Annotated in this window: 108 protein-coding genes, 1 tRNA gene and 1 riboswitch (1 of these 110 cut by a window edge); of the genes, 47 read left to right on the top strand and 62 right to left on the bottom strand. The window is 73.1% G+C overall.

Annotation, left to right across the window (positions count from 1 at the left end; translation table 11 throughout):
* From purE to ACP7CD_RS13415, 3 genes are all read left to right on the top strand, one after another.
* A protein-coding gene (gene purE / locus ACP7CD_RS13425) for a 5-(carboxyamino)imidazole ribonucleotide mutase (RefSeq protein WP_095650486.1) crosses the window boundary here: on the top strand, positions 1-347 show its 3' portion. Its footprint begins 139 nt before the window's first position; only the last 347 of its 486 coding nucleotides appear in the window; its start codon lies off the left edge, out of view; it ends in the stop codon at positions 345-347.
* 67 nt (positions 348-414) lie between these two features.
* Positions 415-2,031, top strand: a complete 1,617-nt coding sequence (locus ACP7CD_RS13420; RefSeq protein WP_426120387.1) for an LCP family protein — start codon at positions 415-417, stop codon at positions 2,029-2,031.
* A gap of 55 nt (positions 2,032-2,086) precedes the next feature.
* Positions 2,087-3,106 carry a lipid II:glycine glycyltransferase FemX gene (locus ACP7CD_RS13415; RefSeq protein WP_035927139.1) on the top strand — a complete coding sequence of 340 codons (1,020 nt, stop codon included), beginning with the start codon at positions 2,087-2,089 and terminating at the stop codon, positions 3,104-3,106.
* A gap of 10 nt (positions 3,107-3,116) precedes the next feature.
* Here the strand turns inward: ACP7CD_RS13415 and ACP7CD_RS13410 are convergent, their stop codons facing one another.
* Together ACP7CD_RS13410 and glpX are read right to left on the bottom strand one after the other, a co-directional pair.
* Positions 3,117-4,292: a hypothetical protein gene (locus ACP7CD_RS13410; protein WP_017832402.1), complete on the bottom strand. Its 1,176-nt coding sequence runs from the start codon at positions 4,290-4,292 to the stop codon at positions 3,117-3,119.
* A gap of 223 nt (positions 4,293-4,515) precedes the next feature.
* The gene (glpX, locus tag ACP7CD_RS13405) at positions 4,516-5,463 is read right to left on the bottom strand and encodes a class II fructose-bisphosphatase (RefSeq protein ID WP_109222828.1); all 948 of its coding nucleotides are present in this window, start codon (positions 5,461-5,463) and stop codon (positions 4,516-4,518) included.
* Between the two features lie 293 nt (positions 5,464-5,756).
* On the opposite strand from glpX, the gene ACP7CD_RS13400 reads away from it, so the two are divergent.
* From ACP7CD_RS13400 to ACP7CD_RS13390, 3 genes are all read left to right on the top strand, one after another.
* The gene (locus tag ACP7CD_RS13400; protein WP_426120386.1) at positions 5,757-6,467 is read left to right on the top strand and encodes a DUF4245 domain-containing protein; all 711 of its coding nucleotides are present in this window, start codon (positions 5,757-5,759) and stop codon (positions 6,465-6,467) included.
* Positions 6,464-7,114: a carbonic anhydrase gene (locus ACP7CD_RS13395; RefSeq protein WP_017832405.1), complete on the top strand. Its 651-nt coding sequence runs from the start codon at positions 6,464-6,466 to the stop codon at positions 7,112-7,114. The genes ACP7CD_RS13400 and ACP7CD_RS13395 overlap by 4 nt, the downstream gene beginning before the upstream one ends.
* Positions 7,115-7,191: 77 nt before the next feature.
* Positions 7,192-8,613, top strand: coding sequence for a class II fumarate hydratase (locus tag ACP7CD_RS13390; RefSeq protein WP_035927125.1), 1,422 nt, complete (start codon positions 7,192-7,194; stop codon positions 8,611-8,613).
* A 120-nt stretch (positions 8,614-8,733) separates the two neighbouring features.
* On the opposite strand, the gene ACP7CD_RS13385 is transcribed toward ACP7CD_RS13390, so the two are convergent.
* Both ACP7CD_RS13385 and ACP7CD_RS13380 read right to left on the bottom strand, forming a co-directional pair.
* Complete coding sequence (locus ACP7CD_RS13385; RefSeq protein WP_426120385.1) at positions 8,734-9,204, bottom strand: NUDIX hydrolase; 471 nt, start codon at positions 9,202-9,204, stop codon at positions 8,734-8,736.
* A 61-nt stretch (positions 9,205-9,265) separates the two neighbouring features.
* Entirely contained in the window at positions 9,266-9,790 is a 525-nt protein-coding gene (locus ACP7CD_RS13380) for a prepilin peptidase (protein WP_419720438.1), read from the bottom strand.
* A 66-nt stretch (positions 9,791-9,856) separates the two neighbouring features.
* Here ACP7CD_RS13380 and ACP7CD_RS13375 point away from each other — a divergent pair, with 66 nt between their 5' ends.
* Entirely contained in the window at positions 9,857-10,612 is a 756-nt protein-coding gene (locus ACP7CD_RS13375; protein WP_336650215.1) for a hypothetical protein, read from the top strand.
* Between the two features lie 10 nt (positions 10,613-10,622).
* On the opposite strand, the gene ACP7CD_RS13370 is transcribed toward ACP7CD_RS13375, so the two are convergent.
* Together ACP7CD_RS13370 and ACP7CD_RS13365 are read right to left on the bottom strand one after the other, a co-directional pair.
* Positions 10,623-11,972 carry a PhoH family protein gene (locus tag ACP7CD_RS13370; RefSeq protein ID WP_426120384.1) on the bottom strand — a complete coding sequence of 450 codons (1,350 nt, stop codon included), beginning with the start codon at positions 11,970-11,972 and terminating at the stop codon, positions 10,623-10,625.
* 190 nt (positions 11,973-12,162) lie between these two features.
* On the bottom strand, positions 12,163-12,924 hold the full coding sequence (locus ACP7CD_RS13365) for an isoprenyl transferase (RefSeq protein ID WP_426120383.1): 762 nt from the start codon (positions 12,922-12,924) through the stop codon (positions 12,163-12,165).
* Between the two features lie 174 nt (positions 12,925-13,098).
* Here ACP7CD_RS13365 and trhA point away from each other — a divergent pair, with 174 nt between their 5' ends.
* On the top strand, positions 13,099-13,806 hold the full coding sequence (gene trhA / locus ACP7CD_RS13360; protein ID WP_426120382.1) for a PAQR family membrane homeostasis protein TrhA: 708 nt from the start codon (positions 13,099-13,101) through the stop codon (positions 13,804-13,806).
* Between the two features lie 70 nt (positions 13,807-13,876).
* On the opposite strand, the gene ACP7CD_RS13355 is transcribed toward trhA, so the two are convergent.
* Together ACP7CD_RS13355 and mca are read right to left on the bottom strand one after the other, a co-directional pair.
* On the bottom strand, positions 13,877-14,248 hold the full coding sequence (locus ACP7CD_RS13355) for a hypothetical protein (RefSeq protein ID WP_426120381.1): 372 nt from the start codon (positions 14,246-14,248) through the stop codon (positions 13,877-13,879).
* A gap of 8 nt (positions 14,249-14,256) precedes the next feature.
* A complete protein-coding gene (gene mca, locus ACP7CD_RS13350) occupies positions 14,257-15,135 on the bottom strand; it encodes a mycothiol conjugate amidase Mca (RefSeq protein WP_031282471.1) in 879 nt (292 codons plus the stop codon).
* A 205-nt stretch (positions 15,136-15,340) separates the two neighbouring features.
* On the opposite strand from mca, the gene ACP7CD_RS13345 reads away from it, so the two are divergent.
* The 3 genes from ACP7CD_RS13345 (at position 15,341) to ACP7CD_RS13335 (ending at position 16,756) form a co-directional block, all read left to right on the top strand.
* Positions 15,341-15,766: a DUF4307 domain-containing protein gene (locus ACP7CD_RS13345; RefSeq protein ID WP_426120380.1), complete on the top strand. Its 426-nt coding sequence runs from the start codon at positions 15,341-15,343 to the stop codon at positions 15,764-15,766.
* Between the two features lie 269 nt (positions 15,767-16,035).
* Entirely contained in the window at positions 16,036-16,539 is a 504-nt protein-coding gene (gene greA / locus ACP7CD_RS13340) for a transcription elongation factor GreA (protein WP_017832416.1), read from the top strand.
* 7 nt (positions 16,540-16,546) lie between these two features.
* Positions 16,547-16,756: a hypothetical protein gene (locus ACP7CD_RS13335; RefSeq protein WP_017832417.1), complete on the top strand. Its 210-nt coding sequence runs from the start codon at positions 16,547-16,549 to the stop codon at positions 16,754-16,756.
* Between the two features lie 84 nt (positions 16,757-16,840).
* Here the strand turns inward: ACP7CD_RS13335 and ilvA are convergent, their stop codons facing one another.
* Positions 16,841-18,088 carry a threonine ammonia-lyase gene (gene ilvA, locus ACP7CD_RS13330; RefSeq protein ID WP_017832418.1) on the bottom strand — a complete coding sequence of 416 codons (1,248 nt, stop codon included), beginning with the start codon at positions 18,086-18,088 and terminating at the stop codon, positions 16,841-16,843.
* A 102-nt stretch (positions 18,089-18,190) separates the two neighbouring features.
* Positions 18,191-19,603: an AI-2E family transporter gene (locus ACP7CD_RS13325; protein WP_426120379.1), complete on the bottom strand. Its 1,413-nt coding sequence runs from the start codon at positions 19,601-19,603 to the stop codon at positions 18,191-18,193.
* 111 nt (positions 19,604-19,714) lie between these two features.
* On the opposite strand from ACP7CD_RS13325, the gene ACP7CD_RS13320 reads away from it, so the two are divergent.
* Positions 19,715-20,317 carry a nitroreductase family protein gene (locus tag ACP7CD_RS13320; RefSeq protein WP_426120378.1) on the top strand — a complete coding sequence of 201 codons (603 nt, stop codon included), beginning with the start codon at positions 19,715-19,717 and terminating at the stop codon, positions 20,315-20,317.
* Positions 20,318-20,420: 103 nt separating this feature from the next.
* Here the strand turns inward: ACP7CD_RS13320 and ACP7CD_RS13315 are convergent, their stop codons facing one another.
* Positions 20,421-21,293, bottom strand: coding sequence for a Bax inhibitor-1/YccA family protein (locus tag ACP7CD_RS13315; RefSeq protein WP_017832220.1), 873 nt, complete (start codon positions 21,291-21,293; stop codon positions 20,421-20,423).
* Between the two features lie 213 nt (positions 21,294-21,506).
* Between ACP7CD_RS13315 and ACP7CD_RS13310 the strand changes: the two genes are divergently transcribed.
* The 7 genes from ACP7CD_RS13310 (at position 21,507) to ACP7CD_RS13280 (ending at position 28,168) form a co-directional block, all read left to right on the top strand.
* Positions 21,507-21,770 (top strand): hypothetical protein, encoded by a 264-nt coding sequence (locus ACP7CD_RS13310; RefSeq protein ID WP_426120377.1) that lies wholly within the window; start codon positions 21,507-21,509, stop codon positions 21,768-21,770.
* A gap of 15 nt (positions 21,771-21,785) precedes the next feature.
* Positions 21,786-22,046 (top strand): hypothetical protein, encoded by a 261-nt coding sequence (locus tag ACP7CD_RS13305; protein WP_426120376.1) that lies wholly within the window; start codon positions 21,786-21,788, stop codon positions 22,044-22,046.
* Between the two features lie 139 nt (positions 22,047-22,185).
* Positions 22,186-24,759: a S8 family serine peptidase gene (locus tag ACP7CD_RS13300; RefSeq protein WP_426120375.1), complete on the top strand. Its 2,574-nt coding sequence runs from the start codon at positions 22,186-22,188 to the stop codon at positions 24,757-24,759.
* A 10-nt stretch (positions 24,760-24,769) separates the two neighbouring features.
* Positions 24,770-25,603 carry a hypothetical protein gene (locus tag ACP7CD_RS13295; protein ID WP_368796487.1) on the top strand — a complete coding sequence of 278 codons (834 nt, stop codon included), beginning with the start codon at positions 24,770-24,772 and terminating at the stop codon, positions 25,601-25,603.
* A 168-nt stretch (positions 25,604-25,771) separates the two neighbouring features.
* Positions 25,772-25,957, top strand: a complete 186-nt coding sequence (locus tag ACP7CD_RS13290) for a hypothetical protein (RefSeq protein WP_336650223.1) — start codon at positions 25,772-25,774, stop codon at positions 25,955-25,957.
* Between the two features lie 266 nt (positions 25,958-26,223).
* Positions 26,224-26,982: an MBL fold metallo-hydrolase gene (locus tag ACP7CD_RS13285; protein ID WP_426120373.1), complete on the top strand. Its 759-nt coding sequence runs from the start codon at positions 26,224-26,226 to the stop codon at positions 26,980-26,982.
* 112 nt (positions 26,983-27,094) lie between these two features.
* Positions 27,095-28,168, top strand: a complete 1,074-nt coding sequence (locus ACP7CD_RS13280; protein ID WP_426120372.1) for an alpha/beta fold hydrolase — start codon at positions 27,095-27,097, stop codon at positions 28,166-28,168.
* A 21-nt stretch (positions 28,169-28,189) separates the two neighbouring features.
* Here ACP7CD_RS13280 and ACP7CD_RS13275 read toward each other — a convergent pair whose 3' ends face one another.
* Positions 28,190-28,402, bottom strand: a complete 213-nt coding sequence (locus ACP7CD_RS13275) for a hypothetical protein (protein WP_336650226.1) — start codon at positions 28,400-28,402, stop codon at positions 28,190-28,192.
* Between the two features lie 631 nt (positions 28,403-29,033).
* Here ACP7CD_RS13275 and ACP7CD_RS13270 point away from each other — a divergent pair.
* Positions 29,034-29,867 (top strand): hypothetical protein, encoded by an 834-nt coding sequence (locus ACP7CD_RS13270; protein ID WP_336650227.1) that lies wholly within the window; start codon positions 29,034-29,036, stop codon positions 29,865-29,867.
* A gap of 80 nt (positions 29,868-29,947) precedes the next feature.
* Positions 29,948-30,484, top strand: a complete 537-nt coding sequence (locus ACP7CD_RS13265; RefSeq protein WP_426120371.1) for a hypothetical protein — start codon at positions 29,948-29,950, stop codon at positions 30,482-30,484.
* Between the two features lie 379 nt (positions 30,485-30,863).
* Here ACP7CD_RS13265 and ACP7CD_RS13260 read toward each other — a convergent pair whose 3' ends face one another.
* From ACP7CD_RS13260 to ACP7CD_RS13245, 4 genes are all read right to left on the bottom strand, one after another.
* On the bottom strand, positions 30,864-31,340 hold the full coding sequence (locus tag ACP7CD_RS13260; RefSeq protein ID WP_336650229.1) for a hypothetical protein: 477 nt from the start codon (positions 31,338-31,340) through the stop codon (positions 30,864-30,866).
* 28 nt (positions 31,341-31,368) lie between these two features.
* A complete protein-coding gene (locus tag ACP7CD_RS13255; protein ID WP_426120370.1) occupies positions 31,369-31,938 on the bottom strand; it encodes a dihydrofolate reductase family protein in 570 nt (189 codons plus the stop codon).
* Positions 31,939-31,977: 39 nt separating this feature from the next.
* Positions 31,978-32,490, bottom strand: a complete 513-nt coding sequence (locus ACP7CD_RS13250; protein ID WP_336650231.1) for a hypothetical protein — start codon at positions 32,488-32,490, stop codon at positions 31,978-31,980.
* Positions 32,491-32,602: 112 nt separating this feature from the next.
* Positions 32,603-33,007: a hypothetical protein gene (locus ACP7CD_RS13245; RefSeq protein WP_368796499.1), complete on the bottom strand. Its 405-nt coding sequence runs from the start codon at positions 33,005-33,007 to the stop codon at positions 32,603-32,605.
* Between the two features lie 234 nt (positions 33,008-33,241).
* Here ACP7CD_RS13245 and ACP7CD_RS13240 point away from each other — a divergent pair, with 234 nt between their 5' ends.
* Positions 33,242-33,403, top strand: coding sequence for a hypothetical protein (locus ACP7CD_RS13240; RefSeq protein ID WP_426120369.1), 162 nt, complete (start codon positions 33,242-33,244; stop codon positions 33,401-33,403).
* A gap of 69 nt (positions 33,404-33,472) precedes the next feature.
* On the opposite strand, the gene ACP7CD_RS13235 is transcribed toward ACP7CD_RS13240, so the two are convergent.
* From ACP7CD_RS13235 to ACP7CD_RS13225, 3 genes are all read right to left on the bottom strand, one after another.
* Positions 33,473-33,937 (bottom strand): ester cyclase, encoded by a 465-nt coding sequence (locus ACP7CD_RS13235; protein ID WP_426120368.1) that lies wholly within the window; start codon positions 33,935-33,937, stop codon positions 33,473-33,475.
* A 377-nt stretch (positions 33,938-34,314) separates the two neighbouring features.
* Complete coding sequence (locus ACP7CD_RS13230) at positions 34,315-34,506, bottom strand: hypothetical protein (RefSeq protein ID WP_426120367.1); 192 nt, start codon at positions 34,504-34,506, stop codon at positions 34,315-34,317.
* A gap of 71 nt (positions 34,507-34,577) precedes the next feature.
* The gene (locus ACP7CD_RS13225) at positions 34,578-35,078 is read right to left on the bottom strand and encodes a hypothetical protein (protein WP_426120366.1); all 501 of its coding nucleotides are present in this window, start codon (positions 35,076-35,078) and stop codon (positions 34,578-34,580) included.
* 554 nt (positions 35,079-35,632) lie between these two features.
* Here ACP7CD_RS13225 and ACP7CD_RS13220 point away from each other — a divergent pair.
* Complete coding sequence (locus ACP7CD_RS13220; RefSeq protein ID WP_426120365.1) at positions 35,633-36,202, top strand: hypothetical protein; 570 nt, start codon at positions 35,633-35,635, stop codon at positions 36,200-36,202.
* Entirely contained in the window at positions 36,199-36,651 is a 453-nt protein-coding gene (locus ACP7CD_RS13215; RefSeq protein ID WP_426120364.1) for a helix-turn-helix domain-containing protein, read from the top strand. Before ACP7CD_RS13220 ends, ACP7CD_RS13215 begins: the two co-directional genes overlap by 4 nt.
* Positions 36,652-36,887: 236 nt before the next feature.
* Here the strand turns inward: ACP7CD_RS13215 and ACP7CD_RS13210 are convergent, their stop codons facing one another.
* From ACP7CD_RS13210 to ACP7CD_RS13190, 5 genes are all read right to left on the bottom strand, one after another.
* Complete coding sequence (locus ACP7CD_RS13210; RefSeq protein WP_426120363.1) at positions 36,888-37,082, bottom strand: hypothetical protein; 195 nt, start codon at positions 37,080-37,082, stop codon at positions 36,888-36,890.
* Positions 37,082-37,276 carry a hypothetical protein gene (locus tag ACP7CD_RS13205; protein ID WP_426120362.1) on the bottom strand — a complete coding sequence of 65 codons (195 nt, stop codon included), beginning with the start codon at positions 37,274-37,276 and terminating at the stop codon, positions 37,082-37,084. The genes ACP7CD_RS13210 and ACP7CD_RS13205 overlap by 1 nt, the downstream gene beginning before the upstream one ends.
* Positions 37,277-37,736: 460 nt before the next feature.
* A complete protein-coding gene (locus tag ACP7CD_RS13200) occupies positions 37,737-37,901 on the bottom strand; it encodes a hypothetical protein (RefSeq protein WP_426120361.1) in 165 nt (54 codons plus the stop codon).
* 39 nt (positions 37,902-37,940) lie between these two features.
* Entirely contained in the window at positions 37,941-38,651 is a 711-nt protein-coding gene (locus ACP7CD_RS13195; RefSeq protein ID WP_426120360.1) for a hypothetical protein, read from the bottom strand.
* Positions 38,652-39,023: 372 nt separating this feature from the next.
* A tRNA-Leu gene (locus tag ACP7CD_RS13190) sits at positions 39,024-39,097 on the bottom strand.
* Between the two features lie 288 nt (positions 39,098-39,385).
* Between ACP7CD_RS13190 and ACP7CD_RS13185 the strand changes: the two genes are divergently transcribed.
* Entirely contained in the window at positions 39,386-39,631 is a 246-nt protein-coding gene (locus ACP7CD_RS13185) for a hypothetical protein (RefSeq protein WP_336650234.1), read from the top strand.
* A gap of 129 nt (positions 39,632-39,760) precedes the next feature.
* Here ACP7CD_RS13185 and ACP7CD_RS13180 read toward each other — a convergent pair whose 3' ends face one another.
* From ACP7CD_RS13180 to ACP7CD_RS13100, 17 genes are all read right to left on the bottom strand, one after another.
* Entirely contained in the window at positions 39,761-41,170 is a 1,410-nt protein-coding gene (locus ACP7CD_RS13180) for an NAD(P)/FAD-dependent oxidoreductase (protein ID WP_017832200.1), read from the bottom strand.
* Between the two features lie 75 nt (positions 41,171-41,245).
* Positions 41,246-42,709, bottom strand: a complete 1,464-nt coding sequence (locus tag ACP7CD_RS13175; RefSeq protein ID WP_323632890.1) for a S8 family serine peptidase — start codon at positions 42,707-42,709, stop codon at positions 41,246-41,248.
* Between the two features lie 31 nt (positions 42,710-42,740).
* Positions 42,741-43,691, bottom strand: coding sequence for a Ppx/GppA phosphatase family protein (locus tag ACP7CD_RS13170; protein WP_109222560.1), 951 nt, complete (start codon positions 43,689-43,691; stop codon positions 42,741-42,743).
* Positions 43,692-43,726: 35 nt separating this feature from the next.
* Complete coding sequence (locus ACP7CD_RS13165; RefSeq protein ID WP_260987152.1) at positions 43,727-44,329, bottom strand: DUF501 domain-containing protein; 603 nt, start codon at positions 44,327-44,329, stop codon at positions 43,727-43,729.
* 8 nt (positions 44,330-44,337) lie between these two features.
* Positions 44,338-45,174: an FtsB family cell division protein gene (locus tag ACP7CD_RS13160; RefSeq protein WP_284562608.1), complete on the bottom strand. Its 837-nt coding sequence runs from the start codon at positions 45,172-45,174 to the stop codon at positions 44,338-44,340.
* Positions 45,175-45,298: 124 nt separating this feature from the next.
* Positions 45,299-46,582 carry a phosphopyruvate hydratase gene (gene eno / locus ACP7CD_RS13155; RefSeq protein ID WP_109222558.1) on the bottom strand — a complete coding sequence of 428 codons (1,284 nt, stop codon included), beginning with the start codon at positions 46,580-46,582 and terminating at the stop codon, positions 45,299-45,301.
* Positions 46,583-46,767: 185 nt separating this feature from the next.
* The gene (locus ACP7CD_RS13150; RefSeq protein ID WP_017832194.1) at positions 46,768-47,502 is read right to left on the bottom strand and encodes a MazG family protein; all 735 of its coding nucleotides are present in this window, start codon (positions 47,500-47,502) and stop codon (positions 46,768-46,770) included.
* The gene (locus tag ACP7CD_RS13145; protein WP_426120443.1) at positions 47,499-48,623 is read right to left on the bottom strand and encodes an adenosine deaminase; all 1,125 of its coding nucleotides are present in this window, start codon (positions 48,621-48,623) and stop codon (positions 47,499-47,501) included. Before ACP7CD_RS13145 ends, ACP7CD_RS13150 begins: the two co-directional genes overlap by 4 nt.
* A 32-nt stretch (positions 48,624-48,655) precedes the next feature.
* The gene (locus ACP7CD_RS13140; protein WP_426120359.1) at positions 48,656-50,365 is read right to left on the bottom strand and encodes a hypothetical protein; all 1,710 of its coding nucleotides are present in this window, start codon (positions 50,363-50,365) and stop codon (positions 48,656-48,658) included.
* A gap of 83 nt (positions 50,366-50,448) precedes the next feature.
* Complete coding sequence (locus ACP7CD_RS13135) at positions 50,449-51,756, bottom strand: thymidine phosphorylase (RefSeq protein WP_115162372.1); 1,308 nt, start codon at positions 51,754-51,756, stop codon at positions 50,449-50,451.
* A gap of 18 nt (positions 51,757-51,774) precedes the next feature.
* The gene (locus ACP7CD_RS13130) at positions 51,775-52,203 is read right to left on the bottom strand and encodes a cytidine deaminase (protein ID WP_109222556.1); all 429 of its coding nucleotides are present in this window, start codon (positions 52,201-52,203) and stop codon (positions 51,775-51,777) included.
* 7 nt (positions 52,204-52,210) lie between these two features.
* Positions 52,211-53,575, bottom strand: coding sequence for an ABC transporter permease (locus ACP7CD_RS13125; protein ID WP_426120358.1), 1,365 nt, complete (start codon positions 53,573-53,575; stop codon positions 52,211-52,213).
* Positions 53,572-54,834 (bottom strand): ABC transporter permease, encoded by a 1,263-nt coding sequence (locus tag ACP7CD_RS13120; protein WP_251355639.1) that lies wholly within the window; start codon positions 54,832-54,834, stop codon positions 53,572-53,574. Before ACP7CD_RS13120 ends, ACP7CD_RS13125 begins: the two co-directional genes overlap by 4 nt.
* Positions 54,831-56,477, bottom strand: a complete 1,647-nt coding sequence (locus tag ACP7CD_RS13115; protein WP_095650476.1) for an ABC transporter ATP-binding protein — start codon at positions 56,475-56,477, stop codon at positions 54,831-54,833. The genes ACP7CD_RS13120 and ACP7CD_RS13115 overlap by 4 nt, the downstream gene beginning before the upstream one ends.
* Positions 56,478-56,595: 118 nt before the next feature.
* On the bottom strand, positions 56,596-57,705 hold the full coding sequence (locus ACP7CD_RS13110) for a BMP family lipoprotein (protein ID WP_017832187.1): 1,110 nt from the start codon (positions 57,703-57,705) through the stop codon (positions 56,596-56,598).
* A gap of 107 nt (positions 57,706-57,812) precedes the next feature.
* Entirely contained in the window at positions 57,813-59,060 is a 1,248-nt protein-coding gene (locus tag ACP7CD_RS13105) for an amidohydrolase (RefSeq protein WP_017832186.1), read from the bottom strand.
* A gap of 39 nt (positions 59,061-59,099) precedes the next feature.
* Positions 59,100-60,227, bottom strand: coding sequence for a mannose-1-phosphate guanylyltransferase (locus ACP7CD_RS13100; RefSeq protein WP_017832185.1), 1,128 nt, complete (start codon positions 60,225-60,227; stop codon positions 59,100-59,102).
* A gap of 224 nt (positions 60,228-60,451) precedes the next feature.
* Here ACP7CD_RS13100 and sdhC point away from each other — a divergent pair, with 224 nt between their 5' ends.
* The 4 genes from sdhC (at position 60,452) to ACP7CD_RS13080 (ending at position 64,157) form a co-directional block, all read left to right on the top strand.
* Positions 60,452-60,832: a succinate dehydrogenase, cytochrome b556 subunit gene (gene sdhC / locus ACP7CD_RS13095; RefSeq protein ID WP_017832184.1), complete on the top strand. Its 381-nt coding sequence runs from the start codon at positions 60,452-60,454 to the stop codon at positions 60,830-60,832.
* A gap of 5 nt (positions 60,833-60,837) precedes the next feature.
* Positions 60,838-61,326: a succinate dehydrogenase hydrophobic membrane anchor subunit gene (locus tag ACP7CD_RS13090; protein WP_017832183.1), complete on the top strand. Its 489-nt coding sequence runs from the start codon at positions 60,838-60,840 to the stop codon at positions 61,324-61,326.
* 108 nt (positions 61,327-61,434) lie between these two features.
* The gene (sdhA, locus tag ACP7CD_RS13085) at positions 61,435-63,186 is read left to right on the top strand and encodes a succinate dehydrogenase flavoprotein subunit (RefSeq protein WP_017832182.1); all 1,752 of its coding nucleotides are present in this window, start codon (positions 61,435-61,437) and stop codon (positions 63,184-63,186) included.
* Positions 63,186-64,157, top strand: coding sequence for a succinate dehydrogenase iron-sulfur subunit (locus ACP7CD_RS13080; protein WP_017832181.1), 972 nt, complete (start codon positions 63,186-63,188; stop codon positions 64,155-64,157). The genes sdhA and ACP7CD_RS13080 overlap by 1 nt, the downstream gene beginning before the upstream one ends.
* Positions 64,158-64,232: 75 nt before the next feature.
* Here ACP7CD_RS13080 and ACP7CD_RS13075 read toward each other — a convergent pair whose 3' ends face one another.
* The 8 genes from ACP7CD_RS13075 to ACP7CD_RS13040 form a co-directional block, all read right to left on the bottom strand.
* Positions 64,233-65,339, bottom strand: coding sequence for a YihY/virulence factor BrkB family protein (locus ACP7CD_RS13075; protein ID WP_017832180.1), 1,107 nt, complete (start codon positions 65,337-65,339; stop codon positions 64,233-64,235).
* Positions 65,340-65,350: 11 nt separating this feature from the next.
* A complete protein-coding gene (locus tag ACP7CD_RS13070; protein ID WP_017832179.1) occupies positions 65,351-65,914 on the bottom strand; it encodes a 2'-5' RNA ligase family protein in 564 nt (187 codons plus the stop codon).
* Positions 65,915-65,942: 28 nt separating this feature from the next.
* The gene (gene trpS / locus ACP7CD_RS13065) at positions 65,943-67,007 is read right to left on the bottom strand and encodes a tryptophan--tRNA ligase (protein WP_017832178.1); all 1,065 of its coding nucleotides are present in this window, start codon (positions 67,005-67,007) and stop codon (positions 65,943-65,945) included.
* A gap of 57 nt (positions 67,008-67,064) precedes the next feature.
* Positions 67,065-67,901, bottom strand: a complete 837-nt coding sequence (locus tag ACP7CD_RS13060) for an exodeoxyribonuclease III (RefSeq protein ID WP_426120357.1) — start codon at positions 67,899-67,901, stop codon at positions 67,065-67,067.
* A gap of 75 nt (positions 67,902-67,976) precedes the next feature.
* Positions 67,977-68,504, bottom strand: a complete 528-nt coding sequence (locus ACP7CD_RS13055) for a hypothetical protein (RefSeq protein WP_031282329.1) — start codon at positions 68,502-68,504, stop codon at positions 67,977-67,979.
* 126 nt (positions 68,505-68,630) lie between these two features.
* Positions 68,631-69,518, bottom strand: a complete 888-nt coding sequence (locus ACP7CD_RS13050; RefSeq protein WP_426120356.1) for a bifunctional methylenetetrahydrofolate dehydrogenase/methenyltetrahydrofolate cyclohydrolase — start codon at positions 69,516-69,518, stop codon at positions 68,631-68,633.
* 2 nt (positions 69,519-69,520) lie between these two features.
* Positions 69,521-70,807 (bottom strand): serine hydroxymethyltransferase, encoded by a 1,287-nt coding sequence (gene glyA, locus ACP7CD_RS13045; protein ID WP_017832174.1) that lies wholly within the window; start codon positions 70,805-70,807, stop codon positions 69,521-69,523.
* A 34-nt stretch (positions 70,808-70,841) separates the two neighbouring features.
* Positions 70,842-72,068: a heparan-alpha-glucosaminide N-acetyltransferase domain-containing protein gene (locus ACP7CD_RS13040; protein ID WP_017832173.1), complete on the bottom strand. Its 1,227-nt coding sequence runs from the start codon at positions 72,066-72,068 to the stop codon at positions 70,842-70,844.
* A 238-nt stretch (positions 72,069-72,306) separates the two neighbouring features.
* Between ACP7CD_RS13040 and ACP7CD_RS13035 the strand changes: the two genes are divergently transcribed.
* The 4 genes from ACP7CD_RS13035 (at position 72,307) to ACP7CD_RS13020 (ending at position 78,766) form a co-directional block, all read left to right on the top strand.
* Entirely contained in the window at positions 72,307-73,053 is a 747-nt protein-coding gene (locus ACP7CD_RS13035; RefSeq protein WP_017832172.1) for a response regulator transcription factor, read from the top strand.
* 25 nt (positions 73,054-73,078) lie between these two features.
* Positions 73,079-74,674, top strand: coding sequence for a sensor histidine kinase (locus ACP7CD_RS13030; protein WP_426120355.1), 1,596 nt, complete (start codon positions 73,079-73,081; stop codon positions 74,672-74,674).
* Positions 74,675-74,870: 196 nt separating this feature from the next.
* Positions 74,871-78,194, top strand: coding sequence for a beta-phosphoglucomutase family hydrolase (locus ACP7CD_RS13025; protein WP_426120354.1), 3,324 nt, complete (start codon positions 74,871-74,873; stop codon positions 78,192-78,194).
* A gap of 35 nt (positions 78,195-78,229) precedes the next feature.
* The gene (locus ACP7CD_RS13020; protein WP_017832169.1) at positions 78,230-78,766 is read left to right on the top strand and encodes a gamma carbonic anhydrase family protein; all 537 of its coding nucleotides are present in this window, start codon (positions 78,230-78,232) and stop codon (positions 78,764-78,766) included.
* Between the two features lie 18 nt (positions 78,767-78,784).
* Here ACP7CD_RS13020 and ACP7CD_RS13015 read toward each other — a convergent pair whose 3' ends face one another.
* The gene (locus tag ACP7CD_RS13015) at positions 78,785-79,357 is read right to left on the bottom strand and encodes a TetR/AcrR family transcriptional regulator (protein WP_426120353.1); all 573 of its coding nucleotides are present in this window, start codon (positions 79,355-79,357) and stop codon (positions 78,785-78,787) included.
* Positions 79,358-79,450: 93 nt separating this feature from the next.
* Between ACP7CD_RS13015 and ACP7CD_RS13010 the strand changes: the two genes are divergently transcribed.
* The 3 genes from ACP7CD_RS13010 (at position 79,451) to ACP7CD_RS13000 (ending at position 83,621) form a co-directional block, all read left to right on the top strand.
* Positions 79,451-80,545, top strand: coding sequence for a Gfo/Idh/MocA family protein (locus tag ACP7CD_RS13010; RefSeq protein ID WP_426120352.1), 1,095 nt, complete (start codon positions 79,451-79,453; stop codon positions 80,543-80,545).
* Positions 80,546-80,674: 129 nt separating this feature from the next.
* Entirely contained in the window at positions 80,675-81,187 is a 513-nt protein-coding gene (locus tag ACP7CD_RS13005; RefSeq protein ID WP_285842172.1) for an Hsp20/alpha crystallin family protein, read from the top strand.
* A 211-nt stretch (positions 81,188-81,398) separates the two neighbouring features.
* Complete coding sequence (locus ACP7CD_RS13000) at positions 81,399-83,621, top strand: NADP-dependent isocitrate dehydrogenase (protein WP_017832165.1); 2,223 nt, start codon at positions 81,399-81,401, stop codon at positions 83,619-83,621.
* A 130-nt stretch (positions 83,622-83,751) separates the two neighbouring features.
* Here the strand turns inward: ACP7CD_RS13000 and purH are convergent, their stop codons facing one another.
* Together purH and purN are read right to left on the bottom strand one after the other, a co-directional pair.
* Positions 83,752-85,362, bottom strand: coding sequence for a bifunctional phosphoribosylaminoimidazolecarboxamide formyltransferase/IMP cyclohydrolase (gene purH, locus ACP7CD_RS12995; protein WP_426120351.1), 1,611 nt, complete (start codon positions 85,360-85,362; stop codon positions 83,752-83,754).
* Between the two features lie 79 nt (positions 85,363-85,441).
* Positions 85,442-86,023: a phosphoribosylglycinamide formyltransferase gene (purN, locus tag ACP7CD_RS12990; RefSeq protein ID WP_017832163.1), complete on the bottom strand. Its 582-nt coding sequence runs from the start codon at positions 86,021-86,023 to the stop codon at positions 85,442-85,444.
* 60 nt (positions 86,024-86,083) lie between these two features.
* Here purN and ACP7CD_RS12985 point away from each other — a divergent pair, with 60 nt between their 5' ends.
* Positions 86,084-86,590, top strand: a complete 507-nt coding sequence (locus ACP7CD_RS12985; RefSeq protein ID WP_426120350.1) for a hypothetical protein — start codon at positions 86,084-86,086, stop codon at positions 86,588-86,590.
* Here ACP7CD_RS12985 and ACP7CD_RS12980 read toward each other — a convergent pair.
* On the bottom strand, positions 86,479-88,131 hold the full coding sequence (locus ACP7CD_RS12980) for a DUF6350 family protein (RefSeq protein ID WP_426120349.1): 1,653 nt from the start codon (positions 88,129-88,131) through the stop codon (positions 86,479-86,481). The two genes, ACP7CD_RS12985 and ACP7CD_RS12980, sit on opposite strands and share 112 nt — an antisense overlap.
* Positions 88,132-88,246: 115 nt before the next feature.
* Here ACP7CD_RS12980 and ACP7CD_RS12975 point away from each other — a divergent pair, with 115 nt between their 5' ends.
* Positions 88,247-89,422 carry a glycosyltransferase family 4 protein gene (locus ACP7CD_RS12975; RefSeq protein WP_161976658.1) on the top strand — a complete coding sequence of 392 codons (1,176 nt, stop codon included), beginning with the start codon at positions 88,247-88,249 and terminating at the stop codon, positions 89,420-89,422.
* 3 nt (positions 89,423-89,425) lie between these two features.
* Here ACP7CD_RS12975 and ACP7CD_RS12970 read toward each other — a convergent pair whose 3' ends face one another.
* The gene (locus ACP7CD_RS12970) at positions 89,426-89,809 is read right to left on the bottom strand and encodes a PIN domain-containing protein (protein WP_017832159.1); all 384 of its coding nucleotides are present in this window, start codon (positions 89,807-89,809) and stop codon (positions 89,426-89,428) included.
* Between the two features lie 11 nt (positions 89,810-89,820).
* Entirely contained in the window at positions 89,821-90,048 is a 228-nt protein-coding gene (locus ACP7CD_RS12965; RefSeq protein ID WP_095650861.1) for a hypothetical protein, read from the bottom strand.
* Between the two features lie 13 nt (positions 90,049-90,061).
* Positions 90,062-90,187: riboswitch (SAM riboswitch) on the bottom strand.
* Between the two features lie 417 nt (positions 90,188-90,604).
* Here ACP7CD_RS12965 and ACP7CD_RS12960 point away from each other — a divergent pair.
* Entirely contained in the window at positions 90,605-90,901 is a 297-nt protein-coding gene (locus tag ACP7CD_RS12960) for a hypothetical protein (RefSeq protein ID WP_017832157.1), read from the top strand.
* A 102-nt stretch (positions 90,902-91,003) separates the two neighbouring features.
* Here ACP7CD_RS12960 and ACP7CD_RS12955 read toward each other — a convergent pair whose 3' ends face one another.
* From ACP7CD_RS12955 to ACP7CD_RS12935, 5 genes are all read right to left on the bottom strand, one after another.
* Positions 91,004-91,192, bottom strand: a complete 189-nt coding sequence (locus ACP7CD_RS12955; RefSeq protein ID WP_017832156.1) for a hypothetical protein — start codon at positions 91,190-91,192, stop codon at positions 91,004-91,006.
* Positions 91,193-91,299: 107 nt separating this feature from the next.
* Entirely contained in the window at positions 91,300-91,506 is a 207-nt protein-coding gene (gene cspE, locus ACP7CD_RS12950) for a transcription antiterminator/RNA stability regulator CspE (RefSeq protein WP_017832155.1), read from the bottom strand.
* Positions 91,507-91,728: 222 nt separating this feature from the next.
* Positions 91,729-92,052, bottom strand: coding sequence for a DMT family transporter (locus tag ACP7CD_RS12945; protein WP_017832154.1), 324 nt, complete (start codon positions 92,050-92,052; stop codon positions 91,729-91,731).
* Positions 92,052-92,399 carry a DMT family transporter gene (locus ACP7CD_RS12940; RefSeq protein WP_017832153.1) on the bottom strand — a complete coding sequence of 116 codons (348 nt, stop codon included), beginning with the start codon at positions 92,397-92,399 and terminating at the stop codon, positions 92,052-92,054. Before ACP7CD_RS12940 ends, ACP7CD_RS12945 begins: the two co-directional genes overlap by 1 nt.
* Before the next feature lie 3 nt (positions 92,400-92,402).
* Entirely contained in the window at positions 92,403-92,933 is a 531-nt protein-coding gene (locus ACP7CD_RS12935) for a TetR/AcrR family transcriptional regulator (RefSeq protein WP_035926976.1), read from the bottom strand.
* 176 nt (positions 92,934-93,109) lie between these two features.
* Here ACP7CD_RS12935 and betT point away from each other — a divergent pair, with 176 nt between their 5' ends.
* The 3 genes from betT (at position 93,110) to ACP7CD_RS12920 (ending at position 98,432) form a co-directional block, all read left to right on the top strand.
* On the top strand, positions 93,110-95,251 hold the full coding sequence (gene betT / locus ACP7CD_RS12930; RefSeq protein WP_017832151.1) for a choline BCCT transporter BetT: 2,142 nt from the start codon (positions 93,110-93,112) through the stop codon (positions 95,249-95,251).
* Positions 95,248-96,741: an aldehyde dehydrogenase family protein gene (locus ACP7CD_RS12925; protein ID WP_426120348.1), complete on the top strand. Its 1,494-nt coding sequence runs from the start codon at positions 95,248-95,250 to the stop codon at positions 96,739-96,741. Before betT ends, ACP7CD_RS12925 begins: the two co-directional genes overlap by 4 nt.
* 104 nt (positions 96,742-96,845) lie before the next feature.
* A complete protein-coding gene (locus ACP7CD_RS12920; protein ID WP_095650858.1) occupies positions 96,846-98,432 on the top strand; it encodes a GMC family oxidoreductase in 1,587 nt (528 codons plus the stop codon).
* 93 nt (positions 98,433-98,525) lie between these two features.
* Here the strand turns inward: ACP7CD_RS12920 and ACP7CD_RS12915 are convergent, their stop codons facing one another.
* Positions 98,526-101,651 (bottom strand): hypothetical protein, encoded by a 3,126-nt coding sequence (locus ACP7CD_RS12915; protein WP_035926970.1) that lies wholly within the window; start codon positions 101,649-101,651, stop codon positions 98,526-98,528.
* 127 nt (positions 101,652-101,778) lie between these two features.
* Here ACP7CD_RS12915 and ACP7CD_RS12910 point away from each other — a divergent pair, with 127 nt between their 5' ends.
* The 5 genes from ACP7CD_RS12910 (at position 101,779) to purU (ending at position 111,063) form a co-directional block, all read left to right on the top strand.
* Complete coding sequence (locus ACP7CD_RS12910; RefSeq protein WP_426120347.1) at positions 101,779-105,141, top strand: SNF2-related protein; 3,363 nt, start codon at positions 101,779-101,781, stop codon at positions 105,139-105,141.
* Positions 105,142-105,349: 208 nt separating this feature from the next.
* Positions 105,350-106,762: a TY-Chap domain-containing protein gene (locus ACP7CD_RS12905; RefSeq protein ID WP_147284771.1), complete on the top strand. Its 1,413-nt coding sequence runs from the start codon at positions 105,350-105,352 to the stop codon at positions 106,760-106,762.
* A gap of 188 nt (positions 106,763-106,950) precedes the next feature.
* Positions 106,951-108,189, top strand: coding sequence for a benzoate/H(+) symporter BenE family transporter (locus tag ACP7CD_RS12900; RefSeq protein ID WP_284562631.1), 1,239 nt, complete (start codon positions 106,951-106,953; stop codon positions 108,187-108,189).
* Between the two features lie 242 nt (positions 108,190-108,431).
* Complete coding sequence (locus tag ACP7CD_RS12895; protein WP_035926957.1) at positions 108,432-109,577, top strand: VIT1/CCC1 transporter family protein; 1,146 nt, start codon at positions 108,432-108,434, stop codon at positions 109,575-109,577.
* A gap of 619 nt (positions 109,578-110,196) precedes the next feature.
* Positions 110,197-111,063, top strand: coding sequence for a formyltetrahydrofolate deformylase (gene purU / locus ACP7CD_RS12890; protein WP_368796546.1), 867 nt, complete (start codon positions 110,197-110,199; stop codon positions 111,061-111,063).
* Positions 111,064-111,097: 34 nt separating this feature from the next.
* Here the strand turns inward: purU and ACP7CD_RS12885 are convergent, their stop codons facing one another.
* A complete protein-coding gene (locus ACP7CD_RS12885) occupies positions 111,098-112,162 on the bottom strand; it encodes a Gfo/Idh/MocA family oxidoreductase (protein ID WP_284562632.1) in 1,065 nt (354 codons plus the stop codon).
* Positions 112,163-112,313: the final 151 nt, after the last annotated feature.

Here is a 112,313-nt window from a genome sequence, read left to right as displayed (position 1 = left end):
AGCGGGGGCTGCGGGTGATCATCGCCGGGGCCGGCGGCGCCGCCCACCTGCCGGGGATGCTCGCCTCGGTGACGCCCCTGCCCGTGATCGGCGTCCCCGTCCCCCTGAAGACCCTCGACGGCATGGACTCGCTGCTGTCGATCGTGCAGATGCCCGCCGGCGTCCCGGTGGCCACCGTGTCCATCGGCGGGGCGCGCAACGCCGGGCTGCTGGCCGCCCGGATCCTCGCCGCCGGCGCGGACCCGCAGGCCGAGGTCCTGCGCGGGCAGCTCCTGCGCTTCGCCGACGAGCTCCGGGAGACCGCCCACGCCAAGGGCGCCGCCCTGCGCACCCGCCTCGACGGCTGACCCGGGCGCCCGCGCTCCCGCCGCTCCCGTCCTTCCCCCTGCCCGCCCTTCCCCGCCGGAGCTGCCCGTGAACGGCCACACCCCCCGCGCTGAGCACGATCCCCGCCCGCCCCACGACCCGTCCGCCGAGGGTTCCCGGTCCCGGGACCTCCCGCCCGACGCCGTGACGGCCGTGCGGGGCGTCGACGACGACGCGGCGAGCCCGCCCCGGCTCACGGATCCGCTGCGCCACCCCCAGCACGCCGGGGACGGCACCCGGGCCCGGCGCGCGTGGACGCTGCTGCTGTCCACGCTCGTGGTCCCCGGCAGCGCGCAACTCGTCGCGGGCCGGCGGGCCGTCGGCCGGGCGGCCCTCAAGGTCGACGTGGTGGTCTGGGCCGCGGCGGCGCTGGCGCTCCTGTCCCTGGTGCTGTGGCGCACTCCCCTGGTCTGGTTCCTGACGAACTCGTTCACGTCCCTGCTGCTGATCGCCGGGCTCGTGGCCCTGGCGGTGGGATGGGCGCTGCTCTTCTTCGACACGCTCCGGCTCATCCGGCCCGGTCTGCTCGTGCAGCGGACCCGCCGCGCGGTGGCCGCGGCCACCGTGGCGCTCATGCTCGTGACCTCCGGCGGACTGGCCTGGTCCGCCTACCTGCTGTCCGTGACGCGCGGCGCGGTCTCGGACGTCTTCGGGGGCGGGCTGCCCTTCCGGCCCGCGGACGGGCGGTACAACATCCTGCTCATGGGCACCGACTCCGGGGAGGACCGCTCGGGCCGCCGCCCCGACTCCATGACGGTGCTCAGCGTGGACGCCGACTCCGGTCGGACCGTGACCGTCTCGCTGCCGCGCAACCTGCAGAACGCGCCCTTCCCTTCGGACTCGCCGCTGGCGGACGTCTATCCCGAGGGCTTCGACTGCGGCGACGAGTGCATCCTCAACGCCCTCTACACCGACGTCACGAACAACCATGCCGAGCTCTACCCCGACGCCGCGGACCCCGGCGCCGAGGCCATGAAGGACGCCGCCTCGGGCGTCCTCGGCATCGAGGTCCAGGCCTACGCGATCGTCGAGATGAACGGTTTCGAGCAGCTCGTCGACGCCCTCGGGGGGATCACCATCGACGTCGGCGGGCGCGTCCCGATCGGCGGCGGCACCGACCTGGTGACGGGCCTGCCGAACGAGATCTTCGGGTACATCGAGCCTGGCGTCCAGCGCCTGGACGGCTACCACGCCCTCTGGTACGCCCGGTCCCGCGAGGGGGCCACGGACTACGACCGCCAGGCGCGCCAGCGCTGCGTGCAGGCCGCGATGCTCAAGCAGCTCAACCCCGTCAACGTGCTGACCCGGTTCGAGGACCTCGCCAACTCGGGCACACAGGTCGTCGAGACCGACATCCCGCAGAGCCAGATCGGCTCGTTCGTGGACGTGGCGCTCAAGGCCAAGGAGCACGAGCTCGTGCAGTACGCCGCCGGCCCGCCGTACTACGACCCGTCCTTCCCCACCTACCCGGACTTCGACCTGCTGCACGAGGACCTCGACCGGGTGCTCGAGGAGGCCACGGACCGCGGCGCGCGGGACGCGCAGGCCCTGCCGGCCGGCACCCCGGTGGGCTCCGGGATCGCGATGGCCGCCCCCCTCGCGGCGGCGAAGCCCCTCGTGGGGACGCAGGAGCTCACGCCCAACGGCACCTGCTCGGTGCCCTGACCGGCCCGGACCGCGGGGCGCCAGCGGCGCTCCGACGCCCCGGTACAGTGGGGGCGTGGCGAACATACTGCAGTCGAACGCATGGGCCGGATTCCAGCGGAACCTGGGGCACAAGGTGTTCCAGGCCTCCGGGGACGGATGGCGCTACCTCGCGATCCTCGAGGGCGGCCGGACCGGCCGCTACCTCTACTGCCCGTACGGCCCCGAGGCGCGGACCCCGCAGGCCTTCGAGGCCGCGCTCGACGACCTCGCCCGCACCGCCCGGTCCGAGCGCTGCTGGTTCGTGCGGGTGGAGCCCGTCGACGCCGCAGTGACGGACGGGCTCGAGACGCCCGAGGCCTCGCTGCGCCGGCGCGGGCTGCGCCCCGCCCCCCGGCAGGTGCAGCCGGGGCACACCCAGGTCATCGACCTCACCCAGGACGAGGACGCGATCCTCAAGGACATGAAGTCCACCAACCGCAACCTGCACCGCAACATCGCCAAGAAGGGCGTGACCTTCACGACCTCGGCCGACCCCGAGGACGTCGACGTGCTGCTGGGCTTCCTCGAGGCCACGGCCGAGCGCAAGGACTTCGCCCGGCAGCAGGACGCCTATCTGCGCGAGGCCGCCCGCAGCCTCATGCCCGTGGGCGCGGCGGCCCTCTACGTGGCCCGGCTGGACGGGGAGCCGATCGGCGCCTCCCTCGTCTACGACTCCGACGACACCCGCACCTACGCCCACGCCGCGATGGACTTCGAGCACCGCAGGCTCTCGGCGGGGATCCCCCTGGTCGTGCGGATGGTCCTGGACGCCAAGCAGAAGGGACTGAGCCGTTTCGACCTCTTCGGCACGGCGCCCGAGGACGCCGGCCCGGACCACCCGTGGCACGGCTTCACGAAGTTCAAGAAGTCCTTCGGCGGCCGCCCGGAGTCCTATCCAGGGACCTGGGACCTGCCGCTGAGCCGCGGGAAGTACGCCGCGTACACCGGTGTGCGCGCCGCCCGGGAGGCCGCCGTCTCGGCCCGCAAGAGCCTCCCGGGCCTGACCGGCCGGCTCCGGGAGTCCGTCGCCGGGATGCGCCGCCGGGAGTCCTGAGCGCCCGGTCTCAGCGCCCCGCCGCGTCCCGGAGGGCGGAGATGCTCTCCCCGACCACGCGGCGGGTGAGGTCCCGGGCCCGCCGGGCACGCCCCCGGACGGGACGGGACGCGCCGTCGTCGTCCTCGGGCACGTCGTCCGGCTCCCCGAGGTCGGGGGACCACGCCGGGGCCGGTTCGCCCAGGCCCAGCTCCGCGGCGACCGCGGTCCCCGAGGCCTCGGCGGCGGCCTCGGCGACGTCCTCCGAGAACTCCCCCGCCGGGCCACGGCCCAGGGCCTTCTCCCAGGGGCCCAGCACCGGGCGCTCCGTCGCCGCCAGCTCGCGGACCACGAGCGGCACCTCCGTCTCGTCCGGGTCGCCGCCGTCGAGTCGCTGCACGCGCCGCTTCTGCAGCTCGACGATCCCGGTCAGCAGCAGGGCGTCGTCCACGCCCAGGTCCCGGCCCCGGCGGGTGAAGCCGAGCCGGTAGATCATCGCCAGACCGCGCGTGTGCACGAACCACAGGTAGCCCAGGGCGGCCTCGCGGCCGTCCTCGGCGGCCTCGGTGGCCACGAGCAGCAGCGAGTCCTCGCCCAGGTCCTCCAGCAGCTGGGTGATGAGCCGGGTCCGCAGCCCGATGTTCGCGAGGACCCGGCTGCCCGCCGTGACCTCCCGCACCGTCACGCCCGGGGTGCGCAGTGCCGTGCGGCAGCGGTCCAGGGTGGCCTCCGAGAGCCGCCGCGATAGGTCCCGCTCGGTCTCCCCCAGCACCACCTCCAGCCGCCGGGGCTCCTCCGGCCCGGCGCCCGCGGCGGGCCTGGTGAACCCGGCGGCCTCCAGCGCCTCCGGGGTGCCGGGCGCGCGCAGGGTGTCGGCCTGGAAGCGCAGCAGGACGGCCGAGTGCTCCTCCCGGGCCCAGTCGGCGAGGGCGGCGGCGACCACGGGCAGGTCCTCGGGCCGGTGGACGTGGCAGTGCACGGTCCCGGCGACCACGCGCTCGGCCTCGGAGCGCAGGTAGAGCTGCGCGTAGCCCACGGTGCGCTGCTCGGCGTCGTGGACCATGACGCGGTCGACCCGGAGACCGGGGCCCTCGGCGGAGACCTGGGCCTCGCCGATGCCCCACAGCTGCTGCGGGTGCCCGCCGGTCACCCGGACGGTGGCGTCCCAGGTCTTGCGGTTGGGACAGGGGCTGACCGTGGTGCTCACGTGGGGATCCTCCTCGTCACCCGGGCGCTCCGCCCCGGCTGGGGGACCGCGGTCGGCGCCCGCAGTTCGGCCTCCAGTCTAGGGCCGGGAGGGGCTGGGAGAGGGGCCGGACACGGTGCGACGGGGACGGGAGGACCCCCGCACCGGAGGTCGGTGCGGGGGTCCTGTCACGGCCGTGCCGGCCGGGCCCGGCGCCGGCCCGGTGTCAGGCTCAGCGTCAGGCTCAGTGGCGCGCGTACTTCTCCCACTTGGAGGCCAGGTGCTCGGCCTCGACCATCCGCACGGTCCCGGAGCGGGAGCGCATCACGATGGACTGGGTGGTGATGCGGCGGCCGCGGTAGCGCACGCCGCGCAGCAGGTCCCCGTCGGTGATGCCCGTGGCGGAGAAGAAGCAGTTGTCCGAGGTGACGAGGTCGTCGGTGGTCAGCACCGCGTCCAGGTCCAGTCCGGCGTCGAGGGCCTTCTGGCGCTCGTCGTCGTCGACCGGGGCGAGCCGGCCCTGGATGATGCCGCCGGTGGCCTTGACGGCGCACGCGGTGACGATGCCCTCCGGGGTGCCGCCGATGCCCATCATGACGTCCACGCCGGTGCCCTCGCGGCAGGCCGCGATCGCCCCGGCCACGTCCCCGTCGAGGATCATCCGGGTGCGGGCGCCGGTGGCGCGGATCTCGTCGACGAGCTGCTGGTGGCGAGGGCGGTCCAGCACGCACACGGTGAGCTGGTTGATGTTGACGCCCTTGGCCCTGGCCACGAGGTGCAGGTTCTGCTTGACGGGCAGGCGCAGGTCCACGAAGTCCGCGGCCTCCGGGCCCACCACGAGCTTGTCCATGTAGAAGACGGCGGAGGGGTCGAACATCGACCCGCCGTCGGCCACCGCGATGACGGCCAGGGCGTTGTTCATGCCCAGCGCGGTGAGGCGGGTGCCGTCGATCGGGTCCACGGCGACGTCGGAGGCCGGCCCGGAGCCGTCACCCACCTGCTCCCCGTTGAAGAGCATCGGGGCCTCGTCCTTCTCGCCCTCGCCGATGACCACGGTGCCGTTGAAGTGCACGGTGGAGAGCAGGGACCGCATGGCATCGACCGCCGCCCCGTCCGCGGCGTTCTTGTCGCCGGCGCCGACCCACTGGCCGCCGGCGATCGCCGCCGCCTCGGTGGTCCGCACCAGCTCCATCGCCAGGTTGCGGTCGGCCACGTTGTTGGTGCGCGCGGGGATCGTTCCGGTGGATTCTTCGGCCACGTTGTTCCTCACCTTCGAGTTCACGTTCTTCGGGACCCCCGGGCCGGGCTCGGCCGCGGGCGCGGTCCACGTCCCGCCCAGCATATCGCCCACGCCTCCGCGGACCGCGACCTGGGCCACATTGCGGTCGGGTGCGTCCGGGCGGGTCCGGCGCGGAGGGAGCAGGGGGCGGCGGACGGAGGGCGGGCGCGGCGGACAGGCGCCGGCGGACAGGGCACAATGGACGGGTGAGCTCCTCGACCCCCGACCGTCCCGCAGAGCACCCCTCGGCAGAGCGCCCCGCGACCGCGGGCCCCGGCTCCGCGCCCGGCCCCGAGGCCGCTGAGGCCCCGGAGCAGCCGCTCCCGCAGATCACGGAGAAGCAGGCCCGGCGGCTCAACGCCCCGGTGCAGGGGATGATCATCTCCATGGCGGTCCTCCTCCTGCTGGTCCTGCCGTTCGTGTGGCTCCAGCCCCGCCCCGACGCCCAGCCGTACCGCCCCGACGTCGACGTCGCCCAGGAGGCGGACTACGTCGCGGACGAGGCGCCCTTCACCCCGGTCGTGCCGGAGCCGGGCGAGGACTGGACCGCCAACTACGCCCGGTGGAACGGCGGCGCCGCCGAGGGGGTGCCCTTCTGGGAGATCGGCTGGGCCACCCCGCAGGGCAGCTTCATCGGGCTGGTGCAGACGTCCATGGCCAACCCCACGTGGCTGGCCCAGCAGGCCGAGGCCGTCCCCGCCACCGCGACGGTCGACGTGGGCGGCGTGCCGTGGGACGTCCACGTCCGGGAGGAGTCCCGGAACCAGGACGCCCTGACCGTGTACACCGGTGAGGTCAACGGCTCCACCGTGGTGCTCAAGGGCGACGCGCCCGGCGCCGAGCTGGACCGGCTGGCCGCCGCCGTCGCCGAGGACCTCACCGACGCCCCTGCCCCGCGAACCACGGAGATGCCATGACCCCGGACACCCGCCCCGACGACACCTCGCCCCGCACCCCGGCCGCCGCCTGGCAGCGTCTGCGCGAGGGCAACGCCCGCTTCGTGGCGGGCGAGTCCATGCACCCCAACCAGGACGCCTCCCGGCGGCAGTCCGTGGCCGGCGGGCAGAACCCGTTCGCCGTGATCTTCGGCTGCTCGGACTCGCGGCTGGCCGCCGAGATCATCTTCGACCTCGGCCTGGGCGACGCGTTCGTGGTGCGCACCGCCGGGCAGGTCATCGACGACGCCGTGCTCGGCTCGATCGAGTACTCGGTCGCGAACCTCGGCACGCCGCTGATCATGGTCCTCGGCCACGACTCGTGCGGGGCCGTGACCGCCGCGCACAGCGTCGCCGGCTCCGGGCAGATGCCCCGCGGCTTCCAGCGGGACCTCATCGAGCGGATCATGCCCTCCGTGCTCGAGACCCAGCGCCACGGCCACCAGGACGTCAACGCGGCGGTCGTGGAGCACACCAAGCAGACGGCGTCCCGCCTCATGGAGCAGTCCCGGGTGATCGCGGACGCGGTCTCCAACGGCGAGGTCGCCGTGGTCGGCGTCTTCTACCACCTCGAGGACGGCGAGGCGGAGCTGGTCCACGGGCACGGCACCTGGCTTCCGGGCCGCTGAACCGGGCGCCCGGCACGGCGGCCGTCACCCCGGGTCGCCGTGCCGGGCGTCACCCGGCGCTGACCTAGACTGGCGCCATGGCTGATACCACCGCAGAGACCACCGAGTACCGCATCGAGCACGACACCATGGGCGAGGTCCGCGTTCCCGCGAACGCCCTGTACCGCGCCCAGACCCAGCGTGCGGTCGAGAACTTCCCCATCTCGGGCAAGCCCCTCGAGCCCCAGCACATCGTCGCGCTGGCACAGATCAAGAAGGCCGCCGCCAAGGCGAACGCGGAGCTGGGGGTGCTCGACGACGAGCGCGCCCGCGCCATCGCGGACGCCGCGGACAAGGTCGCCACGGGGCAGTACGACGAGCACTTCCCGATCGACGTCTTCCAGACCGGCTCCGGGACGTCCTCCAACATGAACACCAACGAGGTGCTGGCGACCCTCGCCAACCAGGCGCTCGAGGGCACGGACGTCGAGGTCCACCCCAACGACCACGTCAACGCCTCCCAGTCCTCCAACGACGTCTTCCCGACCTCCGTCCACGTCGCCGTCACGGGCGCGCTGATCAACGACCTGGTCCCGGCCATGACGCAGCTCGCCGAGTCGCTCGAGCGGAAGGCCGCGGAGTTCCAGGACGTCGTGAAGTCCGGGCGCACCCACCTCATGGACGCCACGCCGGTGACCCTGGGCCAGGAGTTCGGCGGCTACGCCGCGCAGGTCCGCTACGGCATCGAGCGGGTCGAGTCCTCGCTGCCGCGGGTGGCCGAGGTCCCGCTGGGCGGCACCGCCGTGGGCACCGGCATCAACACCCCCGCCGGCTTCTCCGCCCGCGTCATCGAGCTGCTCGCCGAGGAGACCGGGCTGCCGATCACCGAGGCCCGCAACCACTTCGAGGCCCAGGCCAACCGGGACGGCCTGGTCGAGGCCTCCGGGCAGCTGCGCAACGTCGCCTACAGCTACATGAAGATCAACAACGACCTGCGCTGGATGGGCTCCGGCCCCAACACCGGCCTCGGCGAGATCCTCATCCCCGACCTCCAGCCCGGCTCCTCGATCATGCCCGGCAAGGTCAACCCGGTGATCTGCGAGTCCACCATCCAGGTCTGCGCGCAGGTGATCGGCAACGACACCACCGTCTCGCTGTCCTCCACCAACGGGGCGTTCGAGCTCAACGTGGGCATCCCGGTCATGGCCTCGGCCCTGCTGGAGTCCATCCGGCTGCTCGCGAACTCCTCGCGCGTGATGGCGGAGAAGATGATCGACGGGCTCGAGGCGAACACGGAGCGCTGCCGCTTCCTCGCCGAGGCGTCCCCGTCCATCGTGACCCCGCTGAACAAGGCCATCGGCTACGAGGCCGCCGCGAAGATCGCCAAGCACTCCGTGGCGAACAAGATGACGGTGCGCGAGGCGACCATCGCCCTCGGCTACGTCGAGAACGGCCAGCTCACCGAGGAGCAGCTGGACCGGGCGCTGGACGTCACCACCATGACGGGCCCCAACGCCTGACCCTGCGCTCCCGGCGCACCGAGGGGTCGCGTCCGGACGGAAATGCTGCGGCATTCCCTCCGGACGCGACCCCTCGCCGTGTCCGGGCTCAGTTCACGACCCCTCGCGGCATCCGGGGGCTCAGACCATGAAGCGGGGCGGGCCGCTGTGCGCCCGCGCGGCCCGCAGGCGCTCGAGCTGGTGGGGCGGCATCGGCGGGAGCTCGTCCATGGAGTACCAGCCGACCTCGAGCGACTCGTCGTCGTTGACGCGGGCCTCGCCGGAGACCCAGCGGCAGCGGAAGGTGTGGTCCAGGAACTGGCAGCGGTCCCCGTTGGGGTACTGCACGGGCTCCCCCGCCCTGACCGCCACGAGCTCCTCCACGACGGCGACGACGCCGGTCTCCTCCAGGCACTCGCGCACCGCCGTGACCGCCGGCTCCTCGCCGGGCTCCACGATCCCGCTCACCAGTCCCCAGTTGCCGTTGTCGCTGCGCCGGGCCAGCAGCACCCGGCCGTCCTCGCGCAGCACCACGGCGGTGACGGCGGGCAGCCACAGGAGGTCGTGGCCGATCTTCTCCCGCAGGGACAGGACGAACTCGGGGGTGGGCATGCGGGCTCCTCGTGCGGCGTCTCGGGGTGGGGTCCGGCCCATTCTGGCAGGCCGGCGCGCGTCACAGCAGCAGGAGGACCCCGAGGGCCCCGGTGATCATGGCGGGACCGAACGCCACCCGGGAGCGGGCGTCGACGCGGCCGAGCACCACGAGCGCCGCCCCGGCCAGACCGCCGAGCACGAACCCGGCCGCCGCCCCCAGCACGGCGTGCCAGACGGAGACGAAGCCCAGGCACATGCCGAGCAGACCGGAGAGCCGGACGTCGCCCATGCCCATCCCGGCCGGGTGGAGCATGCGGAGCAGGACGTAGAGCCCGCCCACGACCACCAGGCCCCACAGCATCCACAGCAGCCGGACCGGCTCGCCGGCCACCACCGCCGCCCCGCCCAGCAGCACCCCGCACACGGGGTACAGCGGGCGCACCACGCGGCCGGGCAGCCGGTGCTCCCGCACGTCGGTGCGCCACAGCCACGCGCACGCGACCACGAGCACGGCGGTGCCGAGCAGTGCGAGCGCTCCGGCGGCCCACCCGGCGGCGTCCCCGCGGGTGAACTGCTCGGTCAGGAAGGTGCCCACACCGGGCATCGTAGCCCCGGCCCCCGCCGGGGCGGGGTGCCTGTGGACGCGCGGGGCCCTCCCTAGACTGGGGTCATGCACCGCTCCCCCGTCCCCGCGCCCACCGATCCGGACGAGTTCTGCGCGCTCAGCCGCTCCTCCCCGTGGCGCTGGGACACCCTGCGGTTCGTGCTGTCCTGGCCGGCACCCGCGGACGCCGCGCCCCGCCGGCCCGTCCGGGCCTGGGTCCGCCGCCCGGACGGCCTGCGCGTCGAGGCCCTGGACGGCACCCCCCTCTACACGGCCACCACGCGGGAGCAGTCGCGCGACGACTTCTACGTCGCCTCGACCTCGGCCTCGTGGCTGCTCGCGCCGCAGCTGGTGGCCCCGGTGTTCACGGACTCCGGGCTCGTCGAGCGCAGGCCCGAGGCGGCCTACGGGGACCCCGTCTTCGGCGGCGGCCGCTGGCAGGCCATCCTCGACCCGGTCGAGCTGGCCGGGGACGCCCCCGTGCCGCCCTATCTCCCGGAGCGGCGGCCCTGCACGGTCGAGGACGTCGGCACCGGCACCCACCACGGGCAGCCCGTGCGCGGCGCCGTGGTGGTCCCCGGCCACGCCTACACCCCGACGACGCCGGGGCACCCCCTGGCCCCGGCCCGCACCCGGGTGCTCCTGGACGAGCGGACGGCCGTCTGCGTCCGCTCCGAGGTGCTCGAGGGCCCGCTGGCCGGCACGGGCCACGACCTGCGGATCGAGGCCGTGGACGAGTACTTCATCGACGACCTCTTCCGCTCGGTGCCCCTGGACCTCACGGACGTGAGCAGGCACCTGCCCTGGCCCGTCGGCCCCTGAGGCCCCCGGCTCAGCTGTCCAGGTCGCCCAGGACCTCCGTGACCAGGGCGGCGATCGGCGAGCGCTCCGAACGGGTCAGCGTGACGTGGCCGAAGAGCGGGTGGCCCTTGAGCGCCTCGACCACGGCGGTCACGCCGTCGTGGCGGCCGACCCGGAGGTTGTCGCGCTGGGCGACGTCGTGGGTCATGACCACCTTGGAGTTCTGCCCGATCCGGGACAGCACGGTGAGCAGCACGTTCTTCTCGAGGGACTGCGCCTCGTCCACGATCACGAAGGCGTCGTGCAGGGACCGGCCGCGGATGTGCGTCAGGGGCAGCACCTCGAGCATGCCCCGGTCGAGCACCTCCTCGACGACCTCCTGCGAGACCAGCGCCCCGAGGGTGTCGAACACCGCCTGGCCCCACGGGTTCATCTTCTCCTCCTCGGAGCCGGGCAGGTAGCCGAGCTCCTGGCCGCCCACGGCGTAGAGGGGACGGAAGACCATGACCTTGCGGTGCTCCCGGCGCTCCATCACCGTCTCCAGGCCCGCGCACAGGGCCAGGGCGGACTTGCCGGTGCCGGCGCGCCCGCCCAGCGACACGATGCCCACCTCGGTGTCCAGCAGGAGGTCGATGGCGAGCCGCTGCTCGGCGGAGCGCCCGTGCACGCCGAAGACGTCCCGGTCCCCGCGCACCACCCGGGCGGAGCCGTCGGCGCGGACCCGGGCCAGGGCGCTGCCGCGCACGGAGTGCAGGGTCAGGCCCGTGTTGGCCGGCAGCCCCTCGGCGCCCGGGACCACGACGGCCTCGCCGCTGTAGAGCCGGTCCACCACGTCGTCGGGGACCTCGAGGGCCGCGGTCCCGGACCACTCGACGTCGGAGCCGACCCACTCGGCCCGGTACTCCTCGGCCTCCAGGCCCAGGGCGGAGGCCTTGACCCGCATGGGCAGGTCCTTGGAGACGATGCACACGTCCTTGCCCTCGTTGGCGAGGCTCAGCGCCACCGCCAGGATCAGGGAGTCGTTGTCCTTGAGCCGGAAGCTCACCGGCAGGACGGTGTCCGAGACGTGGTTGAGCTCCACCACCAGGCTCCCGCCCTGGTCCCCGAGGGGCACGGGCCGGTTGAGCCCGCCGTGCTCCACGCGCAGGTCGTCGAGCAGCCGCAGGGCCTGCCGGGCGAAGTAGCCCAGCTCCGGGTCGTGCCGCTTGCCCTCCAGCTCGGTGATGACGATGACGGGCAGCACCACCTGGTGCTCGGCGAAGCGCAGGATCGCCCGGGGGTCGGACAGCAGCACCGAGGTGTCGATCACGTAGGAGCGCACCCCGGCGCCCAGGGGGGCGGAGATGTCGGTGATGCGCTCCTGCTTCTTGGAGATGCTCATGGTGGCCCTTCCTCCTCGGTCCGGCGGGCGGCGTCCGCGCCGTCCGCCTGAGGACAACGTATGCGGACCGGACCCGCCGCGCGAGCAGATACGGTGAACGGCGCGCAAATTGCCAGCGACCGCCCCGGGCGTGCCCGGCGCCGCGTCCGGGGACGGCGTCCGGGACGACGACGGGCGGGGTCCGGTGGGCTCAGCCGCCGAAGCGCCGCTGCCGCGAGGCGTAGTCGCGCAGCGCCCGCAGGAAGTCGACGCGCCGGAAGTCCGGCCACAGCGCCTCGCAGAAGTAGTACTCGCTGTAGGCGGACTGCCACATGAGGAACCCGGACAGCCGCTGCTCGCCCGAGGTGCGGATCAGCAGGTCCGGGTCCGGCTGCCCGCGCGTGTAGAGGTGCTGGGAGATGTCCTCCACGGACAGGCTCTGCGCGAGCTCCCGGACGTCCGCGCCGGCGTCGAGGGCATCGGCGAGGACCTCCCGCACGGCGTCCACGATCTCCTGCCGGCCCCCGTAGCCGACCGCGATGTTCAGGTGCGGGCCGGCGTTGCCCGCGGTGCGCTCCGTGAGGTCGGCCAGGCACGCCGCGAGCCGCGGCGGCAGCATTTCGAGGGCGCCGACGGGCTGGACCCGGCAGATGCCCGTCTCGGTGAGCGTGTCCATGAGGTCGGAGATGATCTCGAGCAGGGGTTCCAGCTCCGCGGCCGGGCGCTTGAGGTTCTCGGTCGAGAGGATGTAGAGGGTGACCACCTCGATGTCCAGCTCCCGGCACCAGCCGAGGAACTCGACGATCTTCTGCGCGCCCGCCTTGTGCCCGTCCGCGGTCGAGGCGCCGAACTGCTTGGCCCACCGCCGGTTGCCGTCCACGAGGACGCCGACGTGCTTGGGCAGCCGCCGCGGATCGAGCTCGGCGGAGAGCCGGCGCTCGTAGAACCGGTAGAGCGGCCGTGGCTTGGGCATCTGTGCTTCCTCCCGGGTTCTCGCGCACGGTGTCGGGGGTCGGGCCGGACGTGGTGGGGGCCACGGTGCCGGGCGTGGTGGTGGTCACGGACCCGGCCGGCTCTCGGCGACGCCTCCTAAACTACCCGGTGGGAGACCGGACGGACTCACGCACAGCACGCCGGGAGGAACATGATGGAGCACACGCACAGCGCCGCCCGCCGGGCCACCGGCCGCGTCGAGGAGGCGGTCGAGCACGGGATCGAGGGACTCGTGGAGCGCAAGCCCGCGTGGCGGGGCTGGATCCACGCGAGTTTCACGCCCGTCGTCGTCGCCCTGGGTCTCGTGGCGATCCTGCTGGCGCCCAGCACCGAGCTGCGGATCGCGTGCGCCGTGTACGGCGTGACGGGCATCCTGCTGTTCGGCGTGTCGGCGATCTACCACCGCGCCTACTGGCCGCGGCGGCTGCACATGGTCCTGCGCCGGATGGACCACTCGAACATCGCGCTGCTGATCGCCGGCACCTACACCCCGCTGGCGGTCGCGCTGCTGGACCCGCCGCAGTCCCGGCTGCTGCTGGTCGTGATCTGGTCCTGCGCCGCCGGTCTGGTGCTCTTCCGGCTGCTGTGGACCCTGGCGCCCCGCTGGCTGTACACCCCGCTGTACGTGGTGATGGGCTGCCTGGCCCTCTTCTACCTGCCGCAGTTCTGGCAGACCAGCCCCCCGGCGGCCGCGCTGACCGCCGCCGGCGGCATCGCCTACATCACCGGCGCTGTGGTCTACGGCACCCGGCGGCCGCGCCTGCTCCCCGAGGTGTTCAGCTTCCACGAGGTCTTCCACGCCTTCACGGTGCTGGGCTTCGTGCTGCACTACGTGGCGATCATGCTCGCGATGCTCCGCTGAGCGGCTCCCCCCGCCCGCTCATCGGGCTCCGCGGGTCCCGGGGTCCGCGCCCGGGGTTCGGTCCCTGGCCTTAGCCGCGCGGGTCGGGCCCCTCCGGCTCCTCGGCCCGCGCCGCCGGCCCTCCCCCGGCCCGGTCGCCGTCGGCGCCGGTCCTGGCGTCGGCGCCGTCCGTTCCGGCGCTGTTGGTCCCGGGGTGGCCGCCGGCCCGCTCCTCGGCGGCGCGGCGCTCGGCGTACTCCGCGCGGTAGCGCAGCCGCCGGTTGCGGCGGTTGAAGTCGCGCACCAGGAAGATGACGGCTACGGCCAGCAGCAGCGTCATGAGGAACCCCAGCATCCCGGGGGTCACCTGGCTCGGGTCCAGGCCGGGGCGCAGCGTGCCCTCGTCGATCGGGTTGGGCGCCATCGCCGGCAGCAGGGCGAGCACGTTCAGCACGGTGGTCATCCCGGCGCTCAGCCCACGATCCCGGCGAACAGGTCGTGCTCCGGCAGGTCGGTCGGCACCCGGGACTCCGCCAGGACGTAGTCCTCCCACGGCCACACCTGGGACTGCAGCTCGGCGGAGACGGCGAAGAACATCCCGTCCGGCGCCACCTGGGTCCGGTGGCTGCGCAGCGCCTCGTCCCGCAGCGCGAACGTGTCCGGGCAGCGCACCTTGGTGGTGGTCTCGTGCCGGGGAGCCGGCGGGCGGTGGCCCTCCGGGTCGCTCTCCTGCAGCATCGCGATCCGGGCCGCGTACGGGGACTGCAGGCCGCGCTCCTCGAGGGCCTCGTGCAGGGCCACGAAGCGCTCCAGGTTGAAGGCCCGGTCGTAGTAGAGCTTCTGCGGGGTCCACGGCTCGCCGAGGCCGGGGTACCGCTCGGGGTCGCCGGCGGCGCGGAACGCCTCGACGGAGACGTTGTGCGTCTGGATGTGGTCCGGGTGCGGGTAGCCGCCGTTCTCGTCGTAGGTCAGGATCACGTGCGGGCGGAACCGGCGCACGAGCCGGACCAGGGGCGCGGCGGCGCGCTCGAGCGGCTGCAGGGCGAAGCAGCCCCATGGCAGCGGCGGCAGGGGGTCCCCCTCGGGCAGCCCCGAGTCCATGAAGCCGAGCCAGCGGTGGTCGACGTCCAGCGCGGCGGCCGCCTGCGCCATCTCGTGCCGCCGCAGACCGGTCAGGTCCCGCTCGGCGTGCGGGTGGCCCTCCATCTCGGCGTTGAGGATCGAGCCCCGCTCCCCACCGGTGCACGTGGCCACCATGACCTCGACCCCCTGCCGGACGTAGTGGGCCATGGTCGCGGCGCCCTTGCTCGACTCGTCGTCGGGGTGGGCGTGGACGGCCAGCAGGCGCATCTCTGACAGGGAGGTCACTCGGGAGGTCCTCTCGGGAACGGTCGGGAAGTCGGGGAAGCGGCCGGTGCGGGGCACGGGCCGCCGCCCATTTTACGCGTTCGCCGGGCGGTCCTGCGCCCGGGGTGCTCCCAGGGGCCTCGGCTACAGTGGTCGGGCGGTCGCCGGGCCCGGCGCCGCCCCCTTGCCCCCGAGACCCGAGGCCGCCGTGTCCACCGACTCCCCAGACCTGTTCCGCGACCGCTACGGAGCGCCCCGCCGCGAGCGCCGGATCGGGACGCGCGGCTGGATCGGTCTCGCCCTGGCGGCCACCCTGGTCACCGCCGTCTTCGTCGTCTGGGTGGTCACCGCGCGGCAGAGCGCCCCCACGTTCAAGGACATCGGCTTCGAGGTGGTCTCGGAGGCGCGGGCCACGGCGGACTTCGAGCTCACCAAGCGTCCCGAGGACGTCGTCACGTGCGCGGTGCAGGCCCTCAACCAGGAGTACGCCGTGGTGGGCTGGTCCGAGGTGACCATCGGGGCCGTGCCCGAGGACCGGCTGGGCAACGGCGGGACGAGCTCCCACCGCGCGGCCGTGCGCACCACCAACCTGGCGACCACCGCGGTCGTGGACTCCTGCTGGCTCGAGGACTGAGCCCCCGGCGGTCGTCCCGCCCGTGTGTCGCCGTCGGCGTCGGGCCTTTGGGCTTGTCCGCCCGCCCCGCCTAGACTGGGCACCAGGACTCCCCGTCCCCGGCAGCCGGACACCGTCCGAAACGGACGACCCGCACCGGGGCGGGGTCTTTGCGTAGCGGACCCCCGCACCGCCGGCGGCCCCCACGCCGTCGTCCCGGTCCGCCGCGGACCCGCCCGGACCCCGGGAGGACTGCCGCGGCCCGACCGCCCGTTCACCGAGGAGAGATTGTGACCACCACGAACAAGACCGGCGCCTGGCTGACCCAGGAGGCCTACGACCGCCTGAAGAAGGAGCTCGACCACATCTCCGGCCCGTACCGGCACGAGATCGTGGAGCGCATCGACCAGGCGCGCTCGGAGGGCGACCTCAAGGAGAACGGCGGCTACCACGCCGCCCGCGAGGAGCAGAGCAAGAACGAGGGGCGCATCGTCCACCTCAAGAACCTGCTCGAGAACGCCCAGGTCGGCGAGGCCCCTGCCGACGACGGGGTCGTCGAGGCCGGCATGGTCGTCACCGCGGAGATCGCCGGCGAGGCGATGACCTTCCTCATCGGCTCCCGCGAGGTGGCCGAGGACCTGGCCGCCGGCAGCGAGCTGGAGGTCTTCTCCGAGAAGTCCCCGATGGGCTCCGCGATCTCCGGCCACCGGGTCGGGGACGAGCTGTCCTACACCGCTCCCAACGGCAAGGAGATCCCGGTCAAGATCCTGGACGCCAAGCCGTTCAAGGTCTGAGGCTCCCGTGACGACCCACTGGCTGCGCAGCCCCGGCCCCGGCACCAAGGCCCTGATGGTCCTGACGGCGGTGCTCGGGGTCGTGGCCGTGGTGCTGCACTTCGCGGGTCAGGGCGACCCCGCCGCGAGCGCCCCCGGCAGCCTGCGCAACGTCTTCGTCTTCGCGACGTTCGTCAGCGCGTTCGTCACCTACCTCACCGGCCGGCGCCGCACCTGACGCCGCTCCCGCCGACACCGGCGCCGGTCCCCGCGGGGACCGGCGCCGTCGTCGTCCGGGGCCGGGACCGGTGCCCGGCGGCGGTCAGTGCACGACGACGGGGTGGTAGCCCTCCGCCTCGAGCGCCCGGAGGATCTGGCGGCAGTGCTCGTGCCCCTTGGTCTCCATGTCGATGGTGATGGACACGTCGCCCAGGCTGAGCGAGCCGCCGATCCGGGTGTGGTCCACGCCGGTGACGTTGGCGTCCTGGACGGCGATGAGCTCGGAGATGCGGGCGAGCTCGCCCGGGCGGTCGGTGAGCATCATCTTGATGGTCATGTACCGTCCGGCGGCGGAGAGCCCCCGCTGGATGACCTTGAGCATGAGCATGGGGTCGACGTTGCCGCCCGAGAGCACCACCACGGTGTTGCCGAGGTCCGGGTACGCGGCCTGCAGGCGGCCGTCCAGGAGGGCCGCGACGCCGACGGCGCCGGCCGGCTCCACCACGAGCTTGTTGCGCTCGAGCAGGAAGATCAGCGCCTGGGCGAGGGAGTCCTCCGAGACCGTCACGACGTCGTCGGTGAGCTCCTTGATGATGCTGAACGGCAGCTGCCCGGGCTTGCCCACGGCGATGCCGTCCGCGATGGTCGAGACCCGGTCGAGGGTCACGAGCGCGTCCCCCGCGAGGGACGGCGGGTAGGCGGCGGCGTTCTCCGCCTGCACGCCGATGAGCCGGATCGGCCGGCCGAGCTGCTCGGCGCGGGCCTTGACCGCCACGGCCATGCCGGCGAGCAGTCCCCCGCCGCCCACCCCGGTGATGACGGTGTCGACGTCGGGCACCTGCTCGAGCACCTCGAGGCCGAGCGTGCCCTGCCCGGCCACGATGTCCGGGTGGTCGAAGGGGTGGACGAACACCGCCCCGGTCGCGGTGGCGTGGCGCTGGGCCTCGGCGAGGGCCTCGTCCACGCTGGTGCCGTGCAGGATCACCTCGGCGCCGTGGTCCTGGGTCGCGGCGATCTTGGGCAGGGCCGCGCCCAGCGGCATGTAGATGCGGGCGGTGATGCCCAGCTTGGCGGCGGCGAGGGCGACCCCCTGCGCGTGGTTGCCGGCGGAGGCCGCCACGACACCGCGGGCCTTCTCCTCGTCGGTGAGCTTGGCCATCCGCACGTAGGCGCCGCGGACCTTGAAGGAGCCCGCGCGCTGCAGGTTCTCGGCCTTGAGATTGACCTCGGAGCCGATGAGCCGCGAGAGCGCCCGGGAGTGGGTCACCGGGGTCCGGTCGATCACGCCCTCGAGGAGCGTGGCGGCGTCCTGGATGTCGGCGAGACGGACGGGCAGTTCGGCCAGGCTCACGGTGCGTCTTCTTTCCCGGTCGGTGCGTCGGTGCGGGGCCGTGCGGGACCCGCTGGGTCGTGCCACGGTGAGCGCCCGCCGGCGGCGGGCGCGGTCCTCATCCTAGTCGCTGCCCGGGGAGCCCTCCGGCGAGGCGGGAGCACCGGGGCCCGCCTCCTGGGCGGCCCCCTGCTCGGCGCTGCGGCCGCGGCCCTGACCCGTGCCGGCGGCGGCCCGGGCGCGGTCGTCACGGCGGCCACGCTTGAGCGCGGCCTGCAGCCGTTCCTTCGCGCGGGTCCGGCGGAAGCGCTGGAGCTGCGCCATGACCTGGTCGCGGGTGAGGTCGTTCCTGCGCGCGTGCTTCTTGATCTCCCACGGGAAGTAGTACGGCTCCCACGGAATCTCGTCGTCCGCCTTCCACGTCCCGCCCACGAGGTAGCGCACCACCGTGTTGAGGAAGGCCATCACGGGCACCGCGAACAGGGCGCCCGCGATGCCGAAGAGGATGGTGCCGGACGCGACGGCGAGGAAGACCGCCAGGGGGTGCAGGGACACGGCCCGGCCCATCACGAGCGGCTGCAGGACGTTGGACTCGATCTGCTGCACCAGCAGCACCACGGCGAGCATGGCCAGGGCGGTGCCGAAGCCGTTGGCCACCAGCGCCACGAGCACGGCGACCGCGCCGGTGAGCACGGCGCCCACGATCGGGATGAAGGAGCCCAGGAACACGAGGATGCCGATGGGCAGGGCGAGGGGGACGCCGAGCAGCGCCGCGCCGAGCCCGATGCCCACGGCGTCCACGAACGCCACGAAGCCCTGGATGCGGGCGTACTGCACGAGCGAGGTCCAGCCCCGGCGGCCGGCGCCGTTGACGGCCCGCCGCGCGCTGACCGGGAACAGCCGGACGAGGAAGAGCCAGATCCGCTCGCCGTCCATGAGGAAGAACAGCAGCGTGAAGAGCATGATGATGATGCCGGTCAGCACGTTGCCCGCCGTCGAGCCGAAGGACATGGCGCCCGAGAGGATGGCCTCGCTGTTGTCCTGGATCGTGGTGCCGAGGTCATCGATCCAGTCGTTCACGCTGTCGGCGCTGAGGTTCAGCGGCCCGTCCTCGAGCCAGCCCAGCAGCTGCTGGGTGCCGACCACCACGTTCTCGGACAGCTGCGCGAAGCCCAGCACGATCTGCCGGCCGGCGAGCACGAGCAGACCCGTCACGAGGCCGATGAGCACGAGCACCGCCGTGCCCGAGGCCAGGCCCGCCGGCACGTGCTGTCCGCGCAGCCACTTCACCAGCGGGAACAGGAGCCCGGCTAGCAGGCCGGCGATGAGCACGGGGATGATGACCACGGTGATCGTCGACAGCATGTACCCGAGCAGCCCCACGGCCGCGAGGATGATGATGAGCCGCCACGACCACGCCGCGGCCACCCGCACCGAGACCGCGACGCCGCCCGCGGCGTTGCCGTGCAGCGGGGGGAGCTCGGTGCCGGGTCCCGGCCGCAGCGGCCGCTCGGCGTCGTGCGATGTCGAAGGCATGGAGCCATCTTGGCACGGCGGTCCGACCGCCGGGCGCCCCCGGCCGGGGCCGGACGACGATTCCGCGGGCCGCTCCGGCACGCGGGGCGCGCGCGGTGGAAGACTGGCGGGATGTCACGCACTTTCCTCCGCGTCCTCGCCCAGCGCCGGCCGGCTCCCGGCCTGACCCCGGACGCTCCGCCGCGGGAGGAGCTGGAGGCCGTGCTCCGCGCCGCCGCGGGGACCGCGGCCGCCGATCCCGGCCTGAGCTGGCGGGTGGCCGTGACCACCCGCCGCTCCGCGCCGGAGCTCGCGGCCGCGCTGGCGGGGCTGACCCGGGTGCCCAACATGTCGGCGCCCTTCCCCCGGCTCAAGGGCAAGCAGCTGCGCCGGCTCGCGGCCTTCCGGGGCGCCCTGAAGTGGGCGAGCACTGGCGGCGTGGGGTGCGCGCTCGTCTTCAGCCCCGACGACACCCTGGGCGTCCCGCGGAAGGAGCAGCTGAACGCGGCGCACGGGGCCCGCCCCCTGCTCGAGGCCGCGTTCTGGGCCGCCGGCTGGGGCACCGTGTGGGCCCACCGGGACGGCGAGGGCGAGGACGCGGTCCGCGCGTTCTACGGGCTGACGGAGGAGGAGAAGCTGCTCGGCTGGCTGTTCGTGGGCCGCCCGCCCCGCGCCGTGGCCGCCGAGCACACGGCCACCCGGCCCACGCCCGGACCCCGGATCTCGTACCACTGAGCCCCTCCTCCGCGCCCGCCCGCGGGTCGCGGCACGACGACGGCCCGGGACCCGCGGTGCGCGGGTGCCGGGCCGTCGTGGACGGTGCAGCCGGGGCGGGGACCTAGTTCGAGGTCATCTCCCGGATGATCGCCAGGATGCGCAGGATCTCGACGTAGGTCCAGATCAGCGTGACCGTCAGGCCGAAGGCCGCGGACCAGGCCATCTTCTCGGGGACGCCGACCTCGACACCGCGCTTGATGTTGTCGAAGTCCAGCACGAAGCTGTAGGCCGCGAGCAGGATGGCCACGGCGCCGATGAGCAGGCCCAGCCAGGGGCCGAGCGGGCTGTCCGTGCGGATGTTGAAGCCGAACAGCAGCACCGCGCCCAGGTTGACCAGCGCGAAGACGGCGTAGGCCATGAGCGCGACCATGAAGATCTTGGTGGCGCGCGGGGAGGCCCGGACCTTGCCGGAGCGGAAGAGCACGAGCACCGAGACGAACACGGCGATGGTGCCGATGACGGCCTGCACCACGATGCCCGGGTACATGGCCTCGAACATCCCCGAGATGCCGCCCAGGAACATGCCCTGGAACAGGCCGTAGGCGAGGATCAGCGCGGGCGAGGGCTCGCGCTTGAAGGCGTTGACCAGGCCGAGGACGAGACCGACGAGGGCGCCGGGGATGGTGAGGATCGGCATGATCCAGCCGGCGAGCGCGCCGACGACCACGGCGCCGAGCACCGTGGCCGTGCGCATGATGACGTCGTCGTAGGTCATCCGGCCGGTCTGGTTCGTCCCGGCGGCCGGGGCGTTGTACATCGAGTCCAGGCGCTCGGCCGAGTACGGGGCGCCCTGCTGGTAGCCGGTCCGTCCGTAGCCGGGCTGCTGCTGGTAGGGGGTTCCGTAGGAGGTCTGTCCGTACTGGTTCCCGTGGGACTGGGCGCTGCCTGCGCCCGGCTTCGAGAGATCGCGGAGAAGCGGGTTACCGCCGGCCATTGAGGGGTCCTTCCGTGGCACTGATGTGCGAGATGTGCGACCAGCGTAGCAAGGCCTGCCTGACGAAAGCATGAGAACTGCTGTGCTTAAGCCGAGGGCGTGCGGGCGGCCCGGCCGGCGCGGACCTCGGCCCCCAGGAGAGCGGACAGACAGGCCTTTGCTGGTGCACACATGCTGGGGAGAACGACCGCTGTCCCGATCCGGAGGCCCCTCATGCCCGAGTCCCCCGCCCACTGGGTGCCGCTGGCCGCGATCCCGGTGCTGCTCGCCGTCGGGGCCCTGGCCGTCCTGCACTGGAGCCGCTACCTCGGGGCGATCGGCCGGCTGGAGCGCGCGCGGACCTCTCCGGACGCCGCCCCGGCGACCGCCTGGCTCGAGCTCCGCAGCGAGGAGCACTACAGCCGGGCCTACCGGCTCACCTGGGCGGTGGCCGCGGTGCTGGCCGTGGGCCTGACCGCCGCCGTCCTCGCGGACTGAGCGGCGGCACGCCCCGTGGTCCCGCTGCCCGGAGCCGTCCTCCTCTACGGCTGCCTCGTCGTCGCCGGGGCGGGCGCCACTGCCCTGTGGAGCCTCGTCCAGGTCGCGCTCGACCTGGCCCCGGCCGCCCGCCGCCGGTCCCGCGGCGCCCGCGCCTCCGCGCGGAGGCACCTGGGCCGCGCGACGTCCGCGACCGCCGTGGCCCTGCTGACCGCGGGCGTCCCCTCGCTGCTGCGCCATCTCGAGTGGCTCACCGTGCTGGTGGGTACGGCCTGAACCGCCCCGACGGGGCTGTGGGCCGACGGGGCTGGCGTCACACTTCGTGATGAAGCCGTGATCTTGTTTTAGATCTGTTCGCATTGATTTGCATGTGAGAACCTTTTCCGGGATCCCCCCAGCCCCCAGGAGTTCGCCCATGCAACGATCCATGCTCGCCCCCACCCTGTCCGCCCTCTCCCTGGCCCTCGTGCTGGCTCCTCTCACGCCCGCGACCGCCGCCCCCGCCGAGAGCGCCACGACCCTGTCCGCCCAGCAGGTCAGCGCCGAGGCCCCGCCCGAGATCACCGACCGGATCGTCGTGCAGTACAAGACCACGGTCGACGACACCACCAAGGACGAGGTCGTCACCCAGGCGGCCGCGGAGACAGGCGTCCGCGAGGCCGAGGAGACGACCGAGATCCGCACCACCGTCGAGGGCGCCGAGATCCTCGAGCTCACCGGGGAGGTCTCCACGGAGGAGGCCGAGGCCCTCACCGAGAAGATTGCTGAGGACCCGACCGTCGCCTGGGCCGGTCCGGACCTGATGGTCTCGGTGGCCGAGATCCCGCAGCTCGACGATGCCGAGGAGGACCGGCTGGCCACCACTGCGGCCACCGCACACGACGCCGGCGTCCCGTCCCTGTGGGCGCTCACCAACCTGCGCGCGTTCGAGGCATGGGACACCGCCACCGGCAAGGGCGTGACCATCGGGATCGTCGACACCGGCATCGCCGCCCACCCGGACCTGGATTCCAAGATCATCGGCGGCTATGACTTCGTCTCGGGACTGAACCTCAGCAATGACGGCAACGGCCGCGACGCCGACGCCCGCGATCCGGGCACCTACTCCAACTACGGGCAGTGCTACGCAGGGTCCGCCGCCACGAACTCCATCTGGCACGGCACGCACGTGGCCGGCTCCGCCGCGGCCAAGCGCGACACCTACGGCACGGTGGGCGTTGCCCCGGACGCCACCCTCCTCAACGCCCGGGCCCTGGGTGCGTGCGGCACCGGCTACGTCTCCGACATGGCCGATGCGGTGCGCTGGCTGGCCGGCGACACGGTGGGTGCCGCGAAGGCCCCGTCCAAGCGGGCAGACGTGATCAACATGTCCCTGTCGATGCCCGGCGGGTGCTCCCCGCTGCTGCAGAACGCGATCACCACCGCCTGGAACCGCGGCATCCCCGTGGCCGTGGCCGCCGGGAACTGGGACCAGCCGGCCATCGACTGGGCCCCGGGCAACTGCTACAACGTGATCACCGTCGGAGCGATCGGCTCCGACTATGCCAAGGCTCCCTACTCCAACCACGGCTTCGCGGTGGACATCTACGCCCCGGGCCACCACATCCTCTCCTCCGGCAACAGCGGCACCCGGGGACCGGTCGCACCCAACACCCGCTTCGACTACGGCACGTCGATGGCCTCCCCGCATGTGGCCGGCACCCTGGCGCTGCTGAAGCAGAAGAACCCGGGGCTGTCCGCCGACCAGTACAAGGCCGCGATCGTCGACTCCGGTGACACCTGGGCGCAGCTGCCCGGGGGCAAGACGCTGAACTCCCACGACGCGCTGTGGATCACGAAGCCCGCCGTCACCGCCGCACCGGCCGCGCCCACCCCGACCTACACCACCAAGGGCGCGATCGGGACCCTGTACCAGCGGATCAAGAGCCAGACGGGGGCCCCGACCTCCCACGAGCAGGCCGTCGCCGGCGGGGTCCGCCAGAGCTTCACCAAGGGCACGATCTACTGGACCTCGGCCACCGGCGCCTACTGGGTGCGGGGCGGCGTCGAGACCGCCTACAAGCGCAATGGCACCCCCACCGGCATCCTGCGCTTCCCCCGCTCGGACGAGAAGTCCAACGGCATCGGCGGGGCCTACCAGCTGTTCCAGAACGGCAAGATCCTCTGGTCCTCTGGCACCGGGGCCTACGCATTGACCGGGGACCTCGAGAGGGCCTACGCCGCGGCGGGCAACGAGAAGGGCGCCCTGGGCTACCCCACCGCGGACCGCCGGAGCAACGGGAGCGGCGGGTACTACCAGTCCTTCCAGAAGGGGCGCATCCTCTGGGGCTCCGCCCACGGCGCCCACCCGATCATCGGCGCCACCAGCGCCGCCTACTCGCGGGCCGGCAGCGAGCGGGGGGCACTGGGCTACCCCACGTCCGGGGCCGTCGCCGACGGACGGGGCGGCACCTCCCAGTCCTTCCAGAAGGGCCGGATCGTCTGGAGCGCCGCCGGCGGGGCGCACGCCCTCAAGGGCTCGATCGGTGCCCAGCACAACCGCTCCGGCGGCACGGCCGGCGTCCTGGGCTATCCCACGACCGACGAGGCGTCCACCGGGACGGGCGGGGTCTACCAGGTCTTCCAGAAGGGCCGGATCTACTGGAGCCCCACCACCTACTCCCAGGAGACCAGGGGCTCGATCGGCAATGCCTTCGTGTCGCTCGGGGGCACGAAGAGCCGCCTGGGCTTCCCCCGGACGGGCGAGATCACCCGCGCCGACCGCTCCGTGGTGCAGTACTTCCAGGGCGGTTCCATCACGGGCCGCCGGGGTGTATCCCCCCGCATCGCCGCCCGCTCCCCCGCCCCCGGCCCCCCCGCGCCCCCCCCCCGTCGTGGGGCCGGGGGGCCGCGCCGCGTCCGGCGCCCTGGTGGGCACCGCACGCGCCGAGGTCCTGGAGTTCACGCGCCGGCCGCCCCACCGGTCCCGCCACCGGCCTCCCGGCAGTAGAGTCACGGCCATGGGGACTCTGCTGTACGAGTGGATGACGGCGCGCCAGGCCGCGGACGCGCTCGACGCGTACCTCGCCGAGCGCGGTCCGGCGCTGGAGCGCCTGCGCGCGGCACTGGCCGAGCATGGCCTGGAGCCCGACGAGATGCTCGACGGCTCCCTCTACTCCGTGTCCCCGCTGTGGGCCTGGATCAGCGCCCGGGCCTCCGAGTTCGGCGTGGACCCGCGTCCGCTCACCGAGGACCCCACCCGCCCGGCGTGGCCGAGCTGGGCCCGGCACGGCAAGCTCGTGGACCCGCACCCGCCGGCCGCCACCATCGCGCTGCTGGACGGCTTCGTCTCCTACCTCGGGCAGCTCGTCGGCGACGCGGCGCCGGAGGCGACCTGGCAGGTCGGCGAGCACCTGATCGCCGACCACCCGCTGCTCAACTACCCGGTGCTGGGCTCGGACCACCACCAGGTCTTCCTCCCCGGCATCCCGCTCTACAGCGCCTACCAGTCCGCCCACGGGCGCGCCCCGATGACCGGGACGGAGATGCTCGCCCACATCCGCCGGACCGTGGACGCCCTCCACGGCGAGGGCCCGGAGGCCGCCGCCGTCGAAGAGCCGCTGGTGACGGTGGTCGCCGAGGTCGACTGCTTCGACGTGGGGCTGCGCGAGGACATCCCGACCCTGCACCCGCAGGTCGTGGAGCAGTTGATCGACGAGCTGTGCGACCGCGACGGCGTCGAGTCGGTGCACCGGTACGGGCCCGCCGCGCTGGTCGTGGACGTCTCCGGCTGGGACGAGCTGCGGCTGAAGCTGTGGTGCACGCTGTGGCTGCAGCGCCACCTGCCGCGCTGAGACACACCTCCGGGCAGGTGCTCGACCGCCTGGACCGTCCGTTCCCCCACCGGGGAGGAATTGGACCCGCTGACGCTGCACACCGCGGTCACCGAATGAGGGGTCAGACCGTCCTGGTTGCTTCGTGGCACGATGCGGGGACCACGACGGCGATCCGGGAGGTCCACCTTGTCGAGACGGGCCAGGCTGCTGACGCTGGACGTCGTCATCCTCATCGCCTGGGTCATCGGGATCCGTCTGATTCTCGGCGAGTGGGACTGGTTCATCACGGGCATCGGCGCCGTGTTCCTGGGGGCCCGGATGGCCTGGGACGCCCGGCCCCGCCGCGACCCGGGGATGGAGGCGTCCCGATGACGCAGGACCGGAGAGGTCGCCGCGGCGAAGAGTTTCCGGCGCCTGGTGCGGCGGCTGCCCGTGGTCGGCCCACTGACGGTCGCGATGGTCATCCTGTGGTCGTACGAGCAGGCGCTCAGTTCCGGTCGGTGCCGGCCGGCAGATCAGCCGGCGGCCCGGGTACGCCGTCCGGGCACGGCCATGGTGGCCGACCGACCGCGGGCAACCATCCCGGTAGGCTCGTTGCACAGCGCCACTACCGCACTCCCCCAGGAGCTTCGAGCCGCATGACCCGATGGACCACCGCGGAGAACCTGCACGACCTGGGCTCCGGCACCACCCTGGTGACCGGCCCCGCCGCCAACTGGCTGATCCTGCGCGAAGGCAGCAGCTGCACCCTGATCGACTGCGGCTACCCCGGTGACCGCACGCTCGTCGACGCCTCCCTGCGGGCGGCCGGGGTGACAGGCCTGCCCGACGCCGTGGTCATCACCCACGCCCACGCCGACCACATCGGCACCCTGGACCGCTTCGTCGCCGCCGGCGTCCCGGTGCACTGCTCGGCCGCCGAGGTGCCGAACATGACCGGCACCGCCCGCGAGCAGATCGGGCCCAAGGAGTCCCTCCCCCGCGCTGCCCGCTCGTGGAAGTGGCTCACCTGGAGCATCCACGCCATCCGGGTCGGCGGCCTCAAGGACGTCACCGTGGACCCTGAGGCCCTCACTCCTTTCACCCCCGACACGACCGCCCTGGACGTCCCCGGGAGCCCGCGCCCGGTGGCGACCACCGGACACACCTCCGGGCACACCTCCTACCTCATCGGTGGCACCGGGGTGCTCGCCTCCGGCGACGCGGTGATCACCGACCACATGGTCGCCGAGAAGCACGGTGTCCCGCAGCTTCTCGCCGACCCGTTCCACCACGATCTGCCGACCGCTTCGCGCGCCGCGGTCCGGCTGCTCTCCGACACGGACTTCGACGTCCTGGCACCGGGCCACGGCCCGCACCTGCGCGTGCCGGCCGGCCGGCGTCTGTCGATCCACTGAGACGCCCCATCCCCGCCTCGACAGCCGTCACGATGCGCCATGTCGTTGTCGCACCACGAGGACGTGAATACGCTCGCGCCAAGCACCTGTCCACCTGCGCTCGGAGCACGGCATGGCCTCGCACCGCCACCAGGATGAATCAGCGGGCACCAACCCGACCCCGCGCACCAACCGGCCAGAACGCCACTGGTGGCGTCGGCTCGCACGCCTCGCCGGATTCGCCGCTCTGGCCCTCCTGGTGCTGGTGCTCGTCTCGGCAGGGCTCAACCTCGCCCTGACCCAGTACGAGCGCACCAGCACCGATCCCTACGGACAGCGGGTGGCGGTGGACGGGGGGTCGGTCAACGTTGTGGACCACGCCGCGGACGGTCCCACCGTCGTGCTGCTCTCCGGGCTGGGCACCCCGGCCCCGGCGCTGGATTTCGCCCCGCTGGTCCGGGAGCTCGACGGCTGCCGGGTGGTGGTCGTCGAGGGGTTCGGCTACGGCTACGCGGACATGACCGGCCCGGAGCGGACCGTCGAGAACATCTCCCAGGAGCTCCACTCCGCTCTGGAGGCCACCGGGGTCGAGGCCCCGTACGTGCTCGCCGGTCACTCCCTGGCCGGGTTCTACCTCCTCGACTACGTCGACCGGTATCCCGGCGAGGTCTCGGCGGTCGTCGGGATTGACACCACCGTGCCCGCCTTCGCCGCGGCACAGGACGACGTCCCGGCCAGCGGGGGCATCCCGTGGGACCGGGTGGCCTCCTCCACCGGGCTGCTCCGCTGGGTGCTGCTGGCAGCCCCCGACCTCGCCCTGCCCGAGACGACGGATCACACGGCAGAGGAGAGGAAGCAGATCAACCGGATGACCATCCGGAACTTCGCCAACCCGGCCGTGGCCGACGAAACCCGGCGGATCGGGGACAACGCCCAACAGCTGGAGGACGCGGGATTGCCGGCTGACCTGCCCGTGCTGATGCTGCTGGCCCAAGACACCGTGGACGAGTCCCCCGACTGGCTCGCCTCCCACGAAGAGCAGCTGCAGGGCGTGGACGATCACGAGCTCGAGGTGCTCGACGGGCCTCACTACCTGCACTGGACCCGCTCCCCCGAGATCGCCACCAGGATCACCGCGTTCCTCGACAATCACGACATCGTTGCCCGGAACGGAGCCTGTATCGTCGCACCGGCGTCTGCCGCCTGAACGCACCGGCCGCTGCCCGGCTCAGACTGCCGACACCAGCCCGCTCCACAGCAGCGGCAGCCCGCGCAGGTTCAGGTACTGGTCGACCGTGGTCGCCGACGGCTCCGTCCGGTCGTCGTCGTCCTCCCACAGCGCGTCGCACTCGTCGCAGACGTGGACGAGCGCGCCGGTGGCCTGCACCCGGTAACGGGCCACCGTCCCGTACTCGCAGTCCGGGCACTCGTCGTCGCTCATCGCGGCTCCCCTCCCTGGTTCTCTCCGGCCGATCGCCGGGCTCGGCGGGCGGATGATCGAGGATCCCGTCGGGCCGGTGGAGCGCTCACGAGGTCCTCGCATGATCAGATTGTGCACCGGGGCACCCCGGTGGCGATAGAGCTCTCACACGACCACCAGCGCGCGGAGGGCACCGGGCGCGCAACGCCGTGGGTCAGGGCGGACTGCGCCTGCTCCCGCTACACGTTCGTCCCCGGCATCGGGGCCGCATGTGCTTGGTGCACGACTTCTGGTGGTCCTCCAGCTGGGTCGCCGGGGTTGCCCTCTTCTCGTTGTCCGGCAGGCCGCGCACCGCGTCACCAGTGGGGCCCTCGGGGTTCGTGTGCTTGGCGACCTGCTCCCCGAGGGACCGCTCTTCCTGGTGGCCGGTGCGGCGTGACGGGGCTCGCTCGTGTGCTGCGACGACGTCCCGCAGCTGCTTCAGGCGCTCGGTGGCGCTCAGGCGAAGGCTCCTCATGCACTCCATGCGTGCGGACTCCGTCCCAGTCCGAAGACGCAACCGGGAGCCTTCGACACGATCCGCCGGGGTCGGCTGGCCGCGAAGCGCACCAGAGGTTCCGCAGCTTGCGAACCCGGCAGTAGGGTCACGCCCATGGGAGACCAGCCGTACGAGTCGATGGACGCGCGCCAGACCGCCGACGCCCTCGACGTCTACCTCGCCGAACGCGAACCGGCCCTGGAGAGGCTTCGCGCAGCACTGACCGGCGCCGGCTTGGACACGCGTGAGACGCTCGACCGGTCCCTCTACTCCGTCTCCCCGCTGTGGGCATGGCTCACCGCTCGGGCCGCGCGGCTCGGCGTCGACCCGCGGTCACTGGAAGAAGACGCCACCCGCCCCTCCTGGCCGTCCTGGGCACGCCACGGAAGACTCGTGGACCCGCACCCACCGGCCGCCACGATCGCACTCGTCGACGGCTTCGCCACCTACCTCGGCCAGCTCCTGACCGCTGCGGTCCCCGCTGCGTCCTGGCAGGTCGGTGAGCACCGCATCAGTGACCACCCGCTGCTGAACTACCCGGTGCTCGCCTCGGACCACCACCAGATCTTCCTGCCGGCCCTGCCGCTCTACAGCGTTTACCAGTCGGCCCACGGCCGCGATCCGATGTCCGGCACCGAGATGCGCACCCACGTCCAGCGGGCCGTCGACGCCCTGAACGGGCGAGGACCGGAGGCCGCTGCCGTCGACGAGCCGCTGGTGACGGTCGTCGCCGAGCTCGACTGCTTCGACCTGGGCCTGCGCGAGGACATCCCGGCCGAGCGCCCGGAGATCGTGCCGTTGCTGATCTCCGAGCTGTGCGATCGCGACGGCGTCGTATCGGTCCACCGGTACGGACCCGCCGCCCTGATCGTCGACGTCCCCGGCTGGGACGAGCTGCGACTGAAGATGTGGTGCACCCTGTGGCTGCAGCGGAACCTCCTGCGATGACCCGCCGGCGTCACGATCTCCGCCGCCGGCCTCGTGGCCGTGCGCGCCGGCGCCCGGACGGGGCCGGTAGCCTCGGCACCATGAACGAGTCCGCCCAGCAGACCGCCGAGGTACCCGTGCCGACCGGCGGCCAGGTCCTCGCCCGCGCCGTGCCGGCGGCCGCCGTGCTCACGGTCGGGTTCCCAGCCCTGGTCCACTGGGGACTGGACGACAGCGGTACCGCACGCAGCCCCTGGGTCACCTTCGGACCGGCTCTGCTCCTGGGACTGGCGCTCATCGTGCAGCGCCTCGTCCAGGCGCCCCGTGCCCGCCTCGACGTCCACCAGGACAAGGGAGCGCTGCGCCGATCGATCGGGATCACCGCCTCCTCCGGTCTGGTCCCGGACGATCCGGGCACCCGCGTCGCCGCCGGGGTGCTGGCTTGCACTCAGCTGGAGTCGGCGGCCACGATCGTGGCCGGGATCGCCGGCGTCGTCGCCGTCTGGATCCTGCGCACCGAGACGTGGTGGGCGGTGACCGCCGTCCTGATGATGCTGATCGCAGTGGTCCCGGTCCTCCGCGCCCGCCGCGGCTGGGCCTACCTGGACGCCCTGCACGCCGCCGCCCGCACCGTCTGACGGCCTGCTGCCCCGGCGGGGCACTAGGGTGACGGACATGACAAGCCGTACGTCCGCAGCCCTGGCTGCCGCCGCTGTGTTGCTGATGATCACAGCCTGCGGCCCGTCGACGGAGTCCTCATCGGCTCCCTCGGTCGACCTCGAAACGTGGGCGGCCAACACCCTTCCTGCTGTCGCCGAGGGAGGATTCTCCATCGCCGGCAGCACCGGCACCGACGGCAGTCGCGCCACCGGTTCGACGACCGATGTGGAGCCCGGGTGGTACGCGGTCACGATGGCGTGCGCACCGGCTGACCCGGGGGCTGACGCCGATCTATCCTCCGGACGGATCAGTCTGAGCGGGGAACACGGGTCCTACGGCGAAGGGGACTGCGCGGGCTCACCGGTGACCACGACCGTGCAGCTCGGCGCCCCCGACGACACGACGCCGGAGACGGTCACGGTGGCAGCTGAAGCCGAGGGCTACGAGGCCTTCTGGGGCGTGTCCGCCGCACCGACGACTGCACCCGAATAGCGCACCTGCCGCACCGGTCGACGACCCGATGACCGGAACGAGCAAGGCCTGCTCGTCCAGCACGTAGGCCGGCAGCTCCGCGTCGTCGGCGACCTCCAGCTGCACCCGGTAGGCCAGCACCTCGTGCTCCCGCGTGCGCCCCGGCAACTGCCTGCCGGCGCCGGGAACGGCGTCGAGCTCCACGGCCACTTCGCTGTCGGGTCGGATGATCAGCTCGCCAGGGTTCGCGCCCTCGGCGAAGGCGTAGTGCAACGTCTGGATGGTGCGCACCGTGCCGGTCACCGGCAGGTGCGGCACGTGCTCCGGCGCCTGGTCGTGGTGCTCCTCCCAGTATCCAGGCATCGGCCGGCCGCTGTCCTCGCCCGGGTCGTCAGGCCGTCACTCGCGTGGGCCGGTAGCGCTGGGCGACCGCTCCCGACCGGAACTTATGGCGGTCCACGAGCTCGAGCTGGATGCGCTCGCGCAGACCGGCGAGCAGCGTCGGCCCGTGTCCGGCAAGGACCGGCTGCACCACGAACTCGTACTCGTCGATCAGCTCCAGGTCCGCCAACGCCGTCGGGAGCGTCACGCCACCCACCCACAGGCCCTCGCCCGGCTCCTGCTTGAGCCGCTGAACCGCTTGCCCCACATCGCCTCGCACCAGCTCGGCATTCCAATCGACCTCGCTCAGCGTGCTCGACACGACGTACTTCTTCACCCGGTCGATGGCCTCGGCGAACGGGATCTCCCACTCGTCCATCCAGTCCGACCACGTGCCCGTGGCCGGCTTCCGCCACGCCGACTCCATCATCTCGTAGGTCACCCGGCCGAACAGCAGGGCATCGGCTCGCTCCATCTCAGCGGTCCAGTAGCGCATCGACTCCTCGTCCGGGGGAAGCCCGGCCTCGTGATGGCAGCAGCCGTCGAGCGTGACGTTGATCGAGTATCGAAGTGGTCTCATCTCGTTGCTCTCCCTTGCTGTGGCGCCGGCGCGGTTGTCTCAGCGTTCGGCCTGCTCGGTGTCCGAACTTCGTGCCGCGGCGGCGTGCTCGCGCTTCCGCTGGATCGCCCCGACGACTCGGTAGGACTCCTCGGCCGAGACCACCACCGACACCAACCCGGTGCTGATGCGAACGCTGGGCCCGCCCATCAGGTAGCAGGTGGCCCCGTCGTCCATTCGGCGCCGGCCGATGCGCCACCACTCGGTGCGCGGCCCGACGGCTGCTTCGGTGATCTGCTCGTACGGGATCTGCTGCTGCTTGCGCCAGCCCTGCCGGATCCCCACGGCGTGGTCCCCCAGACTGAGGACGACCGATCGATGCACAGCGAACGAGAGCGCTGTGTAGCCGACTACGAAGACAGGTCCGGTCGTCAGCAGATACGGTCCCTCCGGCACGAGCTCGGCCGCAACCACGATCAGTACGAGGAACACGACGGCGATCGCGATCCGGATCCGCCACGGCTGGAACGTGACGAACTGCGGTGTCTCCTCCGGGTCTGCGTGCTCGGCCATGCCTCATGATCGCCGACCACACGGGCCGAGGATAGGCCCGGTCCCCGGAACAACGGCCCACATTCCGCACGACCGCCGGCGGCACGCAGTCTGTCGCCGCGACGCGACTGGATCAGCTGGTCGCGATCTGCAGCTGCGGGGTCAGGCGCACCCATCCCTCTGGTTCCTCCCCCGGAAGGCCGGCCGGAGCGAAGTCCGCCTTGATGCCCAACTGCCCGCTGGTGCCCACGCGCCCGCCGGGAGTGCAACCAGCGACCCAGTCCCCGGCTGCCGTCGGGTCGTAGGTGAGCAGGCAGTCGCCCTCCTCCCCGGCCACGAGGTAGAACTCGGCGCCCTCGTGGATGGCCAGCAACCGAGAGCTGTCGGCATCCCAGCCGTACTCCGCGGCATCGATCTCCGCGGGAAGCGTGTCGTCCTCGGTCTGCTCGCCGGCGTACAGGTCGACCGAGTCCTGCGAGCAACCAGCGACGACGAGAGCGATCGTCACCGCCAGCATCGCGCGCGTGCACCGGGTCATCATCTGCTGCTCCTTCGCTTCACCGACACAAGCCTCCGATGCCTTCGACGGTCTCACGGAGGGCGCGCCGAGGGGCTGAGGCCACGCCCGGCAGGGCAGGTGTCCCGCTGGGACGATCGCCGCGTCTGCCGACGAGGACGGGTTCCTGACCGCGGTCGTGGACGTCTCCCTCTACGCCCTGCTGGAGGGTCCCGCGAACGAGGGGGCCGTGAGCACAGCCCGATCGCCCGCGCGATGGCTCAGGAGCGTCCCGAGCCGGTGCAGATGGGCTACGAGGTCATCGGCGCGTCCCCGGCCAACAAGCTGCCCTTGATCGTTCGGTTCGAGCTGCGCGAGGCCCTGGGGTTCAGCCACGACCCGGAGGAGCTCGACGAGATGTTCGGCGCCGCCGGCTGACCCGGCCACTGAAACGACGAACGCCCCGGTGCTCCGCGACGGAACCCGGGGCGTTCTGCAGGGGGCGGATCAGGCGAGGCCGAGCTGCTGGAGGAAGCCCATCATGTCCAGATAGCGGTGCTCTTCGACGATCAGACCGTCCTCACCCTCTCTGCTGAAGACCGCCATGGGCATCGACACCCTTTTGCCTGTCGGTGGCACTTCCCCTGACGGGGTCGCCATGGGCCCGGTGTGGGTGCCCACGAGCTGGAACCGGGACACTGCCGTAGCACCGTCCACGAGCAGCTCCTCCAGTTGCAGCATCATGTCCGGCATCGCAGTGAACCACTGCTGGATCTCCCGCTGGATCACCGCCGTACCGCGCACCGGTTCCTGGGCGGTCGAGGTGTAGACGACCGCGTCAGCACCGTAGAACCCGACGTACGCGGTGGCGTCATGACGGTTGAGGGCATGGAAGATCCGATCGACCTTCTCCCGCCGGTCTTCTCCGGCGCCTGGCACGGGCCCGACGACGGATGTGTGGTTCTCACTCATGATGGCCTCCGCTCCTGATGCCACTTCCCTCGTGACGTGTCGTGCTTCGACGCTAGGCACCGCCAGGCGAACACCCCAAGGGTTCGGCAGGGATCGTCGCAGGCCTGTGACCGGCCATGACTTGATGACCTCGACCAGGACGGAGACCGGGGCGTTCGGCACGTCCAGAAAGCTCAGTCCTCGGGGCCAGCCTTCCGGCCCTGCCGCCACTCGTAGACCGACAGTGAAACGGCGATGAGGACTACGGCCACGGTGAGCCCGGTCAGGGGTCCGCTCGAACCCGGTCTCCGGCGGCCACGTGCCGAGCTGCCCGAGTACCAGGAATGCCGCGCCGACGAGCATCGCGATCCGGTGCCCGCGCTGGGACCGGTCCGGTGTCATGGATTGTCCCGCCCGCCGCTCGCCCCGCCGCGACCGGCGCCCGAGGACCACAGGTTGCTCAGGAGCAACGAGGCCACGCCGATTGCGGTCATCCACCAGTTCCACTCGCCCAGGATCAGACGCAGCCCCACGATGAGGGCCACGATGATCGCCACTTGGAAGAGCACCTGCTGCCATCGCCTCGACACGCCCTGCTCCCCCACTTTCGGCACTGTGCTCACTCGCATCGTGCCACGCAGCTGTGCCGGCGGGCGTCACCTCACCCGGGGCCGGCGACCGCCGGCGGCATCCCACGGCGTGCATCCATGGTCCGTGCGTGGGCGGCCTCCATCCGGCCGGCCAGGACGGCGGTGGTGCCGACGACGGGCCCGATGATGAACACCTGCGGGTACCCGGCGGCCAGGATCACGAACCCGACGACCCAGCAGACGACGCCGGCGGTCCAGCCCAACCACACCGAGGGGCGGGCGGTGGTCTCGTAGTCGTAGGGCGGGTTGATCGGCTCCGGGTCCCCGTCGGCCTCGACCCGGCGCAGTCGCCGCCTGGTGACGTCGAGTCCGGCGAAGCACCCGGCACCCACTAGGGCAGCGAACACCACGTTGGACAGCCCGTACCCGCCGATGGACACCAGCCAGTCCGCGAAGCTTGCCAGCAGATCCCAGAGCCAGTCGGAGGCGTAGAACCAGACGATGAAGCCCACCACTCCCAGCAGGAAGACCCACCCACCGGACATGTTCGTGAGCTCGGTCCTGATCCCCATGAGCCTCCCCCAGCTCTGATGTCGTGGCTTCAGGATAGCCAGCCGGACCAGGACGTGTCTCCGCGCACATGGAAGTCGTACCGGCACCGGCCCGAAAGGCACGGCGAAGACCGTCCGGGGTGGTCGGTACGCCCGGCCAGTGCACGATCCGATCACGGAGGTAGTCCATGCCAGCGCCCCCGCTTCCTCGACGGTGGGGCCGCGTGCTCCTCTCCGACAGGAGGCCGAAGCGGCTGGAGTACGGGCGCAGGGCGGCAACTGGCAGGCCGCACACACTTCGGGCATGCTGACCTTGCTGGACCACCGGCATCCGCGCGCCACCGACGGCCGCTTCATCGCCGAGGACCCGCCGAAGGTCCTCGCCTCCTATGGTTGCCCACAGCGTTTCGAGGCCATCAATCGGGCGATCCTCAGACGCGAGCAGCGAACGCGACCGGAGGGGTCCCTGCTCTTGCAGGTTTGGTTGTCGCCGTCAGGACGACTGCTACGGTGCGACCAGCAGGCACCGGGCGAGCACGTCGCTCACCGCCTCCGACCCCCCGAGGAGCACCGCGATGAGCACCCCCATCTGGCAGAACCCCGAACTCCTCACCGCCGCCACCGGCCCCCAGAGCCCGCAGGTGCAAGCCGTCTTCGAGAAGGCCGCCGACATCGGGCTCGACGAGTCCCAGGCGCTGCGCAAGGCCTCCGAGCTCCACCAGAAGTTCGTCACCGACAACGCCCCCGCCGAGGTCGACTACGACGCGCTCGGTCTCGCCGCCGTGAAGCTGGCCGTCAGCGCCGCGGCCGCCGCCGGGCGCCAGGACGCCCTGGACCAGATCCTCGGCTCGTGGCGGAACCTGTCCCAGGTGATCGCCACGGGCCTGTTCCTGCGGATGCACCGGCACACCCGCCCGAACGCCACGCCCCCGTCCGGGGACGATCTGGAGCGCGCCGCTGCGGCCACGGCCACCAGCTTCGAGATCCCGGTGGGCCACACCTTGATCGCCCTGGCCGCCCGTGACCTGATCGACGCCGACGGCTTCCCGCAGGAGGCCTACGACTTCCTGACCACCCCGTGGAACTGGGCCTTTGGCGCCGCCCACCCCGACGACGACACCGGGGAGACGGTGGAGGGCTCGTGAGCGAGGACCTGGCCGCCTGGGCGCAGTCGCGACAGCAGCCGAAGCCCGCAGGGCTGGTGCCGGACGACGGGCGGATGACGCCGATCGAGCTGAAGGTCGTGCGCGAGGCCCTGGGCCTGTCCCGCGAGCAGCTCGCCGCAGCCCTGAACGTCGGGGTGCGCTCGGTCGACGACTGGAAGTCGGGCCGGCGTCCCATCCCCGACGGGGTGCGCGAGGACGTGGAACGGATCGAGGCGTACACCGCCGAGGTCGCAGATCACCTGGCCGCCCATCTGCTCGAGCACGCCGGGCCCGCCCCGGTCTTCGAGGTCTACGACCGCGACGCCGACATGCCGGCCCTCGATCTGCCGGGCGCACCGTTGCCGCTCACGGCCAGGTGGTGGCGGGCCGTCGCCTACCAAGTCGCCGAGGACGTTCCGGGCCTGCAGATCGTCGAGGCGCCGAAGTAGTCCAGGCAATCGGCGTCGCAGCACCACATGCTTGTGCACAGAAGTGGGGCTGCCGGGGTGCGGTCAGGCTCTCTAAGCTGAAGCTGTCGGTGAGCAGCTTACGAGCGGCCCGACACAGCGCAGGCCACGTCGGGGGGCGTGGCCGCGCAGCACGCAGTGCCCCTGTCGGCGCGCGTAGCCCGTGGCGGCCCGCCTTCCCAGCCGGGCCGCCACAGTGCTGTCCAAGGTGCGAACCTTCAGTACCCGGACATCAGGAAGCCGCCGGCGGCCAGGAACAGCACCGCCGCGATCGCCAACAGGCTGGCCGCGGCACGGCGATCCCGGCCCTTGGGCATCGTGCCCTTGCCGTCGACCAAGCCATGCGCCAGGAACGCCAGTCCGGCGGTCAGGAACCCGAGGGCGAGCAGGTTGAGCTGCAGCGACGTCGGCATCAGGTGTCTCCCGGACTGAGCATGATGGCGACCAGCGTGCAGAGCAGCGAGGCGGCCATGAGCACGAGCGCGATCTTCCGGTCCCGGGCGCCCCGGTCCTTGCCGCGGGTCTCCACCCACCAGCGGATCATGAACAGGAACCCGGCCAGCAGCAGCGAGTAGCCGGCCGCCCGGAGGACCTCGTCGGCCGGCATCAGCAGAGCACCGCCCCGGTCACACTTGTCTGAACCATGTCGACAGCGTAGCGACGCGCGAGCGCGACCCCGCGCCGTCGGTCAGGAGGCCTGCACGGCGGGCAGGCAGCCGCATCGCGGGCCAACGGACTGCGGGTCGGTGAGGTCCTGGACGAACGGGCGCGGCTTGTCGTCAGCCCGACAGGCGGAGCCGATGAGCCGGTGGGTCCTCGGTCAGATGCACGGCTTCTGCCCGAGGAAGGCGACCGGGTCCGGCCGGCGGGCGTGGCGGCGTCGTCGTCGTTGGCTGTGACCGCGACGGTCGCCTCCCGACGGGATCGCACCAGCGAAGACGCCACGGAGGCAGCCCGCGCCAGCGGGTCGGCGGTCACCTTGCTGTCGGTGATCCGGGTGGTGCAGCAGGTGCCGTCCCCGCGGGTCATCACCAGCGTGACGACGGCCTGCTCGGTGGTCAGGACCGTCACGACTGGTCCTCCGCGTCCTCGCGCCCCTGGCAGATCTGCTCGGCGTCGAGGGTGGTGCAGTCGGGGTGGCCGAAGAGTGCCAGTTCGCAGGCTCCCCTCTCCTGGGGTGCGGGGACGAGTTCGGGCCCGTCGTGACCGGTTCCGAGGAACGGCTCGCGCAACTGGACGAGGACTTCGACAGCGCGCCGGATGGCTTCGCGCTACAAGGCGCCGATTGGATGGTCCTCGCCGAGACCGAGGCGCCGCTGAACCACCTGCAGAAGGACCTCGGTGGGAAGATCTCCGCGATCTCCTGAGCTGTCGTCGTCCGACCGGCCGTCCGCACGCATGGGAGGTGAAGGAAGCCGCTCCTCCCGCCGGGTCGTCTGAGCAGATGCGCGCCCCTGCTCACAGATCCGCGCCGGCAGCGCGAGGGTGTCGCTGTCCTCCGGCCAGCCGACGCAGAGGGTCGCGGTCCCCTCCCCTGTGCGCACCGCGCGCAGCCGGTCAACGTCCGGGCGCCGATCGGCCGGGTTCGACTTCTCGACGACCTCACCGGGCACCTGCAGTTCGTCCGGCACGTTGTCCAGATCGGGGTCCGGATCGGGGTCCGGGTCGTGCTCGGGGTCTGCCAAGATCCCAGTGAGTTCCGAAGAAGACCTCGGCCGAGACCAGGCCTCCAGGTGGTCGTCGCGGATCGCCAGCACGGCGGAGACCGTCTCGTCCATCGCATCGGAACCGAGCAGGGAATCGACCTCCACCGGCTGCACGGAGTCACTCGCGGTCCCCTCGGCGTCCAGAGCGGCAGAGCCGCCGGCCGACTCCACCAGGGTCTGCACGGAGGCCTCGTCGAGGATCCCTGGGCCGCTGTCCGGTGCGCCGGTGGGCAGCGGCGCCGGGAGATGTCGTCGGGTGGTCGCATGATCGGCCATGGGACCCTCCTCGTCGTGGTGGCGGGTCGGGTCCGTTCCAGGCTGGGTGTGGAATCTCAGACGTCGCTGAGAGCTGCTCGGAGCCGGGACTGCCGCACGACCACGTGACACCGTGTCACCTATCGGTGCGGCAGTCCCGCGGCGGATGCATGGGACAGGCCCCCAGAGGCTTGTCGCGGTACTCGGGATGCTGGGAACTCCTACGCCTCTGCATCAGCACCAGCGCACCAGGCCCCACCGATCAACCCCCCGGGCTGACCCCGCGCCGCCCACGTGCAGCTGTCGTGTCGAGAGTGGAGGACGGAGGGCGAACAGGCCACCCGTGACGGTGACCGACCCGGCCGACTTCCGCGCTGTTTCACTGCTCCCCAGTGCCCCCAGTCAGACTCGAACTGACACTGAGCGGATTTTAAGTCCGCTGCCTCTGCCGATTGGGCTATGGGGGCCGGTCCCGGACACGTCACCGGGACGCCGCCCACCCTATCGTCTCGTCCCGCTCCCAGCACCGGGACGGGCCGGGGCCGCGGCCGGGAGCCGCACCTGTCGGCCGGTCGCCGGATCCAGTACGCTGGCACGGTGGTCGAGCAGCCGGCCGCGATGTCGTCGCATCCGCAGGAGGCTGCCCCCGTGCACCACCCCGTTCTCCCGTCCTACCGGTTCCCGCCGGGATCCGGACGTCCCCCGGCCCCCGCCCCGTGCGGGAGTACCCCGACGCCGTTCCGGACGACCGCGGCATGAGCGAGGTCGTCGCCCGGCCCACCGGCAGGACCTACCTGGCGCCGGAGGACGCGTTCCCGGCCGACCTGACCGAGCTGTCCCTGGCTGAGCTGCACGTCCTGCACAGCAGGGTCGGCCGGCAGCTCGACCGCGAGTACCTCGGCAGCGCGTCCGGCGCCCACCCGGTCACGCTCGAGCGCCACCAGGAGCTGAGCGTGGAACTGGACGCCCGCGAGATCGCCCACCCCCGCAACACCGGCTGACGGACGGCGGGCTGCCGGCCCCGGGGCAGGCGCCACCGGGGCCGGGACGGGGGCGTCACGGCCCCGTGGAACGGCTCGACCCCGCCGCGGCACGTGGCCGGGACGGGGTCGAGCGGTGGACGGATCGGATCAGAGGTTGGCCTTGCGCGGGGCGGGGGCCTTGCCAGCAGCGGTCTGGAACCGCGTGCGCGGGTCCCGCTCGTGGCGCAGCGTGGTGGTGTCCCGGCCGAACACGAAGTTCAGGGCCCACTCGGTGAAGACGCGGGCCTTGCGGTCCACGGTGGGGATCGCGTAGCCGTGGTAGAGCCGGTGCATCGCCCACGCGGCGACGCCGGAGAACTCCAGGCCCTTCGCCGGCAGACCGGGGAGGCCCTTGATGCTGGCCACGCCCTTGTAGAGGCCGAGCCCGGCGACCGCGCCGAGGTTCTCGTGGTAGTAGTCCTCGAGCGGCTTGCCCGCGCGGGCGGCCATGATGTTCTTGGCCATCGTGTGCGCCTGGCGCACCGCGTGCTGGGCGTTGGGGACGCAGAACCCGCCGACTCCCCCACCGGTGAGGTCCGGGACGGCGGAGACGTCGCCGGCGGCCCAGGCACCCTCGAGGGGCCCGTCGTCGCCGGTGATCCGCAGGTCGGCCCCGGCACGGACGCGGCCGCGCTCGTCGAGCGGGAAGTCCGTGCTCTTGACGAGCGGGTTCGCCTGCACCCCGGCGGTCCAGATCAGGGTGTCGGTGCCGAACTCGCCGGCCGGGGACTTGTCCTGCATGTTGACGAGCTTCAGGTGCTTGTCCACCGCGGAGGCGAGCGACGTGTTGAGCAGCACCTCGATGCCGCGGCTGCGCAGGTGCGCCACGACCTTCTCCGCGCGCTCCTCGGAGACCTCGGGCATGATCCGGCCCATGGCCTCGATGAGCACGAAGCGCAGGTCGGAGACCGTGAGCCGCTCGTTGCGCTCGACGGCGCTGCGGGCCATGTCCTCGATCTCGGCGATCGTCTCGGTGCCGGCGTAGCCGCCGCCGACCACCACGAAGGTCAGCGCCCGGCGCTTGGCCTCCTCGTCGGTGGTGAGGGAGGCGACCTCGATGCGCTCGAGCACCCAGTTGCGCACCGCCACGGCCTCCTCGATGGTCTTGAGGCCGATGCCGTTCTCGGCGAGGCCCTCGATCGGGAAGGCGCGGGTCACGGAGCCGCCGGCGATGACGACCTCGTCGTAGGTCAGCTCGAAGGTCTCGCCCTCGTCGATGCCCTTGACGGTCGCGGTGCGGTTCGCGTGGTCGACGCCGAGCACGTGCCCGGTGACGATCTCGCAGTCCTTGAGGTGCTGCCGGTGGGGCACCACCGCGCTGCGGGCGGAGACGTTGCCGCCGGCCACCTCGGGCAGGAAGGGGAGGTACATCATGTACGGGTTGGGATCCACCACGGTCACGACTCCGCCGGAGTCCTTGATCCGCTTCTGCAGTTCCTGCGCCACGGTGAAGCCGACGTAGCCGCCGCCGACGATCAGAAGGCGCGGACGGTCCTTGGCCAGTTGAGTGAAAGACATGCCCCCGAGTCTACTCAGAACGCTGTCGATATCGGTTCTCGTCCGGGGCCTCCGCGCCGTGTTCCGGCGCACGCCTCAGGGACGGCCGCCCGGGCCCCCGTCCGGGTCGGCGGCCACGATGCGGCGGATGTGCACCACGGCACCCGCCGTGAGGCCCAGCACGAGCAGCCCGAACCCGGCGAGCACCACGACAGGCAGCAGCCCGGTCTCGTCGATCGGGGCGACGGGCTCGGGCGGGGCGACCTCCGCCTCGACCTCCTCCGTGACGGGCGCCGAGCTCTCGGCCGGGCCCGCCGTGGGGGTCGCCGCGGCGCTGCGGCGGTGCACCCGCACCCACTGCTCCATGCTGCCCAGGGGACTGCGGTCGACCTCGGGGACGTCCTCCGTGAGCGCGGCCTCGACGTCCAGCACCCCGTACCCGTAGAGCGGGTCCTTGCCCGGCGAGCCGGTGTCCCGGGCGGTGGAGACGATGCGGTTCGCGATCTGGGCGGAGCTCATCTCCGGCCACTTCGCCTTGATCAGCGCGGCGGTGCCGGCCACGACCGGGGCGGACGCGGACGTCCCGGCCCACGAGGCGTAGCGGTCGCCGGGGATGGCGCCCACCATGTCCTCGGACGGGCCGGCCACGGCGATCGAGATCCCCTGCGAGGAGGACTCCCAGCTCGCCTCTCCCGTGCGACCCACGCCGCCCACCGTCAGCACGCCGGGGATGGTGGCGGGGGCGCCGACCTGGACCAGCCCCGACCCCCGGTTGCCCGCGGAGGCGACGACGAGCACGTCCTTCTCCTCGGCGTAGAGGAAGGCCTCGTCCCAGCTCTCGGGCCACGAGGTGGCGTTGGAGCCCACCGACATGTTGATGACGTCCGCCCCGTTGTCCACGGCCCACCGGACGGCGTCTGGGAGCTGCTCGTCGACGCTGCGGACCTCCGGGCTCTCGTCGCCCAGCCAGGTGGACACGGCGAGCACCTCGGCGTCCGGGGCCACGCCCACGATGCCGGCGGGCCGGCCCGGGGCGTCGTCGTCCCGCCCGCCCGGAGGCACGTGGCCGCGGCCCGCGGCCACGGACGCCACGAGGGTCCCGTGCTCGGGCTCGGTGCCGAGACCCTCCTGGCCGTCGGCGGAACCGCCGCCCGAGACGTCGGTGCCGCCCACCACGGCGCCCTCCAGGTCCTGGTGCGAGCCGTCCACCCCGGTGTCGATGACGGCGATGCGCACGCCCTCCCCCGTGGACTCCGCCCAGGCCTCCCGCACGCCGTACTCGTCCAGCCAGTACTGCAGCGGACGGATCCCGTCCTCGGCGATGCGGGAGGTGTCCGGGGCGGGGGTGGCGCCGTCACCGGGTGGGGGTGCCACGCTGACGGGGTCCTCGAGCGGGATGCTGGGGGCGGGGCCGGGCTCCGGGGGCCGGGCCTGCGCCGGCCCCGCCCCGGGCAGGACCAGCGCGCCGGCGCCGACCACGGCCGAGGCCGCCCCCACCGCGCCCCACCGGGTGAGGGCGCGGTGGCGCGGGGGGCGGGGGCGGGGTGCGCTGGGAGACATGTGTCCTTCCGGGTCGGGGGGTCCGGGCGGGTCAGCCGACCTGGGACAGGGCGATCCCGTCCAAAATATCGTGCTCGCTCGCGATCGCCGAGTCCACCCGTCCACCGGTGGCGGCGCCCACCCGCTCGACGATCCGCCGCCACACGAGGGCGCCGCCGCCGATGACGTCGACACGGCCCTCGTGCATGTAGGGCAGCGCGGCGCGCTCCGCGCGGGTCATGGCCGTGAGCTCTCGGCACGCCTGCGCGATCCGCTCGGCGGGCAGCTCGGCGCCGTCGATGGCCGCGGGGTCGTAGGCGGACAGCCCGAGGGCGTGGGCCGTGACGGTCGTGATGGTGCCCGCGACGCCCACGAGGTGGGTGGCCTCCGCGAGGGGCACGGTCTGCAGGACCACGTCCACGGCGTGGTCGACGTCGCGCAGCACGGCCTCCTGCTGGGCGGCGGTGGGCGGGTTGGAGCCGAGGTGGCGCTCGGTCAGGCGGACGCAGCCGATGTCCACGCTGCGCTCCGCGCGCACCCCCTGGGCATTGCCCAGCACGAACTCGGTCGACCCGCCGCCGAGGTCGATCACCAGGACCCGGTCCTCCGGATCCGCGCCGCCCACGGCGGCCGCGGCGCCGCGGAAGGACAGCTCGGCCTCCTCGTCGCCGCTGATGACCTCGGGGGTCACGCCGAGGCGCTCGCGGATCCCGGCGAGGAAGACGTCCCGGTTGCCGGCGTCGCGGGTGGCGCTCGTGGCCACGAAGCGCAGCTGCTCCACCCCGTGCTCCGCCAGCAGCCGGGCGTACTCGTCCGTGGCCGCGAACGTGCGCTCGAGCGCCGCCTCTGCCAGCCACCCGGTGGCGTCCACGCCCTGGCCGAGCCGGACCACGCGCATCTCGCGCACCACGTCGTCGAGCACCGTGCGGCCCTGCTCCTCCCGGGTGTCGGCGATGAGCAGTCGGATGGAGTTCGTGCCGCAGTCGATGGCGCCTGTGCGCATGGGGAGTCCTCGGGGGTGTCGGGGGCGGGTGGGTCTCAGGCCTCGCGCCAGGCGGGGTCGCAGTGGCAGGCGTCGGGGGTCCACCACTCGGCGATGGCGGCGAGGGTCTCGTCACCGAGCGGGTTCACGCCGGGCCCGGCCGCGAGCGCGTGGCCGGCGAGCACGTGCAGGCACTTGACCCGCACGGGCATGCCGCCGGCGGAGATGCCCTCGATCTCGGGCACGGGTCCGGTGCCGGCCGCGGCGCCGATCCGGGCGCGCTCGGCGAGGTAGTCCTCGTGCGCGGCCCGGTGGGCGGCGGCCAGCGCCTCGTCCTCGGCGATGCGGTCCGTCATCGTGTACATCAGGCCGGCGGCCTCGAGCCGGGACACCGCCGCGGTGATCACGGGGTGGGCCAGGTAGAACACCGTGGGAAACGGGGTGCCGTTGGCCAGCCGCGGCGCGGTGGCCGCCACGAGCGGGTTGCCGCACGTGCAGCGGGCCGGGATCTCGACGACGTCGCGCACGGGACGCCCGAGCTGCCGGGAGAGCACCTGGAGGTCCAGGGCCGTGGGCTCGACCGTCGCGGCCGTCACGCCGAGTCCCCGGGGTGCGGGGGCCGGCCGGTCGCCGGGCTCGTGTCCGTGCTGGGGGTTCACGCCGTTCCTCACTCCGCGGCGCTGCCGCGGCTGTCCGTCGCCGCGTCCTGCGGCGCGCCGGCCCCGTCCGCCGGGGCGGCCGGGACGCTCTGCTCTGTCTGCTCTGCCTGCTCGGTGGTGCCGGGGTCCTGGCCCGCGCCGGGCTCGTCCGTGCTGCCCGGCTGTCCGGGGGCCGCGGGCTCGTCGGTGCCGCCCGGCTCGGCGGCGGTGCCCGCGTCCTCGGCGGTGTCCGCGTCCTCGCTGCCGGCCGGTTCCCCGTCGGCGTCCGCGTCCCCGGCGGCGTCCGTGTCCCCGGCGGCTCCCGTGCCCGCCGCGGGACGGGCGTCCTCGTAGGCGGAGGCCACCACGGACTGCCAGAGGGCGTCCACCCAGGCGGGCTTCTCGGCCTCGACCTGCGCCGCCGAGGAGTCCACCACGGCGCCGTCCATCTCCTCGGCGCCCACCACGAGGTAGGACCGCTCCCCCGGCATCACGTAGAGGAGCCGGTCCCGGGCCTGCTGCTTGACGTAGGTCTCGTCCGACCACTGGTCCACCTGGTCCTCCAGGGAGGCCTGCTGGGCCTCCATGGCGGCGATGGCGCGCTCGAGCTGGGCGATCTCCGCCCGCTGCTCGAGGAAGATCTTGGTGGTCGGCGCCGCCAGGAACACGATGAGCACGGCCACGAGGGTGAGGATCAGGAACCGCCCGCTGAAGGTGCGGGCGGGGACCGGCGACCCCACGGCGCTGGACCCGCCACCCAGCCCGTGGCCCGGGCCGCCGCCCGTCCCGCCGTCGCGCCCGCGGGTGCCCGGCGCGGCGTCGCGCCCGCCGAGCAGGCGGGTGGTGCGCGGGCGGGGAGCGGGCATGGCGACCTCACGGGGGAAGGGCGGGGACGGGGACCAGTGTAGCGCTCACGGGGGGAGCGGCCGCCGGGAACGGCCGCTCCCCCCGCACGACGACGGACCGGCGGGGCCGGTCAGCCGCCGGTGGTCACTTCGCGGTGTAGCGCGGGAACGCGGAGGCCCCCGCGTAGCGCGCGGCGTCCCCGAGCTCCTCCTCGATGCGCAGCAGCTGGTTGTACTTGGCCACGCGCTCGGAGCGGGCCGGCGCCCCGGTCTTGATCTGACCGGCGTTGGTGGCCACCGCGATGTCCGCGATCGTGGTGTCCTCGGTCTCGCCCGAGCGGTGGGAGATCATGCAGTGGAACATGTGCCGCTGGGCCAGGGAGATGGCGTCGAAGGTCTCCGTGAGGGAGCCGATCTGGTTGACCTTCACCAGCAGGGCGTTGCCGGCGCCCTCGTCGATGCCGCGGGCCAGCCGCTCCGGGTTGGTGACGAACAGGTCGTCGCCCACGATCTGGACCTGGGTGCCCACGGACGCGGTGAGGGCCTGCCAGCCCGCCCAGTCGTCCTCGTCCAGCGGGTCCTCGATGGACACGATCGGGTAGTCGCGCACGAGCTCCTCGTAGTAGGAGGTCATCTCCGCGGCGCTGAGCTGCTTGCCCTCGAAGCTGTACTTGCCGTTCTCGAAGAACTCGGAGGAGGCCACGTCCAGGGCGAGCGCCACGTCGGTGCCCACGGTGTACCCGGCCTTCTCGATCGCCTCGGAGATGAGGTCGAGGGCGGCACGGTTGGACTCCAGGTTCGGGGCGAAGCCGCCCTCGTCGCCCAGCCCGGTGGCGAGGCCGCGCTCCTTGAGCACGCCCTTGAGGGAGTGGTAGACCTCCACGCCGGTGCGCAGGGCCTCGGAGAAGGTCGCGGCGCCGATCGGGGCGATCATGAACTCCTGGATGTCCACGTTCGAGTCGGCGTGGGAGCCGCCGTTGAGGATGTTCATCATGGGCACCGGGAGGACGTGGGCGTTGGGCCCGCCCAGGTACTTGTAGAGCTCGAGGTCGGAGGCGTTGGCGGCGGCGCGGGCCACAGCCAGGGAGACGCCCAGGATGGCGTTGGCGCCGAGGCTGCCCTTGTTGTCCGTGCCGTCGAGGTCGAGCATGGTGCGGTCGACCAGCCGCTGGTCGGTCGCGTCGAGACCGATCACGGCCTCGGCGATCTCCTCGTCGACGGCCTTCACGGCGTCGAGGACGCCCTTGCCGAGGTAGACCTTCTGGTCGCCGTCACGGCGCTCGACGGCCTCGAAGGCACCGGTGGAGGCGCCCGAGGGCACCGCCGCCCGGCCGTAGCTGCCGTCCTCCAGCAGCACCTCGACCTCCACGGTCGGGTTGCCGCGGGAGTCGAGGATCTGGCGGGCGTGCACTGCGGTGATCATGGCCATGGGTTGCTCCTGACGTTGGTGCTGAGCTTGTCGCTGACGTGGGTGGAACGTGCGTGGTGGGGCGGTCGGGGCCCCGGTGCGGGGCACCGGCCGAGGGTCCGCACCGGCGGGGCCGGGCGCCCCCGGCGGCTCCAGCCTAGCGACTCGGCGCCGGTGGCCGGCCGCGGGGGCGGCCCGTGACGGGATCAGTCCCCGTTCCGGGCGGCGGCGTACGCGCGGGCGGCCCCGCGCAGGGCCCGCTCGGCGTCGAGCCCGCGGGCGGAGGCGGAGCGCACGAGCGCGAACAGCGCCTCGCCCAGCTCCTCCTCGGTGCGCGGGCCGCCGGGCTCCTCCGCGGCGGGGACCGCGGGCTCGAGGTCGTGCTTGCGGGCCCGCGCGAGGGTCTTCTCCGCGAGGGCCAGGGCCGGCAGGTGCGGCGGGATGCCGTCGAAGGGCCCGGTCCGCTCGGGCTTCTCGGCCCGCTTGAGGTCCTCCCAGCGGGAGTGCAGCTGCTCGAGGGTCTGCTCCCCCGCGACGTCCCCGGTGGCGCCGGCGCCGAAGACGTGGGGGTGGCGGCGGACCAGCTTGGCGGTGATGGCCTCGAGCACGTCGGCCACGTCGAAGCCGCCCTCGGCGCGCGGGCGCTCCTGGGCGACCCGGGAGTGGAAGACCACCTGCAGCAGGACGTCCCCGAGCTCCTCGACGAGCAGCCCGGCGTGGGCCGCCGGCCCGCCCTCGGCCTCCACGGCCTCGACGACCTCGTAGGCCTCCTCCACGAGGTAGCGCACAAGGGACTCGTGGGTCTGCTGCCCGTCCCACGCGCACCCGCCCGGGGAGCGCAGCCGGTCCATGACCGCCACGAGCTCCGCGAAGCGCTGCCCGGTCCGCTCCGGGACGCCGAGCCCCGCCGCGACGTCGTCGGTGCCGTGCCCCTGGCTCATGCGTGCATCCCCTCGAAGCCGTCGGTGATCATCCCGTCCAGGGCGGTGCGGTCCTCGAGCGGGAGGAAGGCGGCGGCCGCGGCGTTGCGCTGCAGCCGCTCCAGGTCCTCGAGCCCGTAGCCGAAGTGCTTCACGAGCAGGGCCAGCTCGTCCGTGACCGTGGTCCCGCTCATCAGCCGGTTGTCCGGGGAGATGGTCACCGTGAAGCCGGTCCGGTACAGCATGTCCACCGGGTGCCGCTCGGGACCGCCGCCGAACGCCGCCACGGCCCCGGTCTGGAGATTGGACGTGGGGCACACCTCGAGGGCGATGCCCCGGTCCCGGACCCACTCGGCCGTGCGGCCGAGGTCGACGACGGCGACGTCCTCCAGGTAGTCGATGTCGATGTCCTCCGCGATGCGCACCCCGTGGCCCAGGCGCAGGGCGCGGCCCGTGGCCAGCGCGTCCCGGATCGACTCGATGCCGGCGGCCTCCCCGGCGTGGAGGGTGACGGGCATCAGCTCGTCCGCGAGCAGCTCGAGGGCGGCCCGGTGGCGGGCGGGCGGGTAGCCGTCCTCGGGTCCCGCGAGGTCGAAGGCCACCACGCCGCGGTCCCGGTTGTCCACCACGAGGCGGGCGACCTCGAGGGAGCGCTCGGCGTGGCGCATGGCGCAGAGGATCTGGGTGACGGACACGATGTGGCCCGCGTCCTCCGCGGCCAGCACTCCCTCCGAGAGCCCGAGCCGGACGGCCTCGACGGCCTCCGCCATCGACAGGCCGCCGGCGGTGTGCTGCTCCGGGGCCCAGCGCACCTCGGCGTGGACCACCCCGTCCGCCACGAGGTCCTCGACGTACTCCCGGGCGCAGCGCACGAGCGCCTCGGGGGTCTGCATCACGGCGACCGTGTGCTCGAAGGTCGCCAGGTAGCGCAGCAGCGAGCCGGAGTCGGCGCTCTCCCGCACCCACCGGCCCAGCGCCTCGGGCTCCTCGGCCGGCAGCCGGTGCCCGGCGGCGGCGGCCAGCTCGACCACCGTGGCCGGGCGCAGGGCGCCGTCGAGGTGGTCGTGCAGGCACACCTTGGGCAGGTCGCGCAGGACCCGGTCCGGCACGCGGCCCGGGTGCTGTTCGGCGGAGGTCAGCATCACGGTCGGGACGGCCCCTGTCTCGGTCGGTCTCAGTAGTTCCAGTCCTGCAGGGCCTCGTTCATGTGCTGCGGGATGTGCGCCCCGGTGCGGGGGTACATGCGCAGCTCCTCGAGGTAGTTCTGCGCGGGCAGCCGGTCCTCGTAGCGCACGAAGGCCTCCTCGTCCGCGTAGTCGAAGGACACCTCCGGGGGGATGCCCGGCCGGAAGCGGAACATCATCGCCAGCGGGGCCCCGTTGCCCTCCACGTAGGACTCGTCCTTGAGCTCCTGCACGTGCAGCAGCTCCTCGGGGACGAGGTCGAAGGTGCGGCGCTGGTCCCAGAAGCCGTTCTTCCGCACGTGGGTCAGGGCGTCGTAGTAGGTGCCCAGGGCCCGCACCCGCACGAGCACGGTGGAGACGTCCATCGCCGTGCCGTCCTCGCCGAACAGGCGCCGCTGGGCGTCCGCGAGCCGGCGCAGGACGTCGACCTCCTTGAGCACGAGGTTGCCCTCGGCCAGCTTGTCCTGGGAGGGCCGGTCCTGGGCCCCCGCCGGGGCCCGGTAGGACGGGGAGACGTCGGTGGAGACCGCGGTCTCCGGGGCGGAGGAGTCGTGGTCGTCCCCGGCGGCGGTGCCGGCGGCGGCCGCGGCGGCCGTCGCGGCCGCCGCCCCGGTGGGCGCGGCCGGCTCGACGTCCTCGTGCCACTCCTCGTGGTCGACGTGGTCGGGGACCTCGTGCTGGGCGGTGCCGTGGTCGGGGACGTCGTGGGCGGTGGCCTCCCGGTCGGCGGTGCGGTGCTCGTCCTGCTCCCGGCCGGCCGCGGGGGCCTCCGTGGCGGGAGCGGCCCCGGGAACGGGCTCCGCCCCGGTGGTCGGCTCGGTGATCGGCTCGGCGGCCGGCTCAGCGCTCCGCGCGGAGACCGGGACGCCGGTCGGCTCGGAGACGGGGCCACGGGCGGCGCCGGCCGCGGAGGACCCGGCCCCACCGGCAGCGGCGGCCGCCGCGGCGGCGGGGACTCCCCCGGCCGAGTGCTGCGCGGCCGGGCCCGTCGGCTCCGATGCGGCGGGACGGCGCTCGTCGTCGGACCGCTCCCCGGTGGGGCGCTCACCGGCGGGCCGGTCCTCGGCGGAGCTCGTCTCCGCAGTGGACCGCGTGCCCGCGGCAGCGGCGCCCGGCGTGGGCCGCCCCGACCGCCAGGTGCGGACGTCCTCGCTGCCGTCGGCGAAGCCGTAGGTCGTCACCACGGGGCGGACCCCGTCCTGCTCCGGGCCCACCTCGATGCGGGCGTTCTGCCACGCGCCGCGGGGCGAGGACATGGCCTCGCTGTAGAGGTCGGCCACGGGGTCGAAGAGCGGTGAGTCCTGGTCCACGGTGCCGGACTCCACGGACGGGTCGGCGTCCCCCACGGACTGCTGGGTCTGGTGGGTCATGGTGTTGCCGCGCTGGACGAGCGTGAGCACGGCGCGGTCGGCCCCCCGGGACGTCAGCCGGTCCACGAGGAAGGGCAGCGGTCCGCGGTCCGGCAGCGGCCGGACCTCCTCCGGGCCGTGCTCCTCGTGACCGTGCCCGTCCGGACCCCGGGAACCGGTGCCCCGGTCGCCGTCCCGGCCCGTTTCCCGGGTCCCGGTGTCGGGGCCGGCGGTCGGACCGGCCGGCTGCTCGGGCCGTCCGGTCTCGTGGCGCGGTGTGCTGTCCTCGGTGTTCTTCCGGAAAATGCCTCGCAGACCCAACTGGACCCACCCTTCCGAGCGTGTGCGCACGCCCTCGGTTCTCGTTTCGCGCTGGTTCTCTCCGCAGTATAGGCGGGCCCGGCATCCGGCCCCGGCGCTTCAGCGGCCGGCGATCACCGCACGGTCTCCAGGACCACGGCGCGGTCCGGCCGGGACGCCGGCGCCTCCGGGGCGATCACGGCGGCGCCCTCGAGGGCCTCCCGGGCCCGTGCGAAGCGCTCGGGGGTGTCGGTGAGCAGGGTCAGCAGCGGCTGCCCGGCCCGGACGGCGTCCCCGGGCTTGGCGTGCAGCAGCACGCCGGCGCCGGCCTGGACGGGGTCCTCGCGCCGGGCGCGGCCCGCCCCGAGGCGCCAGGAGGCCACCCCCACCCGGTGGGCGTCGAGCTCGGCGAGCACGCCGTCGGCCTCGGCCACCACGGTCTCGGACTCCCGGGCCCGCGGCAGCGGGGCGTCGGGGTCGCCGCCCTGGGCGGCCACCATGGCCCGCCACACGTCCATGGCCCGGCCGTCCCGCAGCGCCTCCGCCGGGTCGGCGTCCGGGACCCCGGACGCGGCGAGCATCTCCGCGGCGAGCGCCACGGTGAGCTCCACGACGTCGGCCGGGCCGCCGCCGGCGAGCACCTCGACGGACTCCTGGACCTCCACGGCGTTGCCGACCGTCAGGCCGAGGGGCGTGGACATGTCGGTGAGCAGGGCGGTGGTCGTGACTCCGGCGCCGGTGCCGAGGTCGACCATCGTGCGGGCCAGCTCGCGGGCGGAGGCCAGGTCCTTCATGAACGCCCCGGAGCCCACCTTGACGTCGAGCACGAGGGACTGGGTGCCCTCGGCGATCTTCTTGGACATGATGGAGGACGCGATGAGCGGGATCGACTCGACCGTCCCGGTGACGTCCCGCAGCGCGTAGAGCTTCTTGTCCGCGGGCGCCAGGCCGGAGCCCGCGGCGCAGATCACCGCGCCCACGTCCCGCAGCTGGGCCAGCATCTCCTCGTTGGACAGGGCCGCCCGCCAGCCGGGGATGGACTCGAGCTTGTCCAGGGTGCCGCCGGTGTGGCCGAGGCCGCGCCCGGACAGCTGCGGGACGGCCACGCCGTACACGGCCACGAGCGGGGCCAGCGGCAGCGTGATCTTGTCCCCCACCCCGCCGGTCGAGTGCTTGTCCGCGGTGGCCGAGCGCGCCCCGGAGCGCACGAGCGCGGAGAAGTCCATCCGCTCGCCCGAGGCGATCATCGCCCGCGTCCAGGCCGCGATCTCGTCCCGGTCCATGCCCCGCAGGAAGATCGCCATGGCCAGGGCGCTCATCTGCTCCTCGGCCACGACACCGCGGGTATAGGCGTCCAGGACCCACGCGATCTGCCCGGGCGAGAGGGCACCGCCGTCGCGCTTGGTCCGGATGACGTCCACGGCGTCGAACTGCTCGGTCATGTGGGGTCCTTTCGGGGACTAGAGGTTCTCGGGGCCGAAGGCGTCGGGCAGCACCTCGGCCATGGTGCGCACCCCGGAGACGGTGAGCAGCCGCAGGCCGGGCGCGCGGTGCTCGTGCAGCAGCTGCCGGCACCGTCCGCAGGGCATGAGGACGTCGCCGTTCCCGTCCACGCACACGAACGCGACGAGCCGCCCGCCGCCGGACATGTGCAGCGCGGACACCAGGGCGCACTCGGCGCACAGGGTCAGGCCGTAGGAGGCGTTCTCCACGTTGCACCCGGAGACCACCCGCCCGTCCTCGGTGAGGGCTGCCGCGCCCACGGGGAAGCGCGAGTACGGGACGTAGGCGTGCTCGCGGGCGGCCACGGCCGCCTCCCGCAGCCGGTCCCAGTCGATCCGGGGCCCGTCGTCGGTCGCCTCGCCGCCGGGGCGCAGAAGCTCGTTCACGGGACGCTCACTCCTTGGTGTAGGGCTTGCCGATGGCCGCGGGACCGCGGGAGACCCCCACGAGCCCGGCCACGGCCAGGATCGTGACGACGTACGGGAGCATGGCCAGGAACTGGCTGGGCACGGGCGTGCCCAGGAAGGACAGGATCGACTGCAGGTTGGACGCGAAGCCGAACAGCAGGGACGCGAGCAGCGCCCCGACCGGGTTCCAGCGGCCGAAGATCAGGGCGGCCAGCGCGATGTAGCCGGCGCCGGAGGTCATGTCCCGGGTGAACGCGGAGACGGAGACCAGCGTGTAGAAGGCGCCGCCGAGACCGGCGACCATCCCGCCGAGCAGCACGTTGCGGAAGCGCAGGGCGTTGACCTTCACGCCCAGGGTGTCCGCGGCCTTGGGGTGCTCCCCCACGGACCGGGTGCGCAGCCCCCAGCGCGTCCGGTAGAGCGCGAACCACACGAGCGCCACCGCGGCGTACATCAGGTAGCCGATCACGGACTGGTCGAAGACGATCGGCCCGATCAGGGGGATCTCCGAGAGCACGGGCACGGCGAAGCGCGGCAGCCGCGGCGGGGAGTTGAACACGCCCGGGTCCGACTCCAGCACCGTGGCGAAGAGGAAGCCGGTCAGCCCGGACACGAGCACGTTGAGCACCACGCCCACGATCACCTGGTTGACCCGGTAGGTGATCGAGAAGACCGCCAGGACGAGCGAGACGAGCCCGGCCCCCAGCACGGCGGCGAGCAGCCCCACCCAGGCGCTGCCGGAGAGGGAGCCGGCCACTGCCGCGGAGAACGCGCCGAACAGCAGCTGGCCCTCGATCGCGATGTTGATCACGCCGGAGCGCTCGCACAGCAGGCCGCCCAGGGAGCCGAAGATCAGCGGGATGGCCAGGGCCACGGACCCGGCCAGCAGCCCGGACAGGGACACGTCCGGGCTGCGCGCGCTGCCCACGACCCACACGAGGAAGCCGCTGACGAAGAAGAAGCCGAACACGAGCACCGCCCACCGGGGCAGGTGCGCCCCGGCCCGGGCGCGCAGGACCGCGAGGACCGTCAGCCCGGCGAGCACGGCCACGGTGACCCAGCCCCACAGCACGCCGTGCACCACGAGGTCCGGCACGCGGAAGAGGTCGCCGGCCTCCGAGACGCGGAAGCTCACCGTGTTGTCCGGGGCGTTGAGCCCGAACAGCAGCAGGGCCACGAGGCTCAGGAGGCCGAGGACCACCGGGGTGCGCCAGCTGGTGACGCCCACGACCTCGTTGGCCGCGGTCGTGGACAGCTCCGCCTCGGCCGGCGGGGGCAGGGTCGTCGCGGCGGTGCCGCCGGAGTCCCAGGGCGCCTGCTCGGGGCGCGGTTCCGGATGCTGCGAGCTCATGCCCGGCCTCCCTCGGTGGCGGTGGCGGCCGTGGTGGTGGCGCTCCCGCCGCGGCGGGAGCGGACCCGGTCCTGCCCGGTCCGCACCAGCGGCGGCAGGGCGATGAACAGGACGATCAGGGACTGCACGACCAGGACGATGTCGATGTTCGTGCCGGTCATCGACTGCATGGTGACGCCGCCGGCGCGGAACCCGCCGTAGAGCAGGCCCGCGAAGAACGTGCCCCACGGCTTCGACCGGCCCAGCAGGGCCACCGTGATCGCGTCGAAGCCGAAGGACGCGGCGACGCCCGCGGTCAGTGCGCGCTCGGTGCCGGAGATCTGGGCCACGCCCGCGAGTCCCGCGAGGGCGCCCGCGAGGACCATGACGACGACGAAGCCGCGCGTGACCGAGATGCCGGCGGTCCGGGCCGCGCGCGGGTTGGCGCCCACGGCCCGCAGCTCGAAGCCGATCGTGGAGCGCTTGAGCAGCCAGGCGACGAACACCGTGGCGAGGACCGCGAGCACGAACCCCCAGTGCAGCCGGAACTGCTCGCCCAGCAGCTTGGGGAACATCGCGGTGTCCGCGACCTGGGGGCTGACGGGGTTCGAGGAGCCCGGGCGCAGGAACGCCGGGCGGGTGAGCAGCCAGGCGACGAGGTTGAGCGCGATGTAGTTGAGCATGATCGTCAGGATCACCTCGTGGGCGCCGGTGCGGGCCTTGAGCACGCCCACGACCGCCCCCCACAGCGCGCCGCCGAGGGCCCCGGCGAGGATCACGGCGAGCAGGTGCACGCCCACCGGCAGCTGCCAGGAGAAGCCGACCCAGGCGGCCAGCGCCGCGCCGATCAGCAGCTGCCCCTGGGCGCCGATGTTGAACAGCCCGGCCTGGAAGGCCACGGCCACCCCGAGCCCAGCCAGGATCAGCGGCGTGGCCACGGTGAGGGTCTCCGCGAGCGGGTAGACCCGCTGCGCGAACGTGCTGCCGTTCGGGTTGTAGACGGCGCCGTAGAACATCGCCTCGTAGGCGGAGGACGCGGCGGCCCACATGGCCGCGAGCGTGTCCCCGGGGCGGGCGAAGAGGTAGCTCGCGGCGTCGGCCACCCGGTCGTCGGTCAGGGCGATGAGGAGCCCGCCCAGGAGCAGGGCGGCGACGATCGCGAGCACGGACTGCACCGCGGAGCCGGTCCAGTCCCGCCGGGAGCTCCCGGGGGCGACGGCTGTGGGCGGCGGCGCCTTCTGCTGGTCGGCGGCCGCGGGGGCCGCTCCGGTGGCACTCATGCCTGCTCCTTCGGGTGCTGCGCCGTGGCCTGCGGGGCGCCGGCCTGCGGGGCATCGGTCGGTGGGGCGCCGGTCTGCGGGGGGACGGCCGGCTGCGCCCCGGTCCGCCGCGCGCCGTCGGGCCGGACGCCGGCCGCGCCGAGCTCCTCGGCGGTGGCCCCTGCCATCATCTGGCCCAGGACGTCGCGCGGGGTGTCGGGGCCCACGATCCCCATGATCCGGCCGTGGAAGAACACGGCGATCCGGTCCGCGAGCGCGTACACCTCGTCGAGCTCGGTCGAGACGATGAGCACGGCCACGCCCTTGTCCCGCTCGGCGACGATCTGCTCGTGGATGAACTCGATGGACCCCACGTCCACCCCGCGGGTGGGCTGGGAGGCGAGGAAGAGCTCGAGGGGCCGGGAGAGCTCCCGGGCGATGACGACCTTCTGCTGGTTGCCGCCGGAGAGGGTCTGCACGGGGGCGTCCACGGAGGGGGTGCGGACGTCGAACTGCTCGACGGCGCGGCGGGCGTTGGCCTGGACCTCGCCCAGCCGCAGGGACGGGCCGCGGGAGAAGCGGTCGTCGCCGTAGAGGTCCAGCACGAGGTTCTCGGCGACGGTGAACGGGCCCACGAGCCCGTCCGTGGAGCGGTCCTCCGGGACGAAGCCCACGCCGGCGTCGAGGACCTGGCGCACGGACTTCCCGAGCAGCTCCGTGCCGCCCAGCCGGATCGAGCCGGTGGCCCGCTCCCGCAGGCCGAGGATCGCCTCGGCCAGCTCCGTCTGGCCGTTGCCCTGCACGCCGGCCACCGCGAGGATCTCCCCGCGGGCCACGTCGAACCCGACGTCGTCGAGCAGCTTCACGCCGTTGTCCGCGACCACGGTGAGCCCGGAGACCTCCAGGGCCCGCTCCCCCGGCTCGGCCTCGCCCTTGGCGACGGTCAGGGACACGTCCCGGCCCACCATGAGGGCCGCGAGCTCGGAGGTCGAGGCCTCCGGGGACGTCTGGCCCACCACCCGGCCCCGGCGGATCACCGTGATGACGTCGGAGATCGCCTTGACCTCCCGCAGCTTGTGGGAGATGAACAGGATCGACTTCCCGGACCCGCGCAGCTGGCGCATGATCTCGAGCAGCTCGTCGGTCTCCCGGGGCGTGAGCACCGCGGTGGGCTCGTCCAGGATGAGCACCTGCGCCTCCCGCACGAGGGCCTTGATGATCTCGACGCGCTGCTGCACGCCCACGGGCAGGTCCTCGACCACGGCGTCCGGGTCCACGTGGAAGCCGTAGCGCTGGGAGATCTCCCGGATCCGGCGGCGGGTGGTCTCGAGGTCGAGGGTGCCGCCGCGGGTGCTCTCCGCGCCGAGGGCCACGTTCTCCGCGACGGTGAACACCGGCACCAGCATGAAGTGCTGGTGCACCATGCCGATCCCGGCGGCCATGGCGTCCCCGGGGCCCCGGAAGGACACCTCGGCGCCGTCCACCAGGATGCGTCCCCCGCTCGGCCGGTACAGGCCGTAGAGGACGTTCATCAGGGTGGACTTGCCCGCCCCGTTCTCGCCGAGGAGGCAGTGGATCTGCCCGGGCTCCACGACGAGGTCGACGTCCTCGTTGGCCGCGAAGGAGCCGAACCGCTTGGTGATGGACTGCAGTTCCAGCTTCATGGTGGGGTGGTCCTCCTCCTGGGCCGTCCGCCGGCCCGGGGCGGGCACGCCACCGCCGCCAGCTGCGGCCGGGGCCCTCGCTGGCGGCGGTGGGTGCGGTGGTCGGTGTCGTCCGGGATCAGGCCTGCGGCGAGTTCTCGGACTCGACGGTGACCGTGCCGTCGATGATGTCCTGGCGCAGCTGCTCGACCTCGGCGGCGAGCTCCTCGCCCACGGCCTCCTCCTGGTCGTGGAACGGGGCGATGCCCACGCCGTCGTTCTCGAGGGTGCCGACGTAGGGCTCGTTGCTGAACTCGCCCTCGGCGGCCGACTCGACGACGTCCTGCACGGAGGTGCTCATCTGCTTGAGCACCGAGGTGAGCTGGTACTCCTGGCCCTGGTCGAGGGTCTCGTAGCCGTCGGCGTCGACCCACACGAAGCGGACCTCGTCGCCGCCCCCGCCGTTGGCCTCGACCACGGCGTCGAGGGTGCCGAGGGCGGCCTGCCCGGCCACGGGCAGCACGATGTCCGCGCCCTCGTTGATGAAGTTCTGCGTGGTGGTCTTCGCCGCGGAGGTGTCGGTGAAGCTGTTGACGAAGGTGCCGTCCTGGGAGTCCTTGTCCCAGCCCAGGAGCCGGACGTCCTCGCCCTTGGTCTCGTTGTAGTGGTCGATGCCGTCGGCGAAGCCGTCCATGAACACCGTCACGGTGGGGATGTCCATGCCGCCGTAGGTCGCCACGGTCCCGCTCTGGGTGCTGCCCGCCGCCACGTAGCCGGCGAGGAACGCGGCCTCGGCCGTGTTGTAGACGAGCGGCTTGACGTTGTCGAGCTCGATCGAGGCGTCGTCGACGATCGCGAAGTTGGACTCGGGGTTGGCCTCGGCCACGGCCCGGGTGGCGTCGGCGAGGAGGAAGCCCACGGACAGCGTGAGGTCGCACCCGGACTGCACCATGGACGTCAGGTTGGGCTCGAAGTCGGTCTCGGCCTGGGACTCGGCCTGGTTGACCTCGATGCCCATGGACTCCTCGACGGCCTGCAGGCCCTCGTAGGAGTTCTGGTTGAAGGAGCGGTCCTGGAACCCGCCGGAGTCGGAGACGATGCAGCCGGTGAAGTCGGTGGCCTGCTCCTGCGCCTCGCCGCCCTCCTCGGGGGCCGCGCCGCAGCCGGCGAGCACGAGGGCGGAGGCGCCGAGCAGCGCGGCGGCGGAGAGCGGGCGGGTTCCTCGGGACGTCCGGGGCGGGAAGGTCATGGTTCCTCCAGGAGAAGGGCGCGGCCGGGCGGTGATCCCGGTCACGCGGCAAGCGCGACGTGGTGCCACTCTACCCACGGGTAGTGGCGGGGCGCCGGAGGCCCGCGTTAATTCGTGGTGACGTCCGGCCGTGTCTGCCGGGAGTGCAGCCGGATGGCGCGCAGGGCCGTGTTGGTCATGACCTGGATGCCGCAGCCGATCGCGGCCTCGTCCGCCACGTAGTCCGACTGGTGCAGGTCGTAGGTGTGCCCGCCCCGCGTGCGCGTGCCCAGCCGCATCATCGCCCCGGGCACCTCCTGGAGGAACCACGCGAAGTCCTCCCCGCCCATCGACTGGTGCACCAGCACCACCGCGTCCTCGCCGAGCTCGGCGCGGGCGGCGTTCTCGATGAGGGTGGTCTCCACCTCCCCGTTGACCACGGGAGGGACGCCGCGGATGTGCTCCAGCTCCACGTCCACCCCGTAGGGCGCGGCCACCTGGTGCACGACCTCGTCGAGCAGCGTGCCCGCCCGGTGCCAGGCGTCGGCGTCGAGGCAGCGCATCGTCCCGGACATGAACCCGGTGGCGGGGATGGCGTTGGGCGCCACGCCGGCGTGCATCTGGCCCCACACCACGGCCACGCCGGAGCGCACGTCGATCCGCCGGGAGAGCACGGCCGGGACGTTGACGGCGATCTGGGCCATCGCGTAGACGAGGTCCTGCGTGAGGTGGGGGCGGGAGGTGTGCCCGCCGCGGCCGGTGAACTCGATGCGCACGGTGTCGGAGGCGGACGTGATCGCGCCGATCCGGGTGCCGACCTGGCCGACGTCGACCTTGGGCTCGCAGTGCAGGGCGAACATCCGGGGCACGCCCTCGAGGACGCCCTGGCGCAGCACGGTGAGGGCGCCGCCGGGCAGCTGCTCCTCGGCGGGCTGGAAGACGATCCGCACGGTCCCGGCGATGTGTGCGGTCCGGTGCAGGTCCGCGAGCACCTTGGCCACGCCCACCATCACCGTGGCGTGGATGTCGTGCCCGCAGGAGTGCGCCACGCCGTCGTTGACGGAGGAGTACTCGAGGCCCGTGCCCTCCTGGATCGGCAGCGCGTCGATGTCCGCCCGCAGGCCCACGCCGATCGGGCCGTGCCCGATGTCCACGTAGCACCCGGTGTCCGAGAGCCGCACCGGGGACAGGCCCATGTTCTCCAGGGCGCCCACGATCCGATCCGTGGTGCGGAACTCCTGGTAGGACAGCTCCGGGTGGCGGTGCAGGTCCCGCCGGAAGGCGATCAGGTCGGGCAGGTAGCGCTTGAGCAGGGGGCCGATGGCGGGCGGGAGGCCGGCCTCCAGGGCCGCGGCGGAGGATGGCGCGTCAGGCATCTGTCCAGACTACTCCCGGGCGCGCGCCGCCCCCGACGCTCACAGGACGTCCGTGTTGCCGCTCTGCTTGAGGGAGGCCACCGCGTCCTTGACGCGCTGGGCGTGCTCCCGGGTGGTCACCAGCAGCGCGTCGTGGGTGTCGACGACGACGATGTCCTCGACCCCGATCAGCGCGATCAGCCGGCCCGTGTCCGAGACGACGATGCCGCTGGAGCTGTCGGAGAGCACCCGGCTGTTGTCGCCGAGGACCGTGACGTCGGGGTCGGTCTCGGGGTCGACGTGGTTGAGCCGCCGGATCGCGGCGAAGTCCCCGACGTCGTCCCAGGTGAAGCTCGCCGGGACCATGGCCACGTCCCCGGCGGCCGCCGCGGGCTCGGCCACGGCGTAGTCGATCGCGATCTTGGGCAGCCCGGGCCACACCCGGTCCACCACCTCGTCCTGGGCGGGCGTGCCCCAGGCGTCGGCGATCTCGGTGAGCCCCGCGTGCAGCTCCGGCTGGCTCGCGGCGAGGTGGCGCAGCATCAGGGACGCGGGCGCCACGAACATCCCGGCGTTCCACGTGTAGTTGCCGCTCGCCACGTAGTGCCGGGCGGTGTCCTCGTCGGGCTTCTCGACGAACTCCTCGACCTGCAGGGCGTGGGGCGCGTCCGGCAGCCCGAGCTGGGCGCCGGCCCGGATGTAGCCGAAGCCGGTGGCCGGGGAGCTCGGCGGGATCCCGATCGTCACGATCCGCCCCGAGGCCGCCGCGGCCACGGCCTCCCGGACCACGTCCTGGAAGGCGCCGGCGGGCTCGATCACGTGGTCGGCCGCGAAGGACCCGATGATCGCCTCGGGGTCGCGGCGCTGGACGAGCATGCAGGCCAGGCCGATGGCCGCCGCCGAGTCCTTCGGGGACGGCTCGAGCACGAGGTCGCCGGTGGAGAGCTCCGGGAGCTGGCGGCAGACCGCGGCCGCGTGCGTGCGCCCGGTCACGACCATGACCGGGCCGTCGCCCAGGCCCGCGAGCCGGTCGTACGTGGCGCGGAGCAGGGAGGAGCCGGAGCCGGTGAGGTCGAGCAGGAACTTGGGGGCGTCGGCCCGGGAGAGGGGCCACAGCCGGGAGCCCACCCCTCCGGCAGGGATGAAGGGGTGGAAGTGCGCGAGTGGGGAGGTCACGGAGAACACCATACGACGTCGCCCGGGAGCCCGCGGAAAACGACGTGCGCGCGCGGCGGAACCCGTGCGCCCGTGCGGGACAGCCTGTCAGTAAACACCGGTCGTGCTGGTATCGTGGGAGGGAACTCGCGCATCATCCGACACAGAGCCGGAGGGCTCCGCTCACGTCGTGCGCAGTGCGAATTCCCGAACATTTCTAGAGCGCACGACGGCGAGCGACTCAGGGAGGTTTTTCAGTGGCGAAGACATCCAAGGGCACCCTGTACCGCGGCCAGGCTCATGGCCAGTGGTCCTGGGTGGCCCATCGCATCACCGGCGTGGCCATCTTCTTCTTTCTCTTGGTCCACGTCCTGGACACGGCGCTCGTGCGGGTCTCCCCCGAGGCCTACAACGCGGTCATGGCGACCTACAAGAACCCGGTCATGGGCCTGGGCGAGGCCGGCCTCGTGGCGGCCATCGTCTACCACGCCTTCAACGGCCTGCGCATCATCATGGTCGACTTCTGGTCCAGCGGCACCAAGTACCAGAAGCAGATGCTCTGGGGCGTCCTGGCCCTGTGGGTCGTCGTCATGATCCCCTTCCTCATCCGTCACCTGTCCCACGTCTTCGGGGGTTAATCACTATGAGCACTCCGCTCAAGGCAAGCATCTCGGTCCCCCGGAGCAAGGACCTCGAGGTCAACGGCATCAAGTACAACCGCTCCTCGTCCCGCCGCAACAACTTCGAGATGTTCGCGTGGCTGTTCATGCGCCTGTCCGGCGTGATCCTGCTGGTGCTCGTCTTCGTCCACCTCTGGGTCAACCTCGTGGGCCCGGAGGGCGGCGTGAACGCCGTCGACTTCGCGTTCGTGGCCGGCAAGTGGGCCAGCCCGTTCTGGCAGGTCTTCGACATGCTCCTGCTGTGGCTGGCGATGCTGCACGGCACGAACGGGCTGCGCGTGATCATCGACGACTACGCGGAGAAGGACCGGACCCGGTTCTGGCTGAAGGTCTTCCTCTTCACCACGTCCGCCTTCGTGATCCTGCTCGGCACCCTCGTCATCTTCACCTTCGAGCCCTGCCCGGCCGGCGCGGACCCCGCGCTGCTCGCGAGCTTCTGCACCGCGGGCTGATCCCTGCCGGAGACGGCCCGCCCCGCGGCGGGCCGTCTCCGCCGTCCGGTCACAGGCGACCGGGCCCCAGCACATCCGACGGAACACCCAACAGAAAGAACAACCGGTATGCAGGTTCACAAGTACGACGTGGTCATCATCGGCGCCGGTGGTGCCGGTATGCGCGCCGCCATCGAGGCCGGTCAGCGCTCCCGCACTGCCGTACTGACCAAGCTGTACCCCACGCGGTCCCACACCGGCGCGGCGCAGGGCGGCATGTGCGCGGCCCTCGCCAACGTCGAGGAGGACAACTGGGAGTGGCACACGTTCGACACCATCAAGGGCGGTGACTACCTGGTCGACCAGGACGCCGCCGAGGTGATGGCCAAGGAGGCCATCGACGCCGTCCTCGACCTCGAGAAGATGGGCCTGCCGTTCAACCGCACCCCCGAGGGCAAGATCGACCAGCGACGCTTCGGCGGCCACACCCGCGACCACGGCAAGGCCCCCGTGCGCCGCGCCTGCTACGCCGCGGACCGCACCGGCCACATGATCCTCCAGACGCTGTACCAGAACTGCATCAAGCACAACGTGGAGTTCTTCAACGAGTACTACGTCCTGGACCTGATCATGACCGAGGTCGACGGCCAGCGCCGCGTCGCCGGCGTCGTCTCCTACGACCTCGCTTCCGGGGAGCTGCACGTCTTCCAGGCCAAGTCCGTGGTCTTCGCCTCCGGCGGGGCGGGCAAGGTCTACAAGACGACCTCCAACGCCCACACGCTCACCGGCGACGGCATGGCCATCGCGTTCCGCAACGGCCTGCCCCTCGAGGACATGGAGTTCATCCAGTTCCACCCCACCGGCCTGGCCGGGCTGGGCATCCTCGTCTCCGAGGCCGCCCGCGGCGAGGGCGGGATCCTGCGCAACGCCGACGGCGAGCGGTTCATGGAGCGCTACGCCCCGACCATCAAGGACCTCGCCCCCCGCGACATCGTGGCCCGCTCCATGGCCAACGAGGTGCGCGAGGGCCGCGGCGCCGGGCCGAACAAGGACTACGTCCTGCTCGACCTCACCCACCTGGAGCCGGCGCACATCGACGCGAAGCTGCCCGACATCACGGAGTTCGCCCGCACGTACCTGGGCGTGGAGCCCTACACCGAGCCCGTCCCGGTGTTCCCGACCTGCCACTACGCCATGGGCGGCATCCCGACCAACATCAAGGCCGAGGTGCTCCAGGACAACGAGAACGTGGTCCCGGGCCTGTACGCCGCCGGCGAGGTCGCCTGCGTGTCCGTGCACGGCTCCAACCGCCTGGGCACCAACTCGCTGCTGGACATCAACGTGTTCGGCAAGCGCGCCGGCATCTACGCCGCCGAGTACGCGCAGCGGGCCGAGTTCGTGCCCGTGCCGGACACCGCCCTGGACAGCACCGTGGCGCTGCTCGACAACGCCCGCAACGGCACCGGCACCGAGAAGGTCGCCGCGATCCGCAAGGACCTGCAGGACACCATGGACCTCAACGTCCAGGTGTTCCGCACCGCCGACACCCTGCAGACGGCGCTGGACGACATCGCCGCCCTCGAGGCCCGGTACGCGAACATCTCCATCCAGGACAAGGGCAAGCGCTTCAACCTGGACCTGCTGGAGGCCGTGGAGCTCGGCTTCCTCCTGCAGCTCGCGAAGGTCATGACCGTGGCCGCCCTGCACCGCACCGAGTCCCGCGGCGGGCACTTCCGGGAGGACTTCCCGGAGCGCGACGACGCCAACTTCATGAAGCACTCGATGGTCTACCTCGACCCCTCCTCCCCCACCGCGGGGATCCGGCAGGAGACGAAGCCCGTCATCTTCACCCGCTACGAGCCCATGGAGCGTAAGTACTGATGTCTACCGCACACACTCCCGACCGGCCCGAGGACGGCCGCGACGACGACCCCCAGGACCGCGCCCCCGAGCACGGCCACGCCCCGGGCCACGCCCAGGACGACCGTGCCGGCTACAAGACCGACGCGGACGCCGGGTCGGTCGACGAGCGCGACGAGGCCGCGGCCCCGGCCGTGGACCCCGCCGCCGAGAACGCCGAGGGCGGGGAGCCCGCCGCGCGCGTGGACCTGCCCGAGGAGCAGCAGGGCAGCGACGAGATCCCGACCTTCGACCTCACCCTGCAGATCCGCCGCTACAACCCGGAGGTCTCCGACGAGGTCCGCTGGGACGAGTACAAGCTGACCATGTACGGCACCGACCGCGTGCTGGACGCCCTGCACAAGGTGAAGTGGGAGATCGACGGCTCGCTGTCCTTCCGCCGCTCCTGCGCGCACGGCGTGTGCGGCTCGGACGCCATGCGCATCAACGGCCAGAACCGCCTCGCCTGCAAGGTGCTGCTCAAGGACCTCGACCTGTCCAAGCCCGTCACGGTGGAGCCCATCAAGGGCCTGCCGTGCGAGAAGGACCTGATCGTGGACATGGAGCCGTTCTTCCAGTCCTACCGCGAGATCATGCCGTTCCTCGTGGCCGGCGGCAACGAGCCGACCATGGAGCGCTACCAGTCCCAGGAGGACCGGGCGCGCTTCGACGACACCACCAAGTGCATCCTGTGCGCCGCGTGCACGTCGTCCTGCCCCGTGTTCTGGACCGACGGCCAGTACTTCGGTCCGGCGGCGATCGTCAACGCGCACCGGTTCATCTTCGACTCCCGCGACGACGCGGGGGACCTGCGCCTGGAGATCCTCAACGACAAGGAGGGCGTGTGGCGCTGCCGCACGACCTTCAACTGCACCGAGGCGTGCCCGCGCGGCATCCAGGTCACGAAGGCCATCGCCGAGGTCAAGAACGCCATCCTGAGCCGCTCCATGTGAGCGTGCCCCAGGCCGCCGCGGCCCGTCCCCTGCACGGCAGGGGGCGGGCCGCCGTCGTCCGTGCGCGGCGGCGGCTCAGCGGCGCCCGGTCAGGGTGGCCATGGGCACCACGGTGATCGCCACGTTCTCCCCGTCGGGGTGCACCCGCCCGCCGCGCTGGTCCGCGTGCACGATCGCCCCGATCGCGGCCGAGAACAGCAGGATCTGGTTGAACAGGTAGAACCACAGGAGCACGCCCACCACGAGGGCGACCGAGAGCAGGTACGGGTTGGTGGTGGCCCCGGCGACCACCGTGCCCCCGATGTAGCGCAGCGCGAAGCTGCCGGCCGCCGCGGCGAGCACGGTGACGGTCAGGGCGCGGCGGGTGATCCGCAGCCCGGCCACGCCCCGCACGAGCTCGAGGGCGAACAGGGCGTCCAGCACGACGACGAGCAGGGTGCTCAGCGCCCAGGTCAGCCCGGTGCGCAGCCAGTCGGGGCCGCTGCCCCAGCCGAGCTCGCCGGCGGTGTCCAGCAGGAAGCCCAGGAGGCCCGAGGCCGCGCCGTTGGCCACGACCGAGAGGGCGAGCAGCACGCCCAGCAGCAGCAGCCCCAGCAGGTCCCGCGGCACGGCCGCGATGGGCAGGCCCTGCGCGGGGGGCACCTCGAAGAGCCGGCGGAACGCGAGCCGCACCCCGGAGACCCAGCGCCAGCCGGAGAAGAACAGGACCGCGGCGCCGATCACCGTGGCCAGGGTGAAGGGCCGGGTGTCCTCGAGCAGCTCGAGGGGGACCACTCCCCCGTCCCCGGTGTCCAGCAGGCCGGGGACGCGCTCGGTCACGGCCTCCACCACGGCGTCGCGCACCAGGGGGTCGTTGCCGAGGAACACGCCGATCACGGAGAAGCCCATCACCAGCAGGGCGGTGGACGCGAAGATCAGCACGAAGGACAGGCCCGCCGCCATGAGGGGCCCGCCGTGGAAGAGGTAGTGCAGGACCACGCGGACCGGCATCCGCCGGTAGGTCTCGGCGAGCGCCACGGCGAGCACCGAGCCGGCCAGCCCGAGGGCGCCGGCGCCGGCGGCCCGCTTCTCGCGCAGCAGCGCCCGCTGGCGCAGGGCCTCGCGCCGCATGCCGTGGCGGTCGATCGCGCGCGGCGGCAGCTCGGGGGCGGGGCCGGTGCGGGGGCCGGCGCGGGTGCTCATGGCCGGGCGGCTCAGCGCCGGTCGCGGTCGCGCCCCGTGAAGGGGAACTCCTCGCGGATCCGCCAGACGCCCCGGCCGTCGAGCTCGTAGAGACCGATCCGGTCCACGAGGAACCCGGCGCGGTAGGTCCGCAGCATCTCCTGGGCGCGGTCGAGGTCCTCCTCCTCCACGGCCTGGGCGATCGTGACGTGGGGGTGGAACTCGAAGGGGGACGCCGAGACGAGCTGCTCCTCGTGCAGGGCGTCGTGCAGCGCGCGGCACTGCTCCTCGCCCTCCTGGATGCGCAGGTAGACCACCGGGCTCACGGGGCGGAACGTGCCGGTGCCGTTGATCTCCACCCGGAACGGCTCCCACTCGCGGGCCACGGCCCCGACCCGCTGCACGACGTCCGCCCAGCGCTCCGCCTGCGGGGCGATCATCAGCGTGATGTGCGCCGGCACGGCGTAGGAGGCGGGGTCCCCGAAGGACGCGCGCCAGTCCTGGAGCTCCCGGCCCACGGGCTCGGGCAGCTCGATCACCACGCCCGCGTACACCTGGCCGGGGCGGATGGTGGGGGACTGCTGCGTTCGGGTCAACTCAACTCCTCACAGGACGGGACCCAGCCTAGCCCAGCCCCCCGGACCCGCCCAGGCGCGGCAGGAAGCCCATCCGGTCGTAGACCCCCGCCAGGGTCCGGACGGTGATCTCGCGGCCCTTCTCGGCGCCCCGGGCGAGGAGGCGGTCCAGCTCCGCGGGGTCGTCCAGCAGCTCCTGGGCGCGGGCCTGGATCGGGTCCAGGGTCTCGGTGACCACCTCGGCCAGCCCCACCTTGAGGTGGCCGTAGAGCTTCCCCTCGTACTCCGCCACGAGGTCGGCCACGGGCCGGCCGGTGAGCGCCGAGTACACGGTCAGCAGGTTGGCGATGCCCGGCTTGGCCTCGCGGTCGAAGCGGATCTCCGTGCCGTCGTCGGTGACCGCGGACTTGATCTTCTTCGCGTTCTTCTTGGCCGGGTCGAGCAGCCGGATCAGCCCGCTCTCGGACGCGGCGGACTTGGACATCTTGGCGGTGGGGTTCTGCAGGTCGTAGACCTTGGCGGACTCGGCGAGGATCTTCGCGTCCGGCACCACGAACGTGTCCCCGAAGCGGGTGTTGAAGCGCTGGGCGAGGTTGCGGGTCAGCTCGAGGTGCTGGCGCTGGTCCTCCCCCACCGGGACCTGGTGCGCCTGGTAGATCAGGATGTCGGCGGCCATGAGCACCGGGTAGGCGAACAGGCCGACCGTGGCGTTCTCGGCGCCCTGCCGGGCGGACTTGTCCTTGAACTGCGTCATCCGGGACGCCTCGCCGAAGCCCGTGATGCAGTTGAGCGCCCAGGCCAGCTGGGCGTGCTCGGGCACGTGGGACTGCACCAGCAGGGTGGAGCGCTCGGGGTCGATGCCCGCGGCGATGTACTGGGCCGCCGTGACACGGGTCCGCTGGGCCAGGGCGGCCGGGTCCTGCTCGGCGGTGATGGCGTGCAGGTCGGCCACGAAGAACACGCACTCGTTGTCGTCCTGCAGGTCCACCCAGTTGCGCACGGCCCCCACGTAGTTGCCCAGGTGCAGGGAGTCCGCCGAGGGCTGCACCCCCGAGACGACACGGGGTCTGCCGGAGGCGGTGGGGACGTCGAACGGTACGGGCTCAGGGGTCACGGTGCGGGGTCCTTCGATCGGGCGGGCGCCGGCGGGGGCGCGGAGCGGGCGAACGGGTCAGAGCTGGTAGTCGACCACCACGGGCGCGTGGTCGGAGAAGCGCGTGTCGTAGCTGGGGGCGCGGTCCACGGCGGCGGTCACCGCCCGGGCCGCGAGCCCCGGGGTGGCCATGTGGTAGTCGATGCGCCACCCGGCGTCGGTGTCGAAGGCCTTGCCGCGGTACGACCACCACGTGTACGGCCCGGGGACCGGTCCGGCCAGCTCCCGGGCGACGTCCTTGTACCCGTGCTCGCCGAAGAAGCGGTCGAAGTAGGCGCGCTCCTCGGGCAGGAAGCCGGCGTTCTTGACGTTGCCCTTCCAGTTCTTGATGTCGAGCTCGGTGTGCCCCACGTTGAGGTCGCCGACGACGAGCACGTGCTCCCGCGTGCGGGCGAGCTCGGGCAGCCGCTCGCTCATGACGTCGAGGAAGCGGTACTTGTCGTCCTGGCGGGGGGTGCCGACCTCCCCGGAGTGGACGTAGGCCGAGACCACGGTGAGCGTGGGGCCGTCGGCCAGGTCGTGGTCCGTCTCGACCCACCGGCCCGCGGTCTCGAAGTGCTCGTGGCCGATGGAGTCGCGCCGCCGCACGGGCAGCAGGGACCCGTCCCGGGCGTCCCGGCGGGTGGCCACGGCCACGCCCGCCCGGCCCTTGTCGGCGGCCTCGGCGTGGTGGACGTCCCACACCTGCTCGTCGAGCAGGTCCCGGACGATCCGGTCGGGGGCCCGGACCTCCTGCAGGCACAGGATGTCGACGTCACGGCCCGCCAGCCAGTCGGCCATGCCGCGCTTGTAGGCGGCGCGGATGCCGTTGACGTTGACGGTGGCGACGCGCAGGACGTTCTCGGGGCGGGACATGCGGGGGCACCTGGCTTCCGGGTGGTGGTGAGCGGGGGTCGTGCTGCGGGGGTTCGTGCCGCGGGGCGGTCGGGGTCAGTCGACCACGGTGCCGCTGAGGGGCTCCTGGCGCAGCATGCTCATCCCGTTGCCGGCCGTGATGTCGATGGTGTCGAGGGCGCGGTCCAGCGCCTCGCGCTCGGGGCCCTCGACGGGCAGCGCGGCGAGCTCCTGCTTGATCACCTTGGACTGGACCAGGACGATCTGGAAGCTGTGGGAGAGCTTCTCGTCCCGCATGGAGCCGGCGGCGGCGGACCCGGTGACGGTGGGGGCGCGGCCGGAGCCGGTGCGCAGCTGCTCCCGGGCCTCGTCGACCTGCCGGCGGCCGAAGCGGGCGGCCTTGCGGACCATGAGCACCACCCAGGTGGCGAGCAGCAGCCAGCCGAGGGCGATGCCGGCGAGCGCCCAGCCCAGCCACGAGTTGGCGTTCGCGGCCTGCAGCAGCGCCACCACGAAGATCACCACGAGCACGGCCAGTCCGATCACCGTGCCCCACAGGGCGGTGCGGGAGGCGGGCTCGGCGGCCGGGGCGGTGGACGGGGTCGGGGATCCGAGGGAGCGCATGGTCCCCATTGTCTCAAATCCCGGCCCGGGCCACGAACCGGCGCGGGCGCCGTCCCCGCCCCGCGCCGGGGACGGCCGCGCCCCCGGGAGCGAGGGCTCCCGGGGGCGCGGCGCGGTGGACGGCGCTCAGCGGAGGCCGGCGTGCCGCTCCGCGGTCTCCACCACGTTGAGCAGCAGCATGGCCCGGGTCATGGGCCCCACCCCGCCGGGGTTGGGGGAGATCCAGGAGGCCTTCTGCGCGGCGGCCGGGTCGATGTCCCCGGTGAGCCTCTTCTTTCCAGTCTCGGGGTCCTCCACGCGGGAGACCCCGACGTCGAGGAGCACCACGCCGTCCTTGAGGCTGTCGGCCGTGATCATGTGCGGCCGCCCGGCGGCGGCCACGACGACGTCGGCCTGGGCCAGCAGCGCGTCGAGGTCCTGCGTGCCGGTGTGGGCGAGGGTGACCGTGGCGTTGATCTCCTTGCGGGTCAGCAGCAGCCCGATCGGCCGTCCGACGGTCACGCCGCGGCCCACGACGAGCACGTGCCGGCCCGCGAGCTCGACGTCGTTGCGGCGCAGCAGCTCGATCACCCCGTTCGGCGTGCACGGCAGCGGGGAGGTCATCGGCTCGGAGACGTTGAGCACGAGGCGGCCGAGGTTGGTCGGGTGCAGCCCGTCGGCGTCCTTGTCCGGGTCGATGCGCTCGAGGATGGCGTTGGTGTCGATGTGCCCGGGCAGCGGCAGCTGGACGATGTAGCCGGTGCACGCGGGGTCCGCGTTGAGCTCGTCGAGGACGCGCTCGAGCTCCTCCTGGGAGACGTCCGCGGGCAGGTCGCGGCGGATCGAGGAGATGCCGACCTCGGCGCAGTCCTTGTGCTTGCCGCCCACGTAGGAGTGCGAGGCGGGGTCCTCGCCCACCAGCACCGTGCCGAGGCCGGGGGTGACCCCCCGCTCCGCCAGCACGGCCACGCGCTCGGCGAGCTCGGTCCTGATGGCGGCGGAGGCCGCCCGTCCGTCGAGGATCCGTGCGCCCACGCTCACCACTCCTCGAGGCCGTCGTAGAGCGGGAAGTCCGCGGCCAGCCGGTCCACGCGGGCCCGCAGGGCGTCGATGTCGGCCCCGGGCTTCAGGGCGGTGGCGATGATCTCGGCGACCTCCTCGAACTGCGGTGCGCCGAAGCCGCGCGTGGCCAGCGCGGGGGTGCCGATCCGCAGCCCGGAGGTGACCATCGGCGGCCGCGGGTCCCACGGCACGGCGTTGCGGTTGACGGTGATCCCCGCCCGGTGCAGGAGGTCCTCGGCCTGCTTGCCGTCCAGCTCGGAGTCGCGCAGGTCCACCAGCACCAGGTGCACGTCGGTGCCGCCGGTCAGCACGGACACCCCGGCCCGGGCGACGTCGTCGGCCCCGAGGCGCTCGGCGAGGATCCGGGCGCCCTCGACCGTGCGCTCCTGGCGGGCGCGGAACTCCTCGGTGGCCGCGATCTTGAAGGCCACGGCCTTGCCCGCGATGGCGTGCATGAGCGGGCCGCCCTGCTGGCCCGGGAAGACGGCGGAGTCGATCTTCTTCTTGAGCTCGCCCGTGGTCAGGATCACGCCGGAGCGGGGTCCGGCGAGGGTCTTGTGCACGGTCGAGGTGACCACGTGGGCGTGCGGCACGGGGTTGGCGTGCAGGCCCGCGGCCACGAGGCCGGCGAAGTGGGCCATGTCCACCCACAGCTTCGCCCCGACCTCGTCGGCGACCGCGCGGAACGCCTCGAAGTCCAGCTCCCGCGAGTACGCGGACCAGCCGGCCACGATGACCTGCGGGCGCTCGGCGAGGGCCTGCTCCCGGACCCTGTCCATGTCGATCGTGTAGGTGTCGGGGTCGACCTCGTAGGCCGCGATCTCGTAGAGCTTGCCGGAGACGTTGAGCTTCATCCCGTGGGTGAGGTGGCCGCCGTGGGCCAGGGAGAGGCCCATCAGCTTGTCGCCGGGGGTCATGAGCGCCTGCATGACGGCCGTGTTGGCCTGGGCGCCCGAGTGCGGCTGCACGTTGGCGTGCTCGGCGCCGAACAGGGCCGTGGCCCGGTCCCGGGCCAGGTTCTCGACGACGTCGACGAACTCGCAGCCGCCGTAGTAGCGGCGCCCGGGATAGCCCTCGGCGTACTTGTTCGTCAGCACCGAGCCCTGGGCCTCGAGGACCGCCCGGGGCGCGAAGTTCTCGGAGGCGATCATCTCGAGGGTGCCGCGCTGGCGGCCGAGCTCGTCGGCGATCGCCGCCGCGATCTCCGGATCGACCTCGGCGAGGGGCTGGTTGGTGACGGACGGGGACGTGCTCGTGGACATGCCGCTCCTGAAGTCGGGGACCTGGGTGGACCGTCTACGAGTTTAGGCGATGGCGGAGCACCCGGTCCCGTCCGGCGTGGGCGGCCCGGCCGACGACCCGCTCGAGGGGTCCCTGGCCCCGGGCGCGGTGCCACAGGACGGCGAACACGGTGCCCACCAGGACGTGCACGAGGAACCACAGCACCGGCTGCTCGTAGTGCAGCTCCAGGAAGAGCCCGAGCAGGTGCGCCGAGTACAGGGTGAGTGTCATCGAGCCGGCCGCGACCAGCGGCAGCAGCACGTGCCCGGCCCGGCGGGCCACGAGGAGGCACAGGCCGAGCACGAGGGCGCCGGTGCCCACCCCGCTCAGCAGGGCGAGCGGGGTGTTGGTGTGCGGCCCGGTCACGGCCAGCCACCACCAGGTGGCGGAGGGCAGGACGGGGTCCGGCCCGTACACGAGGACGTCCTGGACGTCCCCCCGGTCCAGGGAGGGGCTCGCGGCGAGCAGCCGCTCGATGCCGCCGAGGGGGTGCAGCAGCAACCAGGAGGTGACGGCGGAGAACACCGCGAGCGCGGCCCCGCCGATCGCGAGGCCGGCCTGCGTGCGCACGGCCGAGAGGTCCAGCCGGCCCAGGGCCAGGCCTGCGAGGAGGTAGACGAGGTACGTCACCCCGGGGTACGAACCGGTCACGAGCAGCTGGGCGAGGGTGGTGCCCGGCTCGGTGACGAGCTCGGCGAGGCCGGGGTTGTAGACGGTGAACCCGGGCAGCACGGGGCCGAGCGAGTGCACCAGCACGGGACCGAGCACGGCGAGCCCCGCCGCCCAGGCGAGCAGGGCGCGCACGGACAGGTGCAGGAAGGGCAGGGCGAGCAGGAAGAACACGCCGTAGTAGACCAGGATGTTGTAGGCGGGCGGGTCGCCGGGCGAGAGCTGGTTGATCAGCAGCCCCAGCGCGGTGATGAGCACCGCGCGCACGAGCAGGCCGGCCCGGTCGGCGGTCGCCCGCCGGCCCTCGTGCACCCGGGTCCCGCCCGAGCCGAGGGCCAGGCCCACGCCGGCGAGGAGGGCGAAGAGGGCGGCGGCCCGGCCCGAGAACAGCGTCCACTGGGCGGTGGCCTCGAAGGTCTCCGGGTCCCAGGACGGCAGGATGTGCACGGAGACCATGCCGAGCAGGGCGAGGCCGCGGGCCGCGTCGATCCCGACCAGGCGCCGGCGGGCGGGCGGGCCCGCGGACGGCGCCGCGGCCCGGGCCTGTCCGGCGGGGTGGCGGGTGTGCAGCATGGCGGTGGTTCCCCTCTCGTGGTGCCCCGCGGGCACCTGCCCGGGGGTCCGGGCCTCCGGGCCCGGTCGTGGATCCACTCCAGCAGACGGGGATGTGGCGCTCTTATCGGGTTCCTGTGCCGGGGCTGTGAAGTGCGTCCGCAAACGATCCGCAGGTGATCGGGGGCCGGTGCGGCGCTACGCTGAGGACGGTCCGAGGACGCCGGTGCCGCCGGCGGGGACCAGGAGGGATTCCGTCGTGACCGAGCCCGTGCAGCGGCCCACCGCCGTGGACCTCCCGCGCCTGCGGCACCCCGACGGGGCACCGGTGCGCGCGCTCGTCGTCGACGACGAGCCGCTGCTGGCCCAGATGGTGTCCATGGGGCTGTCGATGCTGGGCTGGCAGGTGCGCTCCGCCCACGACGGGGACGCCGCGGTGGCCGAGGCCCGCGGCTTCCGGCCCGACGTCCTGGTGCTGGACGTCATGCTCCCGGGCTGCTCGGGGGTGGAGGTGCTCGAGCGGATCCGCTCCTTCTCCCCCACCGTCCCGGCCCTGTTCCTCACCGCGAAGGACAGCACCGAGGACCGCATCACCGGCCTGGCGGCGGGCGGGGACGACTACGTGACGAAGCCGTTCGACATGGAGGAGCTGCTGCTGCGGCTGCACCGCCTGGTGCAGCGCGCGGGCATCGCCCACCCGGACGCCGCGGAGCTGGTCGTGGGCGACCTCGTGCTCAACGCGGACACCCGGGAGGTCAGCCGCGGGGGCGACGAGATCGCGCTGACGGCCACCCAGTTCGACCTGCTCCGCTGCCTCATGGAGAACGCGCGCCGGGTGCTGAGCAAGCCGCAGCTCCTCGAGCAGGTCTGGGGCTACGACTTCGGCGGCCAGACCAACGTGGTGGAGCTCTACATCTCCTACCTGCGCAAGAAGATCGACGCCGGGCGCCCGCCCATGATCCACACCGTGCGCGGCGCCGGCTACGTGCTCAAACCGGCCGAGTGAGCACCCGCCGAGGACGTGCCGCCCCATGAGCACCGGTCCCACGAGCACCGATCCGACCGCCACCGGCCCGACGGGCACCGGTCCCACGGACCCGGAGGCGACCGGGGCGCGGGCCCGGCCGCGGGGAGCGGGACGGGCGCTGCAGCTGCGCACCAAGCTGCTGCTGACGGTCCTGGCGCTGCTGACCGTCGCGTGCGCCGCCGTGGGCGCCCTGGGTCTCGCGGTCCTCAACGTGTCCCTGGGCGAGCAGCTGGACGGCCGGGTCCGGGACGCCTCGTTCCGCACGATCGAGTACGGGGTCCGTGCCGCCGCCGGGCCCTCGGAGGAGCTCGAGGCCATGATGGACGTCCCCGCGCAGGGCGCCGGCACCCTCAACGCCCGGGTCGTCGACGGCGAGGTGGTCCGCGCCGGGCTCTTCGCCCCCGACGGGACGCGGCAGGAGCTGACCGACGAGGACCGGCGGCGGATCGGGGAGCTCGTGACGGCGCTCGGCGCCGAGTCGGACGAGGAGGGGGGCCGGCAGTGGGGCCCCGTGGACGTGGAGCTGGCCGTGGGCGGCTACCGCGTGCTGGTGGTCGACGACCCGTGGGACTGGGGCCTCGTGCTGACCGGTCTGCCGCTGGCCGACAAGGAGGACACCCTGCGCAGCTTCGGGGTGAGCACCGCGGCGATCTCGACCGGCGCCATCGCCGCCACGGGGCTGGTCGGGCTCGTCGTCGTCCGGCGCACCCTGCGCCCCGTGGAGCGGCTCTCCGACGTGGCGACCCGCGTCTCGGAGCTCGACCTCGACCACGGGGAGGTGGTCCTGCCGGTGGGGGCCGTGGCGCCGGCCGCGCACCCGGACACGGAGGTGGGCCGGCTCGGCCACGCCTTCGGGCGGATGCTGGACAACGTCGCCCACGCGCTTGCTACCCGCCAGCGCAGCGAGACGCGCGTGCGCCGGTTCGTGGCCGACGCCAGCCACGAGCTGCGCACTCCCCTGGCCAGCATCCGCGGCTACGCGGAGCTGATCCGGCTCACGGAGCCGATGAGCGCGCAGGGCCGCAGCTCCCTGTCCCGGGTGGAGTCCGAGGCGGCCCGGATGACCGCGCTCGTCGAGGACCTGCTGCTGCTCGCGCGCCTGGACGAGGGCCGGGCCGTGGTCACCGAGGACGTCGACCTCCTCGAGCTGGTGGTCGAGACCGTCAGCGACCTCCGGGTCGCGGCGCCCGGCCACGTCTGGCGCCTCGAGCTGCCCGACGAGCCCGTGCTCGTGCGCGGGGACCCGGCCCAGCTGCGCCAGGTGCTCATCAACCTGCTCGCCAACGCCCACCAGCACACGCCCGCGGGGACGACGGTCACGGCCTCGCTCGGGACGGAGGCGGGCGCCGGACCGGGGCCCGGCGGCGAGGCCGTGCTCGCCGTGGGCGACGACGGCCCCGGCATCGGCGCCGACTTCCTCGAGCACATCTTCTCCCGCTTCGCCCGGGAGGACCACGCCCGCGCCGCGAGCTCCCGCGGCGCCGGCCTGGGCCTCTCGATCGTCGACGCCATCGTGCGCGCCCACCACGGGCGGATCGACGTCAGCAGCGTCCCGGGCCGCACCCGGTTCACCGTCCGCCTCCCCCTGGCCGACCGCTGAGCGGACGCGGCTTGCCCCCGCGGCCCCCGGGCCGTTTAATGAGCTGGTCAGGAACCGTCGGCACGGACGGCCGTCCCCGCTCCAGTGCCAAACCGCAACGCCGCGTCCGGGGTCCGTCGCGTGCCGCGTGCTGGGGGTTTCTCCGTGCGGTTCCGAGGGGTCGCGGACGCCGCACCCACCTTCCGGAGGAACTCTCGTGAACGCACTGCCCACCGCCCCGTTCACCGCCTCCCTGCCGCGCATCCAGGGCGCGGACGCGCTGCCGCAGGCGGTCGACCAGCTGCGCATCCCCCACGAGGCCGTGATCTTCGACATGGACGGGGTGGTCACGGACACCGCCGCCGTGCACGCGACGGCCTGGAAGACTCTCTTCGACGCGATCCTGGCCGACGACCGGCTCGAGCCGGCCGAGGCCGGCACCACGGTGGACCGCCGACCCTTCGACGCCGACGCCGACTACCGTCACTACGTGGACGGGCGGCGGCGCGAGGACGGGATCCGCTCCCTGCTCGCCGCCCGGGGCGCCTGCCTGCCGGAGGGCGACGAGACGCCGGGGGCGTGGACGGTGCAGGGCCAGGCCGTGCTGAAGAACACCTACTTCCAGGACGCCCTGCAGGTCCAGGGCGTCCGGGTGTTCGAGAAGACCGTGGCGCTCATCGAGCGGCTGCGCGCCGCCGGGGTGCCGGTGGGTCTCGTCACCGCGAGCCGCAACAGCGTCCCCGTGCTGGCGGCGGCCGGGCTGCAGGACTCCTTCGACATCATCGTGGACGGCCACTTCGCGGCCGAGCACGGGCTGCCCGGCAAGCCGGCGCCGGACACGTTCCTGACCTGCGCGAAGATGCTCGGGGTGAACCCGGCCCGGTCCGCGGTGGTGGAGGACGCCGTGTCCGGGGTGCAGGCCGCCGCCGCCGGCGGCTTCGGCATGGTGGTGGGGATCCGCCGCCACGGCGAGCGCAAGGACCTGTACCGGGCCGGGGCCACGGTCGTGCTCAACGACGTCGGCGAGCTCGACCTCGGCGCCCGCCGCGACGACCCCTGGAAGCTGGTCTTCGAGGGCTTCGACCCGGCCACCGAGGCCCGGCGGGAGACCCTGCTGACGCTGGCGAACGGCTACATGGGCGTGCGCGGGTCGGCCTGCGAGTTCCCCGACAACGGGGTGCACTACCCCGGCAACTACCTGGCCGGCATCTTCAACCGGGTGGTGAGCCACCTGAGCGGCCGCGACGTCGAGCACGAGTCCATGGTCAACGCCCCCAACTGGACCCACCTGGACCTGCGGGTCTCCGGCGGCGACTGGTGGTCGGAGGGCGGGCTGCGCCCGTCCGAGGAGCGGATCGAGCTCGACCTGCGCCGCGGGCTGCTCATCCGGTCCCTGATCCTCACCGACCTCAACGGCGACCGGGGCGAGGACGGGGCCCACGCCCGGCTGGAGATCGTCCAGCGCCGCATCGTGTCGCTGCGCTTCCGCCACCTGGGGGCGCAGGAGACCACGGTGACCGCCCGGGGGTTCTCGGGGCGGCTGCACCTGCGCACGGGCATCGACCCCAGCGTGCGCAACAACGGGGTCGCGGAGTACCAGGACCTCAACGACCACCACCTGGTGGACCTCGAGTCGACCTCGCTGCCCGACGACCACGAGACCCTGCTCTCGCACGTGCGCACCACCCAGTCCAAGATCGAGATCACCACGGCCCAGCGCACCACCATCGAGGGCGGCCAGAACGTCCGGGAGCGCCGCGAGATCCGGCCCGGCGGCACCGAGTTCCGCCGCCACCAGGTCAACATCGCCGACGGCCGCCCGGTGATCATCGACTCGACCACGGCCGTGGTCACGAGCCGCGACGCCGCGATCGGCTCGCCCCGCGAGGGCGCCCTCGCGGAGCTCGACCGCAACCCCAGCGGCGTCCGGGGCCTGCTGCCCTCGCACGAGATCGAGTGGTCCCTGCTGTGGGACCGCTTCGACGTGGACGTGTGCCCGGACCCGGAGGAGCGCACCGGGGAGCTGGCCATCACCCAGCTGGCGCTGCGGGTGCACCTGTTCCACGTGGCCCAGACGCTGGCGCCGCACATGTCCCTGCGCGACGCCGGGGTCCCGGCCCGCGGCCTGCACGGCGAGGGCTACCGGGGGCACATCTTCTGGGACGAGCTCTACATCCTCCCGGTCGTCAACCTGCACCAGCCGCAGGTGACGCGCGCCCTGCTCTCCTACCGGTGGCGCCGGCTGCCCATGGCCAAGCACCGGGCCACCGAGTTCGGGCTCGAGGGCGCGGCGTTCCCGTGGCAGTCCGGCTCCGACGGCCGGGAGGAGACCCCGCCGGAGCTGTTCAACCACCACTCCAACCGGTGGCTGCCGGACAACTCGTGGCGGCAGTTCCACGTGGGCCTCGCGATCGCCTACAACGCCTGGATCTACTACGAGACCACCGGTGACCTCGACTGGCTGGCGGGGCAGGGCTCGGAGCTGATCATCGGGATCACCCGGCTGTTCGCGTCCCTCACCGACTACGACCCCGCGGACGGCCGCTACCACATCGCCGGCGTCATGGGCCCGGACGAGTACCACGACGGCCCGCGCGGCCAGCACGGCGGCGGGCTGAAGGACAACGCCTACACGAACGTGCTGGCGGCCTGGCTGTTCCGGCACAGCGCGCACATCTTCCACGACATGGTGGAGCACCAGCGCGAGGAGCTCTCCGCCCGCTTCGACCTCTCGGCCGAGGAGGTCGGGACCTGGCAGCGGATGGCCGAGCGGATGTTCGTGCCGTTCAACACGGACGGCACCATCAGCCAGTTCCACGGCTACGACGACCTCGACGAGCTGGACTGGGAGTACTACCGGGCCAAGTACCGCAACATCGGCCGCCTCGACCTCCTGCTGGAGAACGAGGGCGACATGACCAACAACTACAAGCTGGCCAAGCAGGCCGACACGATCATGCTGGTCTACCTCTTCGGCCCCGACGGCCTGGTCGAGGAGCTCGGCCGGATGGGCTACGAGGTGGACCACGCCGCCATCGAGCGCACCGTCGACTTCTACATCGCGCGGTCCTCGCACGGCTCCTCCCTGTCCCGGGTGGTCAACGCCTCGGTGCTCGCCTGGCTGAACCCGGACCGTTCGTGGTCCGCGTTCCAGGACTCCCTCCTGGTGGACCTCGACGACACCCAGGGCGGGACCACGGGCGAGGGCATCCACCTGGGCGCCATGGCCGGCTCCGTCGACGTCGTGACCCGCGCCTACGCGGGGCTGCGCGTGCGCGGCGGCTGGCTCGAGTTCGACCCGGCCCTGCCGAGCCAGCTGGACACCGTCTCGTTCACGGTGCTGTACCGCGGCCAGGTGATCCGGGTCTGCATCGACCACCACGTCCTGGAGCTCGAGGGGGCCTCCCGGCGCGCGGACGACGTCACGATCCACGTGCACGGCGCGGAGTACGTGCTCAAGGGCGGCCAGAAGATCCGCGTGGCCATCCAGCACGGGCACCAGCGCGCCCCGCGGCCGGCCGTCACGCGGCAGGGCGTCTGAGCCGCGGGCGGCGGGCCCGCCGCTAGGCTGGGCCCATGGCACACTCCACGACGCCCGGCACGGTCCTCCCGCACGGGGGGCACGAGCCCCGGATCGACTCCTCCGCCTTCGTGGCCCCGACCGCCACGGTCGTGGGCGACGCCGAGCTGGGACCGGAGTCCGGGGTCTTCTACGGCGCCGTGGTGCGCGGCGACCGCTCCCCCGTCCGGCTGGGCGCGCGGTCCAACCTGCAGGACAACGTGGTGGTCCACTCCGACCCCGGCCACCCCTGCACGATCGGCGCGGACGTGAGCGTCGGCCACGGCGCCGTGGTGCACGGGTGCACCGTGGAGGACGAGGTCCTGATCGGGATGAACGCGACCGTCCTCAACGGCGCCGTGATCGGCACGGGTTCGCTGGTGGCCGCGGGCGCCGTCGTCCTCGAGGGCACCGTGGTGCCGCCCCGGTCCCTCGTGGCGGGGGTGCCGGGCAGGGTCCGGCGCGAGCTCACGGACGAGGAGCAGGAGAAGGTCCGCGCCAACGCGCGCACCTACGTCCGGCTCTCCGCCGAGCACCGCCGGCTCACCGCCTGAGCCGGGCCCGGCGGCCCGTCACTGCGCCGCGAGGGTGCGCGCGTAGTCCAGGTACGCGCCGTGGTCGAAGCCGGGCAGCAGGCAGGACTGCACCACCCAGCCCTGCAGCACCGAGAGGATGGCCTGGGCGAACATGCCGGCCCACTCGCGGGCCGCGTCGTCGTCGAGGCCCAGCTCTTCGACCGCCCACCGTCCGTAGCGCTCCTCCACCCGGTCCCGCACGCGCCCCAGGTGCTCCCCGGCCAGCGCGGCCAGACCGGGGTCGCTCACCGCCCCGCCCCACGTGATGAGCAGCAGGCGGGTGGTGGCGGGATCCGCGGCCAGCCGCTCCAGCAGTCCCACGACCCACGCCGCGGGGTCGGGGCCGGGCTCGTCCTCCGCGGCCGCGAGGACCCGGTCCAGGGCCGCGCGGGCGGCCGCGGCCACGAGCTCCTGCTTGCTCGGGAAGTGGTTGTAGAGCGCCCCCGCGGACAGCCCCGTGGCGGCGATGATGCGGTGCATCGACGCCCCCTCGTAGCCGTGCTCGAGGAAGCACTCACTGGCGGCGGCCACGATCTCGCGGCGGCGCTCGTCCTTGTACTGCTGGCTCACCCGGGGCACGCCCTCAGCCTACGCCACGAACGGACGTTCGATCGGAGCCGGCGGGCGGGACCCCGGCGGCGGGCGGCGTGGCAGAATGCGCCCATGCCTGCCCAGACCCTCAGCCCGTTCGTCGACGCCTCCCTCGACGCCGCCCACCTGGACGACCCCGGCACCGCGACCGGCCGCACGCTCGGATGGGGCGTGGTCAGCACCGCCGACATCGCGGAGAAGGTGGTCCCGGACATCGCGGCGCTGCCCGACGCCCGGCTCGTGGCCGTGAGCTCGCGGGACCAGGACCGCGCCGAGGACTTCGCCCGCCGGCACGGGGTGGAGCGGGCCTACGGCGGCACCGCCACGAGCACGGGACTGGACCGACTCGCGGCCGACCCGGACGTGGAGATCGTCTACGTGGCCACCCCGCACGGCTACCACCACCGGGACGTCTCGGCGCTGCTGCGGGCCGGCAAGCACGTGGTGTGCGAGAAGGCCCTCGCCATGACCGCGGCGGAGGTCCGCGACCTGTTCCACCTGGCCCGCGAGCACGGCGTCTTCCTCATGGAAGCCGTCTGGACCCGCATGACCCCCGGCTTCCGCACCGCGATGCGCTGGGTCCGGGAGGGCCGGCTCGGCCGGGTCCGCTCGGTCGAGGGGTCCATCGGCACGCACCGGGCCCTGGACCCGGCCCACCGCCTGTTCCGCCGGGCCGACGGCGGCGGGGTGCTGCTGGACATGATGGTCTACCCCCTGACGTGGACCTCGGCGGTCCTGGGGGCCCCGGAGCGCTGGAGCGCCCGCGCGGAGCTCGGCGCCACGGACGTGGACCTGGACACCGCCCTGACCCTGGACTTCGGGCACGGCCGGGCGCACGTGAGCGGCACCCTGTCCGCCACGGTCCCCCACCAGGTGACGATCAGCGGCACGGACGGCTGGCTGCGGGTGGACGGACGGATCAACTGCCCGACCACCCTGGTGCTGCAGACCGCCGAGGGCGCCCGCACGGGCGCCGCCCCCGTCGTGGAGCGCGTGGACGTGGCGGGCGCCGGATACGTGTTCGAGATGCGCGAGGCCACCCGCTGCGTGCAGCAGGGCCTGCTCGAGTCCCCCGTGATGCCGTGGGCCGACTCCCTCGAGCTCGTGGAGCTCTTCGACCGGGTGCGGGCGCAGATCGGCGTGCGGTATCCCCACGACGCCCGCTGAGGGCGGTTCGCCCTGGGCGATGGGGGCCGGGACCCGTTGAAGACCGCGGGGAGCGGGATTATCATGGTCCACAGTTGAGTTGATCGGACTCAACAAAATGTCGAAGACATTGCTCATATGGTTGAGGAGATGATTGACGTGGCCACGATGTTCACCCCGTTCAACGATTTCGACCGGCTCGCCGCCTCGCTGTTCGCCCGGCAGGGCCTGCGCGAGATGCCCATGGACCTGTACCGGGACGGCGACCAGTACATCCTCCGGGCGGACCTGCCCGGCATCGACCCGGAGAGCGTCGACGTCGACGTCGACGGCCAGCTGCTGACGATCCGCGCGGAGCGGGAGCTGCCCGAGGTGCAGGACGTCCAGTGGATCACCCGGGAGCGGCAGAGCTCCTCGTTCGTCCGCCAGCTCAACCTGGGCCAGGGCATCGACATCCAGAACATCGCGGCGAACTACGACAACGGCGTGCTCACGGTCACGATCCCCGTCTCGGCGCAGGCCAAGCCGCGCAAGATCCAGGTGGTCTCCGGCCAGGGCGAGCAGCAGGCCCTGGGCGAGGGCCGGGACGAGTCCGGCGACCGCGTGATCGGCGAGGGCGAGCTCGTCAACGGCGCCGGGTCCACCCAGTCCACGGAGGGCTGAGCCCGGCCCCCGGCACCGGCACGCCCCCCGGGCGGGGCCCCACGGCCACGGGCCCGTTCCCCGCGGGGAACGGGCCCGCCGCCGTGCCCGGGCCGCCCGCGGCCTCCGGCCGGACGGCGGGCCCGGCCAGCGGGCGGGGCGCCGCCTCGGGTATCTTGGCACCAGGAAGCACCACCACCGATCCGACGACATCCTGGGAGACAGCCCGCACATGGCCAAGATCATCTACACCCGCACCGACGAGGCGCCCCTGCTCGCCACCTACTCCTTCAAGCCGATCATCGAGGCCTACGCCTCGACCGCCGGCGTCGAGGTGGAGACCCGCGACATCTCCCTGGCCGGGCGCATCATCGCCGCGTTCGGCGACCGCCTCCCCGAGGAGCAGCGGGTGGACGACGCCCTCGCCGAGCTGGGCGAGCTGGCCAAGAAGCCCGAGGCCAACATCATCAAGCTGCCCAACATCTCCGCCTCCGTCCCGCAGCTGAAGGCCGCGGTCAAGGAGCTGCAGGAGCAGGGCGTCGCCCTCCCCGACTACCCGGACGAGCCCCGCACCGAGGAGGAGAAGGAGACCCGGGCCCGCTACGACAAGATCAAGGGCTCCGCCGTCAACCCGGTGCTGCGCGAGGGCAACTCGGACCGCCGCGCCCCCGCCTCGGTCAAGAACTACGTCCGCAAGAACCCGCACCGCATGGGCGAGTGGACGGCGGAGTCGAGGACGAACGTCGCCACGATGGGCGCCGACGACTTCCGGGACAACGAGAAGTCCGTGGTCATGGACGGCGACGACACCCTGACGATCCGCCTGGTGGCCGAGGACGGCAGCACCACGGTGCTCAAGGAGTCCGTCCCCGTGCTGGCCGGCGAGGTCGTCGACGGCACCGTGATGCGGGCCGCCGCCCTGGACGCGTTCCTCGCGGAGCAGGTCGAGCGCGCCAAGCGGGAGGACGTCCTGCTCTCGGTGCACCTGAAGGCCACCATGATGAAGGTCTCCGACCCGATCATCTTCGGCCACGTCATCGAGGCGTTCTTCCCGGAGCTCTTCGCCGCCCACGGCGCGGCCCTCGAGAAGGCGGGTCTCTCCCCCGCCAACGGGCTCGCGGCGATCCTCAACGGCCTCGACGCCCTGCCGGCCGACGTGCGCGACGACGTGCGGGCCGCGATCGACAAGGGCCTCGCCGAGGGCCCGAAGCTCGCCATGGTGAACTCCGACAAGGGCATCACGAACCTGCACGTGCCCTCCGACGTCATCGTCGACGCGTCGATGCCGGCCATGATCCGCACCTCCGGCCACATGTGGGGCCCCGAGGGCGAGGAGGCGGACACCCTCGCGGTGCTGCCGGACAGCTCCTACGCCGGGGTCTACCAGGTGGTCATCGACGACTGCCGCGCCCACGGCGCGTTCGACCCGACCACCATGGGCTCCGTGCCCAACGTCGGCCTCATGGCGATGAAGGCGGAGGAGTACGGCTCCCACGACAAGACCTTCGAGATCCCCGTGCAGGGCACCGTCCAGGTCGTCGACTCCTCCGGCGCCGTGCTCATCGAGCACGAGGTCTCCCCCGGGGACATCTGGCGGGCGTGCCAGACGAAGGACGTCGCGATCCGCGACTGGGTCAAGCTCGCCGTGACCCGCGCGCGGGCCTCCGCGACGCCGGCCGTGTTCTGGCTGGACCGCACGCGCGCCCACGACACCAACCTCATCGCCAAGGTCGAGCAGTACCTGACCGAGCACGACACCGAGGGCCTGCAGATCGAGATCATGTCCCCCGAGGAGGCCACCGCGTTCTCGATCGAGCGGATCCGCCGCGGCGAGGACACCATCTCGGTCACCGGCAACGTGCTGCGCGACTATCTGACGGACCTGTTCCCGATCCTCGAGCTGGGCACCTCCGCGAAGATGCTCTCGGTGGTCCCGCTCATCAACGGCGGCGGGCTCTTCGAGACCGGCGCCGGCGGGTCCGCGCCGAAGCACGTCCAGCAGCTGGTGGAGGAGAACCACCTGCGCTGGGACAGCCTCGGGGAGTTCCTCGCCCTCGCCGCGAGCCTCGACCACCTGGCGACCACGGCCGACAACGAGCGCGCCCGGATCCTCGGTGAGACCCTCGACCGGGCCACGGGCACGTTCCTCGAGGAGAACAAGTCCCCGAGCCGGAAGGCCGGCGAGATCGACAACCGCGGCAGCCACTTCTACCTGGCCCTGTACTGGGCCCAGGAGCTGGCCCGCCAGGACGAGGACGCCGAGCTGGCGCAGGCCTTCGCCTCCGTGGCGGAGCAGCTGGCGGCCAACGAGGACGCGATCAACGAGGAGCTGCTCTCCGTGCAGGGCCGGCCCGCCGACATCGGCGGCTACTACCGCCCGGACGACGCCAAGACGTTCTCGGTGATGCGTCCCTCGGAGACCTTCAACCGGGTCCTCTCCTCGCTCAGCGCGTGAGCTGAGCGCCTGAGCGGAGCGCGCGGGCCGACCGCGCGCTCCGGCACGGGCGGCACGCACGGCAGCGGCCGCACTCCCCACGGGGAGTGCGGCCGCTGCCGTGCGCGGGGCATGCCGTCCGGGAGACGGCTCAGTGGAAGAAGTGCCGCGCCCCGGTGAAGTACATCGTCACGCCGGCGGCCTCGGCCGCGGCCACGACCTCCTCGTCCCGGATCGAGCCGCCGGGCTGGACCACGGCGCGCACGCCGGCGTCGAGGAGCACCTGCAGGCCGTCCGCGAACGGGAAGAACGCGTCCGAGGCCGCCACGGCGCCGCGCGCGCGCTCGGCGCCGTCCTCGCCCAGGGCGTTGGCCCGCTCCACGGAGAGCTTGCAGGAGTCCACGCGGTTGACCTGACCCATGCCGATGCCCACGGACGCACCGCGGTCGGCGAGCAGGATCGCGTTGGACTTCACCGCCCGCAGCGACGTCCACGCGAAGGCGAGGTCGGCGAGCGTCCGCTCGTCCGCCGGCTCCCCCGCGGCCAGCGTCCAGCCGGCGGGGTCGTCGCCCGCGGCGTCGAGCCGGTCCGAGACCTGCAGCAGCGCGCCGCCGGAGATCTGCCGGTACTCGAGGACGTCCCGCTCGAAGCCCTCGGGCAGCTCGAGCAGGCGGATGTTCTTCTTGGCCTGCAGGATCTCCAGGGCCGCCGGCTCGAAGCCGGGGGCCACGACGACCTCGGTGAAGATGTCCTTCACGGTCTCGGCCATCGCCCGGGTCACGGGCCGGTTCGCGGCGATGACCCCGCCGTAGGCGGAGAGCGGGTCGCACGCGTGGGCCTTGCGGTGGGCGTCGGCGATCGGGTCCTCGGCGCCGGGGGTGGCCACGGCCAGCCCGCAGGGGTTGTTGTGCTTGACCACGGCCACGGCCGGCTCGTCGAAGTCGTAGGCGGCGCGCAGCGCGGCGTCGGCGTCCACGTAGTTGTTGTAGGACATCTCCTTGCCGTGCAGCTGGTCGGCCTGGGCGATGCCGGGGGACGCGGCCTCGTCCACGTAGAGCGCCCCCTTCTGGTGGGGGTTCTCGCCGTAGCGCAGGGAGGCCGAGCGCTGCAGGGCCAGGCCGGCGTAGGGCGGCCAGAAGTTGGCGTCCTCGTCCTGCTCGAACTGCTGGGCCGTCCAGGTGGCCACCGCGGTGTCGTAGGCGGCGGTGTGCGCGAACGCCGCGGCGGCCAGCCGGCGGCGTGCCCGCAGGTCGAAGCCGCCCGAGGCCGCCGCCTCCACGACCGCGTCGTAGGAGGACGGGTCCACGACCACGGACACGGCCGCGTGGTTCTTCGCAGCGGCCCGGACCATGGAGGGGCCGCCGATGTCGATCTGCTCGACGACCTCGTCCTGGCCCGCGCCGGAGCGCACGGTGTCCACGAACGGGTAGAGGTTCACGACCACGAGGTCGAACGGCTCGATCTCCAGCTCGGCGAGCTGGTCCATGTGGTCCTGCTTCCGGCGGTCCGCGAGGATGCCCGCGTGCACCCGCGGGTGCAGGGTCTTGACCCGCCCCTCCAGGCACTCCTGGAACCCGGTGACCTCCGCGACCTCCGTCACCGGCACGCCCAGGTCGGCGATGCGCCGTGCGGTCGAGCCGGTGGACACGATCGCGACGCCGGCCCGGTGCAGCCCCGTGGCGAGACCCTCCAGCCCGGTCTTGTCGTAGACGGACACCAGCGCCCTCTTGAGGGGCACGCGGTCAAGCTGGGTGGGGCTCACAGGTTCTCCAAGCGTTCGAGGTCTGGGGTTGCCGGCGGGATCCGCCGGGAACCATTTTACGGACCCTCGCCGGGCCTGCTCACCGGGCGTCGTGCAGGGCTCCCTGCCGGGCCGCCGCGCCGAGCGTGCGCACGAGCAGCTCGCGCTCGGCGGCCTTGATCCGCTCGTGCAGCTGCGCCTCGGTGTCCCCCTCCTCCACGGGCACCGCCGCCTGCGCCAGGATCGGACCGGCGTCGACGTCGGCCACGACCTCGTGGACGGTGACGCCGGTGACCTTCACCCCGTGCGCGAGGGCGTCCCGCACCGCGTGCGCCCCCGGGAAGGACGGCAGCAGCGAGGGGTGGGTGTTGACGATGCGCCCCGCGAACGCCTCGACGAACTCGGCGTCCACGATCCGCATGAACCCCGCGAAGACGATCCGGTCGGGCTCCCGGGCGGCCACCGCCTCCTGCAGGGCACGGTTCCACCGCGTCCGGTCGGGGTGGTCGCCGGGCCGGACGAGGAACGTCTCGACGCCGGCTTCCCGGGCCCGCTCCAGGCCGGTGCAGGGCTTGTCCGCGCCCACGGCGGCGATCTCGACGTCGATCCGGCCCTCCCGGACGGCGTCGAGGACCGCCTGCAGATTGGTGCCGGAGCCGGAGACCATGACCACGATGCGCATGCCCCCGAGTCTAGTCGGGCGGGCGGGGAGGGGCCCCCGGGGTGCCCTAGAGTGAAGGGCATGACCCCTCCCCGCCCGACCCCCGAGGCAGCCCCCGCGGACGCACGACGCGCCGCCGCGACCCGCACGGCAGGGGGCGCGCTGGTGTGCGCGGCGGTCGCCCTGGTGCTCGTCGGCTCCGCCCTGTGGCCGACCGTGGCCGGGGTCGTGCTGGCCGTCCTCGGGATCGGGCTGGGCGTCGCGGCGCTCGTGCGCTCCCGCGGGACCGGCAGGCGCCGGCTGCTGGTGCTGAGCGCGGTCGCCGCGATCGTGCTGGGCGCGCTGAGCCTGCTCACCGGCGGGGCCCGTCTGGCCCTGTGGCCGGTGGCCGAGGCCTACCAGGAGTGCGTCGCCGGCACCCTCACCCTCTCCGGGGCGGCGCAGTGCCAGCAGGAGCTCGAGGACGGGATCTGGAGCTATTTCTCCGGCGGGCCTGCGGCGCCGGCGTCGGAGGACGCCGCGGGTGCCTCGGCCGCGTCCACGTCGAACGCCTCCGCGGACCCGGTCTCCGCCACGGCCGGCCCCTGAGCCGCCCACGGGCCCGCGTCCCGGTGCCCGTCCGCGGTGCTGCGGCCGGTCCTGGGCCCGTCCGCGCCGTGCCCCTCGGTCCCGTGCTGGTCGGCCCCGTGCCCGCGTGCGGGCCGCGGCCTCCGCCGGCCGGCCGAGCGCATGGCGCGCCGGGCCGCGGTCTCCTCCCGGCGCCGCCGGCGCGCTGCCCGCCGGCCGGCCGGCGTCCGGTCCTCGCCGTCCTCGCCGCCGCGGGGCGGCGCGAACGGCGGCTCGTGCTCGAGCCACGGTCCCAGCACACAGCCGACCGCCGCCCCGACGGCCACCTCGGCGCCGAACAGCAGCAGCACGGCGGGACCGTCCGGTCCCACGTCCGTGAGCCGCCCGAGCCCCAGCGAGCCGTGCGCGAGCCAGCTCAGCAGCATCACCAGCACGCCGGCGACGGCGCCCACGAAGACCCCGGTCAGCAGCGTCGAGAGCGGGTACGTGATCCAGCGCGCGGGCAGCCGCAGCGCCATCCAGTCGTCCAGGTGGTTCTCCCCCTCGCGCAGGAACCACCAGCCGGCGAGGACGCCGGCCAGGACCGGCAGCACGACCACCACGAGCGCCCAGGCCGGGAGCTCGGCGGGCGGCAGCGCGGCGAGCGCCGGGAGCAGCGGCACGGGCCCGGCCTCGGTGCCCAGCGGAGAGGCGTGCGTGCCGGAGCCGAGCTCGAAGCCCGCGCCCGTGGCCCAGGCCAGGGCGTAGACCGCGAGGTTGGGCAGGTAGCCGAGCTGGAGTCCCGTCAGCGCGGTGTCCCCCGGCACGCCGGTGCCCAGCCGCTGGTAGACGCCCACCACGTCGTTCCAGTTCCAGAACAGGGCGGCGGCCAGCAGGGCGGCCCCGGCCCCGACCCCGGCCACGGCCGCGACGAAGCCGGCGCGCAGCACCGCCCACACGTAGGACCCGGCCCAGCGGGAGTACTGGCTCGTGCGCTCGACCCACGCGGCGGCGTTGACGCCGATCAGTCCCGGCAGCGACCGGGAGGCCCGGTACGCGCCCACGAAGCCGCCCAGGGCCACGGGGACGAGCGGGAAGACGGCGGCCGCGGCCGGGCTCGCCGAGACCTCCCCTCCGCTGAAGAGCAGCGCGGCGGCGGCGCCGAACGCGGAGTAGGCGGCCAGTCCGCTGAGGTACGGCTGCCAGAACTGGCCCTCCCAGCAGGCGCGGGCCAGCCGTCTCCCGGCGTGCCAGGAGAGGGCGAACGGCACCAGGGTGAGCCCGAGCGGGACGAGGTTGAGCGTCCCGGTGGTCGCGGGCAGCCCTGCGCCCGGGTCGAGGGCCACCTGGAGCGGGGTGAGGTGGGCGAGCAGCCACACGTGACCGGAGAGCACGAACCCGCCGGTCAGGCCGAGGGTGTCGAAGCCGTCGGCGAGCCACACCATGAGGACGGTCAGCAGGACCAGCAGGTAGGACACCACGGCCACGGAGCCGAGTTCCAGCACGCCCTGCAGCCACAGCGGCATGGGCACACCCCGGCGGTCCGGGCGTGCAGCGGGGGAGGACAGGCCTTGGGAGTTCATCACCGACCATCCTCCCACGCCCGGGCGGCACCCCGGCCGAGGCTTCACGGCGCCTTCACCGGCGGGCCACGCCCCGCTCGCCGTCCGGTCGCCCGGCCCCGGCAGGCTCGGGAGCATGAGAGTCGCCGTGGTCGCCGAGCAGTTCCTCCCCCACCTCAACGGAGTCACCCACTCGGTGCTGCGGGTCGTCGAGCAGCTGGTCGCCGGCGGGCACGACGTCGTGGTCGTGGCGCCCTCCTACGAACCCGCGCCGCTCGGGCGCCCGGCGGAGCAGGTCGTCGAGGACCTCGACGGGGTGCCGGTGCACCGGCTGCCCGCCGTTCCGCTCACCGGCTACCCCGCCGTGCGGGTGGCCGGCGGGACCGTGGCCCGGGTGCGGCGGCAGCTGGAGCGCTTCCGGCCTGACGTGGTCCACGTGGCCTCCCCGTTCGTGCTGGGCCGCCGGGCGATCCTGGCGGCCCAGCAGCTCGGGGTGCCGTGCGTGGCGGTCTACCAGACCGACGTGCCCGGCTACGCGGCCAAGTACGGGGCCCCGTTCCTCGAGCAGCTCCTGTGGGGGCACGTGCGCTCCATGCACAACCTCGCCACGCTCACGCTCGCGCCGTCCACCGCGGCGGTCCGGCAGCTCACCGAGCACGGCGTCCAGGACGTGCACCTGTGGCGGCGCGGGGTGGACACCACCCGCTTCTCCCCCCGGCACCGGGACGAGCGGTGGCGGGAGGAGGTCGGCGGCGGCCGGCGGATCGTCGGCTACGTGGGCCGGATCGCCCCGGAGAAGCAGGTCGAGGACCTCTCCGCGGTCGCGGACCTGCCCGGCACCCGCCTGGTGGTCGTGGGCTCGGGCCCGGAGGAGGACGCCCTGCGCCGCCGGCTCCCGCAGGCCCACTTCACCGGGCGCCGCAGCGGTGCCGACCTGGCGCGCATCATGGCGTCCTTCGACGTGTTCGTCCACCCCGGCGAGTTCGAGACGTTCTGCCAGACGATCCAGGAGGCCATGGCCTCGGGGGTGCCGGTGGTCGCGACCGGCCGGGGCGGTCCCCTCGACCTCGTGGACCGGTCCCGCACCGGCTGGCTCTATCCCCCGGGCGATCTCGGGGCGCTGCGCGGGTACGTGGCGGATCTCCTGGGCGACGAGGCGAAGCGGGCCGCGTTCGGCGTCGCGGCGCACGCGGCGGTCCAGGGCCGGACGTGGGACGTGCTGGTCGGGCAGCTGCTCGAGCACTACGAGCGCGCCGTGGCGCTCTCGGCGCAGGGGCAGGGGCGCAGCCGCCGGCACCGCCGGGCCGTCTGAGGGCTACCGGCGGGCGGGGGACGCGTCCAGCACGGGCGCCCCGGTGCCGGCGTACCGCCCCGGCTCCGCGGTCAGCACGGTCAGCCCGTGGACCAGGGCCGTGGCCGCGGTGAGCCCGGCGAGCGGATCGGCCGCCCCCGTCGCGGCCAGCGCTCCCCACGCCCGGGCCACGGCGGCGTCCGCGGGGAGGACCCGGCCCGGGAAGCGCAGCTCGAGCTGCTCCGCCCACAGCGTCTCGTCGGGCCGCTCGGCGAGCAGCTCCCCGAGCACCGTGGCGGGCAGGAACAGCCGCCGGTGTCCGTGCCGGCGCAGGACCTCGGCCAGCTCGGGGCAGCGCTCCGGGGTGCGCACCCCCAGCAGCACGGAACGGTCCAGGAGGAGGTCCACGGCGGCGGGCCTCAGGCCGCGGCGGCGAGCTCCCCGCGGGCCGGAGCCAGCAGGAAGTCCACGAACTCGGTGCGGACCTGCACCACGCGGGCGTAGTCCTCGACGCTCATGGCGGAGACGCTGATCGCCGGGACGCTCGGCGCGGGGTCGCGGCGGGTCCCGTCCCCGGTGGCCGGGACGGCGTGGGAGGGCTGGGGGAACGCGCCCGTGCGGGCGGCGGAGTGGCGGGGGTCGGACATGACCGGGATCCTTCGTGCGCTCTTGCTCGCACCGGGTACCGCTGCTGCGGCGATGCGAGCCGCTTCGTCATCCGAACCACCCGTGAACATGGGGTTGGTGCCCGGTCAAGTCGGAGCTTGCCGACCGGGTCTCTTGAAGCTCTCCCCATTGAACCACATCGGCCGAACCGTGTCCGCGTGCGGCGACCCGGCCGGATCCGGTGCCCCCTCCTGTGCACAGGCCTTCCCCGGGGTGTCACCGCCCGGACATCTCGACGACACATCGTTGCGCTGGAATGGGTCCCGTAGTACCGGGGACGGCGCAGGCGACGGCCCCGCGCATTACGTTTCAGTGACACAACTCACGACTCGCTTGTCGAGGTGTCGGTGCCGCGGGGTAGCCTGAACCTGCTTCTCGAGATGCGGCGTCCACGCCCTCGGCCGGAGATCGACGATCCCCGGCGGAACCGTGGAGGGGCTCCGACCCGCTGCGCGCCAACCCGATGTTCCCGGGTGGATCGGATGACGAAGCGGCGGGCAACGCCATCGGATGCCTGCAAGAACGTCAGGAGAAAACATGACCATGTCCGAAGAAAGAACAGCCATCACCACCGACCAGCGCGAGGAGTGGATCGACGTGACCGTCACCGCCCTCCCCGATCTCCACCTCGTCCGTCTCACGTCGACCGACGGGGACGTGCAGGAGTACCTGAGCCCCGAGGCCGACGACCTGGCCGCCGCGGCGGAGCACACGGAGGGTACGGCGCAATGGTGCGCCAAGTACCGCCAGCTCCTCGTTCCCGGAGCCCTCGCGGCGACCGGACGGCATCCGTTCTTCAAGCTCCACCCCTCGTCCCTCCCGCTGTCGGCATAGCCGGCGGACAGGAGCGCACGGAGGCCGCAGCCCGTCGGGCTGCGGCCTCCGTCGTGCGGGAGGACGGTGACGTCCGGAGCGCCGGTGGGACCCGCGGGGTGCTCACTCGAGGCCGTAGTCCCCCGCCGAGCCCCAGCCGCCGCCGGCCTCGTCGGCGGAGCCGTCGAATCCCCACTCGGAGGCCTCGACCTCGAACGGCACGGAGACGTCCAGCTCGGCGTCGGAGACCCGGTTCACCACGAAGGGGTCCTCCGGCTCCTCCGCGGCGGGGAGCGGATCGGGAACGGTCACGGCGCTTCCTCCCGGTGCTGCTCGGCGGGTACGACGACAGAACCGCCGCCGGGCGCAGCCCGACGACGGTTCTGGAGGATCAACGGGCCGGAGCCCGCGGAAGATCCTTAGGAGATGACGTTGATGTTCGCAGCCTGGGGGCCCTTGGGGCCGTCCTGGGTCTCGAACTCGACGCGGTCGTTCTCGTTCAGCGAGCGGAAGCCGTTCGAGTTGATCGCGGAGAAGTGGGCGAAGACGTCCTTGGAGCCGTCCTCGGGGGTGATGAAGCCGAAGCCCTTGTCAGCGTTGAACCACTTGACGATACCGGTAGTCATGGGAGACCTGATCCTTCATGAGATGAACGTTTCCCGACGTTCGAGAAACAAAACAGTTGTGATGCATGGAAAACGTCTTCTCAGAAAAACTGCTGCACCCGAGTGGGCCGAACTGCTTGAAAGACAAAAACGAACCTCAACAACTGCGGACTACTCTACACGAGATCCGGCGCCGCACCACCCGGGACGGGGCGCCGGACCCGGCCCGGCACCGGGGACCGCTCAGACCGGCGGGGCGCCGAGCTCGATGAGGAGCACTCCGCCGGCGATGAGGGCCACCCCGGCCGCCGTCACCCAGGTGAACGGCTCGCGGAACAGGACCCGGCCGGCCAGTGCCGTCAGCGCCACGCCGGAGGCCGACCAGATGCCGTAGGCGACGCCCAGCGCCATGCCCTCGGCCAGGACGAGGCTCAGGCAGGTGAACGCCACCAGGTAGCCGACGGCCACGGCGGCGTACCAGCGGCGGCGGCCCCGGGCGGCCATCCGCAGGGACAGGGTTCCGGCGACCTCGGTGAGGATCGAGACACTGAGGAAGAGCCAGGCCATCAGGCCGCCTCCTCGGTCTCGGGGGCGGGGCGGCGGGAGCCGAGCTCCACGCAGAGCACGCCGGCCACGACCAGCACGATCCCGGCCAGCACGGCCGGGCTCAGCCGCTCACCGTAGACCACGGCCGCCGCCAGAGCGGTGAGCATCACCCCGAGGGCGGCCCACACGCCGTAGGCGACCCCCACCGGCATGCCGCGGCGCAGCACGGCCGCCAGGAGGGTGAACGCGGCGAGGTAGCCGGCGACGACGAGCGCGTACCAGGCGGGCTCGTCCAGAGCCGCCTTCAGCGACAGTGTGGCCGCCACCTCGGCGAGCACGGCGGCGAGCAGCAGCAGCCGGCGCAGCACGGCTCAGCCCTCCAGGAGCTCGTCGGCGACCGCCCTGACCCGGGCCCGTTCCTGCGGGTCGGGGGCGAAGACGCCCGCGGCGTCGGCGAACCACACGCCGTCGGCGAGCAGCCGCACGGCCAGCAGCCGGCTCCGGCGCTCGGCGGGCAGGTCCGCGGGCAGGTGCACCCACGGCTCCACCCGCGCGACCCAGCGCTCCTTGAGCGTGGCGCGCAGCCGCTGGTCGGTGAGCATCACGAGGTCGGTCTCGTCGACCTCCCCGGACAGGCACCAGTCGAGGTAGGCGCGCAGCCGTTCCGCCGCGGGCACCTGCTCCGGGGGGCCGGGCAGGCGGCGGGCCATCTGCGCGTCCCAGCCGTCCATCACCCGGTCCACCAGGGCGAGCATCAGCGCCTCCTTGGTGGGGAAGTGGTACATCACCCCGGGCTTGGTCAGACCCGCCTGCCGCGCGGCCGACGCCAGGGAGACCGTGCCGCCGCCCCGGATCAGCTCGAGGGCGCCGTCGAGGATGCGCTCGCGGGAGGAGGTGCTCATGAGAAAGAACTTTACCAACCGGAAGGGTGGTGACACGATGTTGAGCATCCCCGGGGCGCGGGTTTCGGCCGCCGCACCGGTCCGCGGGCACGACGACGTCCCGCCCCTGCCCGGTCCGCGCTGGACCCGGCAGGTGCTCCCCGACCCGGATCACCACTTCCAGGAGGACTCGTCCCATGACTTCCGCCCTGCACCAGTCACCGCCCGAGAGCGGCACCCCACCCGCCGGGCGCTCCCGGCCGGCCGTGAACCGGACGGTCTTCGCCGGCTCGGGCATCACCATCGTCCTGTTCTCCCTGTGGGCGATCCTCGCCCCCGACCAGGCCTCCGCGGTGATCAGCGCCGTGGTCGGCTGGATCGCGACCAACATGGGCTGGTTCTACGTCCTCACCGCCACGGTGGTGACGGTCTTCGTCCTGGTCGTGGCGTTCTCCCGCGAGGGGACCATCAAGATGGGCCCCGACCACTCGAAGCCGCAGTACAACCTGTTCACCTGGACCGCGATGCTCTTCGCCGCCGGCATCGGCATCGACCTGCTGTTCTTCTCCGTGGCCGAGCCCGTCACCCAGTACTACGGCCCGCCCGCCGGGGAGGGCGGGACGGCCGAGGCCACCCGCATGGCCGTGGTGTGGACGCTGTTCCACTACGGCGTCACGGGCTGGGCGATGTACGCGCTGATGGGCATGGCCTTCGGCTACTTCGCCTACCGGTGGAACATGCCCCTGAGCATCCGTTCGGCCCTCTACCCGCTGATCGGCAAGCGGGTGCAGGGGCGCACGGGGGACGTCGTGGACATCGCGGCGCTGCTCGGCACGATCTTCGGCGTGGCCACCTCGCTGGGCATCGGCGTGGTGCAGCTCAACTACGGCCTCTACCTGCTCTTCGGGATCGAGGAGGGGACCGCGGCGCAGATCGGGCTGATCGTCGTGGCCGTGGTGATGGCCACCGCCTCGTGCGTCTCGGGCGTGGACAAGGGCATCCGCAGGCTCTCCGAGCTCAACGTGCTCATGGCCGTGGCGCTGATCGTCTGGGTGCTCGTGGCCGGCCGGACCTCGTTCCTGCTCGACGCCACGGTGCAGAACCTCGGCGACTACGTCTCCTCGCTGCCGGGGATGACCATGGAGACGTTCGCCTACACCGGTGCGGCGGAGTGGATGGCGGGGTGGACCCTCTTCTTCTGGGCCTGGTGGATCGCCTGGGCGCCGTTCGTCGGCCTGTTCCTGGCGCGGATCTCCCGGGGCCGCACCCTGCGCGAGTTCGTGATCGCGACCCTGACCGTGCCGTTCCTGTTCATCCTCATCCTGGTCTCGGTCTTCGGCAACAGCGCCCTGGCGATCGTCACGGGCGGGGACGACGCCTTCGGCCAGGCCGCCATGAACACCCCCGAGCGGGCGTTCTACTCGCTGCTCGAGCAGTACCCGGGCGCGCCGGTGCTCATCGCGCTCGCCTCGCTGGCCGGGCTGCTGTTCTACGTCACGAGCGCCGACTCGGGCGCGCTCGTGATGTCGACGTTCACCTCGACGATCCAGGACCCCACCCAGGACGGGCCCAAGTGGCTGCGCATCTTCTGGGCCGCCGCCACCGGGCTGCTGACCCTGGCGATGCTGCTGGTGGGCGGGGTGCCGACCCTGCAGGCCGCCACGCTGATCATCGGCCTGCCCTTCTCGATCGTGATGTACCTGGTCATGATCGGGTTCTGGAAGGCCCTGCGCGCCGAGCGCTCCCAGCGCGAGGGGCGCAGCTCCACCCGCCGCTCCGCGGCCGCGTCCCGCATCCCCGGCCCGGACAGCCACTGGCGCCGGCGGCTCTCCCGGACCGGCTCGTTCCCGGGCCCGAAGGCCGTGCGCCGCTACGAGGACGAGGCGCTCGTCCCCGCCCTCGCGGAGGTCGTCGAGGAGTTCCGGGCCCAGGGCCTCGACGCCGAGCTCACCAGCTCGGTGGTCGGCTACCAGGACCTGTCCGAGCACACGCTGACCGTGCGGATGGGCGAGGACCGGGACTTCTGCTACCAGATCTATCCGGTGGCCACACCCGTGCCGGCCTTCGGCGGGTTCCGCACCAACCCGGACTCCGACCTGTACTACCGCCTGGAGGTCTTCAACGAGACCGGCTCCCAGGGCACGGACGTCATGGACTGGAGCCACGAGCAGGTCATCAACGACGTCCTCGACAGCTGGGAGGCGCACCTGGCCTTCCTGAGCATCCACGACGGGCCGTCCGTCATCCAGGACGGCGAGCAGGGCCACCCCGACTGGTCCACCGACATCCACGACGTGCCGACGGGGCAGATCCCCGCGGCGAAGGAGGCACACCCGTGAGCAGCACCTTGTTCATCGACGGCCAGTGGCAGGCCGCCGCCGAGGGCGGCACCCGCACCATCGTCTGCCCCGCCGACGGCGCCGAGGTCGGCACCGTCGCCGAGGCGACCGCGCAGGACACCGAGCGCGCGATCGCCGCGGCCCGCCGCGCCTTCGACGACGGCCGCTGGTCGTCCGTGCCTGCCCCGGAGCGCGGGGACCTGCTGCTGCGGGTCGCGGCCCGGCTGCGCGAGCGCAAGGACGAGTTCGCCCGCGCCGAGTCCCTCGACACCGGCAAGCGGCTGGTCGAGTCCGAGATCGACATGGACGACATCGCCGCGTGCTTCACGTACTTCGGCAAGGCCGCCGCGGAGCAGGCCGGGCGCGTCGTCGACGCCGGGGACCCCACCGTGGTCTCGAAGGTCGTCACCGAGCCCGTGGGCGTGTGCGGGATGATCACGCCCTGGAACTACCCGCTGCTCCAGGCCGCGTGGAAGATCGCCCCGGCGATCGCCGCCGGGTGCACCTTCGTGCTCAAGCCCGCCGAGCTCACCCCGCACACGGCGATCCTGATGATGCAGGTCCTCCAGGAGGTCGGCCTGCCCGACGGCGTGGCCAACCTCGTGCTGGGCGCCGGCGCCGAGGCGGGCGCGCCGCTGTCCTCCTCCCCCGACGTGGACCTCGTCTCCTTCACCGGCGGCGTGCTGACCGGCCGGCGGATCGCGGCCGCCGCCGCGCCCACCGTGAAGAAGGTCGCCCTGGAGCTCGGCGGCAAGAACCCCAACGTGGTCTTCGCGGACGCCGACTTCGACGCCGCCGTGGACAACGCCCTCAACGCCGCGTTCGTGCACTCCGGGCAGGTCTGCTCGGCCGGGGCGCGCCTGGTGGTCGAGGAGCCGATCGCCGAGCGCTTCGTCGACGAGCTCGTCCGCCGGGCCGAGCGGATCCGCCTCGGCGGCCCCTTCGACGACCAGGCCGAGACCGGGCCCCTCATCTCGGCGGCCCAGCGCGAGAAGGTGCACGCGTACGTGGAGCGCGCCCGCGAGCAGGGGGCGCGCGTCCGCACCGGCGGCGAGCACTCCACCGGGACGTCCGCCGACGGGTCGCTGGACCTCGGACAGGGCTTCTTCTACCCGCCCACCGTGATCGACCGCTGCACCCGCGAGATGGACTGCGTGCACGACGAGGCCTTCGGCCCCACCGTCACGGTCGAGACCTTCCGCACCGAGGACGAGGCCGTCGAGATCGGCAACGACACGATCTACGGCCTCGCCGGGGCCGTGTGGACCGCGGACGCCGGCCGCGCCCACCGCGTGGCGAGCCGGCTGCGCCACGGCACGATCTGGATCAACGACTTCCACCCCTACCTGCCGCAGGCGGAGTGGGGCGGGATGAAGCAGTCGGGCGTCGGGCGCGAGCTCGGCCCCACCGGCCTGGGCGAGTACCAGGAGCTCAAGCACGTCTACCAGAACACGGCCCCCGCCGTGACCGGCTGGTTCGCCGCACCCTGACCCGCGCCCGCCCGGCGTCGTCGTCGCCCGCACGACGACGACGCCGGCGCGCCCCTAGAACTGCCACGCCGCGAAAACGTCCCGAGACCTTCCCGAGGAGAGACATGACCACGCCCAGCACCACCCCAGCGCCCGAGACCCCGCAGGAGTTCGACTACCTGGTGGTCGGCGGCGGCTCCGCCGGCGCCGTCGTCGCCGCCCGCCTGTCCGAGGACCCGTCCGTGAGCGTCGGGCTGATCGAGGCCGGACCGCACGACCGGGGCATCGACGAGGTGCTGACCCTCAGCCGGTGGATGGAGCTGCTGGAGTCCGGCTACGACTGGGACTACCCCGTCGAGGAGCAGGAGAACGGCAACTCGCACATGCGCATGGCCCGCGCCAAGGTGCTGGGCGGCTGCTCGTCGCACAACTCGTGCATCGCGTTCTGGGCCCCGGCCGAGGACCTGGACGAGTGGGAGGAGGTCCACGGCGCCGAGGGCTGGAACGCCGAGACCGCCTTCCGGCTCTACCAGAAGCTCGAGACCAACGACGACGAGGGCGCCCACCACGGCCACGACGGGCCCGTGCACCTGATGCAGATCCCGGACGACGACCCGTGCGGCGTCGCCCTGCTCGAGGCCTGCGAGCAGGCGGGGATCCCGCGCACCACCTTCAACACCGGCAAGACCGTGGTCAACGGCGCGAACTTCTTCCAGGTCAACCGCCGCGCCGACGGCACCCGGGCGTCCTCGTCCGTGTCCTACCTGCACCCGGCCGCCGACCGGGACAACCTCACGGTCCTGCACTCGACCCAGGCCAAGCGCGTGGTCGTCGAGGACGGCCGGGCGACCGGCGTCGAGGTGGTGGACAACGCCTTCGGCACGTCCCGGACCGTGCGCGCCCGCCGCGAGGTGGTCGTCTCCGCCGGCGCCATCGACACCCCCAAGCTGCTGATGCTCTCCGGGATCGGACCCGCCGAGCACCTGCGCGAGGTCGGCGTGGACGTGCTCGTGGACGCCCCCGGCGTCGGCGAGCACCTGCAGGACCACCCCGAGGGCGTGCTCCAGTGGGAGGCCCGCCGGCCCATGGTCACCGAGTCCACCCAGTGGTGGGAGGCCGGGATCTTCACCCAGGTGGACCCGGACACCGACCGGCCGGACCTGATGATGCACTACGGCTCGGTCAACTTCGACCTGCACACCTACCGGCAGGGCTACCCCACCTCGGACAACGCCTTCTGCCTCACCCCGAACGTCACCCACGCGCGCTCCCGCGGCACGGTGCGGCTGCGCTCGCGGGACTTCCGGGACAAGCCCCGGGTCGACCCCCGCTACTTCACCGACCCCGAGGGCTACGACCTGCGCATCATGACCGCCGGGATCCGCAGGGCCCGGGAGATCGTCGCCCAGTCGGCGCTGGCCGAGTGGGCCGGTGCGGAGCTGTTCCCGGGCCCGGACGTGCAGACCGACGAGGAGATCGCCGACTACGTCCGGCGCACCCACAACACCGTCTACCACCCGGCCGGGTCCTGCCGGATGGGACCGGCCGACGACCCGATGTCCCCGCTGGACCCGCAGCTGCGGGTCAAGGGGGTGGCGGGCCTGCGCGTGGCCGACGCCTCGGTGATGCCGGAGCTGACCACGGTGAACCCCAACATCACCGTCTACATGATCGGGGAGCGCGCGGCGGAGCTGATCGCCGCGGACGCCTGAGCGCCTCCCGCGCAGCACCCCCGCCGCCGGACCGGGCGCGGACGGGCCCCGGGTCGCACACCGACCCGGGGCCCGTCCGTACCGGCCGCCCGCTCAGCTCATGAGCTTGTCCACCAGGGCCTGGGCGAACTCGGGCGTGACGTCCCCGTAGTTGAGCGAGAAGTCCTCGTCCACCTTGGCGGGCAGCAGCCCGGAGCACAGGACGGCGGCGCGGGCGTAGAGCCCGGCCAGCTCCGCGCCGATGGGCACGGACAGCAGCTCCAGCTCGGGGTCGTAGGAGACGATCGGCACCCCCGCCTGCCGGGCCGCGAAGTGCTTGCCGATGCCCGAGGCCACGAACCGGGCGTGGCCGGACTCGACGTCGGCCGGGGTGCGGAACGCGTACCGGGTCCGGTGGTGGTGGTTGATCCGGTACAGCCCCGGGCGGTTCCGGTCCTCGGTGAGCTCCCACGTGGCGTCCTCGGGGACGAAGCGCTCGGCCACCCCGTTGTACTGCATCTCCGCGCGCCGCAGCTGCTCCTCGACCTCGGACAGCGGGGGCAGGGTCTCCAGCATCGCGGGCCCGGCGTCGAAGACGACGTCGCACAGCCCCACCGGCAGCGCCTCCTGCAGCGTCCCGAGGTCCACGTCCTGCAGCAGGGTGGTCCCGTGGTCCTCCGGGGAGAGCACCACCACGGACGCCTCCTGGGCCGCGGCCGCCTCCGCGACCACGGCCTCCTTCTCCGGGGTCCAGCCGCCCGTGAGCAGCACGGAGCCGTCCACGAGCTGGGTGAGGGAGGGCCCGCAGACTTGCCAGCGCCGCACGGTCCAGTGCTCGTCGCGGACCACCTCGAGGAAGCCGAGGGCCTGCAGGTGGCCCACGAACCACTCCTCGAACCGCTCGGAGTCCTCGAGCTGGCGGGCCACGATGGACAGGCTCGAGCGCTTCCCGCCGCCCAGGAACGTGAGGGCGTCCCGGAACGGCGCCCAGGACGTCGGGTACTCCCCCTCGTCCGGGCCGATGAAGCGCAGCGCCTCCACGGAGCCGGTGGAGGTGAGCGCGGAGGGCTTCGTGAGCCGGCCCGGATAGCGCTTCTGCAGCCCGCACTGGGCGCACTGCCCGAAGATCCACGGCGCCTTCGCCTTGGGCTCCATGGCCGGCAGCACGATGCGGTGCCGGCCGGTGGCCAGGCAGGAGCGCCCCTCCGGCTCGGGCAGCGCGTTGGTGCGCTCGAGCAGCAGCTGCCCCTCCGAGGAGTGCCAGCCCGGGGCGCCGGGGACCTCGTGGTCCCCGGCGGCCTCCCGTGCGGGCAGGTTGTCGAACGCGCCCTGCACGTACCGCTCGGGCAGCTCCGCCACGATGCCCGCGGTGACGGGCCACAGGGGCTCCTCCTCGACGTGCACCATCTCGCCCTCGTAGCCGAGGGAGCGCTGGGTCAGGTGGAAGGACGAGTCCCGGAGCTTGAACTCGCGGCGCTGCCGGACCGTGCGCCCCGCCTTGAGGACGAGGGTGTAGTCGTTGGGCTTGAGGGTCCGGTCCGCCCGCGCCATCGGCGTGCCGTGCAGCGAGATCTGGAACGGGGGCACGCGCCCTTCCACGAGCTTGGCCTTCTCCAGCTTGAAGGAGTGCGGGTTGCGCCACTCGCACTCCACGGTGAGGGGCGCGTCCGTGTCCGAGGTGATGGTCACCTGCGGCGGGCGCAGCGCGGACCAGCGCACCACGTCGCCGGGGATCCGCAGCCCGCCGGAGAGGGTCACCGCGGGCACGAGACGGGGCACCAGGCCGGAGAAGTTGTCGTTCGCGGTCAGCTCCGGGTTGCCCGCGCGCAGCACCTGCACGTCGTCGAACATCACCCACCCCTCGGCGAGGCCGTGGCTGCCGGCCTCCACGAAGCGGTAGTCCGGGGAGGCGGAGTCGTCGAGGATCCGCTTGATCTGGGCGATCCACTCCGGCTCGTCCCGGACCATGATCCGGCACGGCCAGGCCGCGGGGATGTGGTCCACGGAGATGAAGGTGTCCGAGAACCCGTCCTTCGCGAAGATGACGACGGGACGCGGGTGGCGCTCGAAGCGCACGTCCCCGGCGCTGAGCTGCAGGGTCCCGCCCAGCAGCGTCCCCGGGTCCATCCGCGCGGTGTAGGCGGAGACCCCCAGGAAGGCGTCCCCGATGAAGGACAGGAACACGGTGCGGGGCCCCGCCGTGGTCTCGAGCTCCACCTCCCGGCCGGAGAGGAAGCGCTTGGGCACCACGAAGCCGAGCTCGAACACGGGGTTGCCCACGTAGTCGGTGCTGTCCGTGAGGGACAGCGAGCAGGACTTCACGGCGCTGCGGCCGGGCCCCCGGCCGTTCGCGCGGACCTCGGCGCGGGCCTGCTCGCGGGACTGCTCCCAGACCGCGAGCTCCGCCAGCGCGATCTCGAGACCGGGCTCGCGGGTGAGGGGGTTCGCCCAGACCTGCTTCATGGCCTTGGACGCCTTCGTCTCGGCCATGTCGAGCCAGAAGTCGAGGTAGACCCCGAGCTCGGCGGCGGAGAGCCCCTGCGCGGTGGTCATCCCCAGGTCCTCGAACATGCGGTGCAGCTGGCGCCGCTCGGCCTCGCCGAACATCGTCTGGGACAGCGCGAGCCCGACCGGCCGCTGGTTCACCGCGTACGCCGTGGGCAGCCCGATCTCGCCGTTGCGCAGCTCGAGCCAGTAGCGCAGCGCGTCCCAGTACGCCTCGGTGTCCTTCTTGAAGGAGGACTCGAGGGCCTTCGCGTTCTCCGGGCCGGCCTGCAGGAGCACGGTCAGGGGCAGGAAGAACGTGGAGACGGACTTGTTGCCCGTGCGCGCGGCCAGGGTCGACATGTGCCGCCCGGCGAGCGCGAACAGGGCGAGCAGGGCGACGACGGGCGGCGGCGGGATCTCCGCGATGGAGTCCAGGCTGCGGCGGGTGGCGCGGTACCACTGGCCGTTGAGCCGGTTGAACACGTCGAACACCGAGCGCCGCCCGTCCTCGGTCACCAGCAGGGGCGTCACCGAGTCGGCGAGCGCCCGCAGGGTCGAGGGCCCGTCGAGGCCGCGCTCCTCGCCGATCGCGGCGAGCGTCTTGTCGTCGAGGTCGAGGTAGATCAGCTCTCCCGCCCGCTCCGGGCCGAAGAACGCCGCGCAGACCGCGTCGTTCCAGCGGAGGTAGGCGAGCTCCTCGGCACTGTCGGCAATGGCATGGTCTCCGAGGCGGAGCCCAGCAGTGTCGGGCACGAGTCCTCCGTCCGCGGCCGCACGTGGGGCCGCTGTCGTCGTTCGAGGGGTCGCCTCGATTATAGAGAGCCTGCGGGGCCGCTCCGCACGCGCGGCGCCCGGCGCCCCGGCCCGATACGGTGGGACGATGCACTCCCCTCCCGGTCCCCTCGTGGACTCCCGGCGGCTCGTCGCCGCCTCCGGGCCCGCCGTCTTCCGCCGCGGCCAGGAGTACTTCCGCACCGGACGCGTGCGCGCCGTGCGCTGGTCCCCGGGCGCCGAGGGGTCCGGCAGCCTCTCCGCCGAGGTCGAGGGCTCCGGGTCGGTGTACTCGGTCTCCGTGCGGGTCGGGGCCGGCGGCGCACCGGGACCGGCCTGGTGCAGCTGCCCGGCCGGCGGGTTCTGCAAGCACGCCGTGGCCACCGTGCTGCGCCACAACTTCGAGACCGCGGTCCGGGCCCACCAGCAGGGCGGGACCGCGGCGCCGTCGTCCCCGGCCGGCGCCGCGGCCCCCGAGGGTGCCGCCCCCCGGGCGCGCACCGCGCCCGGGCGACGCGGCGGGGCACCCGACTGGAAGGACGCCCTGACCGAGATCCTGGGCGGGCCGGACCCCGCGGAACCGCCCGCGGAGGAGCCCGAGGGGGTGGCCCTGGAGTTCGACCTGCGCCGGGAGCCGTACCGCTACGTGCACGGCACGGGGCGGGCGGGCTCGCCGTGGCACCTCTACGTCCGCCCCGTGCGCCGGGGCCGGCGGGGCGGGTGGATCAAGGGCGGGCTGGACTGGGAGAGCGTCACCGCCGACGCCGGCCGGTGGTCGCTGAGCCCCGCGCAGGTCGACTGGTTCGACGAGCTCCGGGCGCTGAGCGCCACCCGCTCCCCCTACGCGGTGCACGACCGGCACTGGATCCGGCTCGACTCCTACGCCTCCCCCCTCCTGTGGGGCATCCTCGCCCGGGCGGAGACCGCCGGGATCACCCTGGTCGGCCGGGAGCACGGGCTGCCCGTGACGGTCGAGGAGCCCGGACGCTTCCACGTGGACGTGCTGCGCGGGCCCGGGAAGGACCTCGAGCTGCGGCCCACGGTGGACAGCGGCGGCCGCCGGATCGCCCTGGGCACCGCCCGGATCATCGGGGACCCCGGGCACGGGCTGTTCGCCCCGGACGGGGACCCGCAGGACGTCGCCGACACCGAGGACCTCAACGTCTTCCCGCTGCGCCTCGTGCCCCTGGCCACCCGGCTCACCCGCGAGCAGCGGCGGTTCCTGGACACGGCAGGCGGTCTGCGGATCCCCGAGGACGAGGTCGAGGAGTTCTTCGACCGCTACTTCCCGCGCCTGCACCGCAGCATGGACGTGGACACCGGGGACGGGTCGATCGAGCTGCCGCAGGTCGCGGACCCCGAGCTGGTGCTCACCCTGGAGCACCAGGAGCTCACGATCCGCGCCCGCTGGGAGTGGGAGTACCAGAAGGGCCGCGACCGGATCCTGCTGCCCTTCCGCCCCGAGGACCCGCTCGCCGACGAGCCCGTCCACCGCGAGTCGTCCTGGGAGACGGCGGTCACCGCCGCCGTCCGGCACCGGGCGCCGGGGGTGGACTTCCGCCGCTCGAGCTACGTGGCGCAGGACGCGCTGGTGCTCGTGCGGGAGTGGCTGCCCGCCCTCGAGAAGGTCCCGGACCTGCGGATCGAGCACACCGGCGGGCGCATGGCCTACCAGCAGATCGCCGACCCGCCCACCATCACCGTCAGCACCGCCGCCACCGAGCGCCGCGACTGGTTCGACCTCGGGGTCACGGTCAAGGTGGGCGAGTTCTACATCTCCTTCGCCGACGTCTTCCGCGCCCTCGACCTCGGCCAGGACGTGATGCTGGCCCCGGACGGGTCCTGGTTCTCCCTGGACCGCCCCGAGTTCGACCGGCTGCGCGAGCTGATCGCCGAGGCCCGCTCGCTGCAGGAGAGCCCCGAGGGGCCGCTGCGCATCCACCGGCACCAGGCCGGGCTGTGGCAGGACTTCGAGGACGTCGCGACGGACACCGACCAGGCCGAGGCCTGGCGGGAGGGGGTGCGCTCCCTGCTCGAGCTCGAGACCCTCGAGGCGCCCCCCGTGCCCGCGACCCTGCACGCCGAGCTGCGGCCGTACCAGCGCGACGGCTACTCGTGGCTGAGCGTGCTGTGGGACCACGGCCTGGGCGGGATCCTCGCCGACGACATGGGTCTGGGCAAGACCGTGCAGGCCATCGCCCTGATCTGCCGCGCCGTCGAGCGCGACCCGGACCTCCCCCCGTTCCTGGTGGTCGCCCCGACCTCCGTGGTGCCCAACTGGACGGCGGAGATCCGCCGCTTCGCCCCGTCCCTGCCGGTCGTGGGCGTGACCGACACCCAGGCCAAGGCCGGCACCGATCTCGTGGACGCCGCCGCCGGCGCCCGTGTGGTGGTGACCTCCTACACCCTGCTGCGCCTGGACGAGGCCGCCTACCGGGGGATGTCCTGGGCGGGGGTGCTCCTCGACGAGGCGCAGTTCGTGAAGAACCCGCGGACCAAGGCGCACCGGGCCGCGAAGGACCTGGACGCCCCGTTCAAGCTGGCGATCACGGGCACCCCCCTCGAGAACAGCCTCGTGGAGCTGTGGGCGCTCCTGTCCCTGACGGCGCCCGGCCTGTTCCCGTCCCGGCGGAAGTTCACGGAGACCTACCAGCGCCCCATCGAGCGCGGGGAGGACGCCGCCGCCCTCGCCCGGCTGCGCCGCCGCGTCAAGCCCCTCATGCTCCGCCGCACCAAGGAGTCCGTGGACCTGGAGCTGCCCCCCAAGCTCGAGCAGACCATCGAGGTGGAGCTCTCCCCCGCGCACCGCCGCATCTACGACACGCGCCTGCAGCGCGAGCGGCAGAAGGTCCTGGGCCTGCTGCGCGACCTCGACCGCAACCGGTTCACGATCTTCCAGTCCCTGACCACCCTGCGCCTGCTCAGCCTCGACGCGTCCCTCGTGGACCCCACGGCGGACGTCTCCTCGAGCAAGCTCGACCTGCTCTTCGAGCACCTGCCCGAGATCGTGGCGGAGGGCCACCGGCCCCTGGTGTTCAGCCAGTTCACGAGCTTCCTCAAGAAGGCGGCGGCCCGCCTGGACGAGCTGCGGATCCCCTACGCCTACCTCGACGGCTCCACGACGGACCGGGCCCGGGTGCTCGAGCGGTTCACGTCCGGGCAGGTCCCCGTGTTCCTGGTGAGCCTCAAGGCCGGCGGCTTCGGGCTCAACCTCACCCAGGCGGACTACTGCTTCCTCCTGGACCCGTGGTGGAACCCCGCCACCGAGGAGCAGGCCGTGGACCGGACCCACCGGATCGGCCAGCAGAAGAAGGTCATGGTCTACCGGCTCGTGGCCCGGGACACGATCGAGGAGAAGGTCATGGAGCTCAAGGAGCGCAAGGCCAGGCTGTTCACCGCCGTGCTGGACGACGACAGGATGTTCTCCAGCGCCCTCACCGCCGAGGACATCCGGGGCCTGCTCACGCCGTGACCTGCGGGTACGTCCACCGGCCGTTGCTGGACGCGTCATCAGGGGGTCACATTCCCCCGCACGCGCGGCGACCGGGGAGCAGGCACTAGCATCTGAAGTGCGTGGTGTCGTGCGGCGGCGTGGTGTCGTACGGCGGCGCGGCCCCCTCGGCCCGGGCGCCTTCCCCGAGCCGATCCGACCATCTGACCATCCGACCGGAGGATCCTCCATGCCCCATGCCGTGGCGGGTCTCGCAGCCTTCGTGCAGCGCTATGGCTCCCTGATCCACGCGATGGCCGACCGCGGGATGACCCGCGGCCAGGTGCGGATGCGCTTCCAGCTGCTGTTCCCCGAGGAGTCGACCGCCCTGCTGGACGCGGCGATCGCCCACCTGGGCGAGCGCTTCCCGCAGGACGCCTCGGCCCCGGACCTCAACGACGGTGCGGTCGGCGCCGGCGTGTGGCTGGTCATGGCCCAGCATCTCGGCCTGGTCCCGGCCCCGGACTACGCGGCGCTGAACCTGAGCACGGCCCTGGTCCGCGACGTCACGGGGCTGCTCGCGGCGTCCGACGCCGACGGCTCGCTCACCCGGCGGACCCTGGGGCTGATCGGGGCGGCCCAGCAGCACTGCGCCGAGAAGGCCTCCTGCCGCCCGCTCAGCGCGCACAGCTACGAGATCGCACGGCTGGGCCTGTGCACGGAGTCCGACTTCCTGTGCGTGCTCGCCCACCACTGGCCCGCGCCCGAGCGCACCGTCTCCCAGCGCCTGGGCGGCGGGCGGTGGGACGTGGCGCTCGAGCGGATCGGGCTGCAGGCCGGCGCGGAGCCCGCCCTCGAGCACGTCTTCACGGAGGAGGAGTACGCGACCGCCGTGACGGCGTTCCTCTCCCACTGCCGCAGCGCCGGCCACCACCCGACCACCGCCCGCTACGGCCGGTGGGTCGTCGAGCAGGAGGCGGGCAGCACCCGCCGCCCCTACTTCGACGGCGTCCGCCGGTTCTTCGGCTCCTGGGAGGAGGCCATGCGCTTCGCCTCCGCCCGCCAGCCGGCCGGGGAGCCCGTCGGGGACGGCTTCGCCGACACGAGGACCTGGTCCGACCTGGCCACCCCGGAGGCCCAGGAGATGCTGGGCCGCGCCGGCATCGGCGTGGTCCTGCCGGACGCGGCGGCCCCGGTGGCCGGCGAGGACGTGTGGGAGGACCTGCGCCGGCTCATCGCCACGGTGCTCGCCCGGCTGCCCTGGAACGACTTCCTCGTCGTGGAGTACGAGCGCGACGACGACCGGTCGGAGGCGCCCGTCGCGTGGGCCGGGGTCGGCCCGCACGGCGTGGAGTGCGCCGTGCTCTCGGGCGGCCAGCTCGCGCACGCGGCCTGGCCCGTGGACGCCACCTTCTTCCACGAGGACGAGTGGAACGAGCCCACGGGCTGGGACCAGCCGTGGACCACGGCCCCGCTGGGCTTCCCGGAGGCGGCGCAGAAGCTCGTCGAGGGCCTGCGCTTCGGCTGGGGCTGCGCCGACCCGTACCGCTTCCACTGGGGCGTGGGCTCCTTCCCCGCGGAGACCCGCGACGAGGCCTCGGTCATCGCCCCCGAGCGCCGGCAGTGGCGCACCCCGGCGGCCCCGGACACCGTCGACTCCTGAGCCCCGCCCGCCCACTCATATGCCGGGGGCGGAGAATCATGCAGGATCGATATTTATCCCCGGGTGAGCGGCGTCCTAGGCTGGCACGGTCCGCTGTTCCGCCACCGGGTGGCGCCGTCCGGTCCTGACGCCGCCGTCCGGTCCTGCGGCCGGACGCCGTCACCCGACCCCGCCCCCAGGAGCACCCCATGAGCCGCCACGTGCCGAGCACCACCCGGCAGGACGGGCAGCCTGCCCGCGGCCTCCGGCGGGACTGGTCGGCGTCGGCGGCCCTGGCGGGCTTCGTGGCCGTCGTCGTCTCCTACTCGGGGCCCGTGCTCGTGGTCCTCGAGGCGGCGCGGGCGGGCGGGCTCAGCCCGGAGCTCACCTCCTCCTGGCTGTGGGCCGTCTCGGTCGGCTCCGGCGTCACCTGCGCCCTCATGAGCCTGTGGACGCGCCAGCCCGTCATGGTGGCGTGGTCCATCCCGGGGGCTGCGCTGCTCATCACCTCGCTCGGCAGCTACTCCTTCTCCGACGCCGTGGGCGCCTACGTGGTCACGGGCGTCCTGGGCCTGGTCCTGGGCGTGACGGGGCTGATCGGCCGGATCCTGGCCGCCGTGCCGAAGCCCATCACCGCCGCCGTCCTGGCCGGCGTGCTCTTCCCCTTCGCCATCAAGGTGGCGGCGGCCGTCGTCGAGAACCCGTGGGTGGCGGGCGCCCTCGTCCTCGGCTACCTCCTGGGCCGGCGGTTCTTCCCCCGCTACGCCGTCTTCGCCGCGCTGGGCCTGGGCGTGCTGGCGGCTCTTTTCCGAGGCCGGATCGAGCCCGTGGCCCTGGACCTGTCCCTCACCCAGCCGGTGCTGACCGTGCCCACGTTCTCGTGGGAGGCGATCGCCGGGATCAGCATCCCGCTGCTGATCGTGACCGCGGCCGGGCAGAACGCCCCGGGCCTGGCCATGATGCACACGGCGGGCTACGCCGCCCGCGACCGCCTGCTGCTCGGCGCCTCGGGCGTCGCGTCGGTCGCCTTCGCGCCCTTCGGGAGCCACGCCCTGAACCTCGCGGCCGTCACCGCGGGCATCGCGACCAGCCCCGAGTCCCACCCGGACCTCGGCCGCCGCTACGTGGCCGGCATCTCGTGCGGGGTCTTCTACGTCCTCTTCGGCCTGTTCGCGGACACCCTCGTCGCCGCGTTCGCCGCGATCCCCCCGGGGATGATCACGGCCCTCGCGGGGGTGGCCCTGCTGGGCGCCCTGCAGGGGTCCTTCTTCGACAGCATGCACCCCGGCCGGCACCAGCCGGCGGTCATCGAGGCGGCGCTCATCACCCTGGTGGTCACGGTCTCCGGCATCGCCCCCTACGGCATCGTCTCCCCGTTCTGGGGCATGCTCGCGGGCATCGGGTCGTACGCGATCCTGCGCCGCCCCGCGGCGGCCGCCACCCGCTGAGCACTCCCGCGCGGCTTCGGCGCACCGAATCCCGGGGCCGGCGCCCCGGGTCTACACTCGTCGGGAAGCGAAGGGGAGTAGTTCCCGGGTGCCGTGCACCCGTCGGTCTGTCGCCATCCCGGTCTCGACGAGGAGTCCCGGCAGCCCACCCGTGCCCGCGGGCGAACGAGACCTTCCGGACGACACCGCACCCCGGTCGGACCCCGCGCGCCCCGTGCCGCCCCGGGCCCGAGGAAGGCCGCATGACACCCGCACCCGACGCCCACGCCCCCACGCCCCGGGGAGACCCCGCCCGCCCGGCCCGGCCCGAGCGCGGACAGATCCGCCGCTGGCGCAAGTACCTCGCGGAGGAGCGCGCCGAGGCGCGGATCTACAGCCTCCTCGCCGCCCGCAGCACCGGCCGGGAGCAGGAGATCCTGCACCAGGTCGCCGAGGCCGAGCAGCGCCACGCCGAGCACTGGGTCCGGCTGCTCGGCCCCCACGCGGAGGCCGAGGCCCGGCCGTCCCTGTACTCCCGGCTGCTGATCTTCCTCGCCACGCACTTCGGCTCCGTCTTCGTCCTGGCCCTGATCCAGCGCGCCGAGAGCCGCTCCCCCTACGACCGGGAGGAGGACGCGTCCGACGCCATGGCGGCCGACGAGGCGGTGCACGAGGAGATCATCCGCGCCCTCGCCACCGAGGGCCGGCACAAGCTCTCCGGCAACTTCCGGGCAGCGGTCTTCGGCGCCAACGACGGCCTCGTGTCCAACCTCGCGCTGGTCATGGGCGTGGGCGCCACCGGCACCTCCCCCGGGATGGTGCTCTTCGCGGGCATCGCCGGCCTGCTCGCGGGAGCGCTGTCCATGGGGGCCGGGGAGTTCGTGTCCGTGCGCTCGCAGCGCGAGCTGCTCGACGCCTCCCAGCCGACCCAGGTGACGCTGCACGTGGCGCCGAACCTGGACCTGGACGCCAACGAGCTCGTGCTGATCTACCGGGCGAGGGGCATGAGCGAGGAGGCCGCCGAGCACCGTGCGGCGGAGCGGCTGGGCTTCTTCGAGTGCGACTGCGATCCCTCCCGGTCGTTCCGCGACACCGTCGAGGACGAGCCGGCGCCGCACTCCACCGTGGCCCTCGGCACCGACCTGGGGGCCGCGGCGTCGAGCTTCTGCTTCTTCGCCTCCGGCGCGATCATCCCGATCCTGCCGTACCTGGCGGGCCTCACCGGGGTCCCCGCGATGCTCGTGGCCCTCGTCCTCGTGGGGCTCGCCCTGCTGGTGACGGGCGGCCTGGTCGGGCTGCTCTCCGGGGCCTCACCCTGGAAGCGCGGGCTGCGCCAGCTGGCCATCGGCTACGGCGCCGCCCTGGCCACGTATCTCCTCGGCCTGCTCTTCAACACGAGCGTCGCCTGACCGGTCGTCACGAAGGCAAACCGAGGCTGTCCTCACTTGAGGGGACATCCCGGGCGGCCGGCGGAGCCCCCGGCTCCGCAACCGTCCGCGAAACCCCTGGTCGGAGCGGATTCCCTGCCGATTCCGCCGCCCCCGCGCCCCGCCGACGGGCCCACGTTCCGGGGGCGGCCGGCGGCTCAGGGCTCGCCCCGCGAATTCCCCGCGGAAACCGGGTGCGGACGCGGCACCGCGTCGGATAAGGTTGCGATCGTGGTGAGAACCACAGCAATGGGGGAAATTGCACGGATCGGACCGATTCGGACGCACTGGGGGGTGCACCGTCTGCGGCATCCGTGTTCTGAAAGCCGCTCAGCCCACGGCTCTCCTCTGTTGAGGCGTTCAACGCCTGCCGATGGCCGCGGGTCCTCCATGGGAGGCGCATCTCTCCCCGCGCCGGGCGGACTCCTACCGCCCGTTCCCGCGGCCATCGGTCTACACCGCACCTCCTCCGCCCCGGTCGTCCCGCTGCGCACGCCGTCCTGGCGCCCTGTCCGCTGGGGCTAGGATCGTAGGGCCGCGCCCGCCGTCGTCGAGACCGGACCGCGCGGCGCACCCGTCATCAGCGCCGAGGAGCCCGCCCATGCCCGCCCAGGGGACCGTCGAACACGTCCTGACCGTCCACTGCCCCGAGGCCCACGGGCTCGTGAGCGCCATCACGTCCAACCTGACGCAGCAGGGCTGTGACATCTTCGACGTGAAGCACTTCTCGGACCGTTTCACCGACGAGTTCTTCATCCGCTGCCACACCGTCAGCGAGGCCGGCACCGCCACCGTGGAGTCCCTGACCGAGGGCTTCGCCCCGGTCGCGGAGCAGCACGACATGCGGTTCCGGCTGGTCCCCGTGCAGCGCCGGACCCGGGTGCTCGTCATGGTGTCCCGCTTCTCGCACTGCCTCACGGACCTGCTGCACCGCACCAGGATCGGCGAGCTGCCCATCGAGATCGTGGCCGTGGTCTCCAACCACCTCGACCACAAGAGCCTCGTGGAGTGGCACGAGGTTCCCTTCCACCACATCCCCGTCACGGCAGCGACCAAGCCGCAGGCCGAGGGCCGGCTGCTCGAGCTCGTGGACCGCTACGACGTCGAGCTGGTCGTGCTGGCCCGCTACATGCAGGTGCTCTCCGACGAGCTGACGCGGGAGCTGTCGGGGAAGTGCATCAACATCCACCACTCCTTCCTGCCCTCGTTCAAGGGCGCCAAGCCCTACCACCAGGCCTACGCCCGGGGCGTGAAGATGGTGGGGGCCACCGCCCACTACGTGACGGCGGACCTCGACGAGGGCCCGATCATCGCCCAGCGCGTCATGCCCGTGGACCACGCCCACACCCCGGCGGACCTCGTGGCGGTGGGCCGCGACGCCGAGATGCAGGCGCTGTCCCGCGCCGTGAAGTGGCACGCCGAGGGCCGCGTGGTGCTCTCCGGCAACCGCACCATCGTCCTGGTCTGACCCGGCCCCCGCGCCCCGGGGCGGCCGGGCGCGCTCACGCGCGGGCGGGCCGGCGGACCGGCGGCGCCGAGCCGTCGGACGTCCCGAGAGGCTCCACCCGGACCGGGGCGCCAGTCTCGAGCGAGCGCTGCGCGGCGTCGGCCACCCGGGAGGCGGCCACGGCGTCGCGGGCCGTGCAGGGGCTGGGAATCTCCCCGCGCACCACGCGCACGAAGGCCGCCATCTCGCGGCGGTAGGCCTCGGCGAAGCGCTCGTGGAACGTGGTGTGCGGGGGCCCGGCCGGGAACCCGACCCCGGGCTCGGCCGAGCGCATCGCCATGTGCTCGTCCATCCCCACGGCCACCGAGCCCTTCGAGCCCTGCAGCTCGAGCCGCACGTCGTGGCCCGCGCCGTTGTAGCGGGTCGCGGCCACGGTGGCCACCGTGCCGTCGTCGAGGGTGAGCACGGCCAGCGCGGTGTCGACGTCGCCCACCTCGCCGATCCGGGGGTCCCCGCGGTTGGACCCGCGGGCGTACACCTCGACGACCTCGCGGCCGGTGATCCAGCGGAGGACGTCGACGTCGTGCACGGAGCAGTCCCGGAACAGCCCGCCCGAGGTCGCGAGGAACTCGACCGGCGGCGGGGTCATGTCACCGGTCATCGCGCGCACGGTGTGCAGCCAGCCCAGCTCGCCCGCGGCGTACAGCTCCCGGGCCCGGACGTAGCCGGGGTCGAAGCGGCGCTGGTGACCGACCTGGACCACGCCCTGCACTCGCTCGATCTCGTCGAGCAGGGGCAGCGCCTCCGCCACGGACAGCGCCACCGGCTTCTCGCAGAAGACCGGCAGCCCCGCGGCAAGGCCCGTCCGGATCAGCCCCGGGTGCGTGGCCGTGCCGGTCGCCACGACGAGGCCGTCCACCCCGTCCTCGAGCAGCGACTCGACCGTGGGCAGCGGCACCGCCCCCGTCCGGCCGGCCACGGCGGCCGCCTGCCCGGGCACGGCGTCCACGATGCTCAGCCGCACCGCGGGCTCGCCCTCAGGGGTGCGCAGGGCGGTCAGGTGTGCGGCGTGCATGGCGCCGATGCGGCCGGCGCCGATCAGTCCGATCCGGACGGTCATGTCAAGGGGTCCTTCCGCAGGGGTGATGGTGTGGGACCGGCCCCGCGCCCCCCCGGGGGGCGGGGGGGGGGGGGGGGGGGGCGGGGCGGGGGGGGGGGGGGGGGGGGGGGGGGGGGGGGGCGCCCCGCCCCGCGGCCAGTGGTGGGGGGTG

This window comes from Kocuria sp. LHG3120 (genome assembly GCF_049897445.1).
GTDB classification, from domain to species: domain Bacteria; phylum Actinomycetota; class Actinomycetes; order Actinomycetales; family Micrococcaceae; genus Kocuria; species Kocuria rosea.
The sequence above is the reverse complement of the archived record's forward strand: the minus strand, read 5'-3'. Positions and strand labels throughout refer to the sequence as shown.

Coding starts and splice junctions, on each gene's coding strand:
- glpX (WP_109222828.1), bottom strand. CDS start 5,463: ATGGAGCTGGTGCGGACCACCGAGGCGGCGGCGATCGCCGGCGGCCAG.
- ACP7CD_RS13395 (WP_017832405.1), top strand. CDS start 6,464: ATGACCCCGGACACCCGCCCCGACGACACCTCGCCCCGCACCCCGGCC.
- ACP7CD_RS13390 (WP_035927125.1), top strand. CDS start 7,192: ATGGCTGATACCACCGCAGAGACCACCGAGTACCGCATCGAGCACGAC.
- ACP7CD_RS13385 (WP_426120385.1), bottom strand. CDS start 9,204: ATGCCCACCCCCGAGTTCGTCCTGTCCCTGCGGGAGAAGATCGGCCAC.
- ACP7CD_RS13380 (WP_419720438.1), bottom strand. CDS start 9,790: ATGCCCGGTGTGGGCACCTTCCTGACCGAGCAGTTCACCCGCGGGGAC.
- ACP7CD_RS13375 (WP_336650215.1), top strand. CDS start 9,857: ATGCACCGCTCCCCCGTCCCCGCGCCCACCGATCCGGACGAGTTCTGC.
- ACP7CD_RS13370 (WP_426120384.1), bottom strand. CDS start 11,972: ATGAGCATCTCCAAGAAGCAGGAGCGCATCACCGACATCTCCGCCCCC.
- ACP7CD_RS13365 (WP_426120383.1), bottom strand. CDS start 12,924: ATGCCCAAGCCACGGCCGCTCTACCGGTTCTACGAGCGCCGGCTCTCC.
- trhA (WP_426120382.1), top strand. CDS start 13,099: ATGGAGCACACGCACAGCGCCGCCCGCCGGGCCACCGGCCGCGTCGAG.
- ACP7CD_RS13355 (WP_426120381.1), bottom strand. CDS start 14,248: ATGACCACCGTGCTGAACGTGCTCGCCCTGCTGCCGGCGATGGCGCCC.
- mca (WP_031282471.1), bottom strand. CDS start 15,135: ATGCGCCTGCTGGCCGTCCACGCCCACCCCGACGACGAGTCGAGCAAG.
- ACP7CD_RS13325 (WP_426120379.1), bottom strand. CDS start 19,603: ATGCCTTCGACATCGCACGACGCCGAGCGGCCGCTGCGGCCGGGACCC.
- ACP7CD_RS13320 (WP_426120378.1), top strand. CDS start 19,715: ATGTCACGCACTTTCCTCCGCGTCCTCGCCCAGCGCCGGCCGGCTCCC.
- ACP7CD_RS13315 (WP_017832220.1), bottom strand. CDS start 21,293: ATGGCCGGCGGTAACCCGCTTCTCCGCGATCTCTCGAAGCCGGGCGCA.
- ACP7CD_RS13310 (WP_426120377.1), top strand. CDS start 21,507: ATGCCCGAGTCCCCCGCCCACTGGGTGCCGCTGGCCGCGATCCCGGTG.
- ACP7CD_RS13300 (WP_426120375.1), top strand. CDS start 22,186: ATGCAACGATCCATGCTCGCCCCCACCCTGTCCGCCCTCTCCCTGGCC.
- ACP7CD_RS13295 (WP_368796487.1), top strand. CDS start 24,770: ATGGGGACTCTGCTGTACGAGTGGATGACGGCGCGCCAGGCCGCGGAC.
- ACP7CD_RS13285 (WP_426120373.1), top strand. CDS start 26,224: ATGACCCGATGGACCACCGCGGAGAACCTGCACGACCTGGGCTCCGGC.
- ACP7CD_RS13280 (WP_426120372.1), top strand. CDS start 27,095: ATGGCCTCGCACCGCCACCAGGATGAATCAGCGGGCACCAACCCGACC.
- ACP7CD_RS13275 (WP_336650226.1), bottom strand. CDS start 28,402: ATGAGCGACGACGAGTGCCCGGACTGCGAGTACGGGACGGTGGCCCGT.
- ACP7CD_RS13270 (WP_336650227.1), top strand. CDS start 29,034: ATGGGAGACCAGCCGTACGAGTCGATGGACGCGCGCCAGACCGCCGAC.
- ACP7CD_RS13265 (WP_426120371.1), top strand. CDS start 29,948: ATGAACGAGTCCGCCCAGCAGACCGCCGAGGTACCCGTGCCGACCGGC.
- ACP7CD_RS13260 (WP_336650229.1), bottom strand. CDS start 31,340: ATGCCTGGATACTGGGAGGAGCACCACGACCAGGCGCCGGAGCACGTG.
- ACP7CD_RS13255 (WP_426120370.1), bottom strand. CDS start 31,938: ATGAGACCACTTCGATACTCGATCAACGTCACGCTCGACGGCTGCTGC.
- ACP7CD_RS13250 (WP_336650231.1), bottom strand. CDS start 32,490: ATGGCCGAGCACGCAGACCCGGAGGAGACACCGCAGTTCGTCACGTTC.
- ACP7CD_RS13245 (WP_368796499.1), bottom strand. CDS start 33,007: ATGACCCGGTGCACGCGCGCGATGCTGGCGGTGACGATCGCTCTCGTC.
- ACP7CD_RS13240 (WP_426120369.1), top strand. CDS start 33,242: ATGGCTCAGGAGCGTCCCGAGCCGGTGCAGATGGGCTACGAGGTCATC.
- ACP7CD_RS13235 (WP_426120368.1), bottom strand. CDS start 33,937: ATGAGTGAGAACCACACATCCGTCGTCGGGCCCGTGCCAGGCGCCGGA.
- ACP7CD_RS13225 (WP_426120366.1), bottom strand. CDS start 35,078: ATGGGGATCAGGACCGAGCTCACGAACATGTCCGGTGGGTGGGTCTTC.
- ACP7CD_RS13220 (WP_426120365.1), top strand. CDS start 35,633: ATGAGCACCCCCATCTGGCAGAACCCCGAACTCCTCACCGCCGCCACC.
- ACP7CD_RS13210 (WP_426120363.1), bottom strand. CDS start 37,082: ATGCCGACGTCGCTGCAGCTCAACCTGCTCGCCCTCGGGTTCCTGACC.
- ACP7CD_RS13205 (WP_426120362.1), bottom strand. CDS start 37,276: ATGCCGGCCGACGAGGTCCTCCGGGCGGCCGGCTACTCGCTGCTGCTG.
- ACP7CD_RS13195 (WP_426120360.1), bottom strand. CDS start 38,651: ATGGCCGATCATGCGACCACCCGACGACATCTCCCGGCGCCGCTGCCC.
- ACP7CD_RS13185 (WP_336650234.1), top strand. CDS start 39,386: ATGAGCGAGGTCGTCGCCCGGCCCACCGGCAGGACCTACCTGGCGCCG.
- ACP7CD_RS13180 (WP_017832200.1), bottom strand. CDS start 41,170: ATGTCTTTCACTCAACTGGCCAAGGACCGTCCGCGCCTTCTGATCGTC.
- ACP7CD_RS13175 (WP_323632890.1), bottom strand. CDS start 42,709: ATGTCTCCCAGCGCACCCCGCCCCCGCCCCCCGCGCCACCGCGCCCTC.
- ACP7CD_RS13170 (WP_109222560.1), bottom strand. CDS start 43,691: ATGCGCACAGGCGCCATCGACTGCGGCACGAACTCCATCCGACTGCTC.
- ACP7CD_RS13160 (WP_284562608.1), bottom strand. CDS start 45,174: ATGCCCGCTCCCCGCCCGCGCACCACCCGCCTGCTCGGCGGGCGCGAC.
- eno (WP_109222558.1), bottom strand. CDS start 46,582: ATGGCCATGATCACCGCAGTGCACGCCCGCCAGATCCTCGACTCCCGC.
- ACP7CD_RS13150 (WP_017832194.1), bottom strand. CDS start 47,502: ATGAGCCAGGGGCACGGCACCGACGACGTCGCGGCGGGGCTCGGCGTC.
- ACP7CD_RS13145 (WP_426120443.1), bottom strand. CDS start 48,623: ATGCTGACCTCCGCCGAACAGCACCCGGGCCGCGTGCCGGACCGGGTC.
- ACP7CD_RS13135 (WP_115162372.1), bottom strand. CDS start 51,756: ATGACCGAGCAGTTCGACGCCGTGGACGTCATCCGGACCAAGCGCGAC.
- ACP7CD_RS13125 (WP_426120358.1), bottom strand. CDS start 53,575: ATGAGCTCGCAGCATCCGGAACCGCGCCCCGAGCAGGCGCCCTGGGAC.
- ACP7CD_RS13120 (WP_251355639.1), bottom strand. CDS start 54,834: ATGAGTGCCACCGGAGCGGCCCCCGCGGCCGCCGACCAGCAGAAGGCG.
- ACP7CD_RS13115 (WP_095650476.1), bottom strand. CDS start 56,477: ATGAAGCTGGAACTGCAGTCCATCACCAAGCGGTTCGGCTCCTTCGCG.
- ACP7CD_RS13110 (WP_017832187.1), bottom strand. CDS start 57,705: ATGACCTTCCCGCCCCGGACGTCCCGAGGAACCCGCCCGCTCTCCGCC.
- ACP7CD_RS13105 (WP_017832186.1), bottom strand. CDS start 59,060: ATGCCTGACGCGCCATCCTCCGCCGCGGCCCTGGAGGCCGGCCTCCCG.
- ACP7CD_RS13100 (WP_017832185.1), bottom strand. CDS start 60,227: ATGGTGTTCTCCGTGACCTCCCCACTCGCGCACTTCCACCCCTTCATC.
- ACP7CD_RS13090 (WP_017832183.1), top strand. CDS start 60,838: ATGAGCACTCCGCTCAAGGCAAGCATCTCGGTCCCCCGGAGCAAGGAC.
- sdhA (WP_017832182.1), top strand. CDS start 61,435: ATGCAGGTTCACAAGTACGACGTGGTCATCATCGGCGCCGGTGGTGCC.
- ACP7CD_RS13080 (WP_017832181.1), top strand. CDS start 63,186: ATGTCTACCGCACACACTCCCGACCGGCCCGAGGACGGCCGCGACGAC.
- ACP7CD_RS13075 (WP_017832180.1), bottom strand. CDS start 65,339: ATGAGCACCCGCGCCGGCCCCCGCACCGGCCCCGCCCCCGAGCTGCCG.
- ACP7CD_RS13060 (WP_426120357.1), bottom strand. CDS start 67,901: ATGTCCCGCCCCGAGAACGTCCTGCGCGTCGCCACCGTCAACGTCAAC.
- ACP7CD_RS13055 (WP_031282329.1), bottom strand. CDS start 68,504: ATGCGCTCCCTCGGATCCCCGACCCCGTCCACCGCCCCGGCCGCCGAG.
- glyA (WP_017832174.1), bottom strand. CDS start 70,807: ATGTCCACGAGCACGTCCCCGTCCGTCACCAACCAGCCCCTCGCCGAG.
- ACP7CD_RS13040 (WP_017832173.1), bottom strand. CDS start 72,068: ATGCTGCACACCCGCCACCCCGCCGGACAGGCCCGGGCCGCGGCGCCG.
- ACP7CD_RS13030 (WP_426120355.1), top strand. CDS start 73,079: ATGAGCACCGGTCCCACGAGCACCGATCCGACCGCCACCGGCCCGACG.
- ACP7CD_RS13020 (WP_017832169.1), top strand. CDS start 78,230: ATGGCACACTCCACGACGCCCGGCACGGTCCTCCCGCACGGGGGGCAC.
- ACP7CD_RS13010 (WP_426120352.1), top strand. CDS start 79,451: ATGCCTGCCCAGACCCTCAGCCCGTTCGTCGACGCCTCCCTCGACGCC.
- ACP7CD_RS13005 (WP_285842172.1), top strand. CDS start 80,675: ATGATTGACGTGGCCACGATGTTCACCCCGTTCAACGATTTCGACCGG.
- ACP7CD_RS13000 (WP_017832165.1), top strand. CDS start 81,399: ATGGCCAAGATCATCTACACCCGCACCGACGAGGCGCCCCTGCTCGCC.
- purN (WP_017832163.1), bottom strand. CDS start 86,023: ATGCGCATCGTGGTCATGGTCTCCGGCTCCGGCACCAATCTGCAGGCG.
- ACP7CD_RS12985 (WP_426120350.1), top strand. CDS start 86,084: ATGACCCCTCCCCGCCCGACCCCCGAGGCAGCCCCCGCGGACGCACGA.
- ACP7CD_RS12980 (WP_426120349.1), bottom strand. CDS start 88,131: ATGAACTCCCAAGGCCTGTCCTCCCCCGCTGCACGCCCGGACCGCCGG.
- ACP7CD_RS12975 (WP_161976658.1), top strand. CDS start 88,247: ATGAGAGTCGCCGTGGTCGCCGAGCAGTTCCTCCCCCACCTCAACGGA.
- ACP7CD_RS12965 (WP_095650861.1), bottom strand. CDS start 90,048: ATGTCCGACCCCCGCCACTCCGCCGCCCGCACGGGCGCGTTCCCCCAG.
- ACP7CD_RS12960 (WP_017832157.1), top strand. CDS start 90,605: ATGACCATGTCCGAAGAAAGAACAGCCATCACCACCGACCAGCGCGAG.
- cspE (WP_017832155.1), bottom strand. CDS start 91,506: ATGACTACCGGTATCGTCAAGTGGTTCAACGCTGACAAGGGCTTCGGC.
- ACP7CD_RS12945 (WP_017832154.1), bottom strand. CDS start 92,052: ATGGCCTGGCTCTTCCTCAGTGTCTCGATCCTCACCGAGGTCGCCGGA.
- ACP7CD_RS12935 (WP_035926976.1), bottom strand. CDS start 92,933: ATGAGCACCTCCTCCCGCGAGCGCATCCTCGACGGCGCCCTCGAGCTG.
- betT (WP_017832151.1), top strand. CDS start 93,110: ATGACTTCCGCCCTGCACCAGTCACCGCCCGAGAGCGGCACCCCACCC.
- ACP7CD_RS12920 (WP_095650858.1), top strand. CDS start 96,846: ATGACCACGCCCAGCACCACCCCAGCGCCCGAGACCCCGCAGGAGTTC.
- ACP7CD_RS12910 (WP_426120347.1), top strand. CDS start 101,779: ATGCACTCCCCTCCCGGTCCCCTCGTGGACTCCCGGCGGCTCGTCGCC.
- ACP7CD_RS12905 (WP_147284771.1), top strand. CDS start 105,350: ATGCCCCATGCCGTGGCGGGTCTCGCAGCCTTCGTGCAGCGCTATGGC.
- ACP7CD_RS12900 (WP_284562631.1), top strand. CDS start 106,951: ATGAGCCGCCACGTGCCGAGCACCACCCGGCAGGACGGGCAGCCTGCC.
- ACP7CD_RS12895 (WP_035926957.1), top strand. CDS start 108,432: ATGACACCCGCACCCGACGCCCACGCCCCCACGCCCCGGGGAGACCCC.
- purU (WP_368796546.1), top strand. CDS start 110,197: ATGCCCGCCCAGGGGACCGTCGAACACGTCCTGACCGTCCACTGCCCC.
- ACP7CD_RS12885 (WP_284562632.1), bottom strand. CDS start 112,162: ATGACCGTCCGGATCGGACTGATCGGCGCCGGCCGCATCGGCGCCATG.